This is a genomic window from Pokkaliibacter plantistimulans (assembly GCF_003194385.1).
In the GTDB taxonomy this organism is placed as follows: domain Bacteria; phylum Pseudomonadota; class Gammaproteobacteria; order Pseudomonadales; family Balneatricaceae; genus Pokkaliibacter; species Pokkaliibacter plantistimulans.
Genome location: NZ_LAPT01000022.1, coordinates 1 through 109,863, shown reverse-complemented (window position 1 = coordinate 109,863; position 109,863 = coordinate 1). Strand labels below are relative to the sequence as shown.

Sequence of the window (109,863 nt, the reverse complement as noted above, 5' to 3'; positions counted from 1 at the left end):
GTATTAATCCGGGTTTCCCCGGGCTATCCCCCACTACCAGGTAGATTCCTACGCGTTACTCACCCGTCCGCCGCTCGTCACCCAAGAAGCAAGCTTCTCTGTGCTACCGCCCGACTTGCATGTGTTAGGCCTGCCGCCAGCGTTCAATCTGAGCCATGATCAAACTCTTCAGTTCAATTCATACAGTGCTTAAGTGCACCAAACTTGGCTCAGAGATCCACATTACTCAACGAATTGAGCATCGTTCTCTGACTATTTTGTCGAGTCAGGAACAAGTGCCCACACGAATTATCCGATTGATTTTTAAAGAGCAGCTGGTGATCGCAACCACCAGTAAAGAAGAGGTGCGCATTCTATCGAATCACCGGAAGATGTCAAGCCGCATTTTCGCTTGGCTTTTCTTCAGCATTCGCCGTTGCCGGCTAAGGTACTGAATTTTAACATCTTCTTTTTCTTCCGGAGCACTCAGCGCGTTGCTGCGTGTTCAGTGGGGGCGCATTATAGGCACTTCCGGGAGTCTGTCAACACTCTTCTCAACAAAATGCAAAACACCTAAAACTAACCACCACAAGCGCAAAAGGCCCCGTAGGGCCTTATCAGAGAAAGTCTTAAATTAGCGCTTTTCGCTTCGCTTGATATTCCGCACCAAGCGACGCTGGCGTGCTTCATCGCGCAGCTGTCTTGCGGTCTTAGTTTTGGGCTTATCTGCAAATGGGTTGTCACTGCTCTTAAAACTGAATCGCACAGGTGTTCCCTTAATATTCAGCACCTGTGCAAAGCGGTTTTCCAAATAACGCTGATAAGCACCTGGCAGATCATTAGTTGAATTACCGTGCACTATAAACAAGGGAGGATTGGAGCCGCCCTGGTGAGCATAACGCAGTTTGATGCGATGTCCTTTTACCATCGGTGGCTGATGGTCCTGCACGCAATCCTGCAACAGGCGGGTCAACCGACTAGTAGACCATTTGTGCATCGCCGAGGCATATGCTTCATTAACTGATTTATACAGATCTCCCACAGCCGTGCCGTGCAGAGCAGAAATAAAATGCATGTCGGCGAAATGCGCAAATACCAGCCGACGATCCAACTGGCGACGGATTTCATCTTTCTGCTCTTGTGTCATGCCATCCCATTTATTGACAGCAATGACGAGTGCTCGACCCGATTCAATGACGAACCCGATCAAGTGCAGATCCTGTTCGGACAGACCATCGCGTGCATCCAGCACACAGATAACGACATGTGAATCTTTGATAGCCTGTAATGTTTTGACAATAGAAAATTTTTCGATTGCCTCATTAACACTGCGGCGACGCCTAACCCCTGCCGTATCGATCAGCGTGTAATCCTGATCATTGCGCACATAGGGGATATAGATGCTGTCACGCGTAGTCCCTGCATGGTCATATACAACTACTCGATCTTCGCCCAGCATCCGATTGACCAATGTGGATTTGCCAACATTAGGACGCCCCACCACACCGATGCGAATACCGCGACTTTCCAGTTCAAGAAGCCGCTCCTGCTCCTCAACAACCGGGTAATCAGCCATAGTCACTTCAATCAGACTACGAATACCGCGTCCATGAGCTGCCGCAATCGGTAAAGGCCCTTGTAAGCCCAGACCATGGAAGTCCACCATGGCTACATCTGGATCCATACCATCGGTCTTGTTGACGACCACCCAGGCAGCCTTGTTCAGGCGACGCAAATGATCCGCAATCATCTCATCAGCAGGATTCAGCCCAGCACGCGCATCCACCAAAAACAGTACGACATCAGCCTCTTCAATGGCCTGTAGTGACTGTCCGGCCATAGCGGCATCAATACCGTCTTCATTGCCACTGATACCGCCAGTATCCACCACAATATAAGCACGGTCACCTATACGCCCTTCGCCGTACTTACGATCGCGGGTCACCCCTGGCATATCCGCTACCAACGCATCATTTGTACGTGTCAGACGGTTGAAGAGTGTGGATTTGCCAACATTGGGGCGCCCCACTAAAGCAACGACAGGATTCATCGGTGTAAAACCATTTTAGCGAATTCAGAAAAACAAACGGCCGTCAGTCGACGGCCGCCTGTGTATGTTCAATAGCTGCAATCAATACTGCAGCTCTTCCAAGCGACCACTGTTGCCAAGTATATATAAACTCTGACCAACAGACTGCATATCGCCGCCAACACCGTCACTATCAACCTGATAGCGGTTCATGAAACGGCCATCAAAGCGGGACAGAATATGCACATAGCCTTCAAAGTCAGACACGGCAAGCACATCACCCCAGATCACTGGTGTACCCAGTCCACGATATTTCAATGCATCCTGCTTCCACAGCACAGCACCGTTATTACGGTCGAATGCCACGACATCACCTTCGTCATCAACCGCATAAACTGACGTCGAGTCTACCGCAACGCCTTTAGCACTGGAGAATGGCTTGCTCCACAACACCCGACCTGAAGAAGCATCCAATGCTGTCAGATCACCTTGATAGGTAACGCTGTAGAGTACATTTTCCATAAAGGCAGGCCGCCCTTGCGCATCCACTACACGCTCCAGCTCAGAGCGTCCCTTGGGCATAGCCAGACGCTGCTCCCAAACGGTTGCGCCAGTGTCATTGGTCAACAGCACCATCTTGCCAGAGGAAAAGTTGGCAATGGTTGCATTGTTGAACACCAACGGGAAGGCCGTTCCACGCAGAGTCAAAGACGGCGCATTGCTGTCATAACGCCAGACTTGTTTACCATCAAGCGCATTGTAGGCAATTAGGCTGCCGTCAATGTACTGCACGACCACAATGCTGCTACTGCCCTGTGGCGGAGACAGTACTTCTGTTGGCGCATCAATCTGCCAGCGTGTTTCACCGGAAGCGGCATCCAGCGCGTACAACTGGCCATCTAACGTACCGACCACAACCAGGTCACCGTTGAAGCCCACTCCACCACTGATGCGTGCTTCCATGTCCCGTTTCCAGAGCTGCTTACCACTTTCTCGATCGTAGGCAGCAATCACACCTTCATTGGTCGCAGCAAATACCGACGTTTCACTCAGTGCCGGGGTCAGACCTACCTTTTCATCTGTATTACTTGAGCCAACGTCTACATGCCAGGCAGATTTGATCTTCAGCGTTGCATCAATAGACTGCAGCTCTGCAGGCTCGTTTTCCGGAGTACCCTGCCACAGACTACAGCCAGACAATACTGATGAAACCAGGAGAACAGCCGTGTAGTTACGCCATGCCATATCATGCTCCCTTCGCTACGGCGAGATCATCCAACTTCATCGCCAGCACCGGGCTCTGCCGTCCAGCTTCCTGATAGAGAGCCTGGGCTTCCATATAAGCCTGTCGTGCCTCAGCAGTTTTACCTTGCAGGCTCAGAATATCACCACGCAGTTCCGCCCGCTCAGGGGCATATAGGCCACCGTGATCCTGTAACATTCCGAGCGCCTCAGCACCCTTTTTATCTGCAAAGAGAACACGAGCCAGACGCAGCTCTGCCAGCTCGCCAATATCAGTAGTACTTTCTTGATCATGTACCCATTGCAACTGGCTCTGAGCTTTATCAAGCTGCCCTGCATCGGCATAGACCTTACCGAGCAGTAGCGCAGCGAATCGCGCATAGCTGGTATCGGCATAATCCTTTTTCAATTGCTCTGAAACATGCTCATAGGTAGCCAACTGCTCGTTACTGGCTTTACCACCCTGTGCAGCTGCTACTCCTTGCACCAGGCCTTGATAAAGTGCGGAGGCATTGCCGTAGTATGTTTGCTGATGATGTTGCCATGCTTTCCAACCTACTACCGCAGCAGCAGCGACAGCCACACCTAAAATCAGCGACTTACCGTTTTCTTTCCACCAATTGCGGATCAGCTCAAGCTGCTCCTCTTCGGTTCTCAGTTCACTCACAGGGCTATTCCTTATACTTGCTTATTGAGCGCCGCGACTATAGCTGCCACAAAACCTTCTGCATTTACTTCTTGCGGCGATCCATCCTGCCAGAGCGTACCGCACAATGATTCACCATTTTGTTTGACGATCAAGGCCAGCGTGGCGCCAGCTTGCTGTGCTTTAGCATTGATGTTCTTCAAGCCCGCACAATGACTACGCAAGCGCAGGCCAGGTATGGCAGTACGAAGCTGTTCGGCCAGACTGATCAAAGCAGCCTGCAAACCTTTATGCTCCGCAGCAAGATACAAATCCAACGTCTGGCGAGCAGACTCAGGTACTAGTTGCAGGGTCTCCAGCATCAGCACCAAGCGTTCAACTCCCATAGCAAAACCTGCACCGGGAGTACTCTTGCCGCCCAACTGAGCAACCAGTCCGTCATAACGACCACCGGCACAGACAGTGCCTTGTGCACCCAGCGACGAGGTAGTCCACTCAAAAACCGTTCGATTGTAATAGTCTAAGCCACGCACCAGCTTGGGATTCAGAACATAGCGGATACCATTGGTATCCAGAATGTGGCAAAGCTCAGCAAAGTGCTCTTTGGATTCCTCATCAAGGTAATCCTCCAGCATGGGCGCCTGACGCAAAATATCCTGAGTATTCGGATCTTTTGAATCCAGAATACGTAGTGGGTTGCTGGCAAGGCGGCGTTTGCTGTCTTCGTCCAGTTGAGCTTCAAACTGGAGAAGGTAGTCCACCAGTACCTGACGATAGTGCGCTCTGGCTTCACTACTGCCCAATGAGTTAAGCTCCAAAGTGACATGTTCCAGCAGACCAAGCGACTTCCATAGCCTTGCAGTCAACAGAATCAGCTCAGCGTCCAGCTCGGCTCCTGACATACCAAAAGCTTCTACACCAATCTGGTGGAATTGCCGGTAGCGCCCCTTCTGTGGCTTTTCGTAACGAAACATCGGCCCCTGATACCAGAGACGCTGAGTCTGATTGAACAGCAAGCCATGTTCTTCCGCTGCGCGTACACAGCTAGCGGTACCTTCTGGGCGTAACGTAAGACTTTCGTTGTTGCGATCCTCGAAGGTATACATTTCCTTCTCGACGATGTCCGTTACTTCACCGATGGAGCGCTTAAACAGGTGGGTGTACTCCACCACGGGCATACGAATTTCACTGTAGCCGTAGGCGTCCAACACGTCTTTCACTTGCGCTTCGAGATACTGCCAAACGACCGAGTCTTGTGGCAGTACGTCATTCATCCCGCGAATGGCTTGAATCTTTGCCAAAGCGTCTTCCCCAATACAGATAAATGGATTCAGTTTTGCGGCAATGTCATACGTACGACATCACGTCCAGCGTACTGACTGATATCAACCGCATTACTATCGATACTGATGGACTCGATACCAGGCATATAACCGATCACCAGACGCACCGGTGGCTTCACATGCATGGCGACTTCATCACCAGTGGACTTAATAGCAGCCATTAACCGCTTGCCATCACCATCCTGAAGCTGGAACCAGCAGTCGGACTTGAATTTAATCACCACATAATCTGTGCCAGGAGGCCCTGCAGGCACATCTTGCGCAGGAGCGGTAGCATTCGACATGTCCTCATCTACAACCTGCTGATCACTCGTTGCACCTGGCTCAGTAGCAATTGCGACATCAGCAGAAGGCCCAACGGGAGCAGTAGATGCTGTCACTGCAGACTCCGTGTTTGCCGTCTCCGTAGAAGGGGCAATATTATTCATAGCGGCCTCATCGGCAGCTGCTGTCGGTGCTGACTCATTGTCACCCGTCACTGAGGCATTGATCTGACTGGCACTCAGCGGCAAGGATACACTGTTATTCTCTTCTGCCGGGTCAGCCAGCACGATCTGCTTGTCTCCCTCCAGTGTGGAGACAGTAATTTTGCTGATCAGGTTATGGAATATTTCGCTAGGATTAGTGAACTGGTGCTGCTCTTTCCACCAGAGCAAGGACAATACCGCCAGCGCCAGCAAGAACAGGATAGTCAGTATCCGCATCAACGGGTCCGTAATACGCGCCTGACGCTTCACTTTACCTACATTAGGCAGAGGAGCGATGCGAGGCTGCTCCTGCACACCTACCATCTGCTCATACGGGCCAAGCCAGATATGCTCCGGCTGCCCAAGGAGCTTGGCATACGCCTTGATGTACCCTCTGACAAAGGGTGGCTTGGGCAAGCGAGAGAAATCTCCGCTTTCCAGTGCCTGCACATAGAACTTAGTCAGGTGCAGTTGCCGTGCAGCATCATCTAGTGAAAGCCCCAGACGCTCACGTCCCACACGCAGCAAATTGCCGGGAAAAATGCCATCAGGACTCAGGCCAGCTGAAAGTTCATCTGTCTCGTTCACTCCGAGGCTCCTGGGGTTGCAGGCTGTGTCCACACATTCAACTCTTCAAGTAGTGACTTGTTGCCGCTTTGTTCAGCAATGCGTTTTCCCAGAGCCAGCGTCTCCGGGTTGTGCTTCGCATAGCCTTGTTTTACCAAACGATTAAAAAAGGAAAAGTCGATCGCAGCTTGCTTAGGGTCTGATAGTTTCATGTCTACTTGAGCAAGGGCATACCATGTCTGTGGTGACATGGGCGACAGCTTGACTGCGCGATTTAGGTTTTCTCGGGCACCTGCCAAGTCGCCCTGAATTAAAGCACAGCGACCCAGGTTTTCAAACGCCTGAGCACGCTGGGTGTAGAGGGGATCTTCTGCGGCCAGCTTTACCTGTGCACAGCCCTGCTGAGCCTTACCCACTGAAAACAGATACGCTCCGTAGTTGTTGTGCAACCGCGCATCGGCAGGATGGCGGGCAATAGCCTGATCAAACGTTTGCTCAGCCAAGCCCTGCTCACCCTGGGCGGCATACATCATGGCCCAGGCATTCAGTACTTCTACATCATTAGGATCCAGCTCTTTGGCACGTTGCAGAGGCTTTATGGCAGATTCCGGCCGACCAGCCTGAAGATATCCCAGGCCAAGGCGGACATAAGCCTGGGCAGCACGCACCGCTTGCTCGCGCTGTTCCTTAGCAGAAGGTTTTGGAGGATTAGAAGTAGTGGCACACCCTTGGAGCAAACACATGGTCAGCAGTCCTATCCATGCTGTGTGGCGCATCCACTACTCCTTACTTGTTCAGATAACAACGATTATCAAGCTGACTCAGATTCCAAGGTTATCACGAACCGTCAAGGACTGATCAACCAATTTAATATAGCGCTCGCTGCGACGGGTGCGATCATCAACCTTGCCTACCAACTGACCACAGGCTGCATCGATATCATCGCCACGGGTAGTCCGCACGGTAGTAACGATACCGGCATGGGAAACATAATTCTGGAACGCCTTGATGGCTTCATCCGTAGAACGCTCATAACCCGAGTTCGGGAAGGGATTAAACGGAATCAGGTTCAATTTACAGGGTACCTGGCGCAATACCTTAACCAGCGCTTTGGCATGTTCAGGCTGGTCATTCACGCCTCGCAGCATGGTGTACTCAAAGGTAATGCCGCGCTTGTCATCACACTTGTCGAGGTAGCGCTTACAGGCAGCAACCAGCTCTTCAATAGGGTATTTCTTGTTGATAGGTACTATCTTGTCGCGCAGCTCATTGGTCGGCGCATGCAGAGATACCGCCAGAGAAACATCCGTCACGTCACCCAGCTTATCCAGCATAGGCACTACTCCTGCGGTACTCAGCGTTACCCGACGTTTGGACAAACCATAGGCGTTGTCCTCCATCATCAGGCTCATGGCATCTACCACCGGGTCAAAATTCATCAGTGGCTCACCCATTCCCATCATTACCACATTGGTCACGCGGCGATCACCCGCAGGATCAAACGGACCAAAGGAGCCAATGGCGACACGCAGCTGACCGATAATCTCCGCAGCAGACAGGTTACGGTTGAACCCTTGCTTACCGGTGGAGCAGAAGCTGCAGTCAAGTGAGCAGCCGACCTGTGACGAGACACACAACGTAGCGCGGTCACCATCGGGAATCAGCACAGTTTCCACCGAGTTGCTTTCACCGACACGCACTACCCACTTGCGAGTACCGTCTTTGGAAAAGTGTTGATAGATCACTTCCGGATCGCGAATCTCAGCGACCTGTTCAAGCTTGTGACGCAGGTTCTTACTAATATCCGTCATATCTTCGAATGACTTCGCCCCACGCTGGTGAATCCACTTCAGCACCTGAATGGCACGAAATTTCTTTTCACCCAGACTCTCAAAGAAAGCAATCAGCTTTGGCAAAGAGTAGCCGAGAATATTTACTTTGGTGTTCTGTTCGTTCATGGGGCAAGTCATTTCAATCAGTCAAAGGTGGACTAATCCACCCGGGAATCAGCCGCCGAAAAAGTAAGCGATTTCGCGAGCAGCTGAAGTAGAGGAGTCAGAACCGTGTACAGCGTTGGCATCGATAGAATCCGCGTAATCATGACGCAGAGTGCCAGCAGCTGCTTCTTTAGGGTTGGTCGCGCCCATGATCTGGCGGTTTTTAGCAATGGCTTCTTCGCCTTCCAACACCTGTACAAAAACAGGACCAGAAGTCATGAAAGATACCAGGTCATTGAAGAAACCGCGTTCTTTGTGCTCAGCATAGAAGCCTTCGGCATCTTCACGAGACAGAGTAACCAGTTTACCTTCCACAACTTTCAGGCCAGCACGCTCGAAACGAGTGATGATTTCACCGATTACATTCTTTTTAACTGCGTCAGGCTTGATGATGGACAGGGTACGTTCGATAGCCATTTTTCTCTCCAGCAAATGCTTTGATTAGGGGTTGGAAGTTAAACCGGGCATTATACGTGAGAGCCTTTACCCTGAGTAGGGTTATCCACAAAAACAAAACGCCCGCAATAGCGGGCGACATGCAATCAACAACTTATCATGCATCACAGGGTCTAACGCGCTTCTTCGATCCAGGCCATTTGGATCGCTTCAAGAATTTTTTCATTGGAGCGCTCAGGATCATCTTCAAATCCTTCCAGCTCGCACACCCAGCGATGCAAATCGGTAAATCGAACATATTGGGGATCCACATCGGGATGCCCTTCAGCCAACTCAATGGCAATGTCCTGTACATCAGTCCAGTGCATAACGATGCTCCTCAATGACGCTCTGATGCGTGATTCAGGGTGTACTTGGGTAACTCCACAACCAGATCCGTGTCACCCACGATAGCCTGACAACTCAACCGCGAATCAGGCTCCAGACCCCACGCCTTGTCGAGCATATCCTCTTCCAGCTCATCTGCCTCGTTGAGGCTACTGTAACCTTCGCGGACGATGACATGGCAGGTGGTACAGGCACAGGACTTCTCGCACGCGTGCTCTATCTCAATGCCATGACGCAGTGCTGCATCACAGATCGACACCCCTGGCTCAACTTCGATCACCTTGCCTTCAGGGCAGACTTCTTCGTGGGGAAGAAAAATAATCTGTGTCATCTATCACCTCAAAATTCATCTACACGATGGCCGGCCAGCGCATCGTGAATGCTGCGATCCATGCGTCGGGCAGCAAAGTAATCGGTACTCTGGCTCAAAGCCTCAATCGCCGCCGACAAGGCAGTGTGATCTTGTGTCTGCTGGCGTAACGTCAGCAGCTGCGCCATGTCTTCGCGCATTGCCTGCAACTCTGCTGCAGACAGAAGCGTTTGATCAGCTTCCAAGGCACTGTCCAGCGCTTCCAGCAGACGATCCGCCTCAACCTGTTGCTCTCGCAGGGCCCGTGCGGCCATATCCACTTCAGCAAACTGATAGGACGCCTTCAGCATCGACCCGATTTCATCTTCGGAAAGCCCATAGGAGGGCTTGACCACGACACTGCTACTGACGCCAGTAGACAGTTCTTCTGCAGCCACACTCAACAAGCCATCTGCATCCACCTGAAACGTCACGCGAATACGTGCTGCGCCTGCAGCCAACGGAGGAATACCTCGTAGCTCAAAACGCGCCAGAGAGCGGCAATCAGAAACCAGTTCACGCTCGCCCTGCACCACGTGAATCATCATCGCCGTTTGACCATCGCGGAAAGTCGTAAACTCCTGCGCGCGGGCAGCCGGAATCACCGTATTCCGATCAATAACACGCTCGACCAAACCACCCATCGTCTCCAGACCAAGAGACAGCGGAATCACATCCAGCAACAGCATGTCAGCATCGCGCTTGTTACCGACCAAAATATCAGCCTGGGCGGCAGCGCCCAGTGCCACTACCTTATCTGGATCAATGGAGGTCAGTGGCTGGCGATCAAAAAAGGCTGCGACCTGCTCACGCACATACAGGGTGCGGGTAGAGCCACCCACCATAACGACGTCCTTCACCTCCTGAGCAGAGATACCCGCATCACGCAGGACTTTGCGACAGGCTCGCAACGTACGCTGCACCAGACCATCCAGCAAATGGCTCATCTGTTGGCGGGTCAGCACCAGTGTTGACTCTATGCCGGGCAGCGCGGGCTGCAGCTGTACGTCTTCATGCTGAGCCAACTGCTCTTTGGCGGCACAGGCAGACTGCAACAGCAGGCGCCAGTCCCGCCCTGATAGCTCAGCCTCAGGCAGTTGCCACTGCGTCACTGCCCAACGAGCAATAGCCATATCGAAATCGTCACCACCCAGCGCCGAATCACCGCCTGTGGCCATGACCTCGAACACACCCTTGTGCAGGCGCAGGATGGAAATATCAAAGGTACCACCGCCCAGATCATAGACAGCGATGATCCCCTCTGCCTGCTCATCCAGCCCATAGGCGACAGCGGCTGCCGTAGGTTCATTCAACAGACGGAGCACCTGCAAACCAGCCAGTCGAGCAGCGTCTTTGGTCGCCTGACGCTGAGCATCATCAAAGTATGCCGGCACGGTGATCACAACACCGTCCAGCTCACCACCTAGCGAAGCCCTGGCACGCATTGCCAGAGTTTTCAGAATCTCGGCAGAGACCTGCACAGGACTGACCAGACCTGCCCGCGTACGCACATAGGGCATACCTGAATCACTGGCTTCCAGCTGATAAGCAAGCGTCGAGCTGTCAACATCAGCAATACCACGCCCCATCAGGCGCTTGATTGATGACAGGGTATTTTCCGAATCGATAGCCATGGCTGCGCGCGCAACCTCACCCACTTCAATACCGGTTTCGGCATAGCGCACAATAGAAGGAACGATATCCCTGCCTTGCTCATCGGCCAGGGTAACTCGTTCACCGCTGCGTACAGTAGCCACCAGGGAGTTGGTCGTCCCCAGATCAATACCTACCGCTCGCTTGCTTTGATGAGGCTGTGGGCTTTGGCCCGGTTCTGATATCTGCAGTAGCACGGCAATACCTTAATGATGATTAGTCGTCGAGCCGTTCTTCCATGGCATCAACTTCGTCGAGCAGCTTATGCATGAATTGCAGCTGGCGATGGCATTCGTGCGCCTGAGCGAGGGAATCGGCGTCCCCTTGCTGCCAGGCGCTGACAAAGCGTTGATATAACCCGTCACGTGCTTGCCCGACTTCATCTCGAACACTGTTCAGCACTGCAAAGGGGTCAGTAGCAGCATTGGCCTCCTGCAAGGCTTCGCGCCACTCCATTTGCTGCATCAGGAAGTTGACATCTTTGGTAGTGTTGGCTTCTGATCGCACATCCAGACCTGCCAACTGCAGCAAGTAGCCAGCGCGCTTCAGAGGTGACTTCAGCGTAGCCAATCCTTCATTTACATAGGTGGCGTACTGCAGTGCCATGCGCTGCTGCTGCGAACTGGCTGCTGCATGGCGATCCGGGTGCAGGCTTTTCTGCAACTCCTGATACCGCTGCTGCAACACCACCTGTTCCACCGCAAAAGACACCGGCAGACCGAACAGCTCAAAGTAGTTCTGACGAAAATCCATGGCAGGCTTCACTGGCTGGAAAACAAGGGAAACTCATGACGCCTGCTAATTCAGACGTTAAAGCTTTCACCACATCCGCATTCACTGCGTACATTAGGGTTGTTAAACCTAAAGCCTTCGTTCAGACCTTCCTTGACGAAATCCAGCTCGGTACCATCGAGGTAAGCTAGGCTTTTTGGATCAATGAACACTTTGACTCCAAACGACTCAAAAACTTCGTCTGTGTCATCCGGCTGATCAACAAACTCCAGAACGTAAGCCAGCCCGGAACAACCAGAGGTTCGCACACCGAGGCGTACGCCCTGCCCTTGTCCACGCCCTTTGATGTAGCGATCGACATGGCGCGCGGCCGCTTCTGTCATGCTTATGCCCATTTCCACTCGCTCTCCTGGGTGCCAGCAAAGCTGGCACTGTCACAGTCAAATCACTTCGCAACCTTGGCGCGATAATCGTCAATGGCTGCCTTGATGGCGTCTTCAGCTAATACCGAGCAATGGATCTTGACCGGAGGCAGGGCCAACTCTTCAGCGATAGAAGTGTTCTTGATTTCAGCGGCCTGATCCAGAGTCATCCCTTTCATCCACTCGGTAACCAGCGAGCTGGAAGCGATGGCGGAACCACAGCCGTAGGTCTTGAACTTGGCATCTTCAATTACACCCTGCTCATTGACCTTGATTTGCAGACGCATCACGTCTCCGCAGGCAGGCGCTCCTACCATGCCAGTCCCCACAGTAGGGTCAGCCGCATCAAGCTTGCCAACGTTGCGGGGGTTTTCGTAGTGGTCGATTACTTTGTCACTGTAAGCCATATCAATCTCCTCAACTTTCTCTGAAATGTGCGTAGTACTTGAAGCCCATCATCAATGATGAGCCCACTCCACCGTGCTCAGATCAACACCCTCTTTATACATATCCCAGAGGGGAGAAAGCTCACGCAGTTTATCTACTGCCTTGCGAATCAATTCCACGGCGTAGTCCACCTCTTCTTCAGTGGTGAAGCGGCCGATACCAAAACGGATTGAACTGTGTGCCAGCTCATCATTCAAACCCAGTGCACGCAGCACATAGGAAGGTTCCAGGCTGGCCGACGTACAGGCCGAACCAGAGGATACCGCTAAGTCTTTCAGGGACATCAGCAGCGACTCGCCTTCCACATAGGCAAAGCTAATATTCAGGTTACCCGCCACCCGATGGTCTGCGTCGCCATTGAGGTACACCGCCTCCATATCTTTAACACCATTCCACAGACGGTTACGCAGCGCGCTGGCATGGGCAGCATCCTTTTCCATATCCAGCTTGGCAATACGATAGGCCTCGCCCATGCCAACAATCTGGTGAGTAGGCAGTGTGCCTGAACGCATACCGCGCTCATGACCACCACCATGCATCTGTGCTTCGATACGAACACGCGGTTTGCGACGCACATAGAGTGCACCGATGCCTTTGGGGCCATAAATCTTGTGAGCAGTAAGCGACATCAGGTCAACATTCATTGCTTCAACGTCGACAGGAATCTTACCTACGCTCTGTGCCGCATCAACATGCAGCAAAATGCCACGCTCACGCGTCAGTTTGCCGATGGCAGCAATATCAGTAATGGTGCCAATTTCATTGTTGGCATGCATCAGACTCACCAACACGGTGTCATCACGCAGAGCCTCTGCCACCATTTCAGGCTCGATCATGCCATTGGCGTTAGGCGTCAGGTAGGTAATCTCGAAACCTTCACGCTCCAGCTGCCGGCACGAGTCCAGCGTTGCCTTGTGTTCGATCTTGGAGGTGATAACGTGCTTGCCTTTTTTCTGGTAGAAGTGCGCAGCGCCCTTGATAGCCAGGTTACTCGCTTCGGTCGCGCCGGATGTCCAGACAATTTCACGAGAGTCGGCACCAATCAGGTCAGCTACCTGATCACGCGCCTGCTCAACCAACTCTTCTGCTTTCCAGCCAAACACATGTGATCGCGACGCCGGGTTGCCGAAAACGCCATCCATCGTAAGACACTGGACCATTTTCTCAGCAACACGAGGGTCAACAGGGGTAGTGGACTGGTAATCAAGAAAAATAGGCAACTTCATGCTTAACTCTCCAGGGCCGAAACCCTTCCTCAAATAGCAAAATCACGGTCTGGGTACCGATCAGCCTACGGCGATTCGATCAGCACTCATTTGTCTGCTCTGATGGCGACGATCCTGACGCTCTGCGGTGGCTTGCACTTCACGACGCGAGACCAGATCAGCCAGACTGATACCACTCAAAAAAGAATGAATCTGGTCACTCAGATCGCACCATAGATGATGAGTAAGACAGGTTTCTCCCATCTGCTGGCAGCCACCCTGCCCGCCACACCCCGTGGCATCTACTGTTTCGTTAACAGCGTCCACAACCTGAGCCACGAAGATACACTCAAGATCGCGACTCAGTTGATAGCCCCCCCCCGGACCACGCACGCTCTTGACCAGGTCATGTCGGCGCAGTTTGGCAAACAGCTGTTCCAGATAGGACAGCGAAATCCCCTGACGCTCTGATATATCCGCCAAGCTGGTGGGACCTTTGCCACGATGCAATGCCAGATCCAGCATCGCCGTGACGGCATAGCGCCCTTTGGTTGTCAGTCGCATCGTGCTCGCTCCCGGCGCGCCTTAAGCTTTATACCAAGCCAGAACACAGACCGTGCCCTGACTCATCAAATCACCAAGATGGACGTATTATGCTAATCCCGACTATTTTTATCAAGTATATAGCTGAGCAATTTAGTAGGTTATTGCTTCGACGATTTTTCGATAGCAGTCAAGAAGCCACGCAGCACATTCAGCTCAACAGTGTCGAGACGCGAGCGCAGGAACAGACGGCGCAACCGCGTCATTAACTGTCTCGGGTTTTCAGGATCAAGAAAATCAACTTTGACCAACACTTGCTCAAGATGCACGAACAGTCGCTCAATATCTTCGGCAGGAGCGGCATCGATATCCCAATCCACGCCCCAGAAGGGGGCCTCCACCTGATCATCCTCCAGACTACGCATGCGCATTTCGTAAGCCAGTACCTGAACCGCAGCCGCCAGATTGAGCGAGCTGAAATCAGGGTTGGTCGGAATATGCACGTGATAATGACACTTGTGCAATTCGTCGTTAGTCAGACCCCGATCCTCACGACCAAAGACCAAAGCCACTTCACCTACGGGCAGTTCAGCCCAGGCTTGCGCCGCCGCTGCACGTGGATTGAGCAACGGCCATGGAATATGGCGTGATCGGGCGCTGGTACCAATGACCAGCCGGCACCCTGCGATGGCTTCATCCAACGAAGAAACGACTCGTGCCTGAGCAAGGATATCGGTAGCGCCGGATGACAGCGTATCCGCCTCGGGGCTTGGAAATATCTTTGGCGCCACCAGCACCATCTGCGCCAACCCCATGGTCTTCATGGCTCGCGCGGCCGCCCCAATATTGGCAGGCAATGACGTATTGACCAGAACAATGCGGACGCGCTCAAGCATTTTCAAACCTCAACAAAAATGGCGCGCTATTGTAGCAAACCACAAAAAAAGATGCGCCACTGGACGACATCATTGGCGCATTCGACACACTTTGGCAGATGCGAGTCGACAGAAGTTTGTTATACTTGCGCACTTGCCCCGATATCATGAGTCGGATATCACAATCGTCGGTCATTGGTAATTCGGTCCTTCTTGGTAAGTCTTTCTCGGTAAATTGTTGCCATGCAGCCCATGCTGAATATTGCTTTACGCGCCGCGCGTATTGCCTCTGAAAACCTTGTACGCTCACTTGAACGCCTGGATCTGGTTCGCGCCGAAGGACAGGACGTCAACAAGTTCGTTATGGAAACCTGCCAACGTGCTGAGCAAAGCATTGCCCGCACCATCCTCAAGGCATTTCCTCAGCACAGCATCAACGGTCGTGCCAGCGGTGTTATCCAGACCGCCACGGGCGAGCACACCGAAGCCGAATGGACAATCAACTCGCTGGATGGTGAGCTGAATTACAGCCGCAACCTGCCTTCTTTTGCACTGTCACTGACCGCCAAGATCAGAGGCAAAGTTGAACACGTACTAGTCATCAACCCTGTAACCGGTGACGAGTTCACTGCCAGCCGCGGTCGTGGTGCACAGCTTAATGGCCGTCGCATTCGTCTGAGCAATCGCGCCCAGCTCGACAAGGCCCTGATCGGCATTACTTTTGACAACGTCATCAGCAATCGCCATCTGCTCAGCACCTATCTGAATGTGCAGCGCCAGCTGATGATGGGCAACGCCCATGTCTATCAGTGTGGCAGCGCCCTGCTGGAAATGGCGGCACTGGCAGCAGGCCAGCTGGATGCCATCGTCATGCTGAACCGCAACGAGATTGAACTGGATGCAGGCACGCTGCTGCTACAGGAAGCTGGCGCTCTGCTGGGCGACCTGAATGGCAGCCCCAGCTACCGCAATAGCGGCCATGTCATGGCAGCCAGTCCGAAGCTGTTCAAGGCACTGACCCAAAGCCTTCAGAGCGCAGCCAGTGATCTGCAGGCTTGAGCCTGCTAAATCCAAATAAAAAACGGAGCACAAGCTCCGTTTTTTATTTGTCCAGAAACACTGGGAATTACTGAACTTGAGCCTTGGCTTTCTGTTCAGCATACAGCGCATCAAAGTTAACCGGCGCCAGCATCAACGGTGGGAAACCGCCTTTAACGACAAGGCTGTCTACCGCTTCGCGAGCATAGGGGAACAGTACGTTGGGACAGAATGCATGCAGAGTATGCTCCAGTGCATCCCCCTCAATACCACGAGCCACAAACAGACCAGCTTGCTCCACTTCCACCAGGAAAGCAGTCTCATCGGCGTTCTGTACGGTCACTGTTACGCTGACCACCACTTCATACAGACCCTCAGCCAGATGATTAGCACCGGCATTCAGATCCAACTTAACCTTGGGTTCCCAAGCCTTGGTAAATACCAGCGGCACACCTGGCGCTTCGAAGGACACGTCCTTCAGATAAAGGCGCTGCAGTGCAAACTGGGGCTGTTGGGCTTGTTGTTCGTCAGCCATGAGAATTCCTTACGCTAAGCAGTTCAGAGGTAAAAAACGTTCAAAGAGTATCAGCCAGCCAGCAGGGTATCCAGCTTTCCGGCACGCTCCAGCGCATAAAGATCATCACAGCCGCCCACATGAGCCTCACCGATAAAAATCTGTGGCACCGTATGACGACCCTGGGCACGTTGCATCATTGTCTGGCGTGCCGCGTTATCACCATCTACGGCAATCTCTTTGTATTCCACACCTTTATGCTGCAATAACTGCTTGGCACGGATGCAATAAGGGCAGTAACGGGTAGTGTAGATTTCGACAGCTTGCATGCTCCCTCCCAACACTTAACGAACCACGGGCAGGTTGGCGCCTTTCCATTCAGCGATACCACCTGACAGCTTCATCACGCGCGCGAAACCCCGCGTCTGCAGTGTCTTGGCGCTCGCACCAGCACTCTGCCCCATCGCACATACTACAATGATGGGCTTGTCCTTATGCTTGTTCAGTTCATCAGCACGTTTGTCAAAGTCAGCAGCGGGAATATTGATACTGTTGACGATATGTCCGGTTTCAAACTCTTTACGTGGCCGAACATCGACCACCACCGCATCTTCCTTGTTAATCAGCATGGTTGCCTGCTGAGTACTCAGCGATGGACCTCCTTTGCGCTTTTCAGTCCAGAGCAACAAACCCAGCACCGCTGCAAAAGCCACTGCCAGTTCCCAGTGCTTCACCACAAATTCAATGTAACGTTCCATACTTCAGTCCGTCCGAGAGAAGGCTTGAAGCAGCACCGTCATCACCGTGATAACCATGGCTGCCTCCCCAAAAAAGATGGCCGTCAGTATACACTGCACATCCCGCCATACCAGCAGAGCCTCCCTATTGCCCCATAAGCCAGAGGCTATTGGCAATGCGGTCATAGCAGTCACACATTTGCGGCAAGAGCGCCATTGTGCTGCGCACCAGGGCGGTATGAAGGCTGTCCTTTACAGAGTACAATGCCAACGATGAACACCAGCGCCAGCTCCCGAAAGCCAAGCCGGGTGTAGATAGGAAGGGTGAGACCGTAATGACTGCACAACGTAAACCTGTGGCCTTGATTATCCTTGATGGTTGGGGCGTCGAGCACACCGAATCCAGTGCCTTCAATCAAGCCAAGGCCCCCGTCTGGAATGGTCTGTGGAAGAACAATCCACACTCTCTGATTGCCACCTCCGGGATGGATGTCGGTCTGCCAGAGGGTCAGATGGGTAACTCCGAAGTCGGCCACATGAATATTGGCGCAGGCCGCGTGGTCTATCAAAACCTCACCCGTATTACCAAAGATATCAGCGACGGTACGTTTTTCACCAATGCTGCTCTGGTCGACAATATCGACAAGGCCGTCGCTGCTGGTAAGGCAGTCCATATCATCGGTTTACTGTCCGCCGGTGGCGTACACAGCCATGAAGAGCACATGGCCGCTACCTGTGCTCTGGCCGTTAAACGCGGCGCGACCAAACTTTACGTTCATGGTTTCCTTGACGGCCGCGACACCCCACCACGCAGTGCCGAACCCTCCATTGCATACATCGAAGCCGAGCTGGCCAAACTGGGTGTCGGTCGCATAGCCTCCCTCTGTGGTCGTTATTTTGCCATGGACCGCGATAACCGCTGGGATCGGGTAGAGACTGCCTTCAATGTCATCGCCCTGGGCGAAGCGGAGTATTCTGCTCACTCCGCACAGGAAGCCCTGAAAGCGGCTTATGAGCGCGGAGAAAACGACGAATTCGTCAAAGCCACTGCTATTGTTGGCGACAACGGCCAGGTCGCGATCCTTGAGGATGGAGATACCATCATCAACGTAAACTTCCGTCCTGATCGCGCCCGCGAAATCACCCGCACCTTCATTGAAGGTGACGAGTTCGATGGCTTCCAGCGCAAGGTTCGGCCACAGGTGCAGTTCGTGATGATGACCGAATATGCTGCCAGCATGCACATTCCCTGCGCCTATCCGCCTGAAGCCCTGACCAATACACTGGGCGAGTATCTTTCCAATCTGGGCAAAACCCAGTTGCGTATTGCTGAAACCGAAAAATACGCCCACGTTACCTTCTTTTTCAGCGGTGGCCGCGAAGAAACATACCCCGGCGAAGAGCGTATTCTGGTGCCCTCTCCCAAAGTAGCGACCTACGATCTGCAGCCTGAAATGAGTGCTCCTGAAGTCACCGACAAACTTTGCGAGGCCATCCGCTCCGGCAAGTTTGATTTTATTGCCTGCAACTACGCCAATGGTGACATGGTCGGCCACAGCGGCATTTACGATGCAGCCGTCAAGGCGGTGGAAGCTGTCGACAGCTGCCTGGCCAAGGTACTGGAAGCGCTGACAGAGGTAGGTGGCGAAGTACTGATCACCGCGGATCACGGCAATGTCGAGATGATGCAGGACCCAAGCACCGGTCAGCCGCACACCTCTCACACCGTGTTCCCGGTAGGTCTGGTCTATGCCGGGCCGCGCAAGGTCAGCCTCGACAATGGCGCCCTGGCCGATCTGGCTCCTACTATTCTGGACATGATGGGTTTGCCACAGCCTGCAGAAATGCAGGGCAAATCACTGGTGCATTTTGATTAATACACCACCGTGCCCAACCTAAGCATGCTGACCTCAAGCTCTCCAGCCAGCTGGCCTCTGCGCCGGCTGGTTGCGTTTGCCTTGCTGCTGACCAGTTGCTGCGGTCTGCCCACGCAGGCTGCAACCGATCAGGACAAAACCGCCACTCAGGCACAGATCAAGCAACTCAAGACGGATATCTCCAAGCTGCAGAGCTGGCTCGACTCAGCCAAGGATGAGCGCGCAACGCTGCTCAAACAGCTCAAAAGCAGTGAAACCGACATGGGCCAGCTGCAGCAGCAGATCCGCGAGCAGGAGGCCCAGCTCAAGGATATCGAAGCGCAGATCAAAGCGCTGGAGCAGAAAAAAAAAGCCCTTGATACCTCCCGGCTTGAACAGCGCGACATCATTGCCCGCCAGTTACGTTCTGCCTATATCAACGGACAGGGTAATGACCGCCTGAAAATGCTGCTCAGTCAGAATGACGCAGCGGAGATGTCACGGCTGTGGTTCTATCAGAACCGTCTGCAACAGGCACACCGCGATCAACTCTACACCTATCAGAACCTGCTGGATCAGATGACGCTGGTCCAGCAAGATTTGAAGCAGAAGAAAACCGAGCAGAATCAGGCCCGTATCGGCATGGAAGCACGTCAGCGGGAACTCGCTAAGGTATATGAGCAACGCGGTACCACACTGGCAGCCCTGAACAAGAAAATGGACCGGGAGTCTGACCGCCTTGAAAGCCTGCAGACCGATCAACGCCGCCTTAACACCGTACTGGCACAAATTGAAGCATCTTTGCGTGCTGCCAAGTTGAGCCAGAGCAGTGGTGCCTTTGCTTCCCTTAAGGGCAAGTTATCCAAACCACTGGACGGGCCTATCCTGTCGCGCTTTGGCCGCGGTGGCGACTATGTCAGCAATGACGGTATTGTCATCGGTGGGCCGACCGGAGCTACCGTCAAAGCAGTCAGTAGCGGTCGGGTCGTGTTTGCCGACTGGCTGCGAGGCTTTGGCCTGCTCTTGATTATTGACCATGGTCAGGGCTATATGAGCCTCTACGGCCATAACGAAACCCTCCTGAAAGACACCGGTGACTGGGTACAGGCCGGTGACGCCATCGCCACCCTCGGGCGCAGCGGTGGACAACAGGAATCCAGCTTATATTTTGCGATCCGTCATGATGGAAAAGCGACTGACCCCCAGCCTTGGTTCAAAAATGGTTAAGACACCCCTACGTGCTCTGCTGAGCACCCTGACACTGGCTCTGGCCATTCCGCTGAGCGCGCAGGCTGCTCCTGCTAACGCACCTGCGGACACCAATGCGCTGCCCATCGACTCCCTGCGGCTGTTTGCTGAAGCCTTTGAGCGCATCAAACAGAATTACGTCAAAGAAGTCAGTGATCAGCAGCTGATCCAATATGCCATTCAAGGCATGGTTTCCAATCTGGACCCCCACTCCAGCTATCTGAGCCCGGATGATTTCCGCGACCTGCAGGAAAGCACCAGTGGTGAATTTGGTGGTTTGGGTATCGAGGTTGACCAACAGGATGGCCTGATTCGCGTGGTATCGCCGATTGATGACACCCCCGCACAAAAGGCCGGTATCAAAGCAGGCGACATGATTATCAAGGTGGATGGTCAGGCGGTGTCGACCATGAACGTCAACGATGCCATCAACCTGATGCGCGGCAAGCCCGGCTCCAAGGTAACACTGACGCTGATGCGTGAAGGCGTTACCCAACCCATCGTCAAAGTGCTTGAGCGGGCGGTCATCCGCGTCAAGAGCGTGAAATACAAGTTGTATGACGACAGTTACGGTTATGTACGCATCACCCAATTCCAGGAAGACAGCGGTGACGAAGTGGTCCGCGCCCTCAAACGTCTTAAAGACGATGCCAAAAGCAAAGGCCTGCGTGGCGTGGTGCTGGATTTGCGTAATAACCCCGGTGGCGTACTGCAAGCCGCAGTGGAAGTGGCAGGCGCGTTCCTGGATGGCGGTCTGGTGGTCTACACCCAGGGCCGCGGTGAAGATGAAGGACGCGCCGATTTCGATGCCAAACCCGGCGATCTGACCGGTGGAGTGCCACTGGTTGTGCTGATCAACGGCGGCTCCGCCTCAGCATCGGAAATCGTTGCCGGCGCCTTGCAAGATCGTAAGCGTGGCGTGATTCTCGGCGAACCCAGCTTTGGTAAGGGCTCGGTGCAAACCATTATGCCACTGGGTAGCGACAGCGCCATCAAGCTGACAACCGCACTGTACTTCACCCCCAATGGGCGCTCAATTCAGGCCGAGGGCATCACCCCTGACATCCGGGTGAATGATGTCAAGGTGACGCCTGTGGCAGAACAAGGCGTCAGCATCAAGGAGGCCGACCTCAAGGGCCACCTGAATAATGCCGGTGGTAACGTACAGAACAATGATCAGTCCATCAGCAATCTGATTGAAAGTGACTATCCACTGTTTGAGTCGTTCAACCTGCTAAAGGCGCTGTCACTGGCCAAACGTTAACCCGCGGTTTTGCGCACCATAGAGTGATGGGAAAGAACGCTCTTTCTCATCACTCAACGCCTCACACACGCCATCCTTATCCGCAGATACAAAAGAAGTACGACACTTGATCGCGTTCGAATTTCAGGGAAAAACGGCCAAAGGACACTGGCTGGCGCTGAGCCTGGCACTGGCGTGCGGCACATCCGCTGCCAGTATTACGCCATTGCCGAATGACTCATCGACTGAGCCACCCGCAGCCACACTGGCAGCGCCCACCAAGCTGACACCGCCCAGCTGGCCACGGCCAATACCTGCCGGTCAGCAACACCCGGTACTGGTGCTGATCATTGATGATATGGGACAGAGCCTTGAGCGAGGCACAGCGGCGCTGAATCTGCCGGGCCCAATGACGTTTGCTTTCCTCCCCGGTACACCGCACGCCCGCGAACTGGCGATCAACGCCAAACGCAAAGGCCATGGTGTCATCCTCCATGCGCCGATGGCTAACCAGCACAACTTTCCGCTTGGCCCAGGTGGACTAACCCTGCAGCAGAGCCGCGAACAGCTGGAAAGCACCCTGAATGCCGATATTGCCGAAATTCCCGGTGTTGAAGGGGTCAATAATCATATGGGCAGCCTGCTGACTGAGCAGCCACAGCAAATGAGCTGGGTGATGGATACGCTCAAGCCGCACGGCCTGTATTTCCTCGACAGTCGCACCACGGCGAAGTCTGTTGCCACCGCTGCGGCGGTGAAACATCAGGTACCCTGGCTGCAACGCGATGTCTTTCTCGACGACAGTCAGAAAACCAGAGATATCGAGAAGCAGCTGGATCAGGCATTGGAGCTGGCTAAGAAGCGCGGCTATGCCGTAGCGATTGGTCACCCTTATCCAACCACACTGGAAGCACTGAAGCGTCGCCTGCCTGAGATCGACAAAGCTGGCTATCGTCAGCTGAGCACCACGCAGTTGCTGGCATGGCTGGAGCCCGGCAAACACAACATACCGACGCCCACCAGAATAGCCAGCGCCACAGAGCCGGCGCCAGCACCTATCAGCCCACCCTCAATCAGTGTTACGGAGCCGCTAAGCCTGCCCGCTCCCACGAATTGTCAGGGCTGGCGCGATGTTCACTATGCTACGCGTCTGCGTGGTAAACGTTTGAGCTGTCATTGGCAGGAGCAGACACCAGAGACTCTGGATAGCGGCTTGCAGGCCACATCAGGCTCAACGAGCAAAAGTAGCAAAGCTGCAGATCACAGCAGTGAAAACAGCGCCGACAAGGCCGCCGTTGCACCTGCCGTTAACCCCTTCCCCGCCCCTGCTGCCAGCGCCCAGTCAAAAGAAGTGAAAGAACTCGATGTCAAAGCGCAGTGAAACCTGCGCTTTAACGCTGTTTGCCGATCAGACTCAGGCAAACATTTCCTGAGCCTTGGCTTTGACCCGCGCCACTTCCTTGCTGATCACGCCCTTGGCTACCAGCTCCGCCAGCGCCTGATCCATGGTTTTCATGCCAAAGGTGGAGCCCGACTGAATCACTGAGTACATCTGCGCCACCTTATCCTCACGGATCAGGTTACGGATCGCGGGTGTTCCGATCAGGATTTCATGGGCGGCAACCCGACCACCGCCTTTACGCTTGAGCAGGGTCTGACTGATGACGCCTTCCAGCGACTCTGACAGCATCGAACGCACCATGCTTTTTTCTGCTGCCGGGAAGACGTCGATGATACGGTCGATGGTCTTCGAAGCCGAACTGGTGTGCAGGGTACCAAACACCAGGTGGCCGGTTTCCGCTGCGGTCAGCGCCAGACGGATGGTTTCCAGATCACGCATCTCACCGACCAGAATGATATCCGGGTCTTCCCTCAAGGCCGCACGCAGTGCGTTGGCAAAGCTATGGGTATCACGGTTCAGCTCACGCTGGTTGACCAGACTTTTCTTTGGCTCATGAACAAATTCCACCGGATCCTCGATGGTGAGGATATGGTGATGGAAGCTTTCATTGATGTAGTCCACCATCGCTGCCAGGGTCGTACTCTTACCCGAGCCGGTCGGACCGGTAACCAGTACCAGACCACGTGGCTTTTCTGACAGCTTGCGGAAGGTTTGCCCCAGCCCTAGGTCGTCCAGTGTCAGCACCTTGCTGGGGATGGTACGGAAGACCGCTGCACAACCACGATGCTGGTTGTAGACGTTGACCCTGAAACGCGCCAGATTGGGCAGCTCGAAGGAAAAGTCTTCCTCCAGATTCTGCTCAAAGTTATTGCGCTGACGGTCATTCATGATGGAGTAGGCCAACTCCAGCACCTGCTTGTTATCCAGCGGATCCATCTTGATACGGCGTACATCGCCGTCAACACGGATCATTGGCGGCTGCCCGGCAGAGAGGTGAAGGTCGGAGGCGTTTTGGTTGACGCTGAACGACAACAGCTCGGTTATATCCATCTTGATCACTTTCAATCAGGGGTGGCACGGGCAATAATACGGCCCTTGGAGCACACCGGGTTAACAGAGTTCGCAGATGAGTATTGCCGAAAATCTTCAGGATGTGTATCGCCGAATCCGGGCTGCCGAGTCAGCAGCCGGTCGTCAGCCGGGTAGCGTACAGCTACTGGCGGTCAGCAAAACCAAGCCCGCCGAAGCGGTGCGTGAGGCGTGGCAGGCAGGACAGCGCGCTTTCGGTGAAAACTATGTGCAGGAAGGTGTGGATAAAGTGCAGGCACTGGCTGATCTGGCCATCGACTGGCACTTCATCGGCCCGCTGCAGTCCAACAAGACCCGCATCGTTGCCGAACACTTTCACTGGGTGCACAGTGTTGACCGGCTGAAGATCGCCCAGCGCCTCAGCGAACAACGCCCTGCAGACCTCCCCCCGCTCAACCTTTGCCTGCAGATCAACATCAGTGGCGAAGACAGCAAGTCAGGCATCAGCCTCAGCGAACTACCCGCCCTGGCCCATACTGTCGCGACCCTGCCGAACATTCAGCTACGTGGTCTGATGTGCATTCCTGCGCCCTGTACTGATCCGGCACAACAACGCCTGCCATTTCAGCAGCTGGCTACGGCCCTCAACGCACTGCAGCACGATCTGCCGCAGCTGGACACCCTGTCGATGGGCATGACCGACGATATGGATGCGGCGATTGCGGAAGGGGCAACCTGGGTGCGCATCGGCACTGCCATCTTTGGTGCCCGTAACTATGCCTGATGCCCTGCAATATGCCTGATGCTCTGCAATAAGCGTATCCATCCGCTACAGGGCTGGAATACCACTATTCAACCCCATATAAGCAGCACGACCCGCACGGTCAGCCGCATCCGAGCAACCTCCCACTCTGCCGACAGGATGGGACACTAGAGACCAAGGATTCACTATGTCACAAGCGACTCTGGCTTTTATCGGTGCCGGTAATATGGCCAGCGCCATCATCGGCGGTCTGATTGCCAACGGTTACCCTGCCGACTTCATCCTGGCCAGTGACCGCACTCCAGCCAATCTGTTGCAGCTTTCAGACAAGTACGGCATCCGCACAGCGACCAGCAACATTGAAGCGGTACATGAAGCACAGGTGGTAGTACTGGCCGTCAAGCCTCAGGTACTGCGTGACGTTTGTATTGCCTTGCGCGGTCAGCTCAACCACAAGCCGCTGATTATCTCCATTGCGGCGGGAGTGACGCTGGAGTCGATGGCCGAGTGGCTGGGCAAGGATATGCCTATCGTGCGCTGCATGCCCAACACGCCAGCGATGCTGCAAGTCGGGGCCAGTGGCCTGTACGCCAACAGCCATGCCAGCGATGTCCAGCAGGTGCTGGCCGAGAAGATCCTCGCGGCTGTCGGTCTGGTGACCTGGGTGGATGAAGAATCCCAGCTGGATGCCGTCACCGCGGTCTCTGGCAGTGGTCCTGCCTACTTTTTCATGTTCATGGAAGCCATGGCGGCCGCGGGTGAAAAACTGGGGCTCAGCGCTGAACAGTCCATGCAGCTGACCATTCAGACTGCCCTCGGCGCCGCACGGATGGCCAAGGAAAGCGGTCTGCCGCCGGGCGAGCTGAAACGTCGGGTGATGTCACCTAAAGGTACCACCGAGCAGGCCGTGCAGACCTTTGAACAGGGTGGCCTGCATGAGTTAACCTTGTCCGCCATGCAGGCCTGCGCCCGACGCGCCGAAGAATTAGCCGCCGAAATGAAAAATCTCTAAGCGACCAGTGAGGGTGCCATGGGTAATGACCCTATCTATCTAATTGTTAACATCATTGGCGGTACCTATCTGTCGATCGTGCTGTTGCGCTTTCTGCTGCAGATGGCACGCGCAGACTATTACAACCCGATCTCACAGGCGATCGTAAAGGCCACCCAGCCATTGCTGGCACCGATGCGCCGTGCGGTCCCCAGTATTCGTGGTCTGGATACCTCATCCCTGCTACTGGCGCTGGCTGTGGAAGCGCTGATGGTGCTGATCATCGACTTCCGTGCCTACGGTGGCAGCCTGCCTGCGACCTATGTCGTGCTGTGCAGTCTGGCCGGGGTGGTCTACTCGCTGCTGCGTATCTACTTCTGGGCCATTCTGATCTCGGTCATCCTGAGCTGGGTCGCGCCCAATGCCGATCATCCCGGTGCACGACTGGTGATGCAGATTACCGAGCCGGTTTATCGCCTGTCGCGTAAAGTCATTCCACCACTGGGTGGTCTGGATCTGTCCCCGATTCTGATTTTTCTGGTCATCCAGCTAGTCCAGAGTCAGATACAACGTTTCGTGATTGTGTAAGCACAGAGAAATAACGGAGACAGACCGATGAGCTTCTTTGAATGGCGCGGACAGGACCTGCTACTGGTCTGCCATCTGCAACCCAAAGCCAGCAAGGATGAGATCGTCGGCCTGCACGGTGATGCGCTGAAAATCCGTATCACCGCTCCACCGGTGGAAGGCAAGGCCAACAGCCATCTGGTCAGATTTCTGGCCAGTGCCTTCGCCGTTACCCGAAAAGATGTCGAAATCGTTTCCGGCGAACTGAATCGTCACAAGCGCGTCTGTATCCATGGCCCGCTGACCGTTCCCGCCGTTGTTGAATCCATGATGCGCTCCTGATCCCTCGCGTCTGACGGCTCGGGTGCCGCCAGGCGCCTGCCGGTTCCGTTGCTAGAGGATATGAAGCCGAAATGAGTCATGATGCTACCGCGGATACTGCTGCCAGCCCGGCACAGTTGAACCTGCCCCCCGACAGTGTTGGTCTGGTCACGCCCCAGACCTTTGTCTTTGATGAGCCCCTTGAGCTGTCCTGCGGCCGCACGCTGGACCACTATCAGCTGATGGTGGAAACCTACGGCACTCTCAACGCCGATGCCTCCAACGCCATCCTGATCTGTCATGCCCTGTCTGGCCATCATCATGTTGCCGGTTATCACAGTCTGGAAGACCGTAAACCCGGCTGGTGGGATTCTGCCGTCGGTCCGGGCAAGCCCATCGACACCAACAAATTCTTTGTCGTCGGCCTGAACAATCTGGGCGGTTGTCATGGCAGCAGCGGGCCAACCAGCATCAATCCGGCGACCGGCCAGCCCTTCGGCCCGGACTTTCCTATCGTCACCGTCAAAGACTGGGTCACCGCTCAGGCTCGTCTGGCTGACCGTCTGGGTATTCAGCGCTGGGCCGTGGTCATCGGTGGCAGTCTGGGTGGCATGCAGGCCCTGCAGTGGAGCATCGACTACCCCGAGCGACTGGCCAATGCCATGGTCATCGCCTCGGCGCCCAAGCTGTCAGCGCAGAATATCGCCTTCAATGAAGTGGCCCGTCAGGCCATCAGCAAGGACCCGGAATTCCATCAGGGTCGCTATGCGGATCATCATTCCTACCCCAAGGTCGGGCTGATGCTGGCACGCATGGTGGGCCATATTACCTATCTGTCCGACGAGGCCATGCGCGAGAAGTTCGGCCGTGAGCTCAAACGCGGCAAGCTGTCGTTCGAGTTTGATGTCGACTTTCAGGTGGAAAGCTATCTGCACTATCAGGGCGAGCAGTTCTCCACCGCCTTTGATGCCAATGCCTACCTGCTGATGACCAAGGCGCTGGACTACTTCGACCCCGCCAGTGAATACGATGATGATCTGGCCGCCGCCCTCAGCCGTGCCCAGTGCCGCTTTATGCTGATGTCGTTCACCACCGACTGGCGTTTCTCACCCGAGCGTTCACGGGAAATCGTCAACGCGCTGGTCGTGGCCGGAAAAGACGTCAGCTATGCCGAAATCGACGCACCACAGGGCCATGATGCGTTCCTGCTGCCCATCCCGCGCTACATGGAACTGATGCAGACCTACCTTAACCGGGTAGCGTCGGATCTCAACATCATCCCCGCCGTACAAGGAGGACAGCCATGATGTTACGCCCCGATTTGCAACTGATTCAGCAGTGGGTACGACCAGGCACCCGCGTCCTTGACCTTGGCTGCGGTGACGGTGCCCTGCTCGACTACCTGAAACAGCACAAGCAGGTCTCCGGCTACGGTCTGGAAATCGATCCTGCCAATATTCGCCGCTGTGTCGACCGCGGCGTCTGTGTACTGGAGCAGAACCTCGACAAGGGGCTGGCCAACTTCCGTGACAACACCTTCGATATGGTGCTGATGAGCCAGGCACTGCAGACTCTGCACCGCCCGGATCAGGCGCTGGAGGAAATGCTGCGGGTGGGACGTGAATGCATTATCACCTTCCCCAACTTCGGCCACTGGCGCAACCGCCTGCATCTGGCAGGTATCGGCCGGATGCCAGTGTCGAAGTTTCTGCCCTACGAGTGGTACGACACCCCCAACATCCATTTCTGTACCTTCCGTGACTTCGAGCAACTCTGCCGAGAACGCGGTATCGCTATACTGGAACGTACGGTGGTGGACTCCGAGCATCAGGACAACTGGGCCAGCCGCTACCTGCCCAACCTGCTGGGCGAAGTGGCTATCTATCGGGTCAGCCGCTAATAAACAGGAGAGCGCCATGTTCCGACGCCGCGTTGACGATGATCTGAGTCTCGGCCTCTGTCTGCCGGACATGGCTATACCGTTGTTTGCCCTGATCGACAGTCAGCGCGCCTATTTACGCCAGTGGCTGCCCTGGGTTGACGATACCCACAGCAGTGATGACACCCTGGCCTTTCTGCGCCAGCAGTTACAACTGCTGGCAGAGCGTGAGGCCATGTCCCTAACTATTCTTTATCAGGGGCAGCTGGCTGGCTGTCTCGGCTTGCAGCAGGTGGACTGGCGTCTGCAGAGCGCCAAAATTGGCTACTGGCTGGCCGAGCCTTATCAGGGCAAAGGCATCATGCAACGCTGCCTGAGCCATTTGCTGGCACTGGCGTTCGAGGAGTGGCAGCTGGCTAAACTGGAAATCCGGGTAGCCAGCAGCAATCTGCGCAGCCGTCGTCTGCCCGAGGCGCTGGGCTTTCGCCACGAAGGCACGTTGCGTCGGGCTGAACGTCTGCAGCACGACTATGTCGACCATGAACTGTACGGTTTACTGCACGAGGAATGGCTGACCAGTAAGCGGTAAGTGAGTACACATCAGTGGAGAACGCTATGGCTATCCTGAACAGATTTACGCAATGGGGCGGTGTTGCCCTGCTGGCACTGTGCCTGACCTCCCCGGCAGTCGCTGAACAGAAACAGCAGTTCGGCGCCTACGAAGTCCACTACAACGCCTTCAACTCGACCTTTCTGCAGCCGGAAATAGCCCGTCAGTACCATCTGGTGCGCAGCAAGGAACGTGGATTACTGAATATCGCCGTGCTCAAGGACGGCAAGCCCGGCAAAACCATGATCAGCGGCTCGGTCAAAAACCTCGCTGGCCAGCGTGTCACGCTGACCTTTCAGGAAGTCACAGAACCCTCAGCGGTCTATTACCTGAGCGACTTCACCATCAGCAATGACGATCCCCTGGAGTTCAGCATCACCGTACGCCCCGATCCACAGGGAACGGCCCACGAACTGCATTTCACCCAGACATTTTTTCGCGACTGATGACGATAGCCTCACGGCTATCGCAATGAACAGTGGCGGGCACACCTGTCTGCACCGCCACCTCAAGACGTGGTTTCTATGCGAGAAGAGAAATCAGCGCAGGCCCGCGACGAAATGCGATAGCGCCTCAAATTTCTCAGGATCGTTGTCGACAAACACCACTTTGACGCTGATAAATTCGCTACTGGCCGAGCGCTCGCTGGCCTGCACGGAAAACACAAAGCCATTGACCCGCGCCACCTGCTTGCCGCCCTCCTGCTCGATATCCACCACTGCCGACTCCAGCACCTTGGGCACGCGTTCTTCGGTCTTTACCACCAGTGTCGCTTCCTGCAGGCTGATGTCCCTGATCATGCAGCGCACCGTGGCATTGTCCGGCAAACGCAGCTGCGCCAGGCCCTTGGGCACATTGCTGGCCGCCACCTTACGGCCACTGCCCGCACTTTTGCCAGCGGTCAGTACATTCACCGAGTCCGCCGCAACACCCTGAATCTTCGCTGCCTGGATAGCCTGAGCCTGCAACGGGTTGCCCTGTGCGGCCTGCAACGGCTGGTCATCACGGCGGGCCAGTACACGCAGGTCATGCTTCTTGGCCAGTACCTTGGCAACCTTGTTGAGCAGCTGTTCGTTACTGAATGGCTTGCCGATATAGTCCGTTACGCCACTCTGCACCGCCTGAATTACGTACTCCTTATCGATCCGGCTGGTAATCATAATGAAGGGCACCTGCTTGCAGCGATCCTGCCCACGCATCCACTGCAGCACTTCCAGCCCGCTCATTTCCGGCATTTCCCAGTCGCACAGGACGATATCGAAATCCACCTTGCCAAGAAGGTGCAACGCGCGCTTGCCGTTGACAGCTTCTTCTACCTCGATAGCAGGCAATTTGGATTTGATGACCCGTTTCACCAGGTCGCGGATAAAGCTGGCGTCGTCCACTACCAGCAGCCGTACATCTGCCATTGTTTCCCCTTACCTACCCCGCCCTGTGGCCGGGTACATCTTTCCTTTGCTCTCAGAGCCTGCTCACGCGCTCAGCCATGTAGCGCTTTCCTGCCCATCTTTTACCCTCTCAGGCAAAGCCCAGATGGTTATACAGACGGGCAAACAAACCGATCACCATAACGGTGATGCCAAGCTTGTACAGAAAATACTCCCTGGCCTGAAAGGCCACGGTCGGCCGCCAGAACACCATCAGTGACCGCCAGTCCTGAGTACGCACACCATACAGCAGCAAACCACTGACGATCATCATCAGTCCGGCCAGCAGCAGAATCGGTTCAAGCAGTGCAATCATGGCAATCTCCGGTGGCTACGCCACAGTCATTATTGTTATTGTCGTGCGGACAGAATTGATCCCGATTTGTAGCAGGATCAGGCCAAATAATCACGCCCTATTCTGTTCAAACAGGGTCTGCCCGCTTCCACATCCGCCAGATTCTGCAGTGTGGTCCCGGCAATGCTGTGCAATGCCTCCTCGGTAAAGAAACCCTGATGGCCAGTAATCAGCACATTGTGGAATGTCAGCAGGCGCTCAAACTGATCATCATGGATCACCTCGGACGACAGATCCTCAAAGAACAGATCACCTTCCTGCTCGTACACATCCAGCCCCAGATAACCGATCTTGCCGCTTTTCAGCGCGGCGATAACGGCCGCGGTATCAATCAGTCCACCACGGCTGGTGTTGATCAGCATCACCCCATCGCGCATCTGCGCCAGACTGTCGGCATTGATCAGGTAATGGGTTTCCAGTGTCAGTGGGCAATGCAGGGAAATCACATCCGCTTCGGCATAGAGCTGCTCCAGGGCAACCTGCGCAATCCCCAGGCTCGTCGCCTCGGCACTGGGGAACTTGTCATGGCCCAGCACCCGCATACCCATTCCCTGCAGAATCCGTGCAGTGGCCAGACCGATGCGGCCCAAACCCACTATACCTGCCGTGCGGCCATGAAAATTGAAGCCCAGCAGGCCGTGCAGGGCAAAGTTGCCATCCCGCACCCGCTGAAAGGAACGGTGATATTTACGATTGAGGGTCAGCATCAGGCCGACGCAATGCTCAGCCACCGACTCGGGTGAATAGGCAGGCACCCTGACGACACTGACGCCCAGGCGTTCTGCCGCCAGCAGATCAACATTGTTGAAACCAGCGCAGCGCAGCGCTATCACCTGCAGCCCATGGGTGGCCAGATCAGTCAGCACAGCCTCGGTCAGCTGATCATTGACGAACACACAGACTGCCGCAAAGCCGCGCGCCAGTTCGCAGGTTTCTTCATTCAGTCGCACTTTGAAAAACTGCAACTCATGTTGAAACTCCTGATTGGCCCGGGTCAGGAATTCACGGTCATAGGGTTTGCTTCCAAACACGGCAACACGCATGGACTTTCCTTCTCTCGTCAAACAGTTAGCACCGCAACAACTACACTCAATAACACCCCAGCGTCGGCCATCCGGCAGCGGGAGTGGTACTGGCAAGCATAACCTATGCGACCTAGGTATAAGGTCAGCGATTTGCGACAGTGCGCCGCCTCCCCTAAGAATAGATAAGGATTTTTTGATAAACGTCAGTATTTGTAGACGTTAACCACAACCGTTACCGCACTCATAAAAATAATAGCCATAACACTACCGACCGGATGCACGCCGTCCCGATTCGGTAACACGGGTACAGCCAGGGGGTTAACCATGAAAGCGATTCAAATCCATGCCTTCGGTGGCGCGGACGTGCTGCAGATTGACGAACTGCCCAGTCCGTTGCTGGAAGCCGATCACGTCATCGTCCGCAGCCAGGCGGCGGGAGTGAATCCCATTGACTGGAAAACCCGCGAAGGGGGCGGCGTAGCCAGCCTGTCCAACGGCCTGCCACTGATTCTGGGGTGGGAAATGGCTGGCGTGGTGGAATCAGCCTCCTCGGAAGTGACCATTTTCCAGCCCGGCGATGAAGTGATGGGCCTGCTCAACTTCCCGCAACCCGGCCGGTGCTATGCCGAAGAAGTCTCCGCCAATGCCGCCCACCTGGTGCACAAGCCCGATAACATCAGCTTTGTCGAAGCGGCGGCACTGCCACTGGCCGGTCTGACGGCGTGGCAGGCGCTGCATGACTATGCACACCTGCGTGCCGGGCAACGCGTGCTGATCCTCGCCGCCGCAGGGGGCGTTGGCCATCTGGCAGTGCAGTTTGCCAAACAGGCTGGCGCCGAAGTCATCGCCGTCGCGTCGGAGCGCAATCACGATTATCTGCGCCAACTGGGTGCCGACGCCTGTATCGATTACTGGAAAGTAGAACTGCAGGATGCCATTCGCGATGTCGATATCGTGCTGGATGGCGTCGGTGGCAGCAGTGGCGTCAAGGCACTGGCGGTACTCAAACACGATGGCGTACTCGTCACCCTGCCGTCAAAAACCGCGGAGGAAGTGGTAGAAGCGGCGTCCCAGCACGGCTATCGAGCTACCGGCATGCGGGTATTTCCTTCTGCCGATCAGTTACAGGAAATTGCCGATCTGGTGGAGGCCGGTAAGGTCAGGGTGGAAGTCTCCGCGACCTTTCCGTTCCAGCAGGTCAGGGAAGCGCATCAGCTCAGTGCCAGTGGCCGGGTGCGTGGCAAAATCGTCCTGACCTTCTGATCCCGCTCCGTTCATCACTGCCACCCCCTTGGTGTGGCAGTGACGGCAGATTCAGATTGCCGCCGGACGCACCCCTCTGGCGTGATCCATCACCTCCAGCCAGCTGTCGATGGGTTGCGGTCTGCCGTAGAAATAGCCCTGATAGTAATGACAGCCGTGCTGCCGCAGGAATTCGGCCTGTTCAGCGTTCTCCACACCTTCCGCCACTACGGACAGATTGAGATGGCGCGCCATGGCCAGAATCAGCACTACCAATGAGGCATCACTGGTGTCGCCGGGCAAATCACGAACAAAATCGCGATCAATCTTCAGCTCATCAATAGGCAGGCGCTTGAGATACACCAGTGACGAATAACCGGTGCCGAAGTCATCAATGGACAGCCGCACCCCCAGTTGCTGCAACGACTGCATCTTCAGCGCCACCTGCTCAAAGTCGGCGATCAGCAGGCTTTCTGTCACCTCCAGGGTCAAACGACTGGCGCCGATCTCGTGGTCGCGCAGCAGGCTGTCGATGCGGTCAAGAAATTCAGGATGGAGGAACTGCCGCACGCTGACATTGACCGAACAGTGCAGCCGCGGATGCTGTGCCATCAGAAGGCAGGTATGGTTCAGCACCCAGTCGCCCAGTTCGGCGATCAGGCCGTTCTCTTCCGCCACCGGGATAAACTCACCGGGCAGGATCAGCCCACGCTGGGGATGCTGCCAGCGCACCAGGGCTTCAAAGCTGCAAATCTGCCCGTTGCCGTCCACTTGCGGCTGCAGATACAGCACAAACTCATCTTTACTCAGTGCGTGGCGCAGCTCTTCACCCACGGTGAAACGATGTTCGATGCGCTCCCGCAGTGCCGGTTCGTACCAGCTGCAGGTGCCCCGCCCGGCATCCTTGGCCTGATACATGGCCATATCAGCACACTTGAGCAGATCTGCATGTACTTTCCATGTGTCACCGAACAGCACCGCGCCGACGCTGCACCCCAGTTTCACCTCGCGGGCATGCAGCGACACAGGCATGGCCATATGGCGCTGCAACTCCGCAATGCGCTGATCCGCATCGGCGCGGGCAATCGCCTCATCACTGCTCAGCTGCGTCATCACCAGCACAAACTCATCGCCGCCAAGGCGCGCCAGAATATCCCGCTCACGGGCATGACGACGCAGACGACCGGCCATGATCTGTAGCAGCTCATCGCCGGTCGCATGGCCGAAAACATCATTGATGGTCTTGAAGTAGTCCAGATCGATAAACAGCAGCGCGCCGTGATGACCAGTCACACTCAGCTGCTGAATCACCTCCGGCAGGCGCTGGTTAAGCTGGATACGGTTGGGTAACTGCGTCAGGGAATCGAAGAAGGCCAGACTCTCGATGCGCGCCTCGGCCTGTTTGCGCGCGGTGATATCACGACTGATGCCCAGCAGACCGACCAGCTTGCCAGAGGCATCATGCAGCGGTGCCTTGAGCGTATCCAGCAGCACCTGACGACCATCGGGATAGCGCACTTCCTCCTCATTGGAGCGGGGGATGCCTGCCCGCATCATGCGTTCGTCATAGCTGCGGAACATGGCTGCCAGCTCTGCACCGAACATGTCTGCATCGGTGCGGCCGACAATGCGGTCGCGGTCACGGCCAACAAAGTGAGTAAACGCCAGATTACAGCCGAGATAGACCCCTTGCGGGTCTTTGAAGAACACCAGATCCGGGATGGAATCCAGCAAGCCACCGAGCAGGATAGTCTGCCGTGTCAGTTCCTTCTCGACGTGCCGACGACGACGCACATTGACCAGCAGCCACAGCATCACCACCAGAGTGACTGCCAGCGCGGCCATCAGCATACGGGTGTAACGCACCTGGGTTTGCAGCAGTTCGCTGTTGCGCGCCTCCACCATCGACTCCAGCTTGCCGGTATAGGTCAGCAGCTGGTCGCGGGCCAGTGGTTGCCCGGTGACATCAATCAGCACTGAAAACAATGCTTTACCACCGTTGTTGAGCTGTACGGGCCAGGAGTTGACCTGCATGGTACGGATATCACCGTTGGCCAGTCGATGGGGGAAGATGAAGTAGTTGCGCTTTTCCTTCAGCGCGCGCTGGCGCTCGGCGGCCACCTCAGCAGGATCAAGACTGTTGATCTGATCAATGCTCATGCGTGCCAGCTGTTCGCCACTGTAACCATAGAAATGAATAGCAGCCGGGTTGGCAGCAAGAATACGACCAGACTCAGGATCAATCAGCATCATCGGTGTCCTGCTTTGCTGCAACACATCCACCGGAAAAGCGATGATGCTCTGCACGGGCGTCTCCGCCCCGGAACGTCCTGTCAGGCTCAGCCAGACAAGGACACACGCCACCACTCTTATCCACCCCATGCGGAAAGACCCTGAATACCAATGCCACCCTCGTGGTTGATTTCCCTTCGTCAGACGGTGACTTTCTTCATTTTGCTGCCAAAATACGTCCCGACTCTGGCCAGCGTGTCTAGGCAATTTACATAGTAGAAGAAGCTGAGGCGATTGCGGCTGATGCCAGTGCATAAAAGGTCAAGATGACGTGAATAGTCAGTTAAATGACAGAACAAGAGACCCGTGTCCGCAGCCTGTGCACAGGGTCCGCAAACCGTTGCACGCCACACCGGAGCATGTCGGGTATGGCGCGGCTCCCAGACCGGAGACATCATGCCGTCGCTGATCATTGGACTGGCCAGTGCCAGCCTGATTGTACTGAACACCCTGATCGGCATCGTTCCGATGCTGATCCTGGCCCTGCTCAAAGCCCTGCTGCCGGTACCCGCTCTGCGTCGGCGTTGTGGTACCGGCGTACGCTGGATCGCCCGTTGCTGGGCACTGGCCAATCGGCGAATATTGCACGCGCTGACCGACACCGAATGGGATATTCGGGGTCGTGAGCACATCCTGCCGCAACGCTCGACCCTGATTATCTGTAACCATCAGAGCTGGGTGGATATTCCTGCACTGATGGAGCTGATGCTGGAAAAGGCACCGTTCTTTACCTTCTTCCTCAAACGCGAGCTGTTCTGGGTCCCTCTGCTGGGGCTGGCATGGTGGGCACTGGATTACCCCTTCATGCGCCGCTACAGCCGTGCTGAACTGGAACGGCGCCCGCAACTGCGTGGCAAAGACCTGGAGATTACCCGCATCGCCTGTGACAAACTGCGCGACCGCAAGGTCACCCTGATCAACTACGTGGAAGGCACGCGCTTTACCCAGCACAAACATGATCAGCAGCAGTCCCCCTTCAGCCATCTGCTGAAACCAAGAGCGGGAGGGGTGGCCTTTGTGCTGTCCGCCATGCACCAGCAGATCGATACGGTGCTGGACGTCACCATTGTCTATGCCGATGGCAGCGTGCCCAGTTTCTGGCATCTGCTGTCCGGGCAGATTGGTCGGGTGGTGATGGAGGTCCGCGCCATTCCGGTGCCGGATGCGTTGCGGGAGGGAGATTATCAGCAGGATGAATCCTTCCGCGCGGCCTTTCAGGACTGGATCAACAGCCTGTGGCATCACAAGGATCAGCGCATCACCGCCCTCAGGCAGCAGGCGCAGGGCTGATTCTGTTGGTTAAGAACGGGCTCTGAGATCAGCGGCGGCGGGAGTACAGACCTATCAGGCACAACACAAACCCCGCCAGCGCTGCCAGCATCGACAGGTTGACCAGCAGCGGATAGCGCTCGGCGAAAGGCACAAAGGGCATCGTGACAGCAAAGGTGCACTCATGCAGCTGGTAGTCATATTGCCCTCCTTGCAGGATGCACTCGTTGACGCTGCCGAACTCGTGCCAGTACACCCCCATCAACAGTAGCAATGGTGCTATCAGCAACACCAAACCCCAGCGCAACATCACCTTCCTGCCCCCTATCTGCAAAGCGCGGCAATGCTAGCACATCTTGCGGGAATGACGTTTTGCCGCAACCACCCCAAAGGCGCCAATCTGGCTGTCTGCTGATCTGCACAGGTCTGCCGACATGACGAGCGGTGCTGACAGCTGGACCGTTATAGCTAATGTTCTGCCCGCCCCTATCATCGGGCGAAAGAAATGCAACGCAATTTCCACGGGGACAGGCAGTGAGTTGAACCTGTTTCCGCTACCAATGAGAACTCAGCTTGCACCGCCGATGGAAAACCAATCATTCAGCAGTGCAGCACCACTTTGATCAAAGATGTTGCATCTGCCAGTGTCTACTGTGCTCCCCGGAAGATTACAGAACTCATTAGATGAAGTGAGGTTGACTGCTGTGCAACACATTATCAATGCATGTCTCCATCAACCAGAAACTGGCACTGCTGCGTGGCCAGATGACCGTGGTAATGATCCTGATCGCCAGCTACAGGCTGATCATGCTGCGTGGCCAGATGCTGACGGAACACCAGTAGCAAAATAAGGACATTGTCGAACAGGCCGAGAGCCAGGTCAGCCCTTAGTAGCTGACACGCGGCAGATCGTGAGCACGTGCTCAGCACAACGGGGCAACGATCCGCTCTGCCCCGTCTTACCTTATACCCGCTGGGTATTTCCCTTCCTGTTGCGTGCGGCTAACGGCCCGCGCTCTGAATAGTAGTGGTAACAGTGGCCATCAGTGGCCATGGTAACCGGAACCCGGTCCACCGCCGCCGCCCCAGTGACCGCCACCACCTCCACCGCCGCCACCATCATGTGGTCCCCACGGGAACCAGGGATAGCAGCCACCCAGTGTCAGGCCCAGCAACGCCACGGCAGACAACATCAACATCTTTTTCTTCACGATTCTCTCCTCGCACCATCTGACGCGGTGTGCGCGATGATGCCACAGCCGTCAACAGCATAGCGGCAGTGCTGTATAGAGAGTGTAAAGGGCAGCATGGGTGCGTAGCAGTGGAGGTATGGGCTGAAGCAGAGATTGCAGGTCGTGTCGGCCACGTAACAACAGATTAACGTGGCCGACACCGACGCGCTGGAGAGACGCGCATGAGGGGAGTAACAGGCTTAATACACGTCGCGCAGATAGCGCTTTTCCATCCGCAACCTGAGCAGATAGCGCCCGGCATCCGCCACGCTCATGCCGCCGCCTTCCACCAGCACCTGACGTAGCGCCCGGTCCACATCAGCGGCCATGCGGGTCTTGTCGCCACAGACGTAGATAGAAGCACCGTTTTCCAGCCAGGCGAACACCTCGGCAGCGTGTTGCAGCAACAGGTGCTGGACGTAGACAGACTCTGCCTGATCACGGGAGAACGCCAGATCCAGACGGGTCAGCTCCTTGCGCAGCTGCCAGCGCAGCAGGTCCGCCTGATAAAGATAATGGCTGGCGCGATGGCGCTCGCCGAAGAACAGCCAGTTACGACCACGGGCCTGCAGCTGTTCACGCTCATGCAGAAAGGCTCTGAAAGGCGCGATACCGGTACCCGGACCAATCATGATGACATCGCGATCAGGGTCTTCCGGCAGACGGAACAGCGGGCTGGGCTGCAGGAATACAGGAACCTTCGCACCCAGCGGCAAGCTGGCCAGCCAGCCTGAGGCAGTACCCTGCACAGTGGCACCCTGCTTGCTGTAGCTCAGGGTGGCGACGGTCAGATGTAACTCATCAGGATGGCTCAGCGGACTGGCACTCAGCGAATAGTAACGGGGCAACAAGCCGCTCTGCCGGGCCAGCAGCTGCAACGGATCAACCTGCCCTACCACGCGGCGCAGTACCTCGGCCAGATCAGTCGTGAACTGGAACTGACACAGGGCCTGCACCTGACTGGGATGCAGCAGGGCCTGTAACCATTCGGCCCCGGTAATCTCAGCCAGCCACTGCAACATGGTCTGGCCGGGGGTTGTCAGCTCGATATACCGGCTCAGCAACTCAGCAACGGGGCCATCATGGCCATCGGCACGGCGGCAGTATTCATTGCCCTGCAAGCCCGCCGCTGCCAGCACCTCATCGACCCGCTGACGGCTGTTGACCGGCATCACCCCGATACTGTCACCCGCCTGATAATGTATCCCGGCACCGCTGATATTCAGTACATAGTGGCGTACGTCCTTGTCAGCCGTAGCGGAGGTCAAACGGTGCTGATGCGTCAGCGTCGCCAGAAAAGGCTCTCTGGCACTGTAGGTCTTGCTGAAGGCCAGCAGCTTTTCCGGTACCGCCAGCCCAAGGCGTGGCAGCAAGCGGCTGAGCCACTGGTTATAGGTTGGCTGAAAACTGGTATCGGCCTCGAACAGGGGCACCAACACATGGGCACCCTGCTCCGCCAGCAGTCGATAGAGATCACGACCGGCCTGACAGAACGAATCGTAGGCACGGTCTCCCAGCGCCAGCACCGCCATCTGTTTTTCCTGCACCTGCAGCCGTTTGGCTTTCAGTTCGCTGAGGAAATGCCCGCCGTTGGAGGGAATATCACCGGCACCATAGGTGCTGCTGATCAGCAGCAGAATATCGGCGTGCGCCACCTGGGCTGCCAGATCGTCAAGACTCAGGCAGGTAATGGCGGGCGTCTGGGAGGGTAGTTGCTGCTGGAACTGATCGTGCAGCAGTTGGGTCAGATGTCTGGCCAGCGTTTCGGCATTACCCGATTCGCTGGCATAACCGACCGCAATAGAGGGCGTTGCGGCCATGGGTGTTACTCGTCGTCAGAGATCCCGATGGCACTTACGCCTTCATTGACAGCCGCTGCACGCAGCTCGTCGATCCAGGCAGCATCCACCTTGGTGTGCTGCTTCAGCTCATCCAGCAACCAGGCAACGTATTCGTCCTGCTGCTGAGTCAGCTCATGGGTATTGATTAGACGTACCAGCTCTTCGTCGGACAGGTCGTCATTGGGTGCCGTGAACTCGACAAAACCGGCGATGCATTCCTGCACTACCTGTGCCGAAGAGGCAGCATCGGCGGCTTCGCCGCTTTCCAGTGCATTCAGCGCGGTGTTCAGAGCGACACAGGAGTCCAGTGCGGCGTGAGCGCCGTACATATCGAACTCACGCAGGTCAGGAGTGACGCTGTCCAGCTCGTCCAGCAACTCTTCCACATGTACCACGTTGCGGCGGCCCGCCAGCTTGTCCCAGGTTTTGTCCAGTGCGTTGCGCAGCACCGCTACATCACCGAATTCGGCGACCCGCGCAAACAGGGCATAGTTGGGAAAAAGGCGTTCTGCCATGGAGACCGCGAACAGGGCGCGCTGCCATTCCGGGCGCTGTTCCAGTAATTGTTCGAGATCATCAAGCTGATACATTGAAGAGACACTCCGGCGGGTATTCATTGGACGGGCATTTTACCCCAGTAGCCAATCACGGGTACAGGCTGAATGATCAGAGAATGAGCAGAAATCGTGCCGGACCGGTGCCGATCAGGCGCTTTTCTGCCTTCTTGCCCCGCACTGCAAAAGCACACCGAATCCACACGGTGGAGACTGGGATCACAGTGCTAGCATGCCCTCATTCTTCATCACGCAGGAATGGACCATGCGCACACTGATCAGCAGCCTCGCCCTTACTTTCTTTGCCTTTATCCTGTGGATCATCTATCAGGCCGATACCGGCGCCAGTAACCTCTTTCTCGACTTTGTCCGCCGTACGCCCTACGCCGACAAGGTCGGCCATCTGGGCCTGTTTGGCCTGCTCACCCTGCTGGTCAATCTGGCCAGTGCCTGCCGCGGAATACGCTGGCAGCGCCTGACCTTACCCTACGGCACACTGGCAGTGCTGAGCTTCGTACTGCTGGAAGAACTGAGCCAATACTTCTTCCCTTCCCGCACCCTTGATGGCAAGGATCTGCTGGCCGACGCACTGGGCATTGCAGCCTTCACCTGGCTGAGCCTAGTGCTGCACCGGCAGCTAACGGGAAGGCGCATGCAAGCCTGACCCACCGGTGATGTGCTCAGACCTTGTCGCTGCCAATGGCTGGCCGCGTTGCCGTTCAGCCCTTGCGTTCAATCCTGTTACCCGGCGCCACAACCCAGCAGCGTGGATGGGCGTCGAACCCGACCTTGGGGTAATAGTCCTGTGCGGCGGGAGCGGCCAGCAGAATCAGCGTGCACTTTGGCCCCAGCTGCTGACGGGTCAGCTCCATCAGCGCGATGCCTATCCCCTGATGCTGACAGGCCTTGTCTACCGCCAGATCAGACAGATAACAGCAGTAGTGGAAGTCAGTCACAGCGCGCGATACCCCTACCAGAGTTTCGCCATCCCAGGCGGTGATCAGCAGATCGGCATGATCAAGCATGCCCTGAATGGTGGTACGGTCATCCACCGGGCGGCGCTCACCCAGACTGGAGCGATTCAGAACATCAATAAACTGATCGGCAGTGAGTGTGCGATCCAGATGGTACTGCAGAGTGGACGTGGACATGGCAGCCCCTTGCTATACGGCATAAATGCGGAGTGATTCGGAACAGAACGTCTGGAAATGTCTGAAGGCCCGATCAAGAACGTGTGATCGATCTCACGAGCAGAGGCCAAACACAGCAAAAAAGCGCTCAGGAAGCCGTGTGCTGGTGGCAAAACCGAGCATTCCGCTGATCTTTCATGCGATTAGGCCGACGCGCAGCACAGCATGAACAGGCACTCAGGTCAATGCAGCTGCTGTATCCACGTTGCCACCTGCTGGACAAAGGCAGCTTCCTGCCCACGGTAGCCGTGGGCTGACAGCGAGTCGCAGTGAGCGCTGTTGCCCTCGCCACCATCGACATACGCCAGCCGGGTCGGCGCCAGCGGCATCCGAGCCATCATCTGTGCCGCACCACTGGCCGGAGTGACCGGGCACTGATCATCATGGTTGGCCACAATCAGGGTGGGCAGTGCTACCTGCTGCAGGCCTGCATCAAATACCGTCTCGTGACTGCCACCCGGCACCGTAACAGGCTCACTGAGTACCACGCCGTGCAGGCGTGCAGCCAGATGGGCGGCGCCATTGACGGCAGCAATCGAGCCCTGACTGGTTCCCAGCAGAATCACCGGTGCAGCAGTCTGACCTGCTATACGGTCCAGCCAGCGGTTGAGGTACGCCAGATAGGCAGAGGAGGATCGCTGACCGCGCAGGCTATGGCGATCAGGTGCATCGGGCAGCAGCACGGCATAGCCACGCGCCAGCCAGTCACGACGGGTGCGCACCAGCACATTGGCGCGGTGAGCCAGATGACCATCCGCTGTCAGCCCCAGCTGTCCGGTACCGCCGATCAGCATCAGCAGGACCGCACGCGGATGAGCAGGGCTTAAATACAGGGCACGCGCGGTGCTGCCCGACAGGGTCAACACCGCAGAGGTATAAGCCGGTTCCGTTAGCGGGGCAGCATGGGCTGCGGCGGCCATCGCAATAAGCAGCGGCGCCAGCAACGTGCCGTACCCCCTTTGTTTTCCCAGCCCCATAGATTTCCCAGCCCCATAGTTTGCCCCGCCTGCAGGTCACGACTGGGCTTTGACACTCCCGCGCTGACGCAGTTCCGAGCTTTTTCCCGCCTTGAGAATCTGCCCGGGCAGATCGTGACCGAGCAAGGTGGGCAGCTCACGGCCGATCGCTAGCAGTGCATCCAGATCAACGCCGGTGGCGATACCGCAGCCTTCCAGCATATGCACCGTATCCTCGGTGCTGATATTACCGCTGGCGCCCGGTGCATAAGGGCAGCCACCAATGCCGCCCAGCGAGGCATCAAAGGAGCGTGCGCCAGCCTCTACAGCGGCCAGCACATTGGCCAGCCCCATCCCGCGGGTATTGTGGAAATGCAGCGTCAGGGGCAGCTGTGGATAGGCTGATCTGACCGCCGCGACTCGTTCATACACCTGCCGGGGAAAGGCCATGCCGGTGGTATCGGCCAGCGTGATGCTGTGCATGCCGAGTTCCAGATAGGCATCAATGGCCCAGCGTACCCGCTCATCACTCTGCCGGCCGCCAAACGGGCAGCCAAATGCGGTGGCCAGCGTGCCATTAACCTTCATCGGCGAGCCCTGCAGCAGGGACATCACGTCGGCAAACTGCGCCAGCGACTGGGCACAGGTCATGCGCATATTGGCCAGATTGTGTTCTTCGCCAATCGACATCACCAGATTGATCTCATCCACCGAGCACGCCAGCGCCCGCTCCGCCCCACGCACATTGGGTACCAGCGCCACATAGGTCACGCCGGGATGACGAATGATTTCGGCCATCACTTCCGCCGCATCACGCAGATTGGGGATGGCTTTGGGTGACACAAAGGAGGTCACCTCGATCTTGGCCAGCCCGGTGCGGGACAGCTGATCGACCAGCGCGATCTTGGCCTCGGTCGGCACGAACAGCACTTCACTCTGCAGCCCGTCGCGGGTCATCACTTCGTTTATGGCCAGTTGCAGCCGCTCACCGGCCGCCAGTGCTGAAAACAGACTCATGACCTTTCCCTCACACCACACCACGGGCTTTCAGGTCCGCCAGCCGGGCGGCGTCAATGCCGATGCTGGCCAGTACTTCTTCGGTATGCTGGCCCAGGGTCGGTCCCAGCCAGCGGGTCTGCCCCGGCGTGGCGCTGAGCTTGGGTACGATGCCGGGAATATCCACTGCCTGCCCGTCTTCCAGCGTGTGGTGGCCGATCATCTCGCGGGCGGCAAAATGCGGATCACTGGCGATATCGGCGGCGTTGTAGATCTTGCCGCAGGGCACTTCGGCCTGCTGCAACGCGGCCAGTACCTGCTCCAGACTGTGCTGACCGGTCCAGGCACCAATGGCATCATCCAGCTCGTCATTGTGCCGGGCGCGGCCATCGTTCTTGGCCAGTCGCGGATCATCGGCCAGATCAGCACGGCCAATCGCCTGCATCAGGCGTTTGAAGATGCTGTCGCCATTCCCGGCAATCACCACATAGCTGCCGTCGGCACAGAGATAGGTATTGGAAGGCGAAATGCCCGGCATGCTGGAGCCACTGCGCTCACGGATAAAGCCGGTCGCCGAGAACTCGGGAATCAGGCTTTCCATCACGCCGAACACGGCTTCATACAACGCCACGTCGATAAACTGGCCCTTGCCGCCATTCACTTTCAGATGATGCATAGCCATCATGGCGCCGATCACCCCGTACAGCGAAGCCAGGGTATCGCCGATGCTGACCCCGACCCGCACCGGTGGCCGGTCCGGGTAACCGGTGACATAACGCATCCCCGCCATGGACTCGGCGATGGCAGCAAAACCCGGCCGGTCCTTGTAGGGGCCACTCTGGCCGTAGCCAGAAATCCGCACCATGATCAGGGCCGGATTGAGTGCCGACAGCTGCTCCCAGCCCAGCCCCCATTCTTCCAGACAGCCGGGGCGGAAGTTCTCGATAACGATATCGGCCTCCTGCACCAGATCACGGACGATCTGCTGACCTTCTGCCGACTTGAGATTGAGCGTGATGGATTTCTTGTTGCGGCTCTGGGAATACCACCACAACGAGGTGTCCTTGTGCATTTTGCGCCAGGTGCGCAGCGGATCGCCGCCCTTGGGCGACTCGATCTTGATCACTTCGGCACCAAACTGGGCCAGTACTGCGGCGGCGTACGGGCCTGCAATCAGGGTTCCCAGTTCGATGACCTTGACCCCCTGCAGGGGCAGCGGTTGGGTAGAATCGGTCAGCATGGAGGCCTCCCTTGCAACAGAAAATACGATGACGAAAAACCACAGCAAACGCGGAGACAGACCACGGAGATAAGCACCTGCTCACGATCCGGGCAGGATCCAGCGGGCAATGCCCGCCAGTCAGGGTGCAGGCCGTCAGTGGCCGGAATGGTCAGCGACGGGCCGCCAGCCATGCAGTTTGCTTTCCACCAGCGTCACCAGACCGTCGAGAATCAGGGCAAAGATGGTCAGCACCAGAATGCCTGCCAGCACGGTATTGATATCAAAGACTCCTTCGGCCTGATGAATCAGATAGCCCATGCCACGGGCCGAGCCCAGATACTCACCGACCACGGCACCGACGAAAGCCATCCCCACCGAGGTGTGCAGGCTGGAGAACACCCAGCTGGTGGCAGAAGGCAGGTAGACACTGCGGATCAGCTGCTTGCGTGAGGCGCCCAGCATACGCGCATTGGCCACCAGGGTCGGGCTGACTTCACGCACGCCCTGATACACGTTGAAGAACACGATAAAGAACACCAGGGTGATCCCCAGCGCGACCTTGGACCAGATACCCAGACCGAACCAGACGGCGAAGATCGGCGCCAGAATCACCCTTGGCATCGCATTCATGGCCTTGATGTAAGGGTCAGCCACAGCGGAGGCCAGATCATTCAGCCCCAGCCACAGGCCGACGATCATGGCCAGTACGGCACCGATCACGAACGCCAGCAGCGTTTCCAGCAGGGTAATCCCCAGATGCATGTAGATGGCGGTGCCGCTGAACCAGTCGAAAACCTGTTGCAGCACGGGGATCGGCTCACCGAAGAAGAAGCTGGGCAGAATGCCGTAGTGCGTGGTGATCCCCCAGAACAGAAACAGTCCGATCAGCAACGCGAGCTGGTACAGACGAATCCTGGCTTTATAGCTGATGGCAGGCTGGGCCACGCCAGCTGCACGGGTCGATGCGGATGACGACATCGTTGTGCTCCTCAAAACCTCATGCCCGACAGCCGACGCAGCGCGCGGCCCCGGTACGTTAATTGCGGCAACCGGTCAGCCCTGCTGACTCTGCTGATACCCCTTCATTACCTCATCACGCATGGTGGCCCAGATCTGATGATGCAGATCGAGAAACTCCGGCGTCATGCGGATTTCCGCCACATCACGGGGGCGACTGAGGGTAATTTCAAACTCCGCCATGATGTGCGAGGCAGGCCCGGCAGACAGCACCACCACCCGGTCAGACATGGCAATGGCTTCTTCCAGATCATGGGTGATAAACACCGCCGAGCGGCGATTGGCTGACCACAGTGCCAGCAGTTCGTTTTCCATCAGCTGACGGGTCTGTACGTCGAGCGCTGAAAACGGTTCATCCATCAGAATGATCTTCGGGTTGAGGATCAGCATCTGCGCCATCGCCACCCGTTTGCGCATACCGCCGGACATCTGATGCGGATAGCGGTCGGCAAAGCGTCCCAGCCCCACCCGGTCCAGCCACTGGTGGCCCAGATGCTTCATTTCCTCCGGCTCAGTACCACGGAACTGCAGCCCGGCGACGACGTTGTCATAGGCGGTGCGCCATGGCATCAGCGCATCGGCCTGAAACATATAGCCGGCATCACGGTTGATGCCCTGCAGGGGTTTGCCGAACACTTCCACCGTGCCCGAGGTAGGCTGCAGCAGACCGGCAATACTGTTCAGAATGGTCGATTTGCCGCAGCCGGTCGGCCCCACTACCGAGACAAACTCGGCCTCGCCGACATCCAGACAGATGTCCTTGACCGCGGTATAGGTGCCGCCCTTGGGCGTACTGAAGGAACAGGTGATGCTTTTCAGCGACACCGCACTGCTGGCGGCGCCCTGCTGGCTACGCACCAGACTCAGATGATCTTTGACAACTGCAGGCATGTCAGGCTCCTGGCAGAACGGCACCAGCGCTATGACGGTATGGCGGGTTCTGCACTCACAACGAAACTCAGGAAGCAGGCACCCCACCTTTCATGGGGTGCGCGCAGAGATTACTTGACGGCCGACTGGGCGGCTTTGGCGAACTGGTCGTCGTAGGTCTTGCTCAGATCGATGGTGGCTTTCTGCACCTTCTCATCGAATGCCTTGAGCACCGCCAGCACGTGTTCGGTGGCCTCTTTGGAGAACTCACCCGTCTTACTGTAGCTGCCGAGGTTGGCTTTCAATGCCGCGGTATAGAGCGCCTTGTCGCCACCGTAATAGGCTTCAGGCACGGTATTGACGATCTCTTCGGGCGTGGCGGATGCCATCCACTTCAGCGCATGGACAATGGCGTTGGCCAGTGCCTGTGAGGTGTGGGGGTTATCGTGCAGATAGCTGGCCTTGGTGTAGAGCACCGCGGCGTGGTAGTCACCCCCATAAACTTCGTCGACACCGGCCTTGGTGCGGGTGTCATACATCACCTTGATGGCATCATCGGCTTCGAGCTTGGCAATCACCGGGTCAAGGTTGGCCACTGCATCCACTTCCCCGTGTTCCAGCGCCGCCACCGCACCGGCACCAGCACCTACGCCGATGGCGGAAATATCATCCGGGCTGAGGCCAGCCTTCACCAGCAGGGTCTTGACGTACATATGCGTCGAGGAGCCGGGCGCCGTCACGCCGATGTTCAGCCCCTTGAGATCCTTGGCGGAGGTAATCTTGTCGGCCTTGTTCTTGGCAACCCCCAGCACGATACCCGGGGCATTTCCTTCCACAACGAAGGCAACGATGTCCTGGCCCTTGGCCTGCATGCTGATGGTGTGTTCATAGGAGCCTGACACCACATCGGCACTACCACCGACCAGCGCCTGCAGAGCTTTGGAGCCACCGCTCAGATCACTGATTTCCACCTCCAGCCCCTCTTCTTTGAAGAAGCCTTTCTGCTCGGCAATGGTGAGTGGCAGGTAATAAAACAGGGTCTTACCGCCGACGGCGATGCTGACTTTGGTTTGTTCCAGATTGGATTCTGCCTGGGCGGGAGCGCCGAAAATCAGAGCGCAGGCCAGGCCGATAGAACCGGCGGCGTATGCGAATGCCTTCATGGGTGTCTCCACATTATTGTTATTGATTGGAGTAATTGAGTCGGAGGGAGGTTTCCTGCCCACATTTCCTCTGCCGTACCGTCCATCTGCCTGGACGATGACGTCAGCCCGATCTCATGGAAACAGGGCAAGAGCCCGCGGTCCAAGAAAAGAGTGCTGCTCGATAACTCTTGAAGGCGGGCCGAAACATCATGCAATGGGATGCAGGGTGTGCAAAACAGTGATTGGCGAGGCTGCCATCGTCAATGGCGATGGCAAAGCTGGCACAAAAATGGTCACTGCAGCAGGCGTACCTCACCCATTCCCGGCAGCTTGATCGCCCGCTGCTGCCAGTCGAACCCGACCACCAGTCCCAGCACATTCAGCTCCAGCCCTTCCTGCGCGGCCAGCGTGGCGCCGAACAGTCCGCCCAGAGACAGCTGATAGCCACTTTTACTGGGTGTCGCTGCCAGCAGCTGCGGGCCCAGATAGTCTTTGCCCAGCGCATTGGAGGGTAACGCCACCTGCAACTCGGGCACCCGCCGCAACAGCCAGGCCACAAAGGTATTGGAATTAGGCCCCGGCCAGGCGCGGTACTCATCAGCATAGGGGTAGCCTGGCAGTAACCGGTCGATCTCGGTGATGGCACGGGCTGCGGCCTCACCGCGCAGCTCGCCCAGCAACTGCGCCTGACTGCCAAACCAGGCACGGTCGGGCACATCATAGCGGTCAATCACCGTCGGCCGCCGCCAGCCGGTGACCTGTCTTACCCGATACTGGCTGGCATTCGCCGCCTTGGTGGCAATCCAGCTGTGCACCGCAAAGGCACCACGCCAGTTATAGGCACGGGCAGCGTAGACCTGCACCACCGCTTCCGGTGTGCGGGCAGGATCGGGCGCCAGCTGCGCCGAGCTGCGGTCCGCGTTGCTCCAGGAGGTCTGCAGATCAATCTGGCCACTGAGCAGCAGGGCTGCCGGTCCTGCCAGCAACAACAGCAGAAATAACAGGGGATAAAGCAGGTAACGTCGCATCCATGGCGCTCCGGTCATGTCAGGTTCATAGCTGCTTTATAGGGATGAAGGGCTGGCAGTTCCATAATGGGCCAGAGACGACAAGCCACGGTCGGCCTTCTATCCACAAAGGATAGGGGCACACCGTGGCTCCAGACGGGTCTATGTTCTCAGACTGACTGTGCGCTATCAGGCCGCTTCCAGTGCCAGCAAGGCGCCATTGCGAATCTCGTCCTGGCTGTAGATGCCGGTATCGAGAATCCAGCCGGTCACCAGTGCAGCCGGTGTGACGTCAAACGCCGGATTGAACACCTCGGTGTCTGCCGGTGCCCATTCCACGCTGCCGAAGCTGCCGCTGACGCCCTGCACTTCGGCACCATCACGCTGCTCAATCGGAATCTGCGTGCCATCGGCACAATCCACATCCACCGTGGTGTAGGGTGCTACCACGTAGAAAGGCACCTTATGGAAGTGTGCCAGCACCGCCAGACTGTAGGTGCCGACCTTGTTGGCGAAATCACCGTTGCGGGCGATGCGATCGGCACCGACCAGCACCGCATCGACCTTGCCATCGCGCAGCAGAATACCCGCCATGTTGTCACACTGCAGGGTGTGGCTGATGCCGTATTTGGCCAGCTCCCAGGTCGTCAGGCGGCCGCCCTGCAGCAGCGGACGGGTTTCATCCACCCAGACATGAGGTGCCTTGCCCTGCTCCGCCAGCTTGTAAATGACGCCCAGTGCCGTACCGGCACCGGCGGTCGCCAGCCGGCCGGTGTTGCAATGGGTCAGCAGGCGCTGCCCTGAGCCAAATAGCGCCGCACCGTTCTCGGCGATGCGGTTACAGAGTTTGATATCTTCCTCGAAGATGGCTTCGGCCGTGCGCACCAGCGCCACGCGGTCGTTCTGTTTCAATGAGGTCAGCATACGGTCCATGCAGTGCATCAGATTCACTGCCGTTGGCCGGGCTGCACGCAGTGTCAGCGCGCCCTGCTCGAGCTGCTCGCGGTCTGCGCCCTGCTCGGCCAGATGGGCCAGCAGCAGACTGGCACCGACACCGATCAGCGGTGCACCACGAATCTGCAGGGCTTTGATCATCGCCACCATGGCATCCACCGAATCACACGGCAGCCAGTTTTCCTGATGAGGCAAGGCGTGCTGGTCGAGTACCCACAAGCGACCCTGCTCATACTTCACGCTGGTAGCCAGCAAATCTTTCATAGGCACATGTCCTCGTCATCGTCCTGAAGAAGTCGGCATGCCCAGGTGAGGCACCATGGGCGCACGGACGGTAGGGGATTAACCATAGCAGAAGCCCGCACGCTGCCCAATGTCGACCTTGGATAAACAAATGAACGTTAATCAGTCGCCAACATCCATTGCAGAGGGTAAGCTCTTTCTTCGCTTTGCATGGCGCATATCTTCTAAGAAGCCCTGGCGCTTATAACCAAAAACCGACAATGACATAACGAAAAGGCAATACCATGGCAGTGTATAAGACCTTTCAGCCCCAGGATGCCCTGGCCTATGCCGTGGCGCATACCTCCCTGTTTGAAGGCCTCGACCCGGCTACCCTGAGCTGCAGTGAAATTGGTGATGGCAACCTGAATCTGGTGTTCAAGGTCAGCCACCCCAGTGGCACCAGTGCCATCGTCAAGCAGGCCCTCCCCTACGCCCGCTGCGTCGGCGAATCCTGGCCACTGACGCTGGACCGCGCCCGCATCGAGGCCGAAGCCATGCTGATCGAGAGTGAGCTGTGCCCTGCGCTGGTGCCGACCATCTATCACTATGATGCCGGGATGGCGGTGACCATCATGGAAGACCTGTCCGATCACGTAATCCTGCGTCAGGCCATGGTTGCCGGTGAACACTTCCCCCGACTGATCGAGGATATGGCCCGCTTTCTGGCCGACACCCTGTTCTTCACTTCTGATCTGTATCTGGATCAGCAGCAGAAAAAGGCGCGGGTGGCGCAGTTCATCAACCCGGAGCTGTGCAAAATCACCGAAGACCTGTTCTTTCTTGACCCCTACTGCGACCACGAACGCAACAATGTCTACCCCGGCTTTGAAACACGGGCGGCAGCGCTCTGGCACAACGAGGCGCTGAAGGCGGAAGTGGCTGAGCTGAAATTCCGCTTCCTCACCGAAGCGCAGGCACTGCTGCACGGTGACGTCCATGCCGGTTCCATCTTTGTGCGTCAGGACAGCACCAAGGTGATTGATGCCGAGTTTGCCTACTACGGCCCAATGGGCTTCGACATTGGCTCCTTCATCGGCAACCTGCTGCTCAATTTCTGCGGACAGTGGGGGTTGATGGCAGCCGAGGATCAGCGCAATGCCTATCGCAGCGGGTTGCTGGAAAGCATTGATCAGCTGTGGAGCGGCTTTGCGGAGCGTTTCAGCGAGCATCTCAGCCAGTCGACCCGTGACCCCAGCCTCAATACCTTGCGCTGGCAGTCACGCCTGCTGCGCGGCATCTGGCAGGACACCCTGGGGTATGCCGGTTGTGAACTGATCCGCCGTACAGTGGGTCTGGCACACGTCAAGGATCTGGACAGCATTGCTGATGAGCAGCGGCGCCTGCAGGCCGCCGAGCAGGCACTGATACTGGGCGAAGCGCTGGTGCTTCAGCGCCACGAGCTGGACAACATGGCCGATGTGCTGGCCATGCTGGTCGATAAGGTCAGGTATTGACCAGCAACAGGGGCGCCATTGTGGCGCTCCTGTGCTCTCCCTCAGCCACTCAGGGCGCTGAACTGCCCGGTCAGCCACCACCACAGATAATCCAGAGGCATCAGTACCAGCAGGCTGATCAGCGTCAGCGGCACGGTGATCTTCAGCAGCTCACGCAGCGGTTCCTTACACAGCTGCATCCCCACGATCAGCGGCCCCGACTGATAGGGAAAGAGGATGGTGGAGAAGCCCACCACCTGCGTCATCAGCACCATGGGCACCGTCCAGCCACTGTGCTGTGCCAGCTCCCCCGCCATCGGTGTCAGCACCGCAGGCACCCCGGGCAGTGTCGCTATCAGCCCGGTAATAAACGCCAGCCCGCTCAGGGACAGGAAGTTCTGCAGATCCGCCCCCGGCTGCAGGGGCAGCCAGTCCATCATGGCCCCGGCAATGGCCGAGCCCAGCCCCGAGCTGTTAACCAGCGCCCCCAGTGCCAGCACCCCGGCGACAAACAGCAACATGCTGATATTCATCTGCTTTTGCAGCTCATCGGCACTGACCATGCCGATCTTCGGCATCAGCAGCAGACAGGCGGCTGCCAGCCCGACCCAGGCCGGATTGATGCCATGCAGGCTGTCGGTCAGCCAGAAGCCCAGCGCCACCAGCAAGATCAGGCTCAGGCGTCGCTGCAATGCCGGATCATGGCTGGCCGTAGCGGGTACAGCTGAGGTCTGCGCGGCCACCTGCGCCGGATAGCGCCAGAGAATCAGCGCCGCAATCACCGCCGCCTTGAGCAGGCCCAGCACCGGGAAATGCAGCCACAGGTAGTCGGTATAGCTGATGTGCACGCCATAGATGGTCTCAGCCGTGCCGCTCAGCACCATATTGGGAATGTTGGACGGCAGGATGGTAAAGGTCGGCACGTGGCAGCCAAAGGCCACTGCTAGGGCAACACCAATCCGCCCCTGAGAGCCCGGAGCAAAGCCACATCGTTCCGCCAGCGCCATGGCAATGGGCACCATCATCACGGCTCGCCCCATGGAGGATGGCATAACAAACCCCAGCAGGGTGCCGCACAGTATCAGGCCACAGATCAGCCAGGTATAACTGTGCGCCAGATGCCGCCCGAGCAGGGCCGCCATCCGGTCACCCAGACCAGTAGAACGAATGGCCATGCCAATCACCAGTCCGGCGAAAATCAGCCAGAACGCCGCCGAGGCAAAACCGCTGAAGACACTGGCTGGCGTAGCTACCTGCAGCAGGATGGCGGCGAGAAAGAACAGCAGACTGGTGAGGTATTGCGGCAAGGCGCTGCTTGCCCACAGGGTCAGGGTGACCAGTACGATGGCCAGCGTACGGGACTGCAGCAGATCCAGCATCGGCGGCGGGAACAGCAGCAAAGCAGCGGCGGCGAGCAGAATAAGGGCAAGAAACAGGCGGCTGAACATGGAAACCGTCCTTGGGCAGGGCACATTGAAGTCAGGAGCAGAAGTCTAGCACTCTGTTCCGCGCACCACGCGCAACAGCCCGGCCCGTCATTGCAACGATCAGATGGCAACGATCAGACGACAGCAAGCGGGCAAGTATCATGAAAAAAGCCGGAGTGATGACTCATCACTCCGGCTTTCAATTTTCTGGCTTTCACTGCCACAGCAGGGCAACCGGCTTTTCAGCTCGTAGCCGCTCAGATGCTGACGTAACCCGGCTCGATTTTCAGCTCCAGCGGATAGCCGCCCAGCAGCTCCGGGCTGTAATGCTTGCGCAGCAGATCACTGACCTTGGCCGTGTCATCAGCACTGACGAAACGCTCGATAAACTGCACCTTCTGCAATTCGGCATCCCAGCGGCTCAGTTGCACACGGTTCACCAGCGGACCGGAAGGCACATTGTTGCCCCCGGGCAGCAGTGGCATCCAGCGGCAAGGCTGCGGGTTTTCCACCTGAAAACCATGCTTGTGGTACATCATGAACTGCCACAACTGGAAGACATCTTCCTGCACATACCGCTGGCTGCGCTCACCGAACAGGTTCAGTACGCTGCATTCCACCAGGGCCTGGCCCATCTGCGTTGACATAAGCTGGTTTCTCCCCCGCTCTACTTATCTACACTCCAGCCGACAGGCCGGGGAGTGGTTGTACTTCATTCGCTGGAGGTCGGTACGACAAACTGCCGTTTGGCCTCTACCGTGTTCTGTGTGGCTATCGGTATGCCGATGGCCCAGCAGATCAGAGTCCATATTAGTGCAGGTACAGCGCTGACACCGGCTACAGAATAAAGCATCAATACACAAAGACAACGAACACGACTACATTTCCGGTCAATCAAGATTAAATTTTATGACAAGACTGAAACAACGCTGAGCAGATATATCAGGTTTCCTTATAGGCAATAAAAAGGCACAATAGCCGGCTTCCGAACAGGCCAGAAAATGAACCGGTTTTCGCAGTTGGCCACAGAATTGGACAACAGTGCCAAGCGGTCGGCAAGGATAGCCGGACTCGACAGGCACCTCCTTAAGTACCAGAAGAATGAGCATGTCTGATAAACCCGTTATTCATGTCCGCGCCCGCAGCAAAGCCGGAAAGGCTCTGCGTCGCCAGAGCATCCTGCAGGCAGCTGAAGGCCTGTTCGCCAAGGATCCCACCGTACTGCCCACCATTGCCGATATAAGCAATGACTGTGGGCTGGCCAAAGGCACCATCTATATCTACTTCCCCTCTAAGGAAGCGATCTTTCTGGCCCTGTTGGAAGAAGCCCTGAGCAAGTGGACCCAACGTCTGTGTGAAGTGGCTAACGATACCGGCTCCCCCGTGGCCGTGGTCGATGCCCTCTGCGACCATCTGGCCACTCACCCGCGCCTGATGCAGCTGGCTTGCCTCAGCACCGGCGTGCTGGAACCCAATGTCACCACCGAAATCCTGTTTGCCTTCAAACACTCCATCTCCGACAACCTGCACCGTACCGCACAACAGCTGATCCCCGTGTTCAGCGATGGCCGCCGGGAAAACGCCGTGGTGCAGATGCTGCTGCAAACCTACGCCCTGCTGATCGGCCTGTGGCAGCTGTCGCACCCGACCCACTGCGCACGCGGTATGAACTCACCGGAGCTGGAACGCCTGCAGCCGGCCTTCGTGCCGACCGCCCATGCGGCACTGCAACGTCTGTGGCAGATTAACTAAGTATCTGCTCACCCCGCAGTGCGCCGTTGTCCGTCACGACGCACTGCTATCCTGCCACCCCCTCCTGCTGCCACTTTCTGGCAGCGCTATCGGTGACCATAGCCCGTCGATCACCAGCACCTGTCAGCGACGCCGTCGTGACAGTCGGGACATCCCTGCTCAACAGCCCATCACTGGCATGCAGCAGATCGTAACCACCTTCGCCCCCTGAGACGGCTTTACTCAGTCTGTCATGCAACGCAGAATCGAAGCCACCTCTGCCGATGGCCTGTGCCGTTGGCTTGCATCGCAAGGAATGACTATGGCCACCACACCCACTGCCCCCTCCTGGCGCCAGGCACTGGACCAGCAAAGCCTGACCACAGCCATTCTGACCTGGGCGGCTTTTGCCTGGCTGACCTCGCCCAAGTCGGGCCTGCTGCTGTTGCTAGTGATCTTTGTCCACGAACTGGGACACATGCTGATGCTGTGGAAAATGACCGGGCTGGTGGCCAAGATTCGCTTCATCCCGTTTTTTGGTGGCGTCACCGTGCATCGTGGCGGCGCCCTGACCCCCTTCCAGCGCGGCTGGTTTGCCATTGGCGGCCCTGGGCTGGGTACCCTGTTTGCCATTGCCTGCGCTCTGTTGTTTCAGCTGACAGGCTGGCGTGAGGCCTGGTATCTGGCGGTCATCGGCCTGTTCCTCAACGCCCTTAATCTGATCCCGCTGCCGCCACTGGATGGCGGCCAGATCACCGAACTGCTCAATCGCAAACTATGGGCACTGGGCGCTTTGCTGGCACTGGCTGCCCTGTACTTCTTCCACAGCACCTGGACGCTGGTGATTATCGGCCTGCTGCTCTGGCAGGCCTGGCAGTACTACCAGCGCGGTGAGCCCAACGCCTGCGAACGCTGCCATACCCCGTATCAGCCAGCGGTCAGCACGGCACAGCCTGACGCCCCGCACGCCCGCGTTACCCCACCCGAATACTGCAGCCGCTGTGGCTTCCCGCAGGTTACCAGCGCATCGGCAAAGCGCAGCCTGTGGAGTGGTTATCTGGGGGTCATCGGCCTGTTGCTGTGTCTGGCTTACTGGCTCTTTATCGGTCGTCACTGAGCATGGCCCTGCTACCCAATCTCGGCCCCAAATCCGCGGCCCTGCTGGCCGCCATCGGCATCACGCAGGCAGAGCAAATTGCTGAGCTGGGTGCGGTGGGCGTCTATCACCGGCTGGAGCAGGCCGGGATGAAGGTCAGCCTTAACCTGCTGTGGGCCATGGCGGCCGGGCTGCAACAGCGCCACTGGACGGCACTGACCGCCAGCGAAAAGGCACGACTGCTCATGGAGCTGGAGGAATGGCGGGAATGGCAGCGCATGAGTCATGCCGCAGCGGACAGCGGCGACACCTGAGCCTGCTTTGATAAATGACCGCTCCCGCCCCATGGCGGGACCGGTCATAAGTGCGCTGAGCGACGGCGAAACCGGCTCAGTTCGAGATTGCTTTGTTATCGCACCTGCAGCGTTATAGCGCCTGCAGTTTGGCCATCGACAGGATCAGCCACTTGCTGCCGACATCATCGAAATTCACTTCCACGCGTGCCTTCGGCCCCTGTCCCTCGAAATTGGTCAGAATGCCTTCGCCAAAGGTGCCGTGGATAACGCGCTGGCCAAGATAGAACTCGGTCGCTGGTACTTCGGCCTCAGCAAAGCTTGGTGAAGTGGGACGCTGGAACGACAGCGGACGGCGGATACTGGCGCCCAGCCGCACTTCTTCCAGCAGCTGTTCGGGGATTTCACGCAGGAAGCGGGAATGGGTGCGACGCTCTTCCTGACCGTAGAAGCGGCGTGACTCGGCCCAGGTCATAAACAGCTTCTGCCGCGCCCGGGTAATACCGACGTAGCAGAGGCGGCGCTCTTCCTCCAGACCCTGCGGGTCTTCCATCGACATGGAATGGGGGAACAGGCTCTCCTCCAGCCCGGCCATAAACACCAGCGGGAACTCCAGCCCCTTGGCCGAGTGCAAGGTCATCAACTGTACGCAATCGCTGAACTCCGCCGCCTGAGCATCCCCTGCATCCAGCGCCGCCTGATCGATAAAGGCTGCCAGTACATCGGTCAGACCGGCCTGTTCGTCTTCTTCATCCGGCGACCAGCTCTGCTCGAACTGCCGCGCCGCGTTGACCAGCTCCTGCAAGTTCTCCGCGCGCGCCTCGCCCTTGTCCTTGTCTTTCTCGTGATGCTCAACCAGCCCGCTGTGCTGCAGCATCAGGGCAATGGTGTCGGCCATGGCCAGACTTTCACTGTCACGCTGCAGCTGATTGATCAGCTCGATAAAGGGCAACAGCGCACCGGCGGCACGGCCACTGAGCAGACGCCGCTCGATGGCCTCCACCGACGCCTGCCACAGCGACACCTGCTGCTGGCGCGCATAGTCACGTACAGTCTCCAGCGTCTTGCTGCCAATACCGCGGGTCGGCACATTGATGACCCGCTCCATCGCCGCATCGTCGTGACGGTTCTGCATCAGTCGCAGATAGGCCAGCGCATTGCGGATTTCCAGACGGTCATAGAAGCGCTGGCCACCGTAGATGCGATAGGGCACGCCAGCCCGCACCAGCGCCTCCTCCAGTACCCGTGACTGGGCGTTGGAGCGGTACAGTATCGCCACTTCCTGTCGCATGCCGCCCTGATCGGCCCACTTTTCCGCCTGTTCGACGATAAAGCGTGCTTCTTCCTGTTCGTTAAACGCACTGTAGACGGCGATCTTTTCGCCTTCGCCGCTGTCGGTCCACAGCTGTTTGCCCATCCGCCCCTGATTGTTGGCAATCAGCGCGTTGGCGGCCTGCAGAATGGTATCGGTGGAGCGGTAGTTCTGCTCCAGACGGATAATCTCGGTGCCGGGGAAGTCGCTGGTAAAGTTCTGGATATTCTCGATACGAGCACCACGCCAGCCGTAGATGGACTGGTCATCATCACCCACCGCCATGACCGGCATCCGCTCACCGGCCAGCATGCGCAGCCAGGCGTACTGGATCTTGTTGGTATCCTGAAACTCGTCCACCAGCAGCGCCTGAAAGCGCTGCTGATAATGGCGCAGCAACACCGGCTGGTTCAGCCACAGCTCATGGGAGCGCAGCAGCAATTCGCCGAAGTCCACCATGCCGCCACGCTGGCAGGCCTCTTCGTAGGCTTTATAGACGTCGATGCGGGTCTGCCAGCTGCTGTCGCCGTAGCTGTCCAGATGCTGTGGCCGCAGGCCTTCATCCTTCTGCGCGTTGATAAACCAGGTCAGTTCTTTCGGGTCCCAGCGTTTTTCGTCCAGATTCAGCTCACGGCAGATCCGTTTGACCAGTCGCAACTGGTCATCACTGTCGAGAATCTGGAAGTTTTCCGGCAGATTGGCTTCGCGATGATGAGCGCGCAGCAGGCGGTGCGCCAGACCGTGGAAGGTGCCGACCCACATGCCACGCGGGGTCAGCCCCAGCAGCGCTTCAATACGGCTGCGCATTTCCTTGGCGGCCTTGTTGGTGAAGGTCACCGCCATGATGGCGTAGGGAGAAATCTGCTCGACCTGAATCAGCCAGGCAATGCGATGCACCAGCACCCGGGTCTTGCCGCTACCGGCCCCGGCCAGCACCAGCCGGCTTTGCAGCGGCGCCGACACGGCCTCACGCTGGGGAGGGTTAAGACGGTCAATCAGGTGGGAAACATCCATCGCACTACTCTCTCGCTGTATTCTCGCTGGGGTCAGTGTACGGTTCGTCAGGGCGAACAGTCAGAGTGCCCGTTAGCATACTGTATTTACAGCCAGTGTCGAATGAATGGGGAGGCAAAGAACGTTGTCAGGGGCATACTCAGGCTATCCAATGTATTTCCTGTAAGTCACCCTTAGCCAAGCGAATTACACCGTCTTTGTGGGGATTTTTTTAACAACTGAGTCTGTTATTTCCTCCCTGTTTTCTTGTCGATTTGCTTCTTCCTTAACAAACCGGTGCATCGCACGACGATGAAGTTCCGTAATTTCAATTTCAGATTTTGCTTTTATGAGATTGGCTTCAGCTTCGGCCTTGGTGACACGCTTTATTTTTCATGGTTCAAAAAATCCACCCATAGCGGATGAAACTTTTTAAATCAAAGTGTCCGCAGGTTTGGATAAGCCTCCAAGATTAACTAATGAAGTCGAATTGTCGTCTGACATCTTTACTCCTAAGGCCGCAATAAATGGCGCGTGGGTTGGCATTGTTTTTACCGCCTTTTGTTTTTGGCAAAACCGTGACAACCGTAATGCGTCCGCTTTGATTGCCTTGTTATACTTTTTTACTCAGTCCCGTTGAAATCGCTAGTGCGCTACCTAGTACTATAAATAAACTTCCTACAGTACGGTTGACTAAATTCAATGTGTTAGTTCTAGATAGCCAAGGACCAATTTTTGAACCCAGTCCAGCATACATAAACATGGATGCACAATCGATCACAAACCAAGTACATGCGAGTACAGAGTATTGCTCTACCGGAGGTAAGTCTGCATTCATAAAGCCAGGAAATAGCGCAATAAAGAAAATTAAATCTTTAGGGTTACTAATGCCTACAAAAAAGCCTTTTCTAAACAGAGAATAGAATGAATAATCGGCTAGATGTTTTTCATTAACCAGAGGTGTTTCAACTTTAATTGAGCCTTCTTTCCAAGATGCCCAACCTAAATAGATAAGATAAAATGCTCCCACGAGTTTAATAACAAAAAACAAAGTCTTAGAGGCAACTAAAATAGCCCCAAGCCCAACAGCAGAAATAGACATCAAGACAAGAGCTGCAACAGCACCTCCAAGAATAGTTGGAATCGTTTTCTTATTCCCATATTTCACGCCTTCAGATATACATAATAAGGCTGATGGGCCTGGGCTGAATATCAATATCCCTATAACACTTACATAAATCAACCAAGTACTTAATTCCATATAACACCTCTCTGGTAACATATAATACCTTGCTTACCAGCCCAACGGAGCAGAGTAAGCTTGTGGTAAAGTTTGCGCAGCAAACCACAAGCTTGCGGCGCGTAGCTGGGTCCGAGGTACAGCAAATTGTTATAGTGTATTTCGGTAGTGTCCACGTATTAGCGTGCAAATATCAACTGGCTCGCCCCCGAACCGTTTAGATTTTACTAATATTTCTGGGAACGCGGCTCGAAGCTTTTCCGGAACCTCCGTTGTATTTGATTTAATAACTAGAGATGCAATTAGATCAAGAGCGCAGTTGAACCCATCAAATGATGTCTGCTGCATGCAAATATCAACTGCACTATCAACCATGTCAAAAGCACAATAGGAAGGTATCTCGTAAACCAAATCTGAGAAAAGACCAACCGTCATTTCTTCTTCATGTGCCATGGTTTTACCCCAGCCTTTTACTCTCGCATCAAACAACTGAATTAATGCCGTAAAATCTCCATTTTTGGCTTCCGCCACAAACTCACTACCAATATCCAGAATGCTGCTCAAATGCACCTCGATTCTTTAAGCACTATAAAGCCCGCAACAACGGCGGAGCGAAGCGACGTCCGGGCCCGAAGGGCTGAATTGCTTGCGATTGTTATATTTTTGCTAGCTCACGCATAACCTTGTCACGTAAAGACATATACTTTCCTAAAGTATCAGTGAACCCTCTCTCTCCATAGAATTTGTAGCTATCGATTCCGTAATCTGGGGTAAGTTTTAGTTTGTTACGCAGCTTTTTTATGTATTGCTTATCGTAATTCTCTTGCCCCTTGGCTCCCTTTTGCAATATGGATACTACGTGCTTTCCATCTTTCGAGACCTCAATCGTCCTACCAACTGTATCTGAAAGCTCAAAACCGAAGCCGAGGAGGATCTCTTTCAAGTCTCGCAGAGTCAACTGGTGCTCACCTGCAACCCGCCTTCTTGTATTACTTCTAAAATACTCGGAGATGAAGGGAAGCTCATCGTCGCGTGATTTGACAAGCTCGTGTGCAGCGGCCCTCCTTGTGAAATTAAATAGCTCATCATCACTTGGAATGGTAATCCACCATCCGTTCTCTCCCAAATACACCATAGCACTAAGAAGTGCACATCTTTTATTGCCGTTGTGGAAGCAGTGATTATTTATAATAGAGTGAAAAAGAGCCGCAGCTTTATTAAAAACACCAGGATAAGCATCTTCTCCTCCTGCAGACATGAAGGGCCTGGAAACAGAAGACTCCAGCAATGATTCGTTTTTTATACCCGGCGGTGACACTGGATCTTCAGATTTATGAAAATATTCAACTAAGAAATTGTGAATGTATTTTATTTGCTCGATGTTCAATTTGAACTCCCATAATATAACGCCCCAATAACCGGCGCAGCTTTGCTGCGTCCGGCGACTAAAAGAGCGTAGCTGATTGATTTATTAGACTTTTTCGATGAATACATGGTCAAAATTATCTATACTTAGCAATACAGATTTTTTATCTAAGACAATTGATGCCATTCCATAAGCAAACCATTTTACTACCAACTCCTTCTCACGGGCATTTAGTAATCTATTTATAATAGTTTGGTGGTATGCAGGTTGTTCTTCTATATTTTCTGGTATCTTTAATGACGTATAAAAACTAAGTTCATAGCTATTATCTTCATGCTTATATTCAGTGTCTTGGCCTGAAAGAATATAAACGATACCATCCTTAATTTTTACTACTCCTTCTCCATTCCATATTTTTTTGTATGTACTGAAGTATTTGGTCCCTTGAAAAGCAACTTGATAGTTCGTCTTGTATCCATCAAGCTCAATCGGTGCTTGAGATAAAGTATCTTTTAGCAGGAGTTTCCTTTCTTCACTGGATAACTCTTCGTCTTTTGCATACTTATAGACAAGAGATATAATTGCTTTTTTAGAAGATGCAAAAGATCGTATTATTGAAGAGGTATATTTTGCACTCCCAACTTCTTTACCGACACCCTCCCTTCTTTTTTCTACTTTCTCTGGATTATTCTCTTTAATAAGCTCGCTTAAATCGTTAAGAAACTTTCCCTGTGATGGTTTGCTTCTTGAAACTAATTTTTCAGGGAACAAAAATTCTTCTTTACCAATAATTATTTTATTACTTTTCTTTTCCCCTTTTACTGATTTACCCTCAACTAGAGGATAACCATCACAACCGTTAATATGGGGCTTCTGGGGGAAGCAGGAGAAGTGTGGTGATTTTCCTTGTGGGCCATCAATATATATGGCTTTAGCAACAAGCCCAATAAAGCAGAAGGGACAAACGAAGCTTGCATGCTGAATTCCATGAAGAATAAAGTCATCATGGAATTCAGAGGCTGCCTTTTGCTCACCCTTGTCATTTATTGCTAAGTCAGACACTTGTTCTCCATAAATCCAACAGTGTATTAATGAAGTCTTCGACCTCATAAGAATTATTAAAAGGTATACCTTTTAGAAAACCATATCTTAAAAGAAGTCATGTAAGACTGTGTTTTTAACAGAAAATAAATAAGTCAACATAAAAGCAAGTAAAGGTATTCAAATCAACAACACAGCATCCAAAAGGTATACCTTCTTCCAGATTTTTCAAGGATGACGTACACGGCATGACGATCTCTTCCTTATCTCATACCTGTCCAGGTCGATATGGTGGTACATCCATTCATTAAGCGAACCCTTGATTCCTATCTTGGCTTTGTTGCATAAATAGAGCCCAGCTTACAAAGCCCCTTTACCCAGACGAATGTATGGCATACGTTCCGTCTGGCTGCTGCCTGCCGCTGCAGGTAAGCTATGGCTCCCCTGTTTCGTAGTCGACTGCCCATGACGCTGTCTCCACCCCGCCGCCCCCTGTCTCTGCTGCTGATAACCGCACTGGTGCTGGCGACCATGCTGGGGGTGATGTATCTGGCCGGGCGCTATATGACCCGCACCAGTCTGCACAAGGAATCGGTGCAGCTGAATGAACAGTTACAGCTCTATGCCGGTCAGTTCACTACCCTGATCGAGCGCTTCCGCAGCCTGCCCGCGGTGCTGGCCCTTGATCAGGATATTCGTCAGGCCCTCAGTGAACCCCTGACCCCAGCGTTGCAGCAGCGGCTCAACCTCAAACTGGAGCGCATCAACAGCGCAGCGCATTCGTCCACGCTGGAACTGATGCGCGCCGATGGTCTGGCCATCGCCGCCAGTAACTGGCGCCTGCCGACCAGTTACGTCAACCACAACTACGGCTTTCGCCCCTATTTCCAGCAGACAAAAGAAACCGGCAGCGGCCGCTTCTATGGCGTCGGCGTGATCAGCGGAATTCCCGGTTACTTTCTGTCCAGCGCCGTCATGGACGATCAGGGCCGCTTTCTCGGCGCCATTGTGGTCAAGCTGGAGTTTCCCGAACTGGAAGAAAGCTGGGCGCAGAGTCAGGACATCCTGCTGGTCAGTGATGCCCGCGGCATCGTCTTTATCGCCAACCATCCGCACTGGCGCTACCGCACCCTGAAGCCGCTGAGCAGCTGGGATGAGCAGGAGCTGCAGGCCACCCGCCAGTATGACAAGGTCAGGCTGCAACCCTTGCAGCTGCTGGCACAGCAGACACTGGGGCCGTCCAGCCAGCGGGTCCAGCTGCGTCTGCCCGACGGCCAGCAGGGCGACTACCTGTGGCAGTCACAGCCGCTGCTTCACGACGGCTGGACCTTACATCTGCTGCGTGATCCGAACCCCGGCCTTACCGGCGTCACCGCAGCCCGACTGGCGGCCGCCGGGGCCTGGCTGAGCCTGGTGTTTCTGCTGCTGTGGCTGCAGCAGCGACGGCGCCTGCATCTGCTGCGCCAGCGCAGTCAGGCCGAGCTGGAACAGCTGGTCGAGCAGCGCACTGCCGCGCTGCGCACCGCGCAGAATGGGCTGGTGCAGGCCGCCAAGCTGGCCGCACTGGGGCAGATGTCGGCGGCGTTGGCACACGAACTAAATCAGCCGCTGACGGCCCAGCGTATGGAGCTGGCCAGCCTGCGCCTGCTGCTGGATCATCAGCGTCTGGACGAGGCACGGCAGACCCTCAGCCGGCTGGACCTGTTGCTGCAACGCATGGCCGCCCTGACCAGCCACCTCAAGAGCTATGCCCGGCACAGCCCGGATGGCCTGCGCGAACGCCTGAACCTGACGCAGGTGGTGGAACAGACGCTGCTGCTGATGTCTGCCCAGCTGCGCCAGCGCCAGATTCAGGTCGCCACCGATCTGCCGCTGGCGGCCTGGGTCGAGGGCGATGCCATTCGCCTCGAACAGGTACTGGTCAATCTGCTCAGCAATGCGCTGGATGCCACCCAGCAACACCCGATGCCGCAGTTATCACTGCGTATCCATCAGCCCGATGACCAACCCGCCAGCTGGTGCCTGAGCGTGATGGACAATGGCGGCGGGATGGCAGAAGGTGATCTGGCGCGGGTGTTTGACCCGTTTTTTACCACCAAGCCCAGTGGCGCGGGCCTTGGTCTGGGGCTGGCCATTTCCCACGCCATCGTGCATCAGCTGGGTGGAGAGCTGCTGGCCAGCAACAGCGGTGACGGCGCTTGCTTCAGTCTGCGGCTGCCCGCCTGTGAACCCCCTGCTGCCGAACGGAGCCTGCTGCCATGAGCCAACATGTGATCTTTATCGACGATGAGGCCGCCATTCGTGATGCGGTAGCGCAGTGGCTGCAGCTGTCCGGCTTTGCGGTCACGTTGTATCAGCGGGCCGAAGAGGCACTGGCGGAACTGCAGCCGGACTTTGACGGCGTGGTGGTCAGTGATGTGCGCATGACGGGTATCGATGGGCTGGCGCTGCAGCAGGCGGTGCGGGCCATCGACAGCGATCTGCCGGTGATTCTGGTCACCGGCCACGGCGATGTGCCGATGGCAGTCGCCGCCCTGCAGCAGGGCGCCTATGACTTTATCGAGAAACCCTTTACTCCCGAGCGTCTGCTCGATGCCCTGCGCCGGGCGCTGGAAAAACGGCGGCTGGTGCTGAGCCTGCGCCAGTTGCAGCAGTCCAGTGCGGCGCAGTCAGACGTGGCCCACCGTCTGCTCGGCAGCTCGCCAGCGGTAGTCGAGTTGCGCCGTCAGTTACTGACGCTCGCGCCGACGCCGGTGAATGTGCTGATTCGCGGTGAAACCGGCAGCGGCAAGGAGCTGGTCGCCCGCTGCCTGCATGACTTCAGCCCCCGCCGTGACAAGCCTTTTGTCGCCCTCAACTGCGCGGCCATTCCGGAAAACCTGTTCGAGTCGGAGCTGTTCGGTCACGAAGCCGGCGCCTTTACCGGCGCGCAGGGCAAACGCATCGGCAAGCTGGAACACGCCAGCGGCGGCACCCTGTTTCTGGATGAAATTGAAAGCCTGCCGCTGGCCCAGCAGGTCAAACTGTTGCGAGTCATTCAGGAGCGTCTGCTGGAACGTCTGGGCAGCAATCAGAGTATTGCTGTCGATCTGCGCATCATCGCCGCCACCAAACCGGACCTGCTGGAAGAAGCGCGGGCCGGACGCTTTCGCGAAGATCTGGTGTACCGGCTGAATATCGCCGAACTGCAGTTACCGCCGCTGCGCGAGCGCAAAGACGATATTCCGCTGCTGTTCCGTCATTTCTGTCAGCTGGCGGCAGCGCATCTGCAACGCCCCTGCCCCACGCTGGAGGGCGAGGATTTCGCGGCACTGCTGGCCCACGACTGGCCGGGTAATGTGCGCGAGCTGGCCAATGCGGCCGAACGGCAGGTGCTGGGGCTGGCCAACCCGCGGCCTGCCAGCCACAGCGGTGCCAGTCTGAGCAGCCGGATGGAACAGTTTGAGGCAACCTGTCTGCGCGATGCCCTGCGCCAGCATCACGGCAATATCCAGGCGGTGATGGCCGAGCTGGACCTGCCACGCCGCACGCTCAACGAGAAAATGCAGCGTCACGGCCTTAACCGCAGTGATTTCCTGCCGGAATAGTCGTCCCTCCTTCTTTCTTATCAACGACTACCTGTTCAGCAGCAGCTCGAGCACCTGTTGCCTGACCCTGCAATCCATAAGCAAAAATCCGCCGATAGCGTACTGAGCGTAAGCGGATTATTGCTTATGCACCTCCACCAACAATCAATAACTATTTGAATATAAAAGAGATTTAACTCTGGCACGGGCTGTGCTCTGGGGTCTTCACGCCCTCGCTGGCAGACCCACAACAACGACAAGAATCCAGAGGACTTCTGATGGACAGCACCCTTTCCAATCAGGGTATGACTGCATCTGCAGCACCCCGTACCACCTCACAGCGCATCAAATCCATTTTCAGTGGCTCCATCGGCAACATGGTCGAATGGTACGACTGGTACGTGTACTCGGCGTTTTCCCTGTATTTCGCCAAGGCGTTCTTTCCCAAGGGCGACCTCACCGCTCAGCTGCTCAATACCGCCGCCATCTTTGCCATCGGCTTCCTGATGCGCCCGCTGGGCGGCTGGCTGATGGGCCTCTACGCCGACCGCAAGGGCCGCAAATCGGCACTGCTGCTGTCGGTATGGATCATGTGCCTTGGCTCACTGATCATCGCCCTGACCCCGAGCTATGAAACCATCGGCATCGGTGCGCCGATCCTGCTGGTGCTGGCGCGGCTGCTGCAGGGCCTGTCGGTCGGCGGTGAATACGGCACTTCGGCGACCTATCTGTCCGAGATGGCCACCAAAGAGCGTCGTGGGTTCTACTCCAGCTTCCAGTACGTGACGCTGATTTCCGGCCAGCTGCTGGCGCTGGGTGTGCTGATTCTGCTGCAGCAGGTGTTCCTCACCAGCGCGCAGCTGGAAAGCTGGGGCTGGCGTATTCCTTTTGTGATCGGTGCCCTGTGTGCGGTGGTGGCCATGCTGCTGCGTCGTGATATGGCGGAGACCGAGTCCTTCACCAAGAAACAGAGCGACAAGCCCAAAACCAGCACCATGGCGCTGCTGATGAAACATCCGAAAGAGCTGCTGACAGTGGTCGGCCTGACCATGGGCGGCACCCTGGCGTTCTACACCTACACCACCTATATGCAGAAGTATCTGGTCAATTCGGTGGGCATGAGCAAAAGCGACTCGACCCTGATCTCTGCCGCCACGCTGTTCCTGTTCATGGTGATACAGCCGGTGATCGGTGGGCTGTCCGACAAAATTGGCCGCCGCCCGATTCTGATCGCCTTCGGCGTGATGGGTACGCTGTTCACCTACCCCATCCTCAGCACTCTGCACAATATCAGTACCTGGTGGGGCGCTTTCTTCCTGATCATGGCGGCACTGCTGATTGTCAGCTTCTACACCTCGATCAACGCGGTAGTGAAAGCCGAGCTGTTCCCCACCGAAATTCGTGCTCTGGGCGTGGGTCTGCCCTATGCCCTGACGGTATCGATCTTTGGCGGCACGGCTGAATACATTGCTCTGTACTTCAAGAGCATCGGCATGGAAAGCGGTTACTACTGGTATGTGACCGGCTGTATTGCCATTTCCCTGCTGGTCTATATCAGCATGAAGGACACCCGCAGTAACTCGCTGATTGATAGCGACTGAGAACAGAAAACGATCTGCCGCGCGCCAGTCACACGGCGCGCTTCACTCAGGCGTGCCCCGTCACGCCTCTGCCCGCTTCCCTTCTCTTCGTCTCCCCCAAAAGTTGTGCAGGCAAAATCACGCCAAGCTATTAAGCTTAACGGCATGTATCCTGACACGGTGGTTCGATACGGCGGCGTCAGGGAGACCCCAGCTCAGGATGCTGACAGGGGATAGGCAGCAGCTGTTCAGCTATGGCATGCTGTTTGCCTGCAGATGACAACCTGGCCCGCCGGCCAGTTGGCTGTTCTGCCGCACTTGCTGCTCCTTCAATAACAACGACAAATAATGAAGCCTTATGAATAAAGACAACAATCCGCTGGTACGGGTGGTCAGAGGAATCGACTGCTTCAGTGAGGTCACAGGACGTGCCATCTCATGGCTCACCCTGGCGATGGTGCTGGTCACCTTTGTCATCGTGGTGATGCGTTACCTGTTCAACGTGGGTAACGTGGCCGTGCAGGAGTCCGTGATCTATATGCACTCCTTTGTGTTTCTGCTGGGGGCGGCCTACACCCTCAAGCACGACGGCCATGTGCGCGTCGACATCATCTATCGCCCCCTGTCCGAACGCGGCAAAGCCTGGGTCAACCTGTTCGGCAACCTGTTCATGCTGATGCCGGTGTGCATCTTCTTCCTCTGGGTATCCTGGGATTACGTTGCCGCCTCCTGGGCCATCAAGGAAGCCTCGCAGGAAGCCGGTGGCATTCCGTTCCGCTACATCCTCAAAACCGCACAGATCGCCATGCCCATCCTGATCATCATTCAGGGTATCGGTGAGTTGCTGCGTGACCTGCTGGTGATTGCTGGCAAGGCCCATCTGGTTGTAGAACAGGAGCCCATGGTATGAGCGAAATCATGTCATTGCTGCTGTTCGCTGCAGCGGTTGTCATTCTGCTGATCGGTTATCCGGTCGCTATTTCTCTGGCCGGCACCGGCCTGCTGTTTGCCGGTATCGGCTATGTGTTTGATCTGTTTGACCCAGCCTTCCTTGAGGCGGTGCCCAACCGTATTTTCGGTGTTATGGGCAATGAAACCCTGATTGCCGTGCCGCTGTTCGTGTTCATGGGCGTGATGCTGGAAAAGGCCAAGATAGCCGAGGAACTGCTCGACACCATGGCGCTGCTGTTTGGCCCCATGCGCGGTGGCCTCGGCATTTCCGTGTGCATCGTCGGCATGCTGCTGGCGGCCAGTACCGGTATCGTCGGCGCCACCGTGGTTACCATGGGTCTGCTGTCACTGCCGACCATGGTCCGTCGTGGCTATGATCCGAAGGTGGCAACCGGCGTCATCTGTGCCTCGGGCACCCTCGGCCAGATCATTCCGCCTTCCATCGTGCTGGTGCTGCTGGGCGATGTAATTTCTTCTGCTTATCAGCAGGCTCAGCTGGACATGGGCATCTACTCACCCAAGTCAGTCACAGTTGGTGACCTGTTCCTTGGCGCACTGATTCCCGGCCTGCTGCTGGTGGTCGGCTATATCGGCTATCTGATCTTCAAGTCCGTCGTTGACCCGGACAGCGTACCGGCCATTCCGGCGGAAGAGCGTGGCAAGGTGAACGATCTGGGCACCCGCATCTTCAAGGTACTGATTCCGCCGCTGTTGCTGGTGGTGCTGGTGCTGGGTTCCATTCTCGGTGGTCTGGCCACCCCCACCGAAGCCGCTTCGGTCGGTGCCATTGGTGCCGTGGTGCTGTCAGCCTTCCGCCGCAACCTGAGCTGGCCGATTCTGAAGGACGTCATGCGCAGCACCACTCAGGTCAGCTCCATGGTGTTCATGATCCTGGTCGGTGCGGCGGTATTCTCGCTGGTTTTCCGTGGCTACGGTGGTGATGATCTGGTCCGCGACTTCCTGCACAACCTGCCCGGTGGCGAAGTCGGCGCGATGATCATCGTTATGCTGGTGATGTTCTTCCTCGGCTTCTTCCTCGACTTTATGGAAATCACCTTTGTGGTGGTCCCTATCGTCGCACCGGTACTGCTGATGATGGGCATCGATCCGATCTGGCTGGGTATCATGTTTGCCATCAACCTGCAGACATCCTTCCTCACGCCGCCGTTCGGCTTCGCGCTGTTCTATCTGCGCGGTGTGGCACCGGACAGCATTTCTACCGGCACCATCTACAAGGGCGTGATTCCGTTCATCTTTATCCAGCTGCTGATGCTGGGCCTGCTGTCAGCCTGGCCTTCGCTGGCTACCTGGCTGCCGCATCTGGTGTACGGCAATAACTGATTGAGCGTGCAATAACGAACAAGGCCAGCATGATGCTGGCCTTGTGCTTTTCAGGCAGTAAGAAGTTTCAGCAAGAACGGCGCTCAGAGCACGATCACGCCGTCAGGCAACAACGCGATTACGTCCTTCATGCTTGGCCCGATACAGCGCCTTGTCGGCACGGGCAAGCAGCGGATCGACATGGCGCTCACCCAGCCGATAGGCAATGCCGACGCTGGCACTGAGCGGAATCAGTACCTCATCGAAGCGACATTGCAGCTGGCTGATGCCCTGACGCAACGACTCTGCCGTCGCCAGCGCCTGCTGCTCATCCACCGCAAACAGCAGGATGGCAAATTCTTCGCCGCCCATCCGGCCAAACAGGCCCTTGTCCCTGAGCTGCTCTTTCATCAACCGGGCGACGTACTTCAGTGCCTTGTCACCGGCCTGATGACCATAGCTGTCATTGATCTGTTTGAAGTGGTCGAGGTCCAGCATCAGCACCGCGCCACCGTCATCATGCTGAGCCAGCCAGTGGTTGGCGCGCTCGATAACGGTACGGCGGTTATACAGTCCGGTAAGCATGTCCATGCTCGCCAGAATGCTCAGCTCGCGGGTACGCTCATCCACCCGCCGTTCAAGAGTGTGATTGGCTTCTTCCAGATGGCTGCGCATGCTGCGCAGGCGCAGGATAAACATCAGCAGGTAGCCCACCAACAGGCTGCCGCCGCCCGCCAGCCCCAGCAGCAGCCAGGTCAGGTGATCAAAATAGACCAGCATGTGCTGACGGTGTTCATCATTGCGATTGGTGTTGGCATTCTCGATGACATTCATCATGCGATGGATATTCTGCAGGCTGGCAGGCAGATCGCGGCGAATATCCTCCAGCACTGGCGTGGCATTGCCCGTGTTTATGGCCACCGCCCAGCCTTGCACCTGCTGCTGCAGGGCCTGCAGATCCTGCCGTGCCTGTGCACCCAGTACCGGCATGTATTCAAAGGGCGTATTCATGTTGAGGAGGGTGATCTGGCTCTGCAGTACCCGCAGCTGAGTCAGCACCTGCGCCGCAGGAACGGGCTGCTGCACCATGGCGTCCAGACGCCGGATATTGTGCTGCAGGTTGTAGCCCTTCCACAGTGAGTGAGGGTCATTGGGCTGTGCCAGCAAACGACCCTGATCAATCACCAGCATCAGGCTGGTGATGATAATGGCTGCCGAGATGGCAATGACCCCGAACAGCAGCCCGAGGCTCAGGCGGGAGCTGCCCTGACAGGGTTTGCGCTGCAGCTTATCCACGGTCACTCCAGACTGATCGAGCGCAGTTGCCAGATCGTGCGGTTGTAGTATTCCTGGGTCCGCAGCTCCTGACGATCATCCAGGGGATAGACCACGATCAGTGGTCCAAGGGATTCAATGGGGATCAGCTGACCATCCCGGCGCAACGCCACGATGGGTTCAAAGGCTGCCAGATCAGAGTCGGGAATGATCACGCTGTAATCATCCAGCGCCCATAGCTTCAGGGTCTGCGGTGTACTGCCCGCCAGTTTGACCAGATCACTGAGGCGCACGCCCTGCCAGGTAGACGCCGTCTCACCGCCGGGCACTTCCGGCAGACGGGTGGTGTAGCTGACCTGCGGCATGGCCTCCAGCTGGCTGAGGCTCAGTTCATGTACCCTGGCATCGGTGCCGGTAATCGACAGCACGCTGTCATCGGCGCGCAGTGGCAACGCCACCAGCAACAGCAGGCCCAGGCAGATACGGCTGAATAGCGGCCATATCTGCAGCGTGCAACAGCGTCTGTGCATAGGTCTCTCCTGTCAGTGGAAACGGGCTTTACTCACCGGCAGCCCCTGGCAGGGACTCGTCCGGCAGCAAATGCAGCGGCAGAGTGTAGCAGCAGTGTTTTGATTGCGTAAATGTTGAGCAACAACAAGGATGTCGTCCTGACTTATCGCCACCCTGTCTGACTGGTATCATGCCCGCCCTGATCCCGGCTGACAGGTCTTTATCGTGTCGATTCGACGCTGTGACATCTTTTGTACTGTCATTGACAACTTCGGTGATATTGGCGTGTGCTGGCGCCTCGCCAGACAGTTACAGCAGCAATACCAGATGCAGGTCAGGCTGTTTGTCGATGAGTTGCAGGCCCTGCAGATGCTCTGTCCGCAAGCCACACTGCTGCCTTATCAGCAACTGGAGCAGATCGACGTCTATCGCTGGCAACCCGCTGCTGAGCAACAGCAAACCACCGACGCCACGCCGTGCAGCGCTGACTTCAGCCCCGAGGCCATCGCCGATCTGGTCATTGAGGCCTTCGCCTGCGAGCTGCCCGCCGATTATATCGATGCCATGGCAACCGTCGCCGCCCGCGGCAAGCAACCGCGCTGGCTCAATCTCGAATACCTGGCCACGGAAGACTGGGCCGATGACTGCCACGGCCTGACCTCCATGCACCCGGCCAATGGCCTGCGTAAGCAGTTCTACTTTCCCGGCTTCAGTCCGCGCACCGGTGGCCTGCTGTGTGAAGCAAACCTGCTGGACGAGCGCGATGCCTGGCAGGCTGATCCGCAGCAGCGGGCGACACTGCTGCAACGCCTTGGCGTTGCCTGGGACACCAGCACAAATCAGCGCGATCCCCTGCTGATCTCGCTGTTTGCCTACCAGAACCCGGCCGTAGCCGCTTTGTTACAGACGCTCAGCATGAGCACAAATCCCGTGCTTTGCCTGGTGCCTGAAGGTAAAATCCTGCCCCAGGTTGCCACTGCCCTCGGCTGCGCTCCGTTGCGACGGGGAGACTGCCTGCAGCAGGGGAATCTGACGGTACAGGTGCTGCCTTTTCTGGAGCAGCGTGATTACGATCGGCTGCTGTGGAGCTGCGACCTGAACCTGGTACGGGGAGAAGACTCCTTCGTACGTGCGCAATGGGCCGGGCGGCCACTGATCTGGCAGATCTATCCGCAAGCGGATGACGCCCACCTCGACAAGCTCGAGGCCTTCCTGCAGCGCTACAGTCAGACCCTGCCACCGGCGCTGGCCACGCAGGTTCTGACCTGCTGGCGAGCCTGGAATCAGCCGGACAGTGCACATCCCGACTGGGCTGCCTTGCTGGCGGCTCTGGCAGACTGGCAACACGATGCGCGGCGTTGGGCCGAGACCCTGCTTAAACAGGGTGATCTCGCCGCAAACATGCTGCAGTTTTTGCAAAATCACAGTGATTAAAGGCTTCTTGCCCCCTTTGCGATTTTGCAAAATCGGCTATAGTGGCGCGCACTGGATCAAAGTAGCGGGCGCAGGCTGTTACAGTCGCACGCACTCAATTTAACTTTTTTGAGTTCATCTCATGAAAACAGCACAAGAACTTCGCGCTGGTCAGGTGATCAGCATCAACGGCTCTCCCTGGGTAATCCAGAAAGCTGAATTCAACAAATCCGGCCGTAACGCTGCGGTCGTGAAAATGAAACTGAAAAACCTGCTGTCTGGCATCGCTACTGAAAGCGTCTACAAAGCCGACGACAAGTTCGAAGACATCATCCTGGATCGCAAGGAAGTAACCTACTCCTACTTCGCTGATCCTCTGTACGTATTCATGGATTCTGACTACGAACAGTACGAAATCGAGAAAGATGATCTGGGCGACGTCCTGATGTATCTGGAAGACGGCATGACCGACGTCTGCGAAGCGGTTTTCTACAACGGCAAAGTAATCTCCGTCAGCCTGCCCACCAGCATCGAGCGTGTGATTGCCTACACTGAGCCTTCAGTACGTGGCGACACCTCTGGCAAGATCATGAAGCCTGCCCGTCTGAACAACGGCACCGAAATGATGGTTTCCGGCTTCTGCGAAATCGGTGACAGCATCGTTATCGATACCCGCACCAACGAATACAAATCACGTAACAAGGCCTGATTCGCCCTGTCTTCGTGATAGCAAAAAGCCCCTGATGGGGCTTTTTGTCATTCTGCAGTTCACACCCCGGCTCAGACCCTGCTGTGCCAGCGCATCTGTCGCCAGATTTTCTGCTGCTCCGGGTTGAGAAAGCTCCAGGCGATAAAGCGGCTGTTTTTCTGGCCCTGTGCCATCGCCACTACCTGCTGTTGCACCGCCCCGACCTCTTTCAGCACCTTCTCCAGCAGCGGCAGATTGGCCTGTTTCGATACCAGAGAGGTAAACCAGTACACCTGACTGGCGTAACCCGCACTCTCACGCATCATGCGGCTGATAAAAGCCAGCTCGCCGCCTTCACACCACAGCTCATTGCTCTGTCCGCCGAAATTCAGCTGCTCCGCACTGGCCTCTTTCTGTTCATCCCATTTGCCGAGGTTCTGCCACTTGCGCTGATTACCCCGCACCATCTGCTCCACTGACTCATGAAAAGGCGGATTGCACAGGGTCAGGTCAAGATAATCATCAGGCTGCACGATGTGGGTAAAACAGCGCTGTGCATCAGGCTGTTGTCGCAGGCTGATCTTCTGCTGTAGCGCCGGGTTGGCCGCCAGAATGCGCTCCGCCGACGCCAGTGAGGCCGCTTCAATATCTGCGGCGACAAACTGCCAGCCATATTCACTGCTACCGATCAGCGGGTAGATGCAGTTGGCACCACAGCCAATATCCAGCACCTGAATACGTTTGCCGGCAGGCTGTTTGCCACCGTTGGCCGTCGCCAGCAGATCGGCGAGATAGTGGATATAGTCGGCCCGCCCGGGAATGGGTGGACACAGATAGCCTGCGGGAATATCCCAGTTTTCAATCTGATACCAGTGCTGCAGCAGTGCCCGGTTGAGGGCCTTGATCGCCTGCGGATCAGTAAAATCGATGGAATGGTTACCCTTGGGAGTCAGGCGGATAAAGCCCGCCAGATCAGGGCAGACCGCGGTCAGGGCAGCAAAATCATAACGTTGCTGATGACGATTGCGCGGATGCAGCGGTGAAGGTTTGGCAGCAACAGGTGGTACAGATTTGCGGGACATGGTAGTCAGAGCAGCAATGGGTAGAGGCTAGAAAAGTGGCTCCCAGTATAGAGAGCCGAGTCATGAGGGAACAGCGGAAAATACCGTGGCCATTCCACTACTGCAATCAGAAAGGATAAAGACTAACAACCACCATAAAGGCAGCAGTGGAGTATACGGCTAGCGCTATGGTGTTATAAGTGGCACGTTTTTTAAGGTCACCTACACGATTTATCGCAATGAGAACAAAAAGAGCAACGACAAAGAAAACCCATGCCAGCCAAGTGTTAGCCAATATATAAACTGCTGGCCTACCCTCCTGATTCAAAAAATCTTTGAACTGCTCTTGAATAGAAGAAAGCATGATAGCCAAGGAAGGGAATATGCTTATCTGCAGAAAGATTAAAAGATAATTAAGCCACTTCCACATAACTACTACTCTTCAGCTGGGAGCACTTTCATAAACTTCGCTTTATTGCGAATACTTGTCGAAGATAACTGGCCACTGGCGCCAGGTACTTTAACGGATTTCAGGTTCAACAATTCAGTTGTCTGGCCATGCTCATCGATTTTACTGAGCACTACATCGACTTTCCCACTGCCAATAAGCGCACCAGTAACAGCTATTTCCAGCTCTGCACCATTCAGGCTCGCAGTGTTTAACGAGGCGTTCTTCGCTGGATCAACGTACAACCACGGCGTCTGTATATGACCAAAGCCCAGAGTGCCACTTTTAGTGCCCAGGCTGAATAAGTCTGTCATGCCGTACAGATGTCTCGTAGCTGCTTGCCCGGCACGAACCTCAACATAAGCGCCAGATGCGATATTAAAGCCAAAGCCAGTTTTCGGAATACCAAGCGCCAGCGAAGAAATAGTAATTCTAACTTCCATGACATTTGTCCCTAAACACTTTATAGATGCCGAATAGAAAAGGCTCCCGAAGGAGCCTTTCCGTAACAGTGTAATCGTACGCGATAGGGTCGCGGGAGATTACATCTGCTGGCCTTTGAGACCGCTGTAACCGTAGACCAACGGCGCCATGACATTGTTGTCGTCGTCGGTGGGGGTCACGGTCATCATCATTTCGGTGTAGGAAATGCGGATGGTTTCCACTGGGCGGTCATTCTGGATAGACACGCTGTAGTGGGAAATCATGGCGTCGGTCAGTTCGATTTTCATGATCTCTTCGATCTTCTCGCCCTGTTTGGTCATGTGGAACACCGCGGTTTTGGCTTTACCGATGGTGGCTTCCTTGAACAGGTCAGGTGAGGAGCGGTCCTGGAATTTGGTGATGGTGATGTCACCCAGACGAGCGGCACTGGCTTCACGGTCCATCGCAGTACCAGTATGAGCGGTAATCACACGGTCGATTGCCCAGTCCATGGACAACAAGGTGATCAGATCCTTGAACTGTTCGGCAGTGGCTTCGCCCTTGATGCCTTCATAATTCAGGTAGGTATTACTTTGCATGCTTTTCTCCTAAGCATTTGGGTTGATAACCGTCCTTACGGACGGACTTCCTTGATCGACGGACCGGACCTGACTTTGCCACAGCCTGGCGCCGTTTATACGGCGTCTCCCCGTCACTTATCACCCTTCCAGCGGTAGTAGCGACAACATCCCTTGTGTCACTCCGGTGTGCTGACGCCCGCTATCTCTATACGTCAGCAACAACCGGGACTGACCGACCCACAGGCTTTTGGCCTTCCCTGGAAGGGGTGGGCACACCCCTTGTGTTGCGCGCCCTAAAATAATCCTTTCGCCACCACCTGTAAATTAATTTATTAAAACGTAATTATTTATTTCACATTGTGACTCAAAACATTGACACCGCATCTTCCATATCGCAGCCAGTATCGAGCACAAAGCCATCATTGCCGCAGTTCACTTTGATCTGTGCCAGGGCCCGACGCTCTGCTACCGCATTGAGAATGGCTACCGACAACAGGGGCAGCAGCTGGTTATGCAGGGTGTTGTGAATCGTTCGCGCTCCGGAGCCCGCATCCTGACAGCCCTGCACGATATAGCTCAGCACTTCCTCGCCGTACACCAGTTCGGTCTGATGATGCTGGCGCAACCGGCGCTCAATGCGCGCCAGCTGCAGCTGGGCGATGGCGGTCAGCATCTCACTGCTCAGTGGCACATAAGGCACCACATTGAGGCGACCGAGGAAGGCCGGCTTGAACACCTTGAGCAGGTCTTCCTGCAACGCCTTGCGCAGCCCCTCTACCCCCGGTGCAGTCTCCGGATCCTCGAACAGCTGTAGAGTGGTATCACTGCCGACATTGCAGGTCATGATGATGATGGTATTGCGGAAATCGATATCGCGGCCTTCACCGTCCTTGATGGTGCCCTTGTCGAAGACCTGATAGAAAATGTCCTGCACGCCGGGATGGGCTTTTTCCATCTCATCCAGCAGGATCACGCTGTAAGGCTTGCGCCGCACCGCTTCGGTCAGCACGCCACCCTCGCCATAGCCAACATAACCGGGCGGCGAGCCCAGCAGCAGGCTGACCTTATGCTCCTCCTTGAACTCCGACATATTGATCACAGTGACCTTGTCTTCGCTGCCAAACACCTGCTCGGCCAGAGCCAGCGCTGTTTCCGTCTTGCCAACGCCACTGGGGCCGGTCAGCAGGAAGATGCCATTGGGACGATTTTCATCGGCCAGCTGGGCGCGGGCGGTCTGCACCGTCTGGCTGATCAGCCGCAGGGCATGGGGCTGGCCGATGACCCGTTCGGCCAGTCGCTGCTCCAGCCCGAGAATGGCGCTGATCTCATCGGCCTGCATGCGCCCGAGCGGAATACCGGTCCAGTCAGACACCACCGCAGCGACCAGCTGCTCATCCACCTGCCAGTGCACCATCGGCTGGCCGTTGTCGGCATAGTGCTGCAGAAACTGCCGGAAGGCCTGTTGCTCCTGCTCCCTTTCGTCATCATGCAGCGTATCGTCGGCCAGTTTGCGGTAATGGCTGTCAGCCTGCTGTACCGCCAGCTTCTCCGCCTGCCACACAGCCTGCTCGCGCTGCAGCTCAGCCTCCACCTCCTGCTGTTGACCTTGCAGGGTCACCAGCACCTCGGTGTGCTCGCCGGTTGCCAGCTGCTCAGCACGCAGCTGACTGATCTCGGCAGACAGCGCTTCCGCCTGACGCTGCAACTGCTCGACCCGCGCCGGTACTGCCGCCTGACTCATGGCCACCCGCGCACAGGCGGTATCCAGCAGAGCAACGGCCTTGTCCGGCAGCTGGCGACCGTTGATATAGCGTTGCGACAGATGCACCGCCGCTTTCAGCGCAGCATCGGCAATGCTGACGCCGTGGTGACGCTGCATCACCGGCAACAGGCCACGTAGCATGATGATGGCCTGCTCGGCACTGGGCTCCTCCACTTTCACTACCTGAAAACGTCGGGTCAGTGCCGCATCCTTCTCGAAATACTTTTTGTATTCGGCCCAAGTGGTGGCGGCGATGGTCCGCAGCTCACCACGGGCCAGTGCTGGCTTGAGCAGATTGGCCGCATCGTTCTGCCCTGCCTGCCCACCACTGCCGATCAGGGTGTGGGCTTCGTCAATAAACAGGATGATGGGCGTGGCCGATGCCCTGACCTCGCTGATGACCCCTTTCAGGCGATTCTCAAACTCGCCCTTCATCCCTGCCCCGGCCTGCAGCAGGGCCAGATCCAGCACCCGGACGCTGACCGCTTTCAGCACCTCTGGCACGTCGCCCGCGGCAATACGCTGAGCCAGCCCTTCCACCACCGCGGTTTTGCCCACCCCGGCTTCGCCAGTGAGGATTGGGTTGTTCTGGCGTCGCCGGGTAAGGATGTCGATCATCTGGCGGATTTCATCATCGCGCCCGAGGATGGGGTCGAGCTTGCCGTCACGCGCCTGAGCGGTGAGATCCTGAGTGAACTGATCCAGTGCCGGGGTACGGCTGATTTTGCTGCTGTCCCCTTCGGCCCGGGCGGCGGCTGGCGCAGCAGCCCCGCCCTGATGCTCTCCCGACTCATGGCGCAGCTGCGGCCAGGCGTTCAGCAGCTGGGCAGCATCCAGCCTGGCCAGCGACGGCATGTAACGTTGCCACAGCAGTGCCAGCCCTTCGTCCTTGACCAGCGCATAGAGCAGATGGGCAGAGCGGATGCTGTCATCCTGAAAGGCAATACTGCAGGCCACCCAGCTCTCCTGCAGCAAGTGCACCAGCTGGGCTGACAGGCCGGGAACGGCATCGTTACCGGTGCGCAGGGCTTCCAGCGCACGCTGCAGCTCGCCATGAAAATCTTCGGGCTGCACTTCAAAGCAGCGCAGTAGCAAATGCAGGTCGCTGTGCTCATTGGCTGCCAGCGGGGTCAGCCAGTGCTGTACCTCAACACTGAAATGGCTGCGCGACTGACACAGGGCAGCGGCGGCTTCCAGGGCACTACGGCAGGTGGGATTCAGTTTTTCCACCAGATGCTTGAGAGTCATCGACGACATGACAACAGATTCCTTTCTTTAACATCGCACCCGCGGGCGCATCAAAAACGGATATCCAGCCAGCGATCACGCCGGTTGGCAGGGATATACAGATAATCACCACGGCCCAGCCCCAGTGGCTGCTGGCCCAGACGCAGCAGATTGGCGTGCTTCGCAGGCAGGCGCAGATGCCAGTGCACCCGCAGGGGTTTGCCCATGAACTCCTGCACCAGCCGGTTAAGACGACGGTTCAGTTCACCGGCGGGCATCAGTGCCCGGCTCAGGCTGGCGCTGTGGGCTTCAATGCTGATAGCCAGGGTGGAGGACACGTCCCAGCAGCGGCTGCCGATGGCAGCATCCACCCCTAGTCTGGAGAACTGCCCTTCCAGCCCGCGCCGGGACGCCAGTGCCGTCTGCTCACCGGCGTCCAGCGTCAGCCAGCAGCCGACAAACTGATCGACCCGGACCGCCGCCCCGGTGATACCGCTCAGCAGCAGCTCCAGCCCTCGGGCCGAGCGCGGCAGGCGGCTGAACAGCCCGGCATACATCAGGCTCAGGGGCTGACGACTGCCAGTCAGCGCCGTCAGGATACGGCTGAAGGGATCGGCTTTGACCCGGCCTACCGTAACCAGTCGCTCTGGCACGGGGCGGATCTGCTCGGCAATGCGATACTTCTCCCAGGCCCGGTAATACAGCGAGATCAGGCGGTGATTGAACAGATCGAAGAAGTCGCGCATGGCATGATCGCGCTGTTTGACCCGCGCCATGATCAGCTCGGTGTAGTGCTGTGGCAGCACGCCGTTGGCACCGGTCAGACCGGCAAAGGACACCTGCAGCTGCGCTTTCAGGGCCTGCCCTCTGGCCGGATGTACCTCAATCTGGCTGATCGCCCGTCCGGCAAAGCCCAGATGCTGGGCACTGCTGAAGCGCACCAGTTCACGGTCCGGACGGCTGTCATGACCCACCCGGTGCTGCTGCTCGCTGGATTCCAGCTGCAACTGCAGCAGGCGCACTGCCTGATAGAAGGAGTACTGCTCCGGTTCGCTCAGCAGCCGGTTAAGCGAGGGTGAAGACAGCGGCATCAGGGTCTGACTGCTCATAGCAGCGGCACTCCCCCCGCCCGCGCGGGCCACTGATGCACCGGCCGCTCTTCATCAAGAATGCGGATCGACAAACGGGTGAAACTGTTGACCACAGCGAACTGGGAAAAGAAATGATCCAGCACCGAGCCGAGGAAGAACAAACTGGCACCGGCTGCCTCATGCTGGGTAAAGACCAGCTGGATATCGCTGCCCTGCGCAAAGGCGACACGACCCTGCCGCACCAGCCGGGCACTGGCAGGCTTGATCTGCACCTGATGGATGGCCTGAATCAGCACCTTGGTTTCCGGGCTGGCACGGAAGTCATAGAGCTTGAGGATTTCCCGTACCCGCTGCACCGCATCCTCGCCAGTGAAATGATTGAGGGTCAGATGGCTGACCAGCTGCCAGCGGGTATCCTCACCCAGTGACGGACGCACCGTGGCCGTGGGCGGGGTCAGACAGCGAATGCCATCCACCACATCGGCATGGGTGCTGCTGCGCATTGCTGGCTGTCCGCCGCCATAGGGCAGACGGGCCGGCAGGTTACGGTTGGAGCACAGCGCCTTGATGCCCAGCATCCAGCCTTCGTTGTGCTCAAACGCGGCACCGCGGGCCAGCCGGTCAACCACGGTCATCACCGCTTCCGTACCCGGTTCGGCAGCGCCACCGGCCCAGCTGCGCGTCTCACGACGCAGGGTCCAGAACAGTTCATCGTCATCCAGATAAGCCGGATGGCCTTCCGCATAGTAAGGACGCACATTGCGGCGCTGACGGCTGTGATTGAACACCTCCACCTCCAGCGGCCGGATCACCTCACTGGTATCCGCTTTGGCATAGGAGGCGTTGAGGCGGTAATCGTGCTCGGCGGTTTCCAGCCGAATCGGCTCCAGCCGCTCTTCATACAGATTGATGATCGGCGTACAGCCCAGCAGCAGCTGGTTATCGCTGACCTGCTGTTCCAGCTCGGCCGAGCCTTCGGAGAAATACACGTAGATATCCACTGCGGTGCCCATCCCGCTCCAGCACTGCCTGAGGTCATCCAGCTCGGCAAACAGGAACTTGTGCGGAAACAGGAAGTGCTCCACCAGCAGGCGATAACCGGAGAAGGACTGCTGCTGATAGGGCAGCACACCGTGCTCTTCCTCGAAGCCCACCGAGCGCAGATGGCGTCGCTCCAGAAAACGCACCTGCTTGAGGTTGTCACGCGGCGTAATGGCCAGACCGATGGTGTCGCGGAACAGGTGCTGGTAGAGGGCAAAGCTGTGCCGCAACTGGCCATTGAGGAAGAAGCGCAGGTGATCGATGCCGATCTCCTCCATCGCCACCTTGGGGGCACTGCTCTTCACGGTGATCTTCAGCACTGCCGCCGCAGTGTCACGCCAGATCGGCTTGGGCGCACGGAACGGCGCATTCTGGAAACGTACTGCTTCCACTTCTACCGGCCACAGCCGGGTGTCATAACAGGTACGGAAACGGCATTCGGAAAAATTGGCAATATCGGTGATCAGGCGACAGCCACGAGGCAGGGTGACGCCAAAGTCGTTCAGGTTCTTCGGCTGCACCTGCACCACCGCCATGGACGGGATCGGAGCCTGATAGTCAGGAAACATATGGCCCAGCAGCGCATCGGTCAGCTCGGGAAAACTGTCGTCCAGCTTCTGCCGGATGCGTGCGGTCATGAACGACACCCCTTCCAGCAGCCGCGACACATGGGGATCTTCAATCACCTCATCGGTCAGCTTCAGGCGCCCCGCCACCTTCGGATAACGCTCCGCAAACTCCGCCCCCAGGTGACGCAGATAGCTCAGCTCCTGGTTGTAGTACTTCAGCAGATCATCACTCATTTACAGCTTCTCCAGCAGGCGCAGGCCCAGCGTGACCGGCTCCAGTTCGGTATCGAATGACACTTCCTCCGGCACCGGAATGGCATACATCACCGCATTGATGCGCAGCCGCAGGGTCGTGGCCAGCCCGCCCTCTTCCGCCACTTCCACCCGCACGTCAGCAAAACGCGGCTCAAACTTGCGGATGGTGTCTTCGACGATGCGGCACAGGCGCTGGCGGGCATCCTGACTGCTGACCGGCATGATGGAAAAGTCCGGCAGGCCATAGCTGAGCAGCGACTGCTGCAGCTCGGTATAGGCCTCCGGCCAGGTCTGCCAGCTGACCCGGCTGTTAAGCAGGTCTTCCAGATCACGACGCACACTGGCGCGCATCTGCCGCAGATTGAAGGCAGGATCCTGCGCCGCCAGCGTATGATCACCGGGGTCATCGTCGAGCAGGCGGTCAAGGATGCTCGGTACGATCCGCACTTTGCTGTCAGCGGCCATGCTGCACTACTCCAGACCGTTCAGACCGCCACCGCCGTGGCAGAGGGTGCCAGGCTCTGCACGTCGGCCAGATTGATCGCCTCTTCTCCGGCCAGCAGCTGCTTCAGACCCACACCACAGAAGACCTCCGCCTCACCCTGCTGCAGCCAGTCGGTTTCGCGGCCCAGCTTCTGCCGGTCGGTGTGACTGGCGGCATAGGTCAGCGGCACGAACACATCACCACCGGCGCCGCTGCGCGTCTGAATCTCCGCCCGCCGCCAGACCTGCTCAACCAGCGAGCTGACAGGTTGCAGCTGCAGCTGTTCCACATCACGCCAGGGCACCAGGTAATAGCGACCATCGGTACCGAGCAGTTCGAGGAAGCCACAGAGGCTGTCATCGATATCGCGCAGGTCATCGAACTGCTCTTCATTGATGGTCAGTGCCAGCGGCTTACGCACCGCTTCCAGTGCCAGCGCAGCACGTTCCAGCTCTTCACGGGTGGACTCCTGCACCAGTGCCAGCCGCAGTTTGAGCAGGGCCGCCACCTCAGCATCAGCCTCGCCTAGCAGGGACGATGTATCCCCGCCCTGATAAAAGTCCAGCCGGGCCTGTGCGGCACGGATCAGATGACGCAGATTGCTGGCACCGGAGGCGTATTCCGGTTGCTGGCGCACCAGCATATCCAGCTGCTGATCGGCTTTTTCCAGCTGGCCATCGATACACAGCAGCTCGATGTAACTGCCACGCAGGGCCTGATTGCGTGGGTCGTCCCGCAATGCCAGCTGCAGCTGCTCAATCGCCGCACTAAGTTCGCCCTGTTGCAGCAGGTCTTTGATAGTGTTCATAAAATCCTTGCTCCCCGACCTTGCAGGCCGTTTTTTCCCCTATTAATAAGACGCTACCGCCCTGATGACAGCTCAGTCACCAGCCGTACCGATGACACCAGCTGGTCCAGCTGCAGATGCGGCCGCAGACGGATCACTGAATAGTAGTGGCCGGGCTGTCCCGCCTTGGCCTTGACCTTGATGGTGGCCTCGCCCAGTGGATAGCGTGCCCGCACTTCGTCGGAGGCAGTATCAGAAGCGGTGGTGTACTGGTGCAGCCAGCGCTGCAGATCGTTTTCGATGGTGTAGGCCGATTCGTACTTACCCACCTTGTCGCGTCCCATGTGCTTGATGTAATGAGCGAAGCGCGACACGCAGAGGGTGTACTGCAGCATCGACGACAGCTGTACATTGACGCTGGCGTTGTCGCTTTCGTAACGTCTGGGCTTCATTACCGAGGCGTTGCTGAGAAACACCAGATGGCCGGTCATCGGCACCGGCAGCACCGGGATAAAACCGGTATCGGACAGCGCCCGCTCCAGCCGGTCCCCGACCTGCAGGTTGAGCGGCGCCAGCCGGGTATGGGGATAGCGCTCGGTTTCACAGAACAGCACCGGCAGATCACACACCATGCCCTGACTGACCTTGCCGGGCTTGAAGCCGCGGATATGGCTGAACCAGCCTGACTCGGCAAAGGCCCGCACCATCACCGTCGCCAGACAATAGGCGGCATTACCCCAGAGATAGTCCTCCTCGCTGGCCAGCTGCTCACGAAAGCTGAACTGCTCCCTGCGGGTACCATCCGCCTCATAGGGCGTGCGCATCAGTACCTGCGGCAACACCATACCGACAAAGCGGGCTTCCTCACGCTCGCGAAAACTGCGCCACTTGACGTATTCGGGCAGCTCGAACTGCTGCTGGAACTGGCGCACCGAGCCAAGTTCAGAGAAGCGTTCGACACCAAGAAAGGACGGCTGCACCGACGTCACGAAGGGCACAAAGGCGGCCGCCGCCGTACGCGCCACGGACGACAGTACGTCGAGATCCTGCGTCGGCAAGCCGGGTTGCGGCGTCAGCGATATCTGATAGTCGCCGATCAGCAGGCCAAAGGGCTCGCCACCGGCATGATCGAATTCATTGCTGTAGATAAGCCGGTGGAAGTCACTCTGATCAAACTCGATGACCCGCGCCATGTCCTTGCTCAGGTCTGGCCAGCTAAGGTTGAGCAGCTTGATCTTGACCCGCTGTTCGCGGTCTACCTGGGCGGTCTGCTGCACCAGATAGTGCAGACTGCGCCAGCTGGCTTCCATGCGCTGAAAGCCCGGGTGATGGAGAATGTGATTGACCTGCGCCTCCAGCAACTGGTCGATGGCACTGATCCCCTGCCATAACAATTGCCGCAGCTCGTCATCAGACACACTGCCGGCATCGTCATCGCGGGCCAGCCACACCCGCAGCGCCCGCAACGGATCCTGTTCGCGCAGAAAGCGATCAAGAAACTCCTCGCTCTGCCAGTCCGGCTCATCCTCATGGCCCTGCGACTGCGAGAAGGCAGAAGCGACTCCGCCCTCAAGCTGCACCGCATCATCGGTGGCAAAGGCATAGTTGAATCCCGCTTCCCGGTATAGATCCGACTCCGTCAATCCCTGACTCCGTCACTGCTGGCTGTTTGCTGAAAATCCATTCCCCGTCACCTGCTGACAGCGCCCGGCGCTGTCAGCAGGTACTCCACCCTGATCAGTTACCGATTTCAGGGATCTTAGCCACCAGCCGCAGCGAGGTGGTCAGCTCTTCCATCTGCAACCACGGACGCAGCCAGGCAATGGCGTTGTAGGCACCGGGCTGACCGGGAATTTCCTTGACCTTGACCTTGGCATCCGCCAGCGGGTACTTGGCACGGATTTCCTGACCGCCCCCTTCCGAGGCGTTGACGTAGCTGAGAATCCAGCGATTCAGCCAGGCTTCGACGTCGGAGGCTTCCATGTAGCTGCCGATCTTGTCGCGAGCCATGACCTTCAGGTAGTGCGCAAAGCGCGAGGTCGCCATCATGTAGGGCAGACGCGCGGAGATCGCCGCGTTGGCCGTCGCATCGGGGTTGTCGAACTTAGCTGGCTTCTGGCAGGTCTGGCCACCGAAGAACACGGCGTAGTCGGTGTTCTTGTAATGGCACAGCGGCAGGAAGCCCATCTTGCCCAGTTCGGCCTCACGACGGTCGGTGATACCGATTTCGGTCGGGCACTTCAGATCGGGATCACCGTCATCACTGATGAAGATGTGTGACGGCAAGTTGTCGACCCGGCCACCGCCCTCGGCACCGCGAATGGCGGTACAGAAACCGTACTTGGAGAAGGCCTCGGTCAGACGGGTGCCCATCACATAGGCAGCATTCATCCAGCAGTAGTGTTCGTGATCCGCGGTCAGGGCGTACTGGGTACGGTCATCCAGCGGGAACTCCTCGTAACGGAACTCTTCCACTGCGCGGGTCTGCTGACCATAGGGCAGGCGTGCCAGCACGCGCGGCATGGTCAGCGTGACGAAGCGGCTGTCATCGCTTTCGCGGAAGCCACGCCACTTGGTGTACTCGAAGGATTCGAAGATCTTTTCCAGATCCCGTGGCTTGGACAGTTCGCGCCAGTCATCAAAGCCAAACAGCGCCGGTGACGCCGCAGAAATAAAGGGCGAGAAGCCAGCCGCGGCAACGTTGGAGATCAGCCCCAGCGTTTCGATATCTTCCGGGTGGTTGGTGAATTCATAGTCACCGATCAGTGCGCCGTAAGGCTCGCCACCGGGTGTACCGAACTCGGCCTCGTAGACCTTCTTGAAGATATTGCTCTGATCGAAATCCACCGCCTTGGTCAGGTCACGGTGCAGTTCCTTCTTGCTCAGGCTGAGCATGCGGATCTTCAGGGTGTGGCTGGTGTCACTGTTGTTGACCAGATAGCTCAGACCACGCCAGCTGCCTTCCAGTTTCTGGAACTTGTCGTGGTGCATAATTTCCGACAGCTGTTCGGAGATCAGCTGATCGATACGGGCGATGGCCTCGTTGAAGGTCACCGACAGGTTGCGACTCCAGGTCAGCGTGCCCTTCAGGGCCTCTTCGGCCAGGGTACGGATCAGTTCTTCGGCCCGTGAGGCTTCAGTCTGTTTGGTGGCCTTGATGGCCTGTTCCAGAATGCCAATGCTGTTTTCGCTCAACGCGGCGTCAACGGCGGCGTGCTGTTGTTTGGCGCTCATGCCAGCGGCTCTCCCTGCTTGATATTCAACTGGTCAGCCAGACGGCCCAGTTCATCCGTATTGTTGAGAACGTTTTCCAGAATGTTTTCCAGGTCTTCGGAGCGATCAACCTTGGTCATCAGGTCACGCAGCTTGTTGCGGGTTTCCATCAGCTTGCGCAGTGGCTCGACCTGACGCACGACTGCCGCAGGCTCAAAGTCGGCCATCGACTTGAACTCCAGATTGACGTGGAACTGCTCGTCATCACCACCGAGCTTGTTGTCCACCCGCAGGCGCAGGCGCGGGCTCATGCGGCGCAGCACCGAGTCAAAGTTATCGTGATCGATGTGAATGAAGCGGCGGTCCTTCAACGGCTTCAGCGCTTCGGTATTGTCACCGGCGAAATCACCCATGACTCCGACCACAAAGGCCAGTTCCTTGCGTACCGACAGACCTTCGGTTTCCAGGTCATAGGTAATATGCACGCGCGGCTTTCTTACCCTGGCCAGTTTGCTGTGTACACTCACTGTTTGATCTCCTATCACTTAATTATCCATTCACCGCGCGATGCCAACCCCTGCCGGCCACGGTTCTGGATGTCAGGGGTTATCTGAAGGGATGCCGGTCAGGCGGAAAAAGCCTTTGCGCGCATCCTGATCGGCAATTAATTCCTGCAGCAGTTCCGGCAGACTCAGCTCACTCCAGCGCACCACCTGATCGATGGCATAGGACATGGGTGAGTGCGGTTCGGTCTTGCGGAAAAACTCCGACACCTGTACCAGGGTCTGGATCGCCTGCTCACGCTGTTGCAATTGCAGTACACCGGTGGGTGCGGCAGCCACCGCGCCAGGTAGCGGCTCTGCCCCGTCCCCGCTCAGGGCGATATCAGCAACCTCCTCTACGGCGGGCTTGGGCACCTTGATGCGGTCGCCGGCCAGATGGCGGACACAGGCCAGACATTCCTCCAGCCGCTTGCTGATACGTGAGCTGGGTATCGGGCTGCCGACGGCCTGATCCATACAGACCACCAGCTGCTGGTACGCCGCCATGGCGGCCAGCAGCTGGTCATGCAGCTGCTGGAACTGCTCGGCGGTGGTTTCCCGTGCGGCGGTGGTAATGGCGCTCATTTCCACCGCACCCGCCTTCAGACGCTGCGCTTTCTTGGCATCGTCAAGGCGTTCCAGTTCCTGCGCCTGCTGATATTCCCACAGGGCAAAAGGACCGCTGCTGCTGCCTGCAGTCAGGGCGATGGTGCTGATCGGCATCAGCAGCGCGCCTTCATTGTCATAACCATTGAGGCCGATCAGAGGCGCCACGCGGGTCTCCTGACCGTCTTCATCGGGGAGCGGATACAGGCCATCCCAGTGGGCTTCAATCAGCTGCCGTGCCAGGGTGAAACCTTCGGCCAGACCGGCAAATCCCTGATAGCGCGCCAGTGCCTCAATCAGCCAGGCCACCAGCTCAAGATCCTTACCCTCGTTGGCCAGTACCTCAGGCACCCGCTCGACAATCGGCCGCCACAGGGCAGCGCACGACTGCAACGGTTCGTCCTCGATCAGGGCGTTACGCTCAGCCGCGCGCGCCTGATTACGTACATCCTTCAGCTGGTAATAGGCCGACGCCGGTGACACATCCTGACGCGGATCCTGTCCCTGCGGCGCCTCACTGCTGATGGGTGCCAGAATGGCGTCGAAATCCAACATGCTCATTATTCTTCCCGCTCCCTTCAGGTCCGCACCCAGTGGCCCTGCACCAGCGGCAGGGTGGGATCATCCAGCTCACCCTGACTGCGCCCCTGACAGGCCCGCACCAGCACGCTGGTGATATTGTCACGACCGCCATGCACCAGCGCGGAATGCGTCAGCGCCATGCAGGCATCAACCACACTGGGGGTATTCAGAATCTGGCTGAGCTGATGAAAGCTCAGCTCCTTGCTCAGGCCATCACTGCACAGCAGGAACAGATCACCTGGCTGCAACAGCCCGCTGACCACATCCACTTCTACCTCTTCCTGCCCGCCAATGGCGCGGGTAACCACATTGGCCAGCGGATGAAACTCGGCATCATCACGACTGATCAGCCCCTGCTCGACCATGTCCTGTACCTGACTGTGATCGCGGGTGCATTGCTGCAACTGACCATCACGCAGCAGATAGGCCCGACTGTCGCCGACCCAGCACAGGTGGTACTCCTCGTTGCGTACCAGCAGCGCCACTACCGTCGAGCCGACCGTCTTGCCCTGCATCTGGGTACTGGCGTAGTGCTGGACATTGCGATTGGCCCGACGAATGGCGCCTACCAGTTGCTCGACGCTGATCTGATGACGCGGCAGATGTGCCAGCTCCATTTCCAGCGTATCGACCACCATCTGACTGGCCACATCGCCTGCAGCGTGACCGCCCATACCGTCCGCCACGACCCAGACGCCGCACTCGGCCAGCTCCAGATAGGCATCCTCGTTGTGATCGCGAATCTTGCCCTTGTGACTCTGGGCAAAACTGACCAGCTGCATGTCGTTGGGGTGCGCGCCCATGACCATATTGACGCCTACCATCCCCACACCTCGAACTGACCATCGAGCATGGCAGCAAACTGGCTGACCTGCGGCAGACCGGAGCTGACCAGCAGCGAACCGGGCACCCGTTCAGAGCCACTGGTCCACCACAGGCAGTAGCGGGGAAACTGCTGCCGCAGCAACGGATGCAGCAGGTCTTCGCAGCGGCTGTCACTGGCACTCTGCCAGGCCAGCTGGCGTTTACCGGCTTCACCACGGGGCTGCAGCGGGCGCGGCTCCGCACCACTGGGCAGCGGTAACTGAGCCAACGCACTGACCCAGTCACTGAGCTCCTGGCCGTCTTCCAGAATCTGCAGCAGATGGTCGGCAGTGGCCTCACTCCAGTCACGGTTGGCCCACAGCCGCACTGGTGACAGCGCGGTTTCACAGGCCAGCAGAAACGGGAAGCGGCGCCCGACCTGATCGACGCTGGGCATCAGGCTGCCCGCCATGGCGTGCTCACCGACCACCCCGCGCGACAGGGCAAAATGCCAGACCGGGGCGGTCAGATAGGCCTCCAGCCAGTCATCCAGCAACTGCTCCTGACTGACCGCCAGCACGGCCTGCAGCCACTCGTTAAATCCCTCGATAAAATTGCGGCTCAAACGGTCGGAGACGAAGTCACCGCGCACCGGCACTTTGCCGAAGTAGCCATATCCCTTTACAGCGTCGCCGGACATTCGAACCCCCTCAACTCCGCACTCCAAAATGGGTTGTACACACTGCTCGGTACCAGTTCGAGACTGGCCTTGTAGCCCTTGACGTTGATATCCAGCTGTTTGTCCTTGATGGTGGCCTTACGCAGGCTGGCCAGTCGGTCCAGCAGGCGATACCAGCCCCAGGCACCCGGGTAATCGTTGGTGATGGTCTTACCTGAATCCGGCTCAGTGAATACCAGACGCACCCCCGGCTTGCTGCCATCCCCCGGCCAGGAAAAGTTGCTCAGGCGGGTGGGACCATGACGGTAGACCAGACTCTGGCCATCCACTTCCAGCAGGAAGCTGATGACGTCTTCATCCAGCGTCTTCGGCTTGAGGGCAAAATCGACCTTGGGAATCTGGCTGCCGGGCTCAAAGAAGGCATCGCGAATCTGACGGGCATCCTGAAACATCTTCAGGCTCTTGTCTGACACGCCGATATCCTTCTCGAACTGCCAGGTGCTGGCCGAGGTATCCACCACCGGGGCGATGTATTCCTCGAAGTAGCGATCCAGCGTGCCGCCGTAGCCAAAGAAGCGACCGAAATCCTTCAGTGTCACTTCCTGATCGGCTTTCACTGCCAGCGGATAGCGCCCCTGCAGAGCACGGCGGAACTCGCCATAGACCTTGGATTTCCACACGTCATTGAGATGAGTCTTGGCGCCTTCCTTGGCCAGCTCCTGCGACTGGGTATTGAGCGGCCCCAGCAGGGTGCCCAGCTCCAGCGGCAGTTCCCGCTGGATATCACGGAAGGTCCTGTTCAGCTCCTGCGTCCCCTTGCCATCCACCTGTGACATGAAGGCCGTCTTGTCGCTGCCGTCGGCACTGGCCAGATTGTCGAGGTAGCTGTACAACCGTTGCAGTTCAGCCTCCAGCGAACTCATCTGGGCTTCATCGAAGCCGACGATATTGCCGAACTGCTGCTCCACTTCCTTACCGGGCAGCATACTGATCTGATCAATGGGCGAGTCAGGCAGGTAGCGAGTCAGGCGGTTGGTACGGGTTTCCATGACCTTTTCCGCCACTTCGCCCACCTGCTTGTTGACCACGTTGTCGGTATTGACCCGGGTCAGCGCCACATTGCGCTGCACACCCCGGATGATGGACTGCAGCGGCTGCTCACTGCCGCTCAGCACACGGGCAATACGCGCGCCCTCGGTGATGGTGTCGAACTTCTTCAGGCGGATCTCGGCCAGCAGGCTCTGCCACTGGAAGCTGTAATCGCGGTAGTACTTCTGCCGCACCTGCTCGGCGATCACATCACCGTCCAGCGTGCCCAGCTCACTGGCATCGTCGCCATAGACCCAGGCGTCATCGGTCAGGCGCTTGAGGATGCGTTTGCTCTCAACCTGGAACAGGCCATGGAAGCCGTTGTAGGTATAGAGGCCGGGAATCCCTTCCTGCAGCGGCTTGCCGTCCGCCCGCTCGAAAATGCTGAGACTCTGGCTGCCGAGCACGTCGGTCAGACGGAAGTCAGGAATACGACTGTGCAGCAGTTCCTTGCGCAGGCGCTGATAAGCACGCTCGGCCAGCGTCATCGAGGTCAGTTCCTTGCGGGCCTGATCCACGGCGGCGTTATCGATACCGGCAATCGGGATATCCATCGCCAGCATGCGGTCCAGATGGGCCTGCAGGGAGGCGCGTATGCCATCGTTCTGCTCGCCCTTGAGATAGCGCTGCAGATAGGCCTGATACCAGTCCTGAATCTGGCCATTGTCGCGATGTTCGGGCTGATACAGCATCAGATAGGTCTTGAGGGTTTCGTACAGGTACTCCAGATTCTCTGTCTGACCCTGCACAGCCTGCATTTCACTGACCAGCACCCGGTTGAGATGCGGCACAAACTGATATTGCAGCGCACGCTGATAGGCGGCCGTGGCTGGCCCATGCAGCTGATCACCCTGATACAGGCCAAAGCCGCGGATGCCCTCGCGCTGCAGCTCGGCACCAGTGACACCGGCAGGCAACTGCACCAGCGCATTCAGCGAAGCACTGAGCTGGGACAGCACCAGACTGATATCCTGCTTAGGGTCTTCATGCTGGCTCTGATAATCCTGCACTGCCGCTTCGGCTGCGCGGATCAGGCCCAGATTCCACTGATAGCTGTTCCACCACACATAGCCGCCCCCCGCCAGCAGCAGTACTGAGGCGGCCAGGGTGCCGCGCCACAGCCAGGAATTCTGGCGGTCGTGATACTGATTGGTGGACGCCAGGTTCTGCTCGGGGAACACCACGCTTTCCAGCAGCTGGCGAATGAAGAAGCTGCGGCCTTCGTGATAGCCGTGGTTCTCACTGGGCACATCCTGCAGGCCCAGACCACTGGCCAGCTGCGAGTGCACCCGCTCAATCGGCTTCCCTTCCTGCGTGGCGCTGGCAATGTAGACCCCACGCAGCAGCGGTGCTTCTTCAAAGGCATTGGGGGTGAATACTTCCTTTAGGAAGTCATCGGCGGCCGCCTGCAGCAGACGCATCTGCCGTGGAAATTCATAAATGGCGGCACGTTTTTCCATACTGCGTTCGACCCGCAGGCGCTCCGGCACCATCTCATTGAGACGCACCAGCAAGGCATGGAACTCCTTGTTGAACTCACCGACGACGCCCTTCTCGTTGTCGGCAGCCTGCGGATCGAAAGTAATACCCCATACCTGCTCACGTTCCTCTGGTGTCAGTTCAGCAAAAAACTCGCTGAAACCGGCGACCAGATCCGACTTGGTCAGCAGCACATAGACCGGGAAATTCATACCGAGCTGGTTCTTTAGCTCCTGAATGCGGTGCTTGATGGCACGGGCATGCAGATTGCGCTCGGTACGGGTCTTGCTGATCAGGTCAGCCATGCTCATGGCGATGATCACGCCGTTGATGGGACGGCGGGGGCGGAATTTTTTCAGCAGACCGAGGAAGCCCAGCCAGGAGCGGGCATCGTGCTCGGAGTGACTGTCCTGCGTGGTGTAACGGCCAGCGGTATCAATCAGCACCGCCTTGTTAGTAAACCACCAGTCGCAATAACGGGTGCCACCGACGCCCTGCAGGGCATCAATACCCATTTCGCGCTTCAGCGGGAACTCCAGCCCGGACTGGTGCAGTGCGGTGGTTTTACCGGAACCGGGCGGCCCGACCATGATGTACCACGGCAGCTGATAGATACTGCGGCCCTTGCTCAGCTGGGTACGCTTGAGGATATCCATGGCACGGCTGATGCGCTCGTGCAGGGTATCGATTTCCAGCCGGGTGTTTTCGTCCTGAATGGCGTCTTCGTCCTCCCCTTCATCCTGCTGGGTTTTCTTCTCTCCCACCAGCTTGTTGACCGCTTCCTGCTCACGCTTGCTGCGATAGTGGTAACTGACCCAGCTGCACACCACCCAGACAAAGACAATGGCGGCGATCAGCACCACCCGGTTCATCACACTGGCCAGTGGCTCGGCCCCGGCAATGGCCAGCAACGGGCCGCCGAACCAGATCAGCAGGGCCAGACAGAGTACTCCCACGGCACTGAGAAACAGCCGTGAGGTGAGGAAGTTCCAGAGCATGTGGCCAGCTTGTCGAAACGTCATGGCAGTAATTCCTTTACCTTGAATGCAACGGGTCAGTACAGCAGGTCGATTTCGACCCGTCGGTTCTTCGCCCATTCCTCGGGCGTTGTAGTGCCGAAGCGCGGCTCGGCATCGCCACGGCCTTCCGGCCATAGCCTTCCCTTCAGTTTTGCATGCTCCGTCAGGTAATCAGACACGGCGGTAGCGCGGGCCAGCGACAGATGCCAGTTGGAGGGGTATTTGCTGGTGGCAATCGGCTGATTGTCGGTGTGACCGGTAATCATGATGCGCCCTTCCGTACCTTCCAGTACCGTGCCGATCTTGCTCAACACCGGCCACAGCGCTTCTTTCAGTTCTGCACTGCCGGAGGGGAACAGCGCCTCTGTGCCCATGGTGATACGGGTGCGATCCGGCATTGCGGTAATTTCCACCAGCCCCTTATTAATCTCGGTCTGCAACAGCTGGGTCAGGCGCTCCACCTCATTGCGCTCGGGAGGTGTATCCTCGACGGGGGCCGGCGCTGGCGCCGCAACCAGTGACGACAGCTGACTGTAAAGCTGGCGCGAATCCCGGTTAAGCAAATAATTGAAGGTCATGTAGGTGCCGAGCAGGGTGACAGCGACCAGCGCGTAGATCACCCACAGCGGCATGCCATCACGCAAGTTCATCTCGCGAATCTGCACCGCCCCTTTCCAGCCCGGCGCCAGCGCCTTGTCACGCTCACCGCGCTGGCCGCGCAGAGCCTGATAGGCCTGCTCACGATAGCGCTCAAGCTTCTCGCTGCCCTGCTGCTCGACCCGTAACTTGCCCATGAAGCCCAGGCTCAGACACAGATACTGCAGTTCCAGCATCTGCTCATGATCGGCAGGGCGCTTGAGGGCGGCATCCAGCAGAATATAAAAGTGTTCACCGCCCCAGGTTTCATTGTGAAAAGTGGACAGCAGGCTGTTGAGTGACCAGCTGGACTGTTCGCCCCACAGGGTGTTGAGCACCACCTCATCAATAAAGGAACACATGCAGTAGCGCGCCGCTTCACGCTGTTCGGCGGTGGTATCCTGCTGGCGCAGAGCCGCTTCGTATTCGCGCACCATGTCGATACAGCGCAGCCGCAGCGACTCGACATCGGCATGACTTGTGACCCGGCGCAGATAACTGACCAGTGACAACATCGGCCCGGCGTAGTCCACCAGCGGATTGGCATCCAGCGTGGGCAGGCGTTGTATACGGGCACTGGCCGCCGGTTTATGGATGACGGTGCGGTCTTCCAGCATGTGCGGTGCCGTCTGGTCAGCACGGCGGGCGGCAGAGCGTTCCTCTGCGCCCAGTCGTCCACCGGGGCGGGGCTTGATGATGGTTGCGTCAGTCATCCTTGTTCTCCACTACACGTCCGTGTGTTGCGCCTCTCAGCCAGCAATGGCCCAGAGTTCCATATCCAGTGCGGGATATTCGCCCGACAGGTGAATGGCGATACCACCACTGCTGGACAGGCGTTGCCAGTACTCGCTGTTCTTCTCCAGCTGGAAGTAGTGATAGCCCGCATGGTAGGGCACCTCACGCGGTGCCACCGGCAGCGGCGCAATGGCCACCCCCGGAATCTGGTTGTTGACCAGGGTGCGGATCAGCTCCACCGGGCCGATCTTGATCTGTGCCGGCATGTGTTTGCGCAGCTCTTCCACTGGCATATCGGCGCGCACCGCCAGCACAAACTGCGCATCGCGCAGCATTTTTTTGTCATGCAGCTCGGCCACACGGATACCGAACTTGCTGATGGTCATGGTCAGCTGCGTCGCTGTCTGCTCCAGCACCGTACTCAGTGACTGATTGAGAACCACCAGCAGGTTACCGAACACTTCGGTCAGCTGATCATGGCGGTAGGAGGGCAACAGCGGTGGACGCTTATCCTCCTGTACAAAGGTCGCCAGCTCACCGACCAGGGCGACCAGCTCGGCGTACAGCCGCTCGGGATGCAACTGACCAATGCCTTTCAGGTGCAACAGTACCGCTTCATAGCGATTGAGCAGCTGCAGAAAGAGAAAGTCCGACAGCGAGCTGACCGCCGCCTGGGCCTGACTCAACCGGCTGGCCAGTACATCGGCACGCTGTTTGAGCATACCCACCACCTCGGTCAGCATACCGGCCAGAATGTCGTTGCGATGTACACACAGACTCGGCGGGATATAACGTTTGTCGAGGCGTACCGTGCCTTCTTCACCCACTTCGCGGATGCGGCACAGCGGCATGGTGACATAGCCGGTCAGATCATCACTGGCAAACCTCAGACTGAGCGCCAGCTTCGCCACCTGCAGGGTATCGCTGGCATCCTGACCGACGCTGTTGTCGATCACTTCCTCATCGTGCCAGCGGTAGCGGGTCACCCCTTCCTCGGCCCGGCCACTGCCGATATTGAGGCCCTTGGTCTTCTCCACCGCCAGCGCCAGATAAACCACTTCATCGCGGATGCCTGCGGGCACCTGCAAAGGTGCAGGAAGCGGCTCCTTGGCGGGCATTTTGGCCACAGTGAAATCTGGCAGCACCAGCACGGCATCACGCAGCGCCAGCTTGCCCAGATTGAGCATGCCGTCGTCGATATCCAGCGTCAGCACACCCCAGCCATAGGCCTCGACCAGACTATGCAGGGCAGCCTGCTGGTCGCCCCAGAAACGTTCCTGCTGCTGGAAATGCTGGGGACGAAGAAACATGCCTTCGCTCCATACCACTCGACTGTACTGACTCATCTGCTATCCCTGCCTCACCCTGTCTGTCACTGACCGTCCTTACGCTACGCCGCTGTGCAGCTAGTCACGCAGCGTGACCGACAGTTTTTCGATATTGACGTCAAAATCGTCATAGCCTTCCGGGTCGGCCACCACCACGTCCCGCCAGCGGGCATTCTCGATATCACGGAAGGCCGCCATGACCGCGATGTAGCGGGTCTTGCGATCCAGCCGCAGGGTAATGGTCTTCTTGCTGCCGGGTTCCAGCACCAGCTCGTCCTTGCTCAGCATGTCCTGGCTCAGTACCTGATCCGGATTGTCATACAGGGCAAAGAAATCCTGTGAATCGAACACACTGCGCGAGCTCAGCTCATAAATGCGCACGACCAGCGGGGATGGCCGACCGTTCGGATCGGGGTTGACCTGTTTGGATACCTTAAAATCCAGATCGGTGGAGGGAGGCACCACGCTGTTGACCGTGCCGCAGCCGCTTAGCATTGCCACGGCGGTCAGCCATACCATGCAGAATAAACGTACCGTTGTGCTCATCTGACTGCTCCTGTCTGGACGGTGCTGCACGCCCACATCTCAATGGCTGCTGCCACGCAAGGAATGATCGGCCGCTTCGTAAGCCTGAATGAAGTCATCCAGATAGCATTGCTGCTGACTACGCACATCCTCACTCAGAGTCTGATGCAACTCGGCATACAGCTGCCAGTAACTGGCCTGACGCCGCGCCGGGTTAAGCTTATCGAGCATGCCTTCACGGAACTGGCGCTGCGAAATCTGCTGCGGATCCATCTGCCGCAGCAACCCTGCCACTGCTCCTTCCACACCACGCAGCAGCGCCTGCTCATGGCTGGCGATATCAGCAAAGGCATCGGCAATGGCTTTGTCAGCCGGCATGAAGGAACTGCTGCGCCGGTTGAACAGGTTGTGCACGGCATCTTCGACGCCAGCGGAGAATTTCAGCGGATTGTTTTCAGTGGTACGGAACTGGGTGTGATTAACACGGAACTCGCTCTTGAAACGTGAGCGCTCACGCAGTGCCACGATCAGCCCTTCCAGCAGCTGGCGGCTGGCTTCACCCAGACGCTGCCACCATTCCGGGTCATGATTGGCCGGCGCCATCTCAGGATGAATACCCAGCCCCCGCAGATAGGCGCGCAGCGCCTGCTGTTCATTGCCTTCCATCGCGGCCACGGCCGGGCTTGAAGGTTTAGGCTGGGGAGCGGCTGCCATCACGCCGGGTTCAGCGGATGTAGCAGGGGTGGATGGCTGCGGCGCGAGCACCTGTTCCGGCATACGCAATGTATCCTGCTGAAGCGACGACACAGCCAGAGGTGCTGACGACACAGCCACGGGTGCTGATGGCGCCTGAGCAGGTACAACAGTCGCTACAAGGGTGGCAGGCGATAGAGAGGGAGCAACAGCGGGAGCCACCACAGTGCTAGTCGCCACCTGCACTTCGGTTAACGGAGTCTGCGCCAGCATGGCACTGTCAGCGGCAGCAACGGCTAAGGCCGGTTCAACAGCGGCCTGAACCGTGGTAACAGGCCTGGCTTCTGCCTGCACAGGCTGGATCACTCTGTCAGCAGGTGCCTGGGCACTGGCGGCAGCTACCTCAACGGCAGTCAGGCTGGCCACCTCTGCTGGCAGAGTCACGACAGGCTCAGTCACCGGCGTATCTGTCAGGAAAGCATCAAATCGTGAAGAGACCTCAACGGCTGGCTCCAGCGGCTCATGCGGACCACCCAGCCACTGCTGATCCCAGTCTTCCGGAATAGTGACGGCGGGTTCAATGCGTTGTTGTGAGGCGGCCGGGTTCTTACCCTGAGGGAGAGGAAAATGATCATTGAGACCCAGCTGGCTCATGCTGCGTTGCATGGAAGGGGCCTGTACTGATGCGGTGGATGCCACAGGCTGAGTGACGCTGGCCTGAGTGACGCTGGCCTGAGTGACGCTGGGTTGGACACTGGCAGCAGGCTGCGCAGCGACACTGGCGGTGTTCACCTCAGCGGTATGCAGCAGCGGCTGGGCATGCGGGAGTGGTGGCGTAACAGGGGCAGAGCGCGGGCGCAGCTGGGCACGAATCTCATAGTCACCCAGACCCAGCACATCATTGCTGTTCAGACGGTGACGATTACCCTTGCCCAGCGCTTCTACCCGGCGGTTGATAAACAGGCCATTGGTGGACAGGTCAGTGACGACAAACCCTTCAGCATCAGCCTCGACCCGTGCATGGGTACCCGACAGCACACGCTCCGGATCAGGCAGACACCAGTCACACTGCTCCGAGCGCCCCAGGGTGCCGCCGCGGTGATCAAATACCCGGACCGACTCCTGACCGGGAGACAGGCGATGATAACTGATGACCGACAGTTCAAGCTCCATATCCATATGTCCAGACCTATCCATAGGGTTACCAAAAGCATATAGGTGGCCAGTCCACGCTCCTTCATATCTGAGGAAACGCTACTCGGGCCACCAACAATCTGGGCGACAAAACTACGGAGTCGATACCGACAAGTCAACACCTTTAGACAAATAAAGTTACAAAACTTATCCTTGATTTACACATAGAGTTTTATGTAACGTACCGCCCGCCGAATGGATACATTTCTCAGGCAATTGACTTCAGCCAGGATGCGGGGGAAGACATGGACAGGGTGAACACGGATACCAGGGATACGGATACGCTGCTTGCCGGTAGCCAGGACGACTACCACAGCCAGCCGCAGCACAGTACCACCAGCCCGGCAGCCAGCACCCCGCCGAGCAGCAGTGATAACAGCGACCTGACCGCTGTATTCTGCGATGCGACTCAGGTGCTGGATGTCCCTTCACCGCAAACTGAAGGCCGCAATCAGCTCAAAGGCACCGTCCTGCAGCAACGCTACCTGCTGGAAGACCAGATTGGCCGTGGTGGCATGTGCGATATTTACCGCGCCCGTGACCTGCTGCTGGAGCAGAACGGCATCAAGGATAACCACATTGCCGTCAAGCTGCTCCAACCTCATCTGCAGGATCATCCTCAGGCCAGACATCTGCTGATTGCCGAAGCGCGCAAATCCCAGCAACTGTCGCACCCCAACATCATCCGGGTATTCAGCTTCGGCCATGAAGCGCTGGAAGGTCGCGACAGCGCCTGCACCTTTCTGGTGATGGAATGGCTCGACGGTGAAACCCTTGACCTGGTGATCAAACGCTCCCGTCCACGTGGCCTCAACTATGACGGCGCCATGCAGATTTTGCGGCAGATCGCGGCCGCCCTCGACTACGCCTCCTCACAGGGGGTGGTGCATGCCGACCTCAAGCCCAGCAACGTCATGCTGACCCGTGATGGTCATATCAAAGTGCTGGATTTCGGTGTGGCGGGCTCCGACCCCCTGCATCAGGATATTTACGCCGTCCCGGATAACGATGCGACTGAACCTGTGCAGGGCTATACCCCGGCGTATGCCAGCCCACAACTGCTGGCAGGCAACAAGCCGACGCACCGTGATGATATCTACTCTTTCTGTTGCATCGCTTACGAGCTGCTGACCAGTAAACATCCCTTCCAGCGCCAGCCTGCCGACAAGGCACAGCAGCAAAAACTCAGGGCAGATGCGCCCGCCGCCCTGAGCAGCAAGCGCTGGGCTCAGCTGCAACAGGGCCTGGCCTTTGAAGAACGCAAACGCCCGGCACAGCTACTGACCTTGCTCAACCTGATGGAGCAGCCCTCGGCCTGGCCTCGTCTGGCAGGCTGGAGTGCCGCACTGGTAGTGGTACTGGCCGCTGCGGGCATGGGCTATCAGCAATACCAGGGCTATCAGCAACGGCTGCAACAGCTCGATACCCGGCTGGCTGACAGCCATCGTTATGACTACCTGCAGGGCGCCACGCCCACGGCCCTGCTCGATGCCCTGGCACAGGCCCCTGCTGATCAGCAGGCGCTGGTGACCGGTATCCTGCAGCAACAGCGTGCCCGTGTGCTGGATTACTTTGAAGGCGAGGTGGAAAGCCAGTTGCAACAGCAGCAGTCCGGCTACCCTGATTATTACAGCGTCACCCGTACGGTGGAGGAAGGGCTGAAAGTGTTTCCTGATTCTGCCCGCCTGCACACCCTGCTGGACACCCTGCAACAAAGCTGGCGTGGCAGCACTCAGGCACTGGATGAGCAGCTCAACGCCATGCTGGAGCAGGGCAAATACCAGACTAAGGCCGACTTCGACAACCTGCTGACCCAGTTCAGCGGCCTTAAGCGTCTCAACCATGACTACCAGCCACTGCCTTCAGAAAAAGCCAGTGCCACCTACCAGCAGGTCATGCAGGAAGCGCTGAGCAAGACCGCTGACGAAGACCAGCTCAACCGGCTGCGCAAGATTGGTGAAACTTTCTTTGCCGGCATGCCCGTGGCCGAGCAGAGTGTCGAGCAGGTGGATGAAGTGCAGCAGGCTCAGCAGACCATGGATGCCTACAAGACCGCTCGCCAGCAGGGGCAGAAACTGCCCTTCCCCCATGCCGCCGCGGCCATTGTCTATCAGGAAAAAACCGCGGCGCTGGCCAGCCAGATCAGTGCTGCCACCGACCCTGAGGCCCTGACCGAAGCCGAAAATGCGCTGGCCAGCTATGGGCGGGGCTTACCCTCGGACTTTGAACCCCTGGTCACCCTCACCCACCAACTGGCGCAGGCCTATCGTGATCTGGCCAAGCAGCTGATCAATGCCGACCAGTTACGTGAAGCACAGAAGGCCATGGCAGAGGCCGATCTGGTGGAGAAAGGTCTGCAAGCCAGGTAGCAACGTCCTTTTATCTCATTCTGGCGCACTGCGGCTGACGCAGGCGCCTTTCCCGTGTTCGACGGCCGGGCACCCCACCCCCTTGTGTTGCCTTTTGGTGTACCGGCCTTTTTTATTTGCAGGACAGTGGTTATGCGCGCGGTTCAATCCAGCAAGAACATCTTCATCACCACCCCACTGGGTCAGGATGCCCTGATTCTTGATAAAGCGACGATCCACGAAGGTTTGTCGCAGCTGTCGCAGATGACCGCCTGCGTGCATACCAACAGCCAGCAGGTCGACCCCCACGAGCTGCTGGGTAAGGCCGTGACCCTGACCATTCCCATCCACGATGATCAGGGGGAAGTGGGTCAGCAGCTGTATAACGCCGTGGTCACCCGCATTGCCTCCAAAGGCAGCCGTACCCCGGCCGAAGCGCTGGATGAAGTCCACCGTGACTACGAGCTGACCTTGCAGCCGCAGGCCTACTTCCTCACCCAGCGGCGGCAGAACCGGATTTTCCAGCAACGTACCGCGCTGGATATCGTGACGCAGATTCTCAGCGAGCACAGCGTCAAGTTCGATGACCGCACCAGCGGCAGCTTCCCCACCTTCGAGTACAAGGTGCAGTTTGATGAGACCGACTGGAACTTCGTCTGCCGTCTGTTGCAGCACGAAGGGGTGTTTTTCTATTTCGAGCACAGCGCCGGTGACCATACCCTGGTTCTGGCCGATGACAGCACCGTCTACAGTCCGTGTCTGGAGCAGGAGGTGGCTTACTTCACCGGCGATCTGGCCGAGTCTCACCTGTATGTCTGGAGCGGTATCGAACAGATTGCCAGCGGCAAGGTCCGTCAGCAGGGCTACAACTTTCTGACCCCCACCGCGCTGGCCAAGGCGCTGGTCGAGAACCCCGGTCAGGCCGAACAGCAGGGCACCACCGAGGCTTTTGAGTACATCGCCGAAGCCGAGAACATCAGCCGCACTCAGGCCACCGCGCAGACGCAGCTGGAGGCCCTGCAGCATGACCAGCTGGGCGGTGAAGGCAAAAGCAACTGCCGCTCCTTCCGCCCGGCGGGCCTGTTCAGCTTCAAGCGCCACGAAGACAAGCGCGAAGAGGGCAAGAGCTATGTCGTTATCCGCATCAAGGTGGAAGCCTCCTCGGCGGATAACCAGGGTGAACAGGCGCAGGAAGGGGATAACTACAAGAATGAGATCAGCGTATTGCCCAGTGATGCGGTGTTCCGCCCTCGTCTGGCCCGCGATGAAATCGCCGCGCGCGAGGGCGGTGACCGCAACAACTACCTGCTGCCCTACCTGCCGCGCATCTTTGGTTCACAGACCGCGCGGGTGGTCGCCGAAGCCAACAGCGATGGCAGCGAAGAGGTACACATCGACAAGTACGGCCGGGTGCATGTGTGCTTCCACTGGGATCTGGAACAGCGCAGCTCCTGCTGGATTCGGGTGGCTCAGGCCTGGGCGGGCAATAGCCGCGGCGCCTTTTTCTTCCCCCGTATCGGTGATGAGGTCATCGTCCAGTACCTGAGCGGTGACCCCGACCAGCCGGTCATCGTCGGCAGCCTCTATAACGGCACTAACCCCTACCCCACGGCGCTGCCGGAAAGTAAGACCCAGAGCGGCATCATCAGCCGCAGCAGCAAAGGCGGCGGCAAAGACAACTACAACGCGCTGGTGTTTGAAGACCTCAAAGGGCAGGAGCTGTTCTACACCCAGGCCGAAAAAGACCAGCAGGAGCTGATCAAAAACAATCTGCTGACCGATATCGGCATGGATCGCCAGACCACCATCAAGAACAACGATGTGCTGGAGGTGGGCAAGGTGTTCAAGCTCAAGGCAGGCAGCCGGATTGAGCTGGAAGTCGGTGCCTCCACCCTGGTGATGGAGAGTGATGGCACCATTACGCTGAAGGGCAATAAGAGCACCGAAAAGGCCACACAGATAATCAAGCAGGCTACCAGTATCAAACTGAATGGTTGATCATCAGTGCATACCACGCTTGAGTACTGTGCGCATCATTACAAGCTAAGGTGGCAACAGGCACTGGACTGGGGGGCCTCTCTCAACGATTTAGCTGACTGTGATACTGGCCTGCCGATATTGTTACAGTCTTTGCAACTCAGACAGAGCCAACTTCCGCCCGCGCTGTCCTGGCTACTATTAGTGACAGCCCCCAATGCCGATGCCTTGCTGATGAGCCTCTTTCCCTGTCCCTCATCAGAGCGCCGATACCTGCTACAACTGTGGCAACAGGTATCAACAGCGTCGCTAGATAGCTTTATGACGCACTGTCATCGTGTCATCGCTGAGCAGCTGTATCAGGGGGAGGCCGTGTCACAGGTGACCGCTGACTGGTATTGCGATGCCCTGGCCCTGAACCGGCAGCCGATTGACCCCCAGCTGCTGAGCGCCTATCCGGTATGCATTGCATGGTTACGCACAATACTTGAGCAACCCTCGCTACAGACAACCGAGGTTTTACATAAGGCCCATCAGAGCCATACCCTGGATCTGCCCGTCTCTATTTTGACGCGTTTGTGTCAAATGCCTGAAGAGTGGCCATTAATCTCCAACGCCACACTGAGTAGCCTGCTAAGCGTTGAAGCGCTGTCATTTCCAGCCCTGGCCGGGACAGTATTGCGAAGCAGCGGAATCAGCTCATTGCCCGCACTGACGGCCTTGTTCTCCACACACTCACGCCCCCTACCCTCGTATCATCAAGCCGTAATAACGCCGCTCGCTCCTGCTACGGGAAAGGCGGACCTTGTCGCTTTGCAAGCACCGACCTCTTCTCTCGCAGCGCGCGACCGACTGTGGTTACGTCATGGCTTGAAACTAGCTGAACCCGCAGGAGTGAACTTACTGGCCGAGAGAGATGGCTCCGCCTTAGCCACGTTTGCCAGCGCTCATATCCAACAACTGCAAGCATGGCTGCAGGATCATCATTACAGCTCGACTCATACTCCCTATCTCAATGGTTACCCCTTAACGTCTGAATTGGACTACGCCACCTTGCAGCAGCACTGGCAGCATGGCCATCAGGGCCATCGCTTCGTGGTCGAGTTGTTGATCAATCATTTGCACTGGCAACATCCGCCCGTCAGTGCATGTGGATGGCAAGGAGCCTCATTGCCATGACCGATTCCTTGGTAAACCCATCGCGCTATCGCCCCTTCACACTCTCTTCTCTGGTATTTGCGGTCGCTCAGCTCGATAGCTGGCCGCAGGCAGCTAACGTGACGATGTTTATGCAGGATGAGGTACTGATGGATGCCTCTACCGCAGCCTATCCTTTGCGCTTTCACCCGGCTATCGGAGTGGAATCCAGCCGCTTCCGGCGGCTGGATATATTGCTGCAGCATTATCGCAATGTATTAGCCGATCTCACCGGGCCACTGTATGTACTATTACCTGCTTGGTTATCTGCACCGCAAAGCAGCCAGCTTCAGTCAACGCTCAAAGGACTGTGTGTGGGCACTTCAGCGGAAGTGATTTACCTTGATAGCCAGCCCGACCGCTATCTCCAGCACTGGCCAACATTACAGCAGCAACTGGACAAGGGACGGCCACTATCGCTACTTGCCTTTGACAGCCCTGTTCCTGCAGTTGCATCGCATTTGCTGGGTGGCACTGCTTGTGAAGGGCTGATAGTGCTGTCGTTACAACCTGCCACCGCAGGTCTCACCTTAGGTTCAGTCGCTAGTGGATTTCGGTTGCTACATTCCTTCAGTGAGGGCAGCACGGCCGATACAACACTGCTCCGGCAGTGTCTGGCGACCAGCACAGAACCTCTCCACCATCTTCTGCCACCGGCAGGATGCCTGCAGCAGGCACAGTGGCTCGATCTTTACGAGCACATCAGCCACCGAGCAGCAGACACCCTCAAAGTCCACCATCCCGAACAGGCATTCGGCGAGCTGGGCAGCCTACAGTTGCCCTATCGTCTGCTGTACCTGCAACACCACCTGCACCGTGATCAACAGGCACTGATGCTGGACATGACCTGCAAAGGTCATCGTTGCTTCAGCCTCTGGCACAACACTCCTTCGCCAGCAAACGCCCTGGCCTCAGCGTCCATTAAGGGAGATTACTATGGGTAAACCCGCCGCCACTCTGGGGCATTTTCACATCTGCCCCCAATATCGGGGTGATACCCCACACGTTGGAGGCCCAGTCGCCGGGGGGTCTGGTGACGTGACAATCGGCGGAATGCCTGCGGCGCGCGTCGGTGACAAGCTGGTATGTAATGCACCACCGGACACGATCAAACAAGGCTCAGCCTCAGTGTTTATCAATGGCAAACCGGCTGCCCGTATGGGCGACAGCACCGAGCACGGCGGTGTCATCGTGGCGGGCAATGCCACTGTACTGATAGGAGACCAAACCTACAGCAGCAACGGTGGCTCGGCGAGTAACGGCAAGGTGCAGGCCCTGGCCCGCCGCCAACTGTCACGCGTCATGGTCTGTCAGAAAGATGGCCAGCCCACTATCTGTGTTGAGCCAAACTGCCCCTGCAAGGAAGCAGCTAAATGATCCGCGCCGGACAGTGTTTCTATCCCGAACAGGGGCCTGAAATCTTGCCGCTAGCCAGTCTGCAGGGTCCCTTGCTGCTGGTGATAGACCGCATCAACCTGCCAGACTGGATCTACACCGCCTCCTGCAAGGCTGATCAGCTGCGCTGGGATATCCTGTTTGAAGACACATCACTGGAACATCCGTTCTATGAATGTTCACCCGTGTTGCTGCGCCTTGAGACACATACCGCCTTATATCAGGACTGGCTGACGGATCCCGACTGGCAGCAACACTGCCTGCTGATCAGCTACCCCGGCGACTACGAGCACGTGCGCCAGCACCTGCGCAGTCTGATCTGGATGCGCCAGCAGGATAAAACCTTGCTCATGCGTTTTTATGCTCCTACCATCCTTGACACCTGGGCACCCAGCCTGACTGACAACGAGGCAGCAGCCTTGCTGGGCCCCGCCGAATGCTGGGCCTGGTTCAGCCCATCGGGAACAGGTGAACAGCGATGGAGCTGGATGGCCCATACACCAGGGCAGGCAGGTCGGGGCCAGGGCTGGTTTGCACTCAGTGATGCCCAGGTGGCAGCACTGGATGCCCATGACGCGCCTCGCCAGCCTGCCAATCAGGCGCAGCCAGCAAAGACGCAAGCAGAAAAAACGCCCAGCTATATCGACTACTGGCTGGGCTATGAGGTGGAAGAACCCACTTCAGGGATGGACTAAGTTAGCAAGGGAATGCCATGACAGACGTACAGCAAAGCTGCTCGAAGCCCGCCTATATCATTGAAATCCTCGGTCACGATCATCCTGATAGCCAAAAGATCGTGCTGGAGAACAACGGCGCCCCCACGCGCATTGAACCTGTTGATGGAGGCAAGGCCTGGGGGAAAAGTACGCTGCATTTCTGGGAAAAGGCCGTCGGTGCCGCCGCGCCACCACTCAAAAGCTGGATTGAAATCAAAGGCAGCAAGGGTAGCTTTAAGATTCCTCTGTTCGATGGCGCGGCGAGTGATCAGGACCTGTTTGTTGTCCCCAAGCTGAAGCAAACCAGCCGTTGCGGCGGTCGGCAGCAGTATGTGATCGCCCCCTTCGTCCCTGTCGAGCAGATCGACAGCGTCTTCAAGACCCCGGTCGCCTGTCGCAACGGTTATCTCTATATCTTCCGTAAGGGGCGATTATGGCGTGAGCTGGAGGTCGGCAAGGACGAACAGGCTGGTACCCCGCAGTTTCGCGACAGCAATATCCTGGCAGCACGGGGTGGCAGTGAGCAGACGCCTGTCAGCACCGTCTATCAACGCAAGTTCATCAGCGACTGGCATAAGGAGGTCTGGCTGCCTGTGACGGCCAGCGGGCAGATGCTGGCGACTTTTCAGCTGTTTTTTTCCGATGTCCAGCTGACCGCTGAGCGTATCAACTATATGGAGAGCTACCCTGATCAGATCGCAGCCCGCGCCATTCGCTCACGCTGCGGCACCCCCATGTACGTCAGCCAGTTTAAAGCGCATCAGGTTCACCTGGGCTATGACTACCAGCGCCTGAGCAAGCAGCCTCAGTACAGCCCCGTTCCTGCCGGAATGCTGCTGTGGATAGACGACATGCCCGCCCAACGCCAGCGCTCCCCCCTGCAGGAATGGCACTATCCCCAGCCGGATGTATTCCTGACCGATCTGAGCGGCAAAGCCCCGCAGCAGGAATATCACCAGGCGGTGGATCTGGTCAGTAATCCCTCACGTCAGGCGTATGACAACACCGTCTCTACACTGGCACTCAAGCAGGCGCTGCTGGTGAAAGAACAGCCGCGCCTGCAGCAGGCTCAGGCCAGGCAAAAGCTGGATCAGGGAATCAAGGGGCAATCAGCCAACACCGAAGTGGCTTACCCCCAACCAGACACAGACCCGCTCTGGTGGCAGGCACAGGCCAGCGAAGAAGACATCTACCGCGAGCTCAAACCCCGCGCCATCTGCGTATTAATGCTGGATGACGCCATTGGCCGCCTGCGTCACTACACTCAGCAGGGGCAACATGCCCAGGACCTGCTGCAGACGCTATTGACCCTCACCGGCACTCACCCGCTGCATCGTTTTGCCGAGCTGGTCAATCACACCATCCTGCCCAGACAGATGATGGCGACCAATGCCGAGGGCAAGCAAACCAGCACTACCAATCCCTGGTATGAAGACAACGCCAGCTATGTTGATCTGAGCCCTGGCTCGCCCATGTTCAAAATACTCTATCCGTCCTATCGTGCTGCGGCCCGGCAGCATCTGAGCACCTGGCAACAAAAGACCCTGACGCTGCTCAGCCGCAAAGACACAGAAGCAGTGCTGGCCGACCTGTTCAGCAAAAATCACAGTGACTACTACGCCGGTTTCAAATTGCTGGGTGATGCCCTGGCCATGGCATCACCCAACCCGGAGCGCCTGGATACGTATCAGACACCTCATGCCATCTGGTCGGGAGCCTATAACCAGAGTGCAGAAGCACTCATCACTCAGATATTGGCCTATCAGCATGGGCTAAGCCGTTTCCTCTTCCCCAAACCCAGGGTGATAGACCCTACCAAACCGTTTAACCCGAAAGACTACCCCCTCCAGCCCAACCCGGGGGATGGTAATTACCGCATTGACCTGATGGCGGGCCTGTCCTTATTCAGCGCCGAGCTGCGCTACCGGCAACCTGACAAACAAATGGCCAACCCGGAGGACAAAACCCATGAAGTGACACTACTGGATATGTGGGCTGTTGCCTCGCAGAAAGCCCTGCAATCGGTAGACAGTACCCTGGGGCCACTGGTCAAGCGGGTCGCCAACGATGTCGAGGCCGCGCTGGGTGGACTGATTAATGCGATGCAGTCACTGGCCCCTAAAGTTGCCCCTACCGCTCGATATATAGATGCTTACGGCCCACTGGCTGACATGGTGCGCAGCTCCGCCAGCACCGATGTGCTGCGGCAATTGAGGTGGCTGCCACCGAATGGCAAGCAACCCGAGCAGGGTCTGACCGTTGTTGGTCTCGTGCTGGGCGAGTTGACACTGGGTATCACCACACCCGACACCGAGCCCAAAAAACTTTACGGCCAGTGGTATCTGGGCGACAAGCTTATCGGCGATAGCAATAAAAACCGGTACACCAAGGCCACTGGGCAGCAGGCAGGCACCACGACGCGCATGGGGGTGTATACCCTAGAAGGTCAGGCCGCCAAAGACTATGAAGCATACCATCGCGCCATGGTGGTGCGAGTGGCACGCAGTGACACCGCTCAGGCAGTGCATAAGCTGCTCAACTCAGTAGGGTTTTCCGCCTTTATGCTGGGCGTGGAAGGGTGGAACTTGTCGTATGAGTTGAGAGCTTGGAACTCGGATAGATTATCTCGAAGTATCACGGGAAATATCTCTGCCTTATGGGATTTAGGCAATGCCACAGCCAAGCTGCTTTCCCTCTTTGATCAGCGCTGGCAAGCCCTGCAAGGGATTAATCGCACTCTGGAGTCCGTGGCGTTTGACGTATCCATCAAACGCCAGTGGATGGAAAAGGTCGCTGATAATGCACTGATGAAAAAGCTTGTTACCCTATTGCCGAATGAAATCAAAGTTGCCGCAGCCATTGGCGTGGTTGGCAATGCCCTGACCGCCGCCGTATTTTTTATGGATGCGCTGAATGAATGGCATGAGGGGGACCGCCCTGCCGCCTTTGCCCTGCTGGCAGCCGGTGTCGGTGCCAGCCTGCTGACCGTGGCCTTTTCCTTTGCCAGCAGTATGGTGTGGCTGGGGGTGATCGGCATGGTGCTGACGGTGGCCGGGCTGGCCATCTATATCGCCATTAACCGCCAGCCCCTGCAGATTTACCTGCAGGACGGCCCCCTCTCACGCAGCCCCGGCAGCCAGTTTGCCCACCTGCTCAATGCACCGGAGGAAGCATGGTATCGGCTGATTAACCTGCTGGCCGCCTACCGCATTGAGGTCAGCACCAGCCCCTATTACGACTATGTATCTGCCGATCAAAAAGCCAGCGACTTTGTGGCGGTGCGGCAAATTCACCCGCGCATTGGGGAATGCAATGCCCGCATCAGCGTACAAAGCTGTCTGGGAAGATTCTTTAACCAGGCACTCTATTTACCCCGCTTCCAGGCCATCTCCGTCAGTGGTCGCAGACCACGTGCAACAATATCCACCCGACCACTACAGCCCACATTCACTGAAATTACCCCGCTGGGCGAAAACTACTACCTGACACTGGGCGAGACCCAATGGAGCGATGCCCCAGGCCCCGCACAAGTGCTGAAGTCGGCCGAATACCCCATATTCAAATGCCAGATTCAGGTGCCCGATGGTAAAGGGGCTATGTGGGTCTTCCCCGCTCCGCTACCCAATGACAGCACCACGCCGGTGTTTCATCCTGCCGAGCAGGCCACCCCGCCTTTTCGCTGGACCCAGATCGCGCCGGACTTTCAAGCCAAAGACCAGCCCTACTGGCTGGATGGCGCACGGGCAGTACGCCCCGAACGCCAGCCTGCCCCCGCCTCCACACCGC

At 57.3% G+C, this 109,863-nt stretch carries 102 protein-coding genes and 1 rRNA gene; 35 read left to right on the top strand and 68 right to left on the bottom strand.

The window, feature by feature from the left end; translation table 11 throughout:
• From WH50_RS05955 to trmJ, 18 genes are all read right to left on the bottom strand, one after another.
• Positions 1 to 175: ribosomal RNA gene (locus WH50_RS05955) — 16S ribosomal RNA — on the bottom strand; the annotation flags it as partial.
• 438 nt (positions 176 to 613) lie between these two features.
• The gene (gene der / locus WH50_RS05950; RefSeq protein ID WP_110186493.1) at positions 614 to 2,029 is read right to left on the bottom strand and encodes a ribosome biogenesis GTPase Der; all 1,416 of its coding nucleotides are present in this window, start codon (positions 2,027 to 2,029) and stop codon (positions 614 to 616) included.
• 81 nt (positions 2,030 to 2,110) lie between these two features.
• On the bottom strand, positions 2,111 to 3,253 hold the full coding sequence (gene bamB / locus WH50_RS05945) for an outer membrane protein assembly factor BamB (RefSeq protein ID WP_110186492.1): 1,143 nt from the start codon (positions 3,251 to 3,253) through the stop codon (positions 2,111 to 2,113).
• A gap of 1 nt (position 3,254) precedes the next feature.
• Positions 3,255 to 3,917, bottom strand: a complete 663-nt coding sequence (locus tag WH50_RS05940) for a YfgM family protein (protein ID WP_165838320.1) — start codon at positions 3,915 to 3,917, stop codon at positions 3,255 to 3,257.
• Between the two features lie 11 nt (positions 3,918 to 3,928).
• Complete coding sequence (hisS, locus tag WH50_RS05935; protein ID WP_243410011.1) at positions 3,929 to 5,170, bottom strand: histidine--tRNA ligase; 1,242 nt, start codon at positions 5,168 to 5,170, stop codon at positions 3,929 to 3,931.
• A gap of 56 nt (positions 5,171 to 5,226) precedes the next feature.
• Positions 5,227 to 6,294: a RodZ domain-containing protein gene (locus tag WH50_RS05930; protein ID WP_165838319.1), complete on the bottom strand. Its 1,068-nt coding sequence runs from the start codon at positions 6,292 to 6,294 to the stop codon at positions 5,227 to 5,229.
• Complete coding sequence (pilW, locus tag WH50_RS05925) at positions 6,291 to 7,049, bottom strand: type IV pilus biogenesis/stability protein PilW (protein WP_110186488.1); 759 nt, start codon at positions 7,047 to 7,049, stop codon at positions 6,291 to 6,293. The genes WH50_RS05930 and pilW overlap by 4 nt, the downstream gene beginning before the upstream one ends.
• A gap of 45 nt (positions 7,050 to 7,094) precedes the next feature.
• Positions 7,095 to 8,231: a dual-specificity RNA methyltransferase RlmN gene (gene rlmN / locus WH50_RS05920; RefSeq protein WP_110186487.1), complete on the bottom strand. Its 1,137-nt coding sequence runs from the start codon at positions 8,229 to 8,231 to the stop codon at positions 7,095 to 7,097.
• Between the two features lie 48 nt (positions 8,232 to 8,279).
• Entirely contained in the window at positions 8,280 to 8,687 is a 408-nt protein-coding gene (ndk, locus tag WH50_RS05915; RefSeq protein ID WP_104155024.1) for a nucleoside-diphosphate kinase, read from the bottom strand.
• Between the two features lie 152 nt (positions 8,688 to 8,839).
• Entirely contained in the window at positions 8,840 to 9,034 is a 195-nt protein-coding gene (iscX, locus tag WH50_RS05910; protein ID WP_110186486.1) for a Fe-S cluster assembly protein IscX, read from the bottom strand.
• 11 nt (positions 9,035 to 9,045) lie between these two features.
• A complete protein-coding gene (gene fdx / locus WH50_RS05905; protein ID WP_104155026.1) occupies positions 9,046 to 9,384 on the bottom strand; it encodes an ISC system 2Fe-2S type ferredoxin in 339 nt (112 codons plus the stop codon).
• Positions 9,385 to 9,392: 8 nt separating this feature from the next.
• Complete coding sequence (hscA, locus tag WH50_RS05900; RefSeq protein WP_110186485.1) at positions 9,393 to 11,252, bottom strand: Fe-S protein assembly chaperone HscA; 1,860 nt, start codon at positions 11,250 to 11,252, stop codon at positions 9,393 to 9,395.
• 19 nt (positions 11,253 to 11,271) lie between these two features.
• Complete coding sequence (hscB, locus tag WH50_RS05895; protein ID WP_110186484.1) at positions 11,272 to 11,808, bottom strand: Fe-S protein assembly co-chaperone HscB; 537 nt, start codon at positions 11,806 to 11,808, stop codon at positions 11,272 to 11,274.
• Positions 11,809 to 11,858: 50 nt separating this feature from the next.
• Entirely contained in the window at positions 11,859 to 12,182 is a 324-nt protein-coding gene (gene iscA, locus WH50_RS05890; protein ID WP_104155029.1) for an iron-sulfur cluster assembly protein IscA, read from the bottom strand.
• A 50-nt stretch (positions 12,183 to 12,232) separates the two neighbouring features.
• Entirely contained in the window at positions 12,233 to 12,616 is a 384-nt protein-coding gene (gene iscU / locus WH50_RS05885) for a Fe-S cluster assembly scaffold IscU (protein ID WP_104155030.1), read from the bottom strand.
• Between the two features lie 51 nt (positions 12,617 to 12,667).
• Positions 12,668 to 13,882 carry an IscS subfamily cysteine desulfurase gene (locus WH50_RS05880; protein ID WP_110186483.1) on the bottom strand — a complete coding sequence of 405 codons (1,215 nt, stop codon included), beginning with the start codon at positions 13,880 to 13,882 and terminating at the stop codon, positions 12,668 to 12,670.
• 60 nt (positions 13,883 to 13,942) lie between these two features.
• Positions 13,943 to 14,425 (bottom strand): Fe-S cluster assembly transcriptional regulator IscR, encoded by a 483-nt coding sequence (gene iscR / locus WH50_RS05875; protein WP_104155032.1) that lies wholly within the window; start codon positions 14,423 to 14,425, stop codon positions 13,943 to 13,945.
• 140 nt (positions 14,426 to 14,565) lie between these two features.
• Positions 14,566 to 15,300 carry a tRNA (cytosine(32)/uridine(32)-2'-O)-methyltransferase TrmJ gene (gene trmJ / locus WH50_RS05870; RefSeq protein WP_110186482.1) on the bottom strand — a complete coding sequence of 245 codons (735 nt, stop codon included), beginning with the start codon at positions 15,298 to 15,300 and terminating at the stop codon, positions 14,566 to 14,568.
• Positions 15,301 to 15,531: 231 nt separating this feature from the next.
• Here trmJ and WH50_RS05865 point away from each other — a divergent pair, with 231 nt between their 5' ends.
• Positions 15,532 to 16,338, top strand: coding sequence for an inositol monophosphatase family protein (locus WH50_RS05865; protein WP_165838318.1), 807 nt, complete (start codon positions 15,532 to 15,534; stop codon positions 16,336 to 16,338).
• 67 nt (positions 16,339 to 16,405) lie between these two features.
• Here the strand turns inward: WH50_RS05865 and secB are convergent, their stop codons facing one another.
• Genes secB through WH50_RS05850 form a run of 3 tightly spaced genes read right to left on the bottom strand, consistent with a single transcriptional unit; the run spans position 16,406 to position 17,589 of the window.
• Positions 16,406 to 16,852: a protein-export chaperone SecB gene (secB, locus tag WH50_RS05860; protein WP_104155035.1), complete on the bottom strand. Its 447-nt coding sequence runs from the start codon at positions 16,850 to 16,852 to the stop codon at positions 16,406 to 16,408.
• 50 nt (positions 16,853 to 16,902) lie between these two features.
• Positions 16,903 to 17,160, bottom strand: a complete 258-nt coding sequence (gene grxC / locus WH50_RS05855; protein ID WP_110186480.1) for a glutaredoxin 3 — start codon at positions 17,158 to 17,160, stop codon at positions 16,903 to 16,905.
• 15 nt (positions 17,161 to 17,175) lie between these two features.
• Positions 17,176 to 17,589, bottom strand: coding sequence for a rhodanese-like domain-containing protein (locus WH50_RS05850; RefSeq protein WP_104155037.1), 414 nt, complete (start codon positions 17,587 to 17,589; stop codon positions 17,176 to 17,178).
• A 314-nt stretch (positions 17,590 to 17,903) separates the two neighbouring features.
• Here WH50_RS05850 and gpmI point away from each other — a divergent pair, with 314 nt between their 5' ends.
• The 4 genes from gpmI (at position 17,904) to WH50_RS05830 (ending at position 23,296) form a co-directional block, all read left to right on the top strand.
• On the top strand, positions 17,904 to 19,445 hold the full coding sequence (gene gpmI, locus WH50_RS05845; protein ID WP_110186479.1) for a 2,3-bisphosphoglycerate-independent phosphoglycerate mutase: 1,542 nt from the start codon (positions 17,904 to 17,906) through the stop codon (positions 19,443 to 19,445).
• A 24-nt stretch (positions 19,446 to 19,469) separates the two neighbouring features.
• A complete protein-coding gene (locus WH50_RS05840) occupies positions 19,470 to 20,651 on the top strand; it encodes a murein hydrolase activator EnvC family protein (protein ID WP_110186478.1) in 1,182 nt (393 codons plus the stop codon).
• Positions 20,644 to 21,936 carry a S41 family peptidase gene (locus WH50_RS05835; RefSeq protein WP_110186477.1) on the top strand — a complete coding sequence of 431 codons (1,293 nt, stop codon included), beginning with the start codon at positions 20,644 to 20,646 and terminating at the stop codon, positions 21,934 to 21,936. Before WH50_RS05840 ends, WH50_RS05835 begins: the two co-directional genes overlap by 8 nt.
• 106 nt (positions 21,937 to 22,042) lie before the next feature.
• Positions 22,043 to 23,296, top strand: a complete 1,254-nt coding sequence (locus tag WH50_RS05830) for a divergent polysaccharide deacetylase family protein (RefSeq protein ID WP_110186476.1) — start codon at positions 22,043 to 22,045, stop codon at positions 23,294 to 23,296.
• 33 nt (positions 23,297 to 23,329) lie between these two features.
• Here WH50_RS05830 and WH50_RS05825 read toward each other — a convergent pair whose 3' ends face one another.
• A complete protein-coding gene (locus WH50_RS05825) occupies positions 23,330 to 24,367 on the bottom strand; it encodes a type IV pilus twitching motility protein PilT (protein WP_110186500.1) in 1,038 nt (345 codons plus the stop codon).
• Positions 24,368 to 24,443: 76 nt separating this feature from the next.
• Between WH50_RS05825 and WH50_RS05820 the strand changes: the two genes are divergently transcribed.
• The 8 genes from WH50_RS05820 (at position 24,444) to WH50_RS05785 (ending at position 29,923) form a co-directional block, all read left to right on the top strand.
• The gene (locus tag WH50_RS05820) at positions 24,444 to 25,130 is read left to right on the top strand and encodes a YggS family pyridoxal phosphate-dependent enzyme (RefSeq protein WP_110186475.1); all 687 of its coding nucleotides are present in this window, start codon (positions 24,444 to 24,446) and stop codon (positions 25,128 to 25,130) included.
• 166 nt (positions 25,131 to 25,296) lie between these two features.
• Positions 25,297 to 26,121: a pyrroline-5-carboxylate reductase gene (proC, locus tag WH50_RS05815; RefSeq protein ID WP_110186474.1), complete on the top strand. Its 825-nt coding sequence runs from the start codon at positions 25,297 to 25,299 to the stop codon at positions 26,119 to 26,121.
• 18 nt (positions 26,122 to 26,139) lie between these two features.
• A complete protein-coding gene (locus WH50_RS05810) occupies positions 26,140 to 26,688 on the top strand; it encodes a YggT family protein (protein ID WP_110186473.1) in 549 nt (182 codons plus the stop codon).
• A 27-nt stretch (positions 26,689 to 26,715) separates the two neighbouring features.
• Positions 26,716 to 27,009: a DUF167 family protein gene (locus WH50_RS05805; RefSeq protein WP_104155044.1), complete on the top strand. Its 294-nt coding sequence runs from the start codon at positions 26,716 to 26,718 to the stop codon at positions 27,007 to 27,009.
• A 71-nt stretch (positions 27,010 to 27,080) separates the two neighbouring features.
• Positions 27,081 to 28,295: a homoserine O-succinyltransferase MetX gene (gene metX, locus WH50_RS05800; protein ID WP_110186472.1), complete on the top strand. Its 1,215-nt coding sequence runs from the start codon at positions 27,081 to 27,083 to the stop codon at positions 28,293 to 28,295.
• Positions 28,295 to 28,888, top strand: a complete 594-nt coding sequence (metW, locus tag WH50_RS05795; RefSeq protein ID WP_207780198.1) for a methionine biosynthesis protein MetW — start codon at positions 28,295 to 28,297, stop codon at positions 28,886 to 28,888. The genes metX and metW overlap by 1 nt, the downstream gene beginning before the upstream one ends.
• Before the next feature lie 16 nt (positions 28,889 to 28,904).
• Entirely contained in the window at positions 28,905 to 29,456 is a 552-nt protein-coding gene (locus WH50_RS05790; RefSeq protein ID WP_110186470.1) for a GNAT family N-acetyltransferase, read from the top strand.
• Positions 29,457 to 29,482: 26 nt separating this feature from the next.
• A complete protein-coding gene (locus tag WH50_RS05785; protein WP_110186469.1) occupies positions 29,483 to 29,923 on the top strand; it encodes a DUF4426 domain-containing protein in 441 nt (146 codons plus the stop codon).
• A gap of 93 nt (positions 29,924 to 30,016) precedes the next feature.
• Here WH50_RS05785 and WH50_RS05780 read toward each other — a convergent pair whose 3' ends face one another.
• From WH50_RS05780 to WH50_RS05770, 3 genes are all read right to left on the bottom strand, one after another.
• The gene (locus WH50_RS05780) at positions 30,017 to 30,886 is read right to left on the bottom strand and encodes a response regulator (protein WP_110186468.1); all 870 of its coding nucleotides are present in this window, start codon (positions 30,884 to 30,886) and stop codon (positions 30,017 to 30,019) included.
• A 109-nt stretch (positions 30,887 to 30,995) separates the two neighbouring features.
• A complete protein-coding gene (locus tag WH50_RS05775; protein ID WP_110186467.1) occupies positions 30,996 to 31,220 on the bottom strand; it encodes a hypothetical protein in 225 nt (74 codons plus the stop codon).
• A 77-nt stretch (positions 31,221 to 31,297) separates the two neighbouring features.
• A complete protein-coding gene (locus WH50_RS05770; RefSeq protein ID WP_110186466.1) occupies positions 31,298 to 32,302 on the bottom strand; it encodes a 2-hydroxyacid dehydrogenase in 1,005 nt (334 codons plus the stop codon).
• A 306-nt stretch (positions 32,303 to 32,608) separates the two neighbouring features.
• Here WH50_RS05770 and WH50_RS05765 point away from each other — a divergent pair, with 306 nt between their 5' ends.
• Complete coding sequence (locus WH50_RS05765) at positions 32,609 to 33,547, top strand: NADP-dependent oxidoreductase (RefSeq protein ID WP_110186465.1); 939 nt, start codon at positions 32,609 to 32,611, stop codon at positions 33,545 to 33,547.
• A gap of 51 nt (positions 33,548 to 33,598) precedes the next feature.
• Here the strand turns inward: WH50_RS05765 and WH50_RS05760 are convergent, their stop codons facing one another.
• Entirely contained in the window at positions 33,599 to 35,890 is a 2,292-nt protein-coding gene (locus WH50_RS05760; protein ID WP_207780194.1) for a sensor domain-containing protein, read from the bottom strand.
• Between the two features lie 324 nt (positions 35,891 to 36,214).
• Between WH50_RS05760 and WH50_RS05755 the strand changes: the two genes are divergently transcribed.
• Positions 36,215 to 37,108, top strand: coding sequence for an acyltransferase (locus tag WH50_RS05755; protein WP_110186499.1), 894 nt, complete (start codon positions 36,215 to 36,217; stop codon positions 37,106 to 37,108).
• Between the two features lie 28 nt (positions 37,109 to 37,136).
• Here WH50_RS05755 and WH50_RS05750 read toward each other — a convergent pair whose 3' ends face one another.
• On the bottom strand, positions 37,137 to 37,397 hold the full coding sequence (locus WH50_RS05750; RefSeq protein ID WP_110186463.1) for a hypothetical protein: 261 nt from the start codon (positions 37,395 to 37,397) through the stop codon (positions 37,137 to 37,139).
• Positions 37,398 to 37,807: 410 nt separating this feature from the next.
• On the opposite strand from WH50_RS05750, the gene WH50_RS27115 reads away from it, so the two are divergent.
• Entirely contained in the window at positions 37,808 to 37,930 is a 123-nt protein-coding gene (locus tag WH50_RS27115) for a hypothetical protein (RefSeq protein ID WP_279305906.1), read from the top strand.
• Positions 37,931 to 38,130: 200 nt separating this feature from the next.
• Here WH50_RS27115 and WH50_RS26295 read toward each other — a convergent pair whose 3' ends face one another.
• From WH50_RS26295 to WH50_RS05740, 3 genes are all read right to left on the bottom strand, one after another.
• Complete coding sequence (locus WH50_RS26295) at positions 38,131 to 38,298, bottom strand: hypothetical protein (RefSeq protein ID WP_165838313.1); 168 nt, start codon at positions 38,296 to 38,298, stop codon at positions 38,131 to 38,133.
• 221 nt (positions 38,299 to 38,519) lie between these two features.
• Positions 38,520 to 40,139 carry a diflavin oxidoreductase gene (locus WH50_RS05745; RefSeq protein ID WP_110186462.1) on the bottom strand — a complete coding sequence of 540 codons (1,620 nt, stop codon included), beginning with the start codon at positions 40,137 to 40,139 and terminating at the stop codon, positions 38,520 to 38,522.
• Positions 40,140 to 40,144: 5 nt separating this feature from the next.
• On the bottom strand, positions 40,145 to 40,750 hold the full coding sequence (locus WH50_RS05740; RefSeq protein ID WP_165838316.1) for a DUF416 family protein: 606 nt from the start codon (positions 40,748 to 40,750) through the stop codon (positions 40,145 to 40,147).
• A 229-nt stretch (positions 40,751 to 40,979) separates the two neighbouring features.
• On the opposite strand from WH50_RS05740, the gene WH50_RS05735 reads away from it, so the two are divergent.
• Positions 40,980 to 41,378, top strand: a complete 399-nt coding sequence (locus tag WH50_RS05735; RefSeq protein WP_110186460.1) for a VanZ family protein — start codon at positions 40,980 to 40,982, stop codon at positions 41,376 to 41,378.
• Between the two features lie 55 nt (positions 41,379 to 41,433).
• Here WH50_RS05735 and WH50_RS05730 read toward each other — a convergent pair whose 3' ends face one another.
• From WH50_RS05730 to mtnA, 9 genes are all read right to left on the bottom strand, one after another.
• On the bottom strand, positions 41,434 to 41,865 hold the full coding sequence (locus tag WH50_RS05730) for a GNAT family N-acetyltransferase (RefSeq protein WP_104155060.1): 432 nt from the start codon (positions 41,863 to 41,865) through the stop codon (positions 41,434 to 41,436).
• A 221-nt stretch (positions 41,866 to 42,086) separates the two neighbouring features.
• Positions 42,087 to 42,881, bottom strand: a complete 795-nt coding sequence (locus tag WH50_RS05725) for an alpha/beta hydrolase (RefSeq protein WP_133251254.1) — start codon at positions 42,879 to 42,881, stop codon at positions 42,087 to 42,089.
• A gap of 36 nt (positions 42,882 to 42,917) precedes the next feature.
• A complete protein-coding gene (locus WH50_RS05720; protein WP_110186458.1) occupies positions 42,918 to 43,877 on the bottom strand; it encodes a hydroxymethylglutaryl-CoA lyase in 960 nt (319 codons plus the stop codon).
• A gap of 10 nt (positions 43,878 to 43,887) precedes the next feature.
• The gene (locus WH50_RS05715; protein WP_104155063.1) at positions 43,888 to 45,096 is read right to left on the bottom strand and encodes a CaiB/BaiF CoA transferase family protein; all 1,209 of its coding nucleotides are present in this window, start codon (positions 45,094 to 45,096) and stop codon (positions 43,888 to 43,890) included.
• Positions 45,097 to 45,231: 135 nt separating this feature from the next.
• A complete protein-coding gene (locus tag WH50_RS05710) occupies positions 45,232 to 46,056 on the bottom strand; it encodes an ABC transporter permease (RefSeq protein WP_110186457.1) in 825 nt (274 codons plus the stop codon).
• Positions 46,057 to 46,131: 75 nt separating this feature from the next.
• Complete coding sequence (locus tag WH50_RS05705) at positions 46,132 to 46,986, bottom strand: ABC transporter ATP-binding protein (protein ID WP_104155064.1); 855 nt, start codon at positions 46,984 to 46,986, stop codon at positions 46,132 to 46,134.
• A 110-nt stretch (positions 46,987 to 47,096) separates the two neighbouring features.
• Complete coding sequence (locus WH50_RS05700) at positions 47,097 to 48,128, bottom strand: ABC transporter substrate-binding protein (protein WP_110186456.1); 1,032 nt, start codon at positions 48,126 to 48,128, stop codon at positions 47,097 to 47,099.
• A gap of 275 nt (positions 48,129 to 48,403) precedes the next feature.
• Entirely contained in the window at positions 48,404 to 49,138 is a 735-nt protein-coding gene (locus WH50_RS05695; RefSeq protein ID WP_110186455.1) for a DUF3750 domain-containing protein, read from the bottom strand.
• 168 nt (positions 49,139 to 49,306) lie between these two features.
• Positions 49,307 to 50,335, bottom strand: a complete 1,029-nt coding sequence (gene mtnA / locus WH50_RS05690; protein ID WP_104155067.1) for an S-methyl-5-thioribose-1-phosphate isomerase — start codon at positions 50,333 to 50,335, stop codon at positions 49,307 to 49,309.
• A gap of 263 nt (positions 50,336 to 50,598) precedes the next feature.
• Between mtnA and mtnK the strand changes: the two genes are divergently transcribed.
• On the top strand, positions 50,599 to 51,810 hold the full coding sequence (mtnK, locus tag WH50_RS05685; protein WP_110186454.1) for an S-methyl-5-thioribose kinase: 1,212 nt from the start codon (positions 50,599 to 50,601) through the stop codon (positions 51,808 to 51,810).
• A gap of 41 nt (positions 51,811 to 51,851) precedes the next feature.
• Here the strand turns inward: mtnK and WH50_RS05680 are convergent, their stop codons facing one another.
• Together WH50_RS05680 and WH50_RS05675 are read right to left on the bottom strand one after the other, a co-directional pair.
• On the bottom strand, positions 51,852 to 53,237 hold the full coding sequence (locus WH50_RS05680; RefSeq protein WP_110186453.1) for an SLC13 family permease: 1,386 nt from the start codon (positions 53,235 to 53,237) through the stop codon (positions 51,852 to 51,854).
• A 236-nt stretch (positions 53,238 to 53,473) separates the two neighbouring features.
• Entirely contained in the window at positions 53,474 to 53,863 is a 390-nt protein-coding gene (locus tag WH50_RS05675) for a hypothetical protein (RefSeq protein ID WP_110186452.1), read from the bottom strand.
• Positions 53,864 to 54,323: 460 nt separating this feature from the next.
• On the opposite strand from WH50_RS05675, the gene WH50_RS05670 reads away from it, so the two are divergent.
• From WH50_RS05670 to WH50_RS05655, 3 genes are all read left to right on the top strand, one after another.
• The gene (locus WH50_RS05670; protein ID WP_165838315.1) at positions 54,324 to 54,968 is read left to right on the top strand and encodes a TetR/AcrR family transcriptional regulator; all 645 of its coding nucleotides are present in this window, start codon (positions 54,324 to 54,326) and stop codon (positions 54,966 to 54,968) included.
• A 301-nt stretch (positions 54,969 to 55,269) separates the two neighbouring features.
• Entirely contained in the window at positions 55,270 to 56,064 is a 795-nt protein-coding gene (locus WH50_RS05660; RefSeq protein ID WP_110186449.1) for a metalloprotease, read from the top strand.
• 2 nt (positions 56,065 to 56,066) lie between these two features.
• Positions 56,067 to 56,357, top strand: coding sequence for a TfoX/Sxy family protein (locus WH50_RS05655; protein ID WP_110186448.1), 291 nt, complete (start codon positions 56,067 to 56,069; stop codon positions 56,355 to 56,357).
• A gap of 112 nt (positions 56,358 to 56,469) precedes the next feature.
• Here the strand turns inward: WH50_RS05655 and uvrD are convergent, their stop codons facing one another.
• From uvrD to WH50_RS05630, 5 genes are all read right to left on the bottom strand, one after another.
• A complete protein-coding gene (gene uvrD / locus WH50_RS05650) occupies positions 56,470 to 58,662 on the bottom strand; it encodes a DNA helicase II (protein WP_104155074.1) in 2,193 nt (730 codons plus the stop codon).
• 592 nt (positions 58,663 to 59,254) lie between these two features.
• Positions 59,255 to 59,902, bottom strand: a complete 648-nt coding sequence (locus tag WH50_RS05645) for a LysE family translocator (RefSeq protein WP_110186498.1) — start codon at positions 59,900 to 59,902, stop codon at positions 59,255 to 59,257.
• 129 nt (positions 59,903 to 60,031) lie between these two features.
• Positions 60,032 to 60,445, bottom strand: a complete 414-nt coding sequence (locus tag WH50_RS05640) for a hypothetical protein (RefSeq protein ID WP_133251253.1) — start codon at positions 60,443 to 60,445, stop codon at positions 60,032 to 60,034.
• A 91-nt stretch (positions 60,446 to 60,536) separates the two neighbouring features.
• Positions 60,537 to 61,268 (bottom strand): type II toxin-antitoxin system death-on-curing family toxin, encoded by a 732-nt coding sequence (locus tag WH50_RS05635; protein ID WP_110186446.1) that lies wholly within the window; start codon positions 61,266 to 61,268, stop codon positions 60,537 to 60,539.
• Positions 61,269 to 61,352: 84 nt separating this feature from the next.
• On the bottom strand, positions 61,353 to 62,309 hold the full coding sequence (locus WH50_RS05630; protein WP_110186445.1) for a hypothetical protein: 957 nt from the start codon (positions 62,307 to 62,309) through the stop codon (positions 61,353 to 61,355).
• A 414-nt stretch (positions 62,310 to 62,723) separates the two neighbouring features.
• Between WH50_RS05630 and WH50_RS05625 the strand changes: the two genes are divergently transcribed.
• From WH50_RS05625 to WH50_RS05605, 5 genes are all read left to right on the top strand, one after another.
• Positions 62,724 to 64,550 carry a sensor histidine kinase gene (locus tag WH50_RS05625; protein ID WP_207780193.1) on the top strand — a complete coding sequence of 609 codons (1,827 nt, stop codon included), beginning with the start codon at positions 62,724 to 62,726 and terminating at the stop codon, positions 64,548 to 64,550.
• Complete coding sequence (locus WH50_RS05620) at positions 64,547 to 65,875, top strand: sigma-54-dependent transcriptional regulator (protein WP_110186444.1); 1,329 nt, start codon at positions 64,547 to 64,549, stop codon at positions 65,873 to 65,875. Before WH50_RS05625 ends, WH50_RS05620 begins: the two co-directional genes overlap by 4 nt.
• A gap of 257 nt (positions 65,876 to 66,132) precedes the next feature.
• Complete coding sequence (locus WH50_RS05615) at positions 66,133 to 67,455, top strand: MFS transporter (RefSeq protein WP_104155080.1); 1,323 nt, start codon at positions 66,133 to 66,135, stop codon at positions 67,453 to 67,455.
• 337 nt (positions 67,456 to 67,792) lie between these two features.
• The gene (locus WH50_RS05610; protein WP_110186443.1) at positions 67,793 to 68,344 is read left to right on the top strand and encodes a TRAP transporter small permease subunit; all 552 of its coding nucleotides are present in this window, start codon (positions 67,793 to 67,795) and stop codon (positions 68,342 to 68,344) included.
• A complete protein-coding gene (locus tag WH50_RS05605; protein WP_110186442.1) occupies positions 68,341 to 69,726 on the top strand; it encodes a TRAP transporter large permease in 1,386 nt (461 codons plus the stop codon). Before WH50_RS05610 ends, WH50_RS05605 begins: the two co-directional genes overlap by 4 nt.
• 102 nt (positions 69,727 to 69,828) lie before the next feature.
• Here WH50_RS05605 and WH50_RS05600 read toward each other — a convergent pair whose 3' ends face one another.
• Positions 69,829 to 71,001, bottom strand: coding sequence for a GGDEF domain-containing protein (locus WH50_RS05600; protein ID WP_110186441.1), 1,173 nt, complete (start codon positions 70,999 to 71,001; stop codon positions 69,829 to 69,831).
• Between the two features lie 2 nt (positions 71,002 to 71,003).
• On the bottom strand, positions 71,004 to 71,510 hold the full coding sequence (locus WH50_RS05595; protein ID WP_110186440.1) for a putative pterin-binding protein: 507 nt from the start codon (positions 71,508 to 71,510) through the stop codon (positions 71,004 to 71,006).
• A gap of 205 nt (positions 71,511 to 71,715) precedes the next feature.
• On the opposite strand from WH50_RS05595, the gene earP reads away from it, so the two are divergent.
• A complete protein-coding gene (gene earP / locus WH50_RS05590; RefSeq protein WP_207780192.1) occupies positions 71,716 to 72,924 on the top strand; it encodes an elongation factor P maturation arginine rhamnosyltransferase EarP in 1,209 nt (402 codons plus the stop codon).
• A 121-nt stretch (positions 72,925 to 73,045) separates the two neighbouring features.
• A complete protein-coding gene (gene efp, locus WH50_RS05585; RefSeq protein ID WP_104155084.1) occupies positions 73,046 to 73,612 on the top strand; it encodes an elongation factor P in 567 nt (188 codons plus the stop codon).
• Positions 73,613 to 73,683: 71 nt separating this feature from the next.
• Here the strand turns inward: efp and rlmF are convergent, their stop codons facing one another.
• The 20 genes from rlmF to tagH form a co-directional block, all read right to left on the bottom strand.
• The gene (gene rlmF, locus WH50_RS05580) at positions 73,684 to 74,673 is read right to left on the bottom strand and encodes a 23S rRNA (adenine(1618)-N(6))-methyltransferase RlmF (protein ID WP_110186439.1); all 990 of its coding nucleotides are present in this window, start codon (positions 74,671 to 74,673) and stop codon (positions 73,684 to 73,686) included.
• 106 nt (positions 74,674 to 74,779) lie between these two features.
• A complete protein-coding gene (locus WH50_RS05575; protein ID WP_110186438.1) occupies positions 74,780 to 75,082 on the bottom strand; it encodes a hypothetical protein in 303 nt (100 codons plus the stop codon).
• Positions 75,083 to 75,087: 5 nt separating this feature from the next.
• A complete protein-coding gene (locus tag WH50_RS05570; protein ID WP_110186437.1) occupies positions 75,088 to 75,543 on the bottom strand; it encodes a hypothetical protein in 456 nt (151 codons plus the stop codon).
• A 99-nt stretch (positions 75,544 to 75,642) separates the two neighbouring features.
• Entirely contained in the window at positions 75,643 to 76,122 is a 480-nt protein-coding gene (locus tag WH50_RS05565; RefSeq protein WP_110186436.1) for an Hcp family type VI secretion system effector, read from the bottom strand.
• Positions 76,123 to 76,468: 346 nt separating this feature from the next.
• Complete coding sequence (tssH, locus tag WH50_RS05560; protein WP_110186435.1) at positions 76,469 to 79,123, bottom strand: type VI secretion system ATPase TssH; 2,655 nt, start codon at positions 79,121 to 79,123, stop codon at positions 76,469 to 76,471.
• A gap of 41 nt (positions 79,124 to 79,164) precedes the next feature.
• On the bottom strand, positions 79,165 to 80,202 hold the full coding sequence (tssG, locus tag WH50_RS05555; protein ID WP_110186434.1) for a type VI secretion system baseplate subunit TssG: 1,038 nt from the start codon (positions 80,200 to 80,202) through the stop codon (positions 79,165 to 79,167).
• The gene (tssF, locus tag WH50_RS05550) at positions 80,199 to 82,028 is read right to left on the bottom strand and encodes a type VI secretion system baseplate subunit TssF (protein WP_110186433.1); all 1,830 of its coding nucleotides are present in this window, start codon (positions 82,026 to 82,028) and stop codon (positions 80,199 to 80,201) included. Before tssF ends, tssG begins: the two co-directional genes overlap by 4 nt.
• Entirely contained in the window at positions 82,029 to 82,514 is a 486-nt protein-coding gene (gene tssE / locus WH50_RS05545; RefSeq protein ID WP_110186432.1) for a type VI secretion system baseplate subunit TssE, read from the bottom strand.
• 20 nt (positions 82,515 to 82,534) lie between these two features.
• A complete protein-coding gene (locus tag WH50_RS05540; RefSeq protein ID WP_110186431.1) occupies positions 82,535 to 83,341 on the bottom strand; it encodes a type VI secretion system accessory protein TagJ in 807 nt (268 codons plus the stop codon).
• Positions 83,342 to 83,394: 53 nt separating this feature from the next.
• Positions 83,395 to 84,963: a type VI secretion system contractile sheath large subunit gene (gene tssC, locus WH50_RS05535; protein WP_207780191.1), complete on the bottom strand. Its 1,569-nt coding sequence runs from the start codon at positions 84,961 to 84,963 to the stop codon at positions 83,395 to 83,397.
• Between the two features lie 94 nt (positions 84,964 to 85,057).
• Complete coding sequence (tssC, locus tag WH50_RS05530; RefSeq protein ID WP_110186430.1) at positions 85,058 to 86,554, bottom strand: type VI secretion system contractile sheath large subunit; 1,497 nt, start codon at positions 86,552 to 86,554, stop codon at positions 85,058 to 85,060.
• Entirely contained in the window at positions 86,551 to 87,060 is a 510-nt protein-coding gene (gene tssB / locus WH50_RS05525) for a type VI secretion system contractile sheath small subunit (protein WP_104155093.1), read from the bottom strand. Before tssB ends, tssC (WH50_RS05530) begins: the two co-directional genes overlap by 4 nt.
• A gap of 72 nt (positions 87,061 to 87,132) precedes the next feature.
• On the bottom strand, positions 87,133 to 88,242 hold the full coding sequence (gene tssA, locus WH50_RS05520; RefSeq protein ID WP_110186429.1) for a type VI secretion system protein TssA: 1,110 nt from the start codon (positions 88,240 to 88,242) through the stop codon (positions 87,133 to 87,135).
• A 17-nt stretch (positions 88,243 to 88,259) separates the two neighbouring features.
• Positions 88,260 to 89,087, bottom strand: coding sequence for a PP2C family protein-serine/threonine phosphatase (locus tag WH50_RS05515; RefSeq protein ID WP_207780190.1), 828 nt, complete (start codon positions 89,085 to 89,087; stop codon positions 88,260 to 88,262).
• Positions 89,081 to 89,767, bottom strand: a complete 687-nt coding sequence (gene tagF / locus WH50_RS05510; protein ID WP_110186428.1) for a type VI secretion system-associated protein TagF — start codon at positions 89,765 to 89,767, stop codon at positions 89,081 to 89,083. The genes WH50_RS05515 and tagF overlap by 7 nt, the downstream gene beginning before the upstream one ends.
• Positions 89,749 to 93,336: a type VI secretion system membrane subunit TssM gene (gene tssM / locus WH50_RS05505; protein ID WP_110186427.1), complete on the bottom strand. Its 3,588-nt coding sequence runs from the start codon at positions 93,334 to 93,336 to the stop codon at positions 89,749 to 89,751. Before tssM ends, tagF begins: the two co-directional genes overlap by 19 nt.
• Positions 93,337 to 93,368: 32 nt before the next feature.
• Complete coding sequence (gene tssL, locus WH50_RS05500) at positions 93,369 to 94,682, bottom strand: type VI secretion system protein TssL, long form (RefSeq protein WP_110186426.1); 1,314 nt, start codon at positions 94,680 to 94,682, stop codon at positions 93,369 to 93,371.
• A 36-nt stretch (positions 94,683 to 94,718) separates the two neighbouring features.
• Positions 94,719 to 96,050, bottom strand: coding sequence for a type VI secretion system baseplate subunit TssK (gene tssK, locus WH50_RS05495; RefSeq protein ID WP_110186425.1), 1,332 nt, complete (start codon positions 96,048 to 96,050; stop codon positions 94,719 to 94,721).
• Between the two features lie 60 nt (positions 96,051 to 96,110).
• Complete coding sequence (tssJ, locus tag WH50_RS05490) at positions 96,111 to 96,578, bottom strand: type VI secretion system lipoprotein TssJ (RefSeq protein WP_110186424.1); 468 nt, start codon at positions 96,576 to 96,578, stop codon at positions 96,111 to 96,113.
• Positions 96,579 to 96,617: 39 nt separating this feature from the next.
• Positions 96,618 to 98,423 carry a type VI secretion system-associated FHA domain protein TagH gene (gene tagH, locus WH50_RS05485; protein WP_165838314.1) on the bottom strand — a complete coding sequence of 602 codons (1,806 nt, stop codon included), beginning with the start codon at positions 98,421 to 98,423 and terminating at the stop codon, positions 96,618 to 96,620.
• A gap of 266 nt (positions 98,424 to 98,689) precedes the next feature.
• On the opposite strand from tagH, the gene WH50_RS05480 reads away from it, so the two are divergent.
• The 7 genes from WH50_RS05480 to WH50_RS05450 form a co-directional block, all read left to right on the top strand.
• On the top strand, positions 98,690 to 100,813 hold the full coding sequence (locus WH50_RS05480) for a serine/threonine-protein kinase (RefSeq protein WP_110186422.1): 2,124 nt from the start codon (positions 98,690 to 98,692) through the stop codon (positions 100,811 to 100,813).
• Positions 100,814 to 100,945: 132 nt separating this feature from the next.
• Entirely contained in the window at positions 100,946 to 102,790 is a 1,845-nt protein-coding gene (locus WH50_RS05475; RefSeq protein WP_110186421.1) for a type VI secretion system Vgr family protein, read from the top strand.
• A 300-nt stretch (positions 102,791 to 103,090) separates the two neighbouring features.
• Positions 103,091 to 103,948: a hypothetical protein gene (locus WH50_RS05470; protein ID WP_110186420.1), complete on the top strand. Its 858-nt coding sequence runs from the start codon at positions 103,091 to 103,093 to the stop codon at positions 103,946 to 103,948.
• Positions 103,945 to 104,910, top strand: coding sequence for a hypothetical protein (locus WH50_RS05465; protein ID WP_110186419.1), 966 nt, complete (start codon positions 103,945 to 103,947; stop codon positions 104,908 to 104,910). The genes WH50_RS05470 and WH50_RS05465 overlap by 4 nt, the downstream gene beginning before the upstream one ends.
• Entirely contained in the window at positions 104,903 to 105,343 is a 441-nt protein-coding gene (locus WH50_RS05460; RefSeq protein WP_110186418.1) for a PAAR domain-containing protein, read from the top strand. The genes WH50_RS05465 and WH50_RS05460 overlap by 8 nt, the downstream gene beginning before the upstream one ends.
• Complete coding sequence (locus tag WH50_RS05455) at positions 105,340 to 106,056, top strand: DUF4123 domain-containing protein (RefSeq protein ID WP_110186417.1); 717 nt, start codon at positions 105,340 to 105,342, stop codon at positions 106,054 to 106,056. Before WH50_RS05460 ends, WH50_RS05455 begins: the two co-directional genes overlap by 4 nt.
• Before the next feature lie 17 nt (positions 106,057 to 106,073).
• The coding region (locus tag WH50_RS05450; RefSeq protein ID WP_133251252.1) for a hypothetical protein at positions 106,074 to 109,863 on the top strand (3,790 nt) is incomplete at its 3' end.

Excerpts from the sequence above, each read along its gene's own strand:
- WH50_RS05780 (WP_110186468.1), bottom strand. The coding sequence starts at position 30,886 with ATGGCAGATGTACGGCTGCTGGTAGTGGACGACGCCAGCTTTATCCGC.
- tagF (WP_110186428.1), bottom strand. The coding sequence starts at position 89,767 with ATGTCCGGCGACGCTGTAAAGGGATATGGCTACTTCGGCAAAGTGCCG.
- WH50_RS05730 (WP_104155060.1), bottom strand. The coding sequence starts at position 41,865 with ATGTCCACGTCCACTCTGCAGTACCATCTGGATCGCACACTCACTGCC.
- iscX (WP_110186486.1), bottom strand. The coding sequence starts at position 9,034 with ATGCACTGGACTGATGTACAGGACATTGCCATTGAGTTGGCTGAAGGG.
- tssM (WP_110186427.1), bottom strand. The coding sequence starts at position 93,336 with ATGACGTTTCGACAAGCTGGCCACATGCTCTGGAACTTCCTCACCTCA.
- mtnA (WP_104155067.1), bottom strand. The coding sequence starts at position 50,335 with ATGAAAGATTTGCTGGCTACCAGCGTGAAGTATGAGCAGGGTCGCTTG.
- WH50_RS05605 (WP_110186442.1), top strand. The coding sequence starts at position 68,341 with ATGAGCGAAATCATGTCATTGCTGCTGTTCGCTGCAGCGGTTGTCATT.
- WH50_RS05540 (WP_110186431.1), bottom strand. The coding sequence starts at position 83,341 with ATGAACACTATCAAAGACCTGCTGCAACAGGGCGAACTTAGTGCGGCG.
- tssK (WP_110186425.1), bottom strand. The coding sequence starts at position 96,050 with ATGAGTCAGTACAGTCGAGTGGTATGGAGCGAAGGCATGTTTCTTCGT.
- WH50_RS05565 (WP_110186436.1), bottom strand. The coding sequence starts at position 76,122 with ATGCAAAGTAATACCTACCTGAATTATGAAGGCATCAAGGGCGAAGCC.
- uvrD (WP_104155074.1), bottom strand. The coding sequence starts at position 58,662 with ATGGATGTTTCCCACCTGATTGACCGTCTTAACCCTCCCCAGCGTGAG.
- tssE (WP_110186432.1), bottom strand. The coding sequence starts at position 82,514 with ATGGCCGCTGACAGCAAAGTGCGGATCGTACCGAGCATCCTTGACCGC.
- tssJ (WP_110186424.1), bottom strand. The coding sequence starts at position 96,578 with ATGAGCACAACGGTACGTTTATTCTGCATGGTATGGCTGACCGCCGTG.
- tssH (WP_110186435.1), bottom strand. The coding sequence starts at position 79,123 with ATGTCGTCGATGACTCTCAAGCATCTGGTGGAAAAACTGAATCCCACC.
- WH50_RS05675 (WP_110186452.1), bottom strand. The coding sequence starts at position 53,863 with ATGTCAACGCAGATGGGCCAGGCCCTGGTGGAATGCAGCGTACTGAAC.
- trmJ (WP_110186482.1), bottom strand. The coding sequence starts at position 15,300 with ATGCTTGAGCGCGTCCGCATTGTTCTGGTCAATACGTCATTGCCTGCC.
- grxC (WP_110186480.1), bottom strand. The coding sequence starts at position 17,160 with ATGCAAGCTGTCGAAATCTACACTACCCGTTACTGCCCTTATTGCATC.
- WH50_RS05670 (WP_165838315.1), top strand. The coding sequence starts at position 54,324 with ATGTCTGATAAACCCGTTATTCATGTCCGCGCCCGCAGCAAAGCCGGA.
- mtnK (WP_110186454.1), top strand. The coding sequence starts at position 50,599 with ATGGCAGTGTATAAGACCTTTCAGCCCCAGGATGCCCTGGCCTATGCC.
- WH50_RS05810 (WP_110186473.1), top strand. The coding sequence starts at position 26,140 with ATGGGTAATGACCCTATCTATCTAATTGTTAACATCATTGGCGGTACC.
- WH50_RS05770 (WP_110186466.1), bottom strand. The coding sequence starts at position 32,302 with ATGCGTGTTGCCGTGTTTGGAAGCAAACCCTATGACCGTGAATTCCTG.
- WH50_RS05655 (WP_110186448.1), top strand. The coding sequence starts at position 56,067 with ATGGCCCTGCTACCCAATCTCGGCCCCAAATCCGCGGCCCTGCTGGCC.
- WH50_RS05725 (WP_133251254.1), bottom strand. The coding sequence starts at position 42,881 with ATGGGGCTGGGAAAACAAAGGGGGTACGGCACGTTGCTGGCGCCGCTG.
- WH50_RS05680 (WP_110186453.1), bottom strand. The coding sequence starts at position 53,237 with ATGTTCAGCCGCCTGTTTCTTGCCCTTATTCTGCTCGCCGCCGCTGCT.
- WH50_RS05645 (WP_110186498.1), bottom strand. The coding sequence starts at position 59,902 with ATGGAATTAAGTACTTGGTTGATTTATGTAAGTGTTATAGGGATATTG.
- WH50_RS05700 (WP_110186456.1), bottom strand. The coding sequence starts at position 48,128 with ATGAAGGCATTCGCATACGCCGCCGGTTCTATCGGCCTGGCCTGCGCT.
- WH50_RS05840 (WP_110186478.1), top strand. The coding sequence starts at position 19,470 with ATGCTGACCTCAAGCTCTCCAGCCAGCTGGCCTCTGCGCCGGCTGGTT.
- secB (WP_104155035.1), bottom strand. The coding sequence starts at position 16,852 with ATGGCTGACGAACAACAAGCCCAACAGCCCCAGTTTGCACTGCAGCGC.
- WH50_RS27115 (WP_279305906.1), top strand. The coding sequence starts at position 37,808 with ATGCATGTCTCCATCAACCAGAAACTGGCACTGCTGCGTGGCCAGATG.
- tssF (WP_110186433.1), bottom strand. The coding sequence starts at position 82,028 with ATGAGTGATGATCTGCTGAAGTACTACAACCAGGAGCTGAGCTATCTG.
- WH50_RS05835 (WP_110186477.1), top strand. The coding sequence starts at position 20,644 with ATGGTTAAGACACCCCTACGTGCTCTGCTGAGCACCCTGACACTGGCT.
- tssC (WP_110186430.1), bottom strand. The coding sequence starts at position 86,554 with ATGAGCGCCAAACAACAGCACGCCGCCGTTGACGCCGCGTTGAGCGAA.
- fdx (WP_104155026.1), bottom strand. The coding sequence starts at position 9,384 with ATGACACAGATTATTTTTCTTCCCCACGAAGAAGTCTGCCCTGAAGGC.
- WH50_RS05470 (WP_110186420.1), top strand. The coding sequence starts at position 103,091 with ATGACGCACTGTCATCGTGTCATCGCTGAGCAGCTGTATCAGGGGGAG.
- WH50_RS05715 (WP_104155063.1), bottom strand. The coding sequence starts at position 45,096 with ATGCTGACCGATTCTACCCAACCGCTGCCCCTGCAGGGGGTCAAGGTC.
- WH50_RS05695 (WP_110186455.1), bottom strand. The coding sequence starts at position 49,138 with ATGCGACGTTACCTGCTTTATCCCCTGTTATTTCTGCTGTTGTTGCTG.
- WH50_RS05785 (WP_110186469.1), top strand. The coding sequence starts at position 29,483 with ATGGCTATCCTGAACAGATTTACGCAATGGGGCGGTGTTGCCCTGCTG.
- der (WP_110186493.1), bottom strand. The coding sequence starts at position 2,029 with ATGAATCCTGTCGTTGCTTTAGTGGGGCGCCCCAATGTTGGCAAATCC.
- WH50_RS05775 (WP_110186467.1), bottom strand. The coding sequence starts at position 31,220 with ATGATTGCACTGCTTGAACCGATTCTGCTGCTGGCCGGACTGATGATG.
- tssA (WP_110186429.1), bottom strand. The coding sequence starts at position 88,242 with ATGAGCATGTTGGATTTCGACGCCATTCTGGCACCCATCAGCAGTGAG.
- bamB (WP_110186492.1), bottom strand. The coding sequence starts at position 3,253 with ATGGCATGGCGTAACTACACGGCTGTTCTCCTGGTTTCATCAGTATTG.
- WH50_RS05710 (WP_110186457.1), bottom strand. The coding sequence starts at position 46,056 with ATGTCGTCATCCGCATCGACCCGTGCAGCTGGCGTGGCCCAGCCTGCC.
- WH50_RS05515 (WP_207780190.1), bottom strand. The coding sequence starts at position 89,087 with ATGGTAGGCGTCAATATGGTCATGGGCGCGCACCCCAACGACATGCAG.
- WH50_RS05850 (WP_104155037.1), bottom strand. The coding sequence starts at position 17,589 with ATGGAACGTTACATTGAATTTGTGGTGAAGCACTGGGAACTGGCAGTG.
- rlmN (WP_110186487.1), bottom strand. The coding sequence starts at position 8,231 with ATGAACGAACAGAACACCAAAGTAAATATTCTCGGCTACTCTTTGCCA.
- WH50_RS05610 (WP_110186443.1), top strand. The coding sequence starts at position 67,793 with ATGAATAAAGACAACAATCCGCTGGTACGGGTGGTCAGAGGAATCGAC.
- WH50_RS05575 (WP_110186438.1), bottom strand. The coding sequence starts at position 75,082 with ATGTGGAAGTGGCTTAATTATCTTTTAATCTTTCTGCAGATAAGCATA.
- WH50_RS05745 (WP_110186462.1), bottom strand. The coding sequence starts at position 40,139 with ATGGCCGCAACGCCCTCTATTGCGGTCGGTTATGCCAGCGAATCGGGT.
- WH50_RS05865 (WP_165838318.1), top strand. The coding sequence starts at position 15,532 with ATGCTGAATATTGCTTTACGCGCCGCGCGTATTGCCTCTGAAAACCTT.
- WH50_RS05755 (WP_110186499.1), top strand. The coding sequence starts at position 36,215 with ATGCCGTCGCTGATCATTGGACTGGCCAGTGCCAGCCTGATTGTACTG.
- tagH (WP_165838314.1), bottom strand. The coding sequence starts at position 98,423 with ATGGAGCTTGAACTGTCGGTCATCAGTTATCATCGCCTGTCTCCCGGT.
- rlmF (WP_110186439.1), bottom strand. The coding sequence starts at position 74,673 with ATGTCCCGCAAATCTGTACCACCTGTTGCTGCCAAACCTTCACCGCTG.
- WH50_RS05595 (WP_110186440.1), bottom strand. The coding sequence starts at position 71,510 with ATGCACAGACGCTGTTGCACGCTGCAGATATGGCCGCTATTCAGCCGT.
- gpmI (WP_110186479.1), top strand. The coding sequence starts at position 17,904 with ATGACTGCACAACGTAAACCTGTGGCCTTGATTATCCTTGATGGTTGG.
- WH50_RS05735 (WP_110186460.1), top strand. The coding sequence starts at position 40,980 with ATGCGCACACTGATCAGCAGCCTCGCCCTTACTTTCTTTGCCTTTATC.
- WH50_RS05765 (WP_110186465.1), top strand. The coding sequence starts at position 32,609 with ATGAAAGCGATTCAAATCCATGCCTTCGGTGGCGCGGACGTGCTGCAG.
- efp (WP_104155084.1), top strand. The coding sequence starts at position 73,046 with ATGAAAACAGCACAAGAACTTCGCGCTGGTCAGGTGATCAGCATCAAC.
- metW (WP_207780198.1), top strand. The coding sequence starts at position 28,295 with ATGTTACGCCCCGATTTGCAACTGATTCAGCAGTGGGTACGACCAGGC.
- pilW (WP_110186488.1), bottom strand. The coding sequence starts at position 7,049 with ATGCGCCACACAGCATGGATAGGACTGCTGACCATGTGTTTGCTCCAA.
- WH50_RS05660 (WP_110186449.1), top strand. The coding sequence starts at position 55,270 with ATGGCCACCACACCCACTGCCCCCTCCTGGCGCCAGGCACTGGACCAG.
- WH50_RS05720 (WP_110186458.1), bottom strand. The coding sequence starts at position 43,877 with ATGAGTCTGTTTTCAGCACTGGCGGCCGGTGAGCGGCTGCAACTGGCC.
- WH50_RS05805 (WP_104155044.1), top strand. The coding sequence starts at position 26,716 with ATGAGCTTCTTTGAATGGCGCGGACAGGACCTGCTACTGGTCTGCCAT.
- WH50_RS05570 (WP_110186437.1), bottom strand. The coding sequence starts at position 75,543 with ATGGAAGTTAGAATTACTATTTCTTCGCTGGCGCTTGGTATTCCGAAA.
- WH50_RS05790 (WP_110186470.1), top strand. The coding sequence starts at position 28,905 with ATGTTCCGACGCCGCGTTGACGATGATCTGAGTCTCGGCCTCTGTCTG.
- WH50_RS05705 (WP_104155064.1), bottom strand. The coding sequence starts at position 46,986 with ATGCCTGCAGTTGTCAAAGATCATCTGAGTCTGGTGCGTAGCCAGCAG.
- WH50_RS05880 (WP_110186483.1), bottom strand. The coding sequence starts at position 13,882 with ATGAAGTTGCCTATTTTTCTTGATTACCAGTCCACTACCCCTGTTGAC.
- WH50_RS05460 (WP_110186418.1), top strand. The coding sequence starts at position 104,903 with ATGGGTAAACCCGCCGCCACTCTGGGGCATTTTCACATCTGCCCCCAA.
- WH50_RS05475 (WP_110186421.1), top strand. The coding sequence starts at position 100,946 with ATGCGCGCGGTTCAATCCAGCAAGAACATCTTCATCACCACCCCACTG.
- iscU (WP_104155030.1), bottom strand. The coding sequence starts at position 12,616 with ATGGCTTACAGTGACAAAGTAATCGACCACTACGAAAACCCCCGCAAC.
- tssG (WP_110186434.1), bottom strand. The coding sequence starts at position 80,202 with ATGAGCAGTCAGACCCTGATGCCGCTGTCTTCACCCTCGCTTAACCGG.
- WH50_RS05455 (WP_110186417.1), top strand. The coding sequence starts at position 105,340 with ATGATCCGCGCCGGACAGTGTTTCTATCCCGAACAGGGGCCTGAAATC.
- hisS (WP_243410011.1), bottom strand. The coding sequence starts at position 5,170 with ATGAATGACGTACTGCCACAAGACTCGGTCGTTTGGCAGTATCTCGAA.
- iscA (WP_104155029.1), bottom strand. The coding sequence starts at position 12,182 with ATGGGCATAAGCATGACAGAAGCGGCCGCGCGCCATGTCGATCGCTAC.
- WH50_RS05465 (WP_110186419.1), top strand. The coding sequence starts at position 103,945 with ATGACCGATTCCTTGGTAAACCCATCGCGCTATCGCCCCTTCACACTC.
- WH50_RS05480 (WP_110186422.1), top strand. The coding sequence starts at position 98,690 with ATGGACAGGGTGAACACGGATACCAGGGATACGGATACGCTGCTTGCC.
- proC (WP_110186474.1), top strand. The coding sequence starts at position 25,297 with ATGTCACAAGCGACTCTGGCTTTTATCGGTGCCGGTAATATGGCCAGC.
- hscB (WP_110186484.1), bottom strand. The coding sequence starts at position 11,808 with ATGGATTTTCGTCAGAACTACTTTGAGCTGTTCGGTCTGCCGGTGTCT.
- WH50_RS05820 (WP_110186475.1), top strand. The coding sequence starts at position 24,444 with ATGAGTATTGCCGAAAATCTTCAGGATGTGTATCGCCGAATCCGGGCT.
- WH50_RS05825 (WP_110186500.1), bottom strand. The coding sequence starts at position 24,367 with ATGGATATAACCGAGCTGTTGTCGTTCAGCGTCAACCAAAACGCCTCC.
- tssL (WP_110186426.1), bottom strand. The coding sequence starts at position 94,682 with ATGACTGACGCAACCATCATCAAGCCCCGCCCCGGTGGACGACTGGGC.
- WH50_RS05750 (WP_110186463.1), bottom strand. The coding sequence starts at position 37,397 with ATGTTGCGCTGGGGTTTGGTGTTGCTGATAGCACCATTGCTACTGTTG.
- ndk (WP_104155024.1), bottom strand. The coding sequence starts at position 8,687 with ATGGCTATCGAACGTACCCTGTCCATCATCAAGCCTGACGCAGTTAAA.
- iscR (WP_104155032.1), bottom strand. The coding sequence starts at position 14,425 with ATGCGACTGACAACCAAAGGGCGCTATGCCGTCACGGCGATGCTGGAT.
- WH50_RS05625 (WP_207780193.1), top strand. The coding sequence starts at position 62,724 with ATGGCTCCCCTGTTTCGTAGTCGACTGCCCATGACGCTGTCTCCACCC.
- WH50_RS05615 (WP_104155080.1), top strand. The coding sequence starts at position 66,133 with ATGGACAGCACCCTTTCCAATCAGGGTATGACTGCATCTGCAGCACCC.
- WH50_RS05740 (WP_165838316.1), bottom strand. The coding sequence starts at position 40,750 with ATGTATCAGCTTGATGATCTCGAACAATTACTGGAACAGCGCCCGGAA.
- metX (WP_110186472.1), top strand. The coding sequence starts at position 27,081 with ATGAGTCATGATGCTACCGCGGATACTGCTGCCAGCCCGGCACAGTTG.
- WH50_RS05620 (WP_110186444.1), top strand. The coding sequence starts at position 64,547 with ATGAGCCAACATGTGATCTTTATCGACGATGAGGCCGCCATTCGTGAT.